Source organism: Shinella sp. JR1-6, assembly GCF_004284735.1.
GTDB lineage: Bacteria > Pseudomonadota > Alphaproteobacteria > Rhizobiales > Rhizobiaceae > Shinella.
In genome coordinates, this window is record NZ_SHMI01000014.1 from 57199 (window position 1) to 168458 (window position 111260).

General features: G+C 64.7%; 99 protein-coding genes, 4 pseudogenes and 1 riboswitch (1 of these 104 running past the window's edge). Of the genes and pseudogenes, 45 read left to right on the forward strand and 58 right to left on the reverse strand.

Features of this window, described 5'->3' with window-relative positions; translation table 11 throughout:
* Together EXZ48_RS22000 and EXZ48_RS22005 are read right to left on the reverse strand one after the other, a co-directional pair.
* A protein-coding gene (locus tag EXZ48_RS22000; protein WP_130518266.1) for a TonB-dependent receptor crosses the window boundary here: on the reverse strand, positions 1-246 show its 5' end (the start). The gene continues 1752 nt to the left of window position 1, outside the view; 246 of the gene's 1998 nt are visible here — the first part of the coding sequence; its start codon is at positions 244-246; its stop codon lies off the left edge, out of view.
* Complete coding sequence (locus EXZ48_RS22005; protein WP_130518268.1) at positions 243-1499, reverse strand: MFS transporter; 1257 nt, start codon at positions 1497-1499, stop codon at positions 243-245. The genes EXZ48_RS22000 and EXZ48_RS22005 overlap by 4 nt, the downstream gene beginning before the upstream one ends.
* Before the next feature lie 107 nt (positions 1500-1606).
* On the opposite strand from EXZ48_RS22005, the gene EXZ48_RS22010 reads away from it, so the two are divergent.
* The 10 genes from EXZ48_RS22010 to EXZ48_RS22055 all read left to right on the forward strand — a co-directional run bounded on the left by EXZ48_RS22010 (position 1607) and on the right by EXZ48_RS22055 (position 12084).
* Complete coding sequence (locus EXZ48_RS22010; RefSeq protein WP_130518270.1) at positions 1607-2605, forward strand: AraC family transcriptional regulator; 999 nt, start codon at positions 1607-1609, stop codon at positions 2603-2605.
* A 174-nt stretch (positions 2606-2779) separates the two neighbouring features.
* Positions 2780-3505, forward strand: coding sequence for a pentapeptide repeat-containing protein (locus tag EXZ48_RS22015; protein ID WP_081870616.1), 726 nt, complete (start codon positions 2780-2782; stop codon positions 3503-3505).
* Positions 3506-3694: 189 nt separating this feature from the next.
* Entirely contained in the window at positions 3695-6106 is a 2412-nt protein-coding gene (locus EXZ48_RS22020; RefSeq protein ID WP_165909383.1) for a TonB-dependent receptor, read from the forward strand.
* Between the two features lie 66 nt (positions 6107-6172).
* Positions 6173-7096 carry an iron-siderophore ABC transporter substrate-binding protein gene (locus EXZ48_RS22025; protein ID WP_245462272.1) on the forward strand — a complete coding sequence of 308 codons (924 nt, stop codon included), beginning with the start codon at positions 6173-6175 and terminating at the stop codon, positions 7094-7096.
* The gene (locus EXZ48_RS22030) at positions 7083-8138 is read left to right on the forward strand and encodes an iron ABC transporter permease (RefSeq protein WP_256370917.1); all 1056 of its coding nucleotides are present in this window, start codon (positions 7083-7085) and stop codon (positions 8136-8138) included. Before EXZ48_RS22025 ends, EXZ48_RS22030 begins: the two co-directional genes overlap by 14 nt.
* A complete protein-coding gene (locus tag EXZ48_RS22035) occupies positions 8138-9121 on the forward strand; it encodes a FecCD family ABC transporter permease (RefSeq protein WP_371687672.1) in 984 nt (327 codons plus the stop codon). The genes EXZ48_RS22030 and EXZ48_RS22035 overlap by 1 nt, the downstream gene beginning before the upstream one ends.
* Positions 9108-9905, forward strand: coding sequence for an ABC transporter ATP-binding protein (locus EXZ48_RS22040; protein WP_023514742.1), 798 nt, complete (start codon positions 9108-9110; stop codon positions 9903-9905). Before EXZ48_RS22035 ends, EXZ48_RS22040 begins: the two co-directional genes overlap by 14 nt.
* Before the next feature lie 284 nt (positions 9906-10189).
* Positions 10190-10735, forward strand: coding sequence for an RNA polymerase sigma factor (locus tag EXZ48_RS22045; protein ID WP_050745095.1), 546 nt, complete (start codon positions 10190-10192; stop codon positions 10733-10735).
* Positions 10736-10797: 62 nt separating this feature from the next.
* A complete protein-coding gene (locus EXZ48_RS22050; RefSeq protein WP_130518278.1) occupies positions 10798-11748 on the forward strand; it encodes a FecR family protein in 951 nt (316 codons plus the stop codon).
* 51 nt (positions 11749-11799) lie between these two features.
* Positions 11800-12084: a DUF2218 domain-containing protein gene (locus tag EXZ48_RS22055; RefSeq protein WP_197284002.1), complete on the forward strand. Its 285-nt coding sequence runs from the start codon at positions 11800-11802 to the stop codon at positions 12082-12084.
* Between the two features lie 16 nt (positions 12085-12100).
* Here the strand turns inward: EXZ48_RS22055 and EXZ48_RS22060 are convergent, their stop codons facing one another.
* Positions 12101-12625 (reverse strand): MarR family winged helix-turn-helix transcriptional regulator, encoded by a 525-nt coding sequence (locus tag EXZ48_RS22060; protein ID WP_245462284.1) that lies wholly within the window; start codon positions 12623-12625, stop codon positions 12101-12103.
* Positions 12626-12751: 126 nt separating this feature from the next.
* Here EXZ48_RS22060 and EXZ48_RS22065 point away from each other — a divergent pair, with 126 nt between their 5' ends.
* The 3 genes from EXZ48_RS22065 to EXZ48_RS22075 all read left to right on the forward strand — a co-directional run bounded on the left by EXZ48_RS22065 (position 12752) and on the right by EXZ48_RS22075 (position 15855).
* A complete protein-coding gene (locus EXZ48_RS22065) occupies positions 12752-14284 on the forward strand; it encodes an MDR family MFS transporter (RefSeq protein ID WP_130518280.1) in 1533 nt (510 codons plus the stop codon).
* Between the two features lie 161 nt (positions 14285-14445).
* Positions 14446-15444: a DUF808 domain-containing protein gene (locus tag EXZ48_RS22070; protein ID WP_130518282.1), complete on the forward strand. Its 999-nt coding sequence runs from the start codon at positions 14446-14448 to the stop codon at positions 15442-15444.
* Between the two features lie 60 nt (positions 15445-15504).
* Positions 15505-15855: a DUF2200 domain-containing protein gene (locus EXZ48_RS22075; protein ID WP_130518284.1), complete on the forward strand. Its 351-nt coding sequence runs from the start codon at positions 15505-15507 to the stop codon at positions 15853-15855.
* A 13-nt stretch (positions 15856-15868) separates the two neighbouring features.
* On the opposite strand, the gene EXZ48_RS22080 is transcribed toward EXZ48_RS22075, so the two are convergent.
* Positions 15869-16567 (reverse strand): TetR/AcrR family transcriptional regulator, encoded by a 699-nt coding sequence (locus EXZ48_RS22080; RefSeq protein ID WP_130518286.1) that lies wholly within the window; start codon positions 16565-16567, stop codon positions 15869-15871.
* Between the two features lie 166 nt (positions 16568-16733).
* On the opposite strand from EXZ48_RS22080, the gene EXZ48_RS22085 reads away from it, so the two are divergent.
* From EXZ48_RS22085 to EXZ48_RS22095, 3 genes are all read left to right on the forward strand, one after another.
* Complete coding sequence (locus EXZ48_RS22085) at positions 16734-17222, forward strand: RidA family protein (RefSeq protein ID WP_130518288.1); 489 nt, start codon at positions 16734-16736, stop codon at positions 17220-17222.
* Positions 17223-17413: 191 nt separating this feature from the next.
* Positions 17414-17650 carry a hypothetical protein gene (locus tag EXZ48_RS22090; RefSeq protein WP_023512431.1) on the forward strand — a complete coding sequence of 79 codons (237 nt, stop codon included), beginning with the start codon at positions 17414-17416 and terminating at the stop codon, positions 17648-17650.
* A 28-nt stretch (positions 17651-17678) separates the two neighbouring features.
* Positions 17679-18245, forward strand: coding sequence for a glutamine amidotransferase (locus EXZ48_RS22095; protein WP_371687673.1), 567 nt, complete (start codon positions 17679-17681; stop codon positions 18243-18245).
* A gap of 207 nt (positions 18246-18452) precedes the next feature.
* Here EXZ48_RS22095 and EXZ48_RS22100 read toward each other — a convergent pair whose 3' ends face one another.
* Positions 18453-19151 (reverse strand): phosphatidylserine decarboxylase, encoded by a 699-nt coding sequence (locus tag EXZ48_RS22100; RefSeq protein WP_130518290.1) that lies wholly within the window; start codon positions 19149-19151, stop codon positions 18453-18455.
* Positions 19152-19396: 245 nt separating this feature from the next.
* Positions 19397-20839, reverse strand: coding sequence for a PLP-dependent aminotransferase family protein (locus EXZ48_RS22105; RefSeq protein WP_130518292.1), 1443 nt, complete (start codon positions 20837-20839; stop codon positions 19397-19399).
* Positions 20840-21135: 296 nt separating this feature from the next.
* On the opposite strand from EXZ48_RS22105, the gene EXZ48_RS22110 reads away from it, so the two are divergent.
* Positions 21136-22575, forward strand: coding sequence for a catalase (locus EXZ48_RS22110; RefSeq protein WP_130518294.1), 1440 nt, complete (start codon positions 21136-21138; stop codon positions 22573-22575).
* A gap of 99 nt (positions 22576-22674) precedes the next feature.
* Here the strand turns inward: EXZ48_RS22110 and EXZ48_RS22115 are convergent, their stop codons facing one another.
* Entirely contained in the window at positions 22675-23571 is an 897-nt protein-coding gene (locus tag EXZ48_RS22115; RefSeq protein ID WP_130518416.1) for a LysR substrate-binding domain-containing protein, read from the reverse strand.
* Between the two features lie 310 nt (positions 23572-23881).
* Here EXZ48_RS22115 and EXZ48_RS22120 point away from each other — a divergent pair, with 310 nt between their 5' ends.
* Complete coding sequence (locus EXZ48_RS22120; protein ID WP_130518296.1) at positions 23882-24619, forward strand: calcium-binding protein; 738 nt, start codon at positions 23882-23884, stop codon at positions 24617-24619.
* 129 nt (positions 24620-24748) lie between these two features.
* Here the strand turns inward: EXZ48_RS22120 and EXZ48_RS22125 are convergent, their stop codons facing one another.
* Positions 24749-25270 (reverse strand): copper chaperone PCu(A)C, encoded by a 522-nt coding sequence (locus EXZ48_RS22125; protein WP_130518298.1) that lies wholly within the window; start codon positions 25268-25270, stop codon positions 24749-24751.
* Between the two features lie 209 nt (positions 25271-25479).
* Here EXZ48_RS22125 and EXZ48_RS22130 point away from each other — a divergent pair, with 209 nt between their 5' ends.
* A complete protein-coding gene (locus EXZ48_RS22130; RefSeq protein WP_130518300.1) occupies positions 25480-26400 on the forward strand; it encodes a cation diffusion facilitator family transporter in 921 nt (306 codons plus the stop codon).
* A gap of 13 nt (positions 26401-26413) precedes the next feature.
* Here the strand turns inward: EXZ48_RS22130 and EXZ48_RS22135 are convergent, their stop codons facing one another.
* The 3 genes from EXZ48_RS22135 to EXZ48_RS22145 form a co-directional block, all read right to left on the reverse strand.
* Positions 26414-27703: a DUF882 domain-containing protein gene (locus EXZ48_RS22135; RefSeq protein WP_130518302.1), complete on the reverse strand. Its 1290-nt coding sequence runs from the start codon at positions 27701-27703 to the stop codon at positions 26414-26416.
* A gap of 255 nt (positions 27704-27958) precedes the next feature.
* The gene (locus EXZ48_RS22140; protein ID WP_130518304.1) at positions 27959-28567 is read right to left on the reverse strand and encodes a L,D-transpeptidase; all 609 of its coding nucleotides are present in this window, start codon (positions 28565-28567) and stop codon (positions 27959-27961) included.
* Between the two features lie 157 nt (positions 28568-28724).
* Complete coding sequence (locus EXZ48_RS22145; protein ID WP_130518306.1) at positions 28725-29027, reverse strand: hypothetical protein; 303 nt, start codon at positions 29025-29027, stop codon at positions 28725-28727.
* A 214-nt stretch (positions 29028-29241) separates the two neighbouring features.
* On the opposite strand from EXZ48_RS22145, the gene EXZ48_RS22150 reads away from it, so the two are divergent.
* From EXZ48_RS22150 to EXZ48_RS22165, 4 genes are all read left to right on the forward strand, one after another.
* Positions 29242-29883 (forward strand): DsbA family protein, encoded by a 642-nt coding sequence (locus EXZ48_RS22150; RefSeq protein ID WP_023514025.1) that lies wholly within the window; start codon positions 29242-29244, stop codon positions 29881-29883.
* A complete protein-coding gene (locus EXZ48_RS22155) occupies positions 29880-30743 on the forward strand; it encodes a peptidyl-prolyl cis-trans isomerase (RefSeq protein ID WP_130518308.1) in 864 nt (287 codons plus the stop codon). The genes EXZ48_RS22150 and EXZ48_RS22155 overlap by 4 nt, the downstream gene beginning before the upstream one ends.
* A gap of 243 nt (positions 30744-30986) precedes the next feature.
* Positions 30987-31637 (forward strand): L,D-transpeptidase, encoded by a 651-nt coding sequence (locus EXZ48_RS22160; RefSeq protein ID WP_245462286.1) that lies wholly within the window; start codon positions 30987-30989, stop codon positions 31635-31637.
* Between the two features lie 92 nt (positions 31638-31729).
* Entirely contained in the window at positions 31730-33055 is a 1326-nt protein-coding gene (locus EXZ48_RS22165; protein WP_130518310.1) for an Nramp family divalent metal transporter, read from the forward strand.
* Between the two features lie 30 nt (positions 33056-33085).
* On the opposite strand, the gene EXZ48_RS22170 is transcribed toward EXZ48_RS22165, so the two are convergent.
* The 4 genes from EXZ48_RS22170 to EXZ48_RS22185 all read right to left on the reverse strand — a co-directional run bounded on the left by EXZ48_RS22170 (position 33086) and on the right by EXZ48_RS22185 (position 37683).
* Entirely contained in the window at positions 33086-34393 is a 1308-nt protein-coding gene (locus EXZ48_RS22170) for a tetratricopeptide repeat protein (RefSeq protein WP_130518312.1), read from the reverse strand.
* Between the two features lie 288 nt (positions 34394-34681).
* Entirely contained in the window at positions 34682-35218 is a 537-nt protein-coding gene (locus EXZ48_RS22175) for a DUF2076 domain-containing protein (protein ID WP_050745074.1), read from the reverse strand.
* A gap of 212 nt (positions 35219-35430) precedes the next feature.
* The gene (gene aztD, locus EXZ48_RS22180) at positions 35431-36660 is read right to left on the reverse strand and encodes a zinc metallochaperone AztD (RefSeq protein WP_130518314.1); all 1230 of its coding nucleotides are present in this window, start codon (positions 36658-36660) and stop codon (positions 35431-35433) included.
* 144 nt (positions 36661-36804) lie between these two features.
* The gene (locus EXZ48_RS22185; protein WP_130518316.1) at positions 36805-37683 is read right to left on the reverse strand and encodes a LysR family transcriptional regulator; all 879 of its coding nucleotides are present in this window, start codon (positions 37681-37683) and stop codon (positions 36805-36807) included.
* A 98-nt stretch (positions 37684-37781) separates the two neighbouring features.
* Between EXZ48_RS22185 and EXZ48_RS22190 the strand changes: the two genes are divergently transcribed.
* Entirely contained in the window at positions 37782-38522 is a 741-nt protein-coding gene (locus tag EXZ48_RS22190) for a sulfite exporter TauE/SafE family protein (protein ID WP_130518318.1), read from the forward strand.
* A gap of 12 nt (positions 38523-38534) precedes the next feature.
* Here the strand turns inward: EXZ48_RS22190 and EXZ48_RS22195 are convergent, their stop codons facing one another.
* The 16 genes and pseudogenes from EXZ48_RS22195 to EXZ48_RS22265 form a co-directional block, all read right to left on the reverse strand.
* Positions 38535-39827: an amidohydrolase family protein gene (locus EXZ48_RS22195; protein ID WP_130518320.1), complete on the reverse strand. Its 1293-nt coding sequence runs from the start codon at positions 39825-39827 to the stop codon at positions 38535-38537.
* Positions 39824-40765, reverse strand: coding sequence for an ABC transporter permease (locus tag EXZ48_RS22200; protein ID WP_024270625.1), 942 nt, complete (start codon positions 40763-40765; stop codon positions 39824-39826). Before EXZ48_RS22200 ends, EXZ48_RS22195 begins: the two co-directional genes overlap by 4 nt.
* Positions 40766-40767: 2 nt before the next feature.
* Complete coding sequence (locus EXZ48_RS22205) at positions 40768-41817, reverse strand: ABC transporter permease (RefSeq protein WP_130518322.1); 1050 nt, start codon at positions 41815-41817, stop codon at positions 40768-40770.
* Complete coding sequence (locus EXZ48_RS22210) at positions 41807-43333, reverse strand: ABC transporter ATP-binding protein (RefSeq protein ID WP_130518324.1); 1527 nt, start codon at positions 43331-43333, stop codon at positions 41807-41809. The genes EXZ48_RS22205 and EXZ48_RS22210 overlap by 11 nt, the downstream gene beginning before the upstream one ends.
* A 119-nt stretch (positions 43334-43452) precedes the next feature.
* Positions 43453-44478 (reverse strand): BMP family protein, encoded by a 1026-nt coding sequence (locus EXZ48_RS22215; RefSeq protein ID WP_130518326.1) that lies wholly within the window; start codon positions 44476-44478, stop codon positions 43453-43455.
* Positions 44479-44737: 259 nt separating this feature from the next.
* Positions 44738-45538 (reverse strand): enoyl-CoA hydratase, encoded by an 801-nt coding sequence (locus EXZ48_RS22220; protein WP_023516857.1) that lies wholly within the window; start codon positions 45536-45538, stop codon positions 44738-44740.
* Positions 45539-45543: 5 nt separating this feature from the next.
* A complete protein-coding gene (mmsB, locus tag EXZ48_RS22225; protein WP_130518328.1) occupies positions 45544-46434 on the reverse strand; it encodes a 3-hydroxyisobutyrate dehydrogenase in 891 nt (296 codons plus the stop codon).
* Positions 46431-47501 carry an enoyl-CoA hydratase/isomerase family protein gene (locus EXZ48_RS22230; protein ID WP_130518330.1) on the reverse strand — a complete coding sequence of 357 codons (1071 nt, stop codon included), beginning with the start codon at positions 47499-47501 and terminating at the stop codon, positions 46431-46433. Before EXZ48_RS22230 ends, mmsB begins: the two co-directional genes overlap by 4 nt.
* Positions 47485-48873 (reverse strand): dihydrolipoyl dehydrogenase, encoded by a 1389-nt coding sequence (lpdA, locus tag EXZ48_RS22235; RefSeq protein WP_130518332.1) that lies wholly within the window; start codon positions 48871-48873, stop codon positions 47485-47487. Before lpdA ends, EXZ48_RS22230 begins: the two co-directional genes overlap by 17 nt.
* Before the next feature lie 4 nt (positions 48874-48877).
* Positions 48878-49747, reverse strand: a pseudogene (locus EXZ48_RS22240) (dihydrolipoamide acetyltransferase family protein); the annotation flags it as partial.
* Positions 49748-49923: 176 nt separating this feature from the next.
* Positions 49924-50215 (reverse strand): annotated as a pseudogene (locus EXZ48_RS35940) (biotin/lipoyl-containing protein); the annotation flags it as partial.
* Between the two features lie 3 nt (positions 50216-50218).
* Complete coding sequence (locus EXZ48_RS22245) at positions 50219-51232, reverse strand: alpha-ketoacid dehydrogenase subunit beta (protein ID WP_130518336.1); 1014 nt, start codon at positions 51230-51232, stop codon at positions 50219-50221.
* A gap of 1 nt (position 51233) precedes the next feature.
* Positions 51234-52466 (reverse strand): 3-methyl-2-oxobutanoate dehydrogenase (2-methylpropanoyl-transferring) subunit alpha, encoded by a 1233-nt coding sequence (locus tag EXZ48_RS22250; protein WP_130518338.1) that lies wholly within the window; start codon positions 52464-52466, stop codon positions 51234-51236.
* Positions 52467-52499: 33 nt separating this feature from the next.
* A complete protein-coding gene (locus EXZ48_RS22255; RefSeq protein WP_130518340.1) occupies positions 52500-53627 on the reverse strand; it encodes an acyl-CoA dehydrogenase family protein in 1128 nt (375 codons plus the stop codon).
* 21 nt (positions 53628-53648) lie between these two features.
* Positions 53649-54836: an acetyl-CoA C-acyltransferase gene (locus EXZ48_RS22260; RefSeq protein WP_130518342.1), complete on the reverse strand. Its 1188-nt coding sequence runs from the start codon at positions 54834-54836 to the stop codon at positions 53649-53651.
* Positions 54837-54859: 23 nt separating this feature from the next.
* Complete coding sequence (locus tag EXZ48_RS22265; protein WP_130518344.1) at positions 54860-55627, reverse strand: 3-hydroxyacyl-CoA dehydrogenase; 768 nt, start codon at positions 55625-55627, stop codon at positions 54860-54862.
* A 191-nt stretch (positions 55628-55818) separates the two neighbouring features.
* Here EXZ48_RS22265 and EXZ48_RS22270 point away from each other — a divergent pair, with 191 nt between their 5' ends.
* Complete coding sequence (locus tag EXZ48_RS22270) at positions 55819-56817, forward strand: AraC family transcriptional regulator (protein ID WP_082342538.1); 999 nt, start codon at positions 55819-55821, stop codon at positions 56815-56817.
* A 73-nt stretch (positions 56818-56890) separates the two neighbouring features.
* Here the strand turns inward: EXZ48_RS22270 and EXZ48_RS22275 are convergent, their stop codons facing one another.
* Complete coding sequence (locus tag EXZ48_RS22275) at positions 56891-57211, reverse strand: multidrug efflux SMR transporter (RefSeq protein WP_336314310.1); 321 nt, start codon at positions 57209-57211, stop codon at positions 56891-56893.
* 20 nt (positions 57212-57231) lie between these two features.
* Positions 57232-57876 carry an FMN-dependent NADH-azoreductase gene (locus EXZ48_RS22280; protein WP_130518346.1) on the reverse strand — a complete coding sequence of 215 codons (645 nt, stop codon included), beginning with the start codon at positions 57874-57876 and terminating at the stop codon, positions 57232-57234.
* 90 nt (positions 57877-57966) lie between these two features.
* On the opposite strand from EXZ48_RS22280, the gene EXZ48_RS22285 reads away from it, so the two are divergent.
* Both EXZ48_RS22285 and EXZ48_RS22290 read left to right on the forward strand, forming a co-directional pair.
* Entirely contained in the window at positions 57967-58809 is an 843-nt protein-coding gene (locus EXZ48_RS22285; protein WP_130518348.1) for a LysR family transcriptional regulator, read from the forward strand.
* Positions 58810-59003: 194 nt separating this feature from the next.
* Positions 59004-59180 (forward strand): annotated as a pseudogene (locus tag EXZ48_RS22290) (SDR family oxidoreductase); the annotation flags it as partial.
* A gap of 285 nt (positions 59181-59465) precedes the next feature.
* Here the strand turns inward: EXZ48_RS22290 and EXZ48_RS22295 are convergent.
* The 3 genes from EXZ48_RS22295 to EXZ48_RS22305 all read right to left on the reverse strand — a co-directional run bounded on the left by EXZ48_RS22295 (position 59466) and on the right by EXZ48_RS22305 (position 62265).
* Positions 59466-60017 carry a class II aldolase/adducin family protein gene (locus EXZ48_RS22295; protein ID WP_130518350.1) on the reverse strand — a complete coding sequence of 184 codons (552 nt, stop codon included), beginning with the start codon at positions 60015-60017 and terminating at the stop codon, positions 59466-59468.
* A 144-nt stretch (positions 60018-60161) separates the two neighbouring features.
* Positions 60162-61250 (reverse strand): isocitrate/isopropylmalate dehydrogenase family protein, encoded by a 1089-nt coding sequence (locus EXZ48_RS22300; protein WP_023516909.1) that lies wholly within the window; start codon positions 61248-61250, stop codon positions 60162-60164.
* 88 nt (positions 61251-61338) lie between these two features.
* Positions 61339-62265: a GntR family transcriptional regulator gene (locus EXZ48_RS22305; protein WP_023516908.1), complete on the reverse strand. Its 927-nt coding sequence runs from the start codon at positions 62263-62265 to the stop codon at positions 61339-61341.
* A gap of 194 nt (positions 62266-62459) precedes the next feature.
* Here EXZ48_RS22305 and acnA point away from each other — a divergent pair, with 194 nt between their 5' ends.
* Positions 62460-65039, forward strand: coding sequence for an aconitate hydratase AcnA (gene acnA, locus EXZ48_RS22310; RefSeq protein ID WP_130518352.1), 2580 nt, complete (start codon positions 62460-62462; stop codon positions 65037-65039).
* A 46-nt stretch (positions 65040-65085) separates the two neighbouring features.
* Here acnA and EXZ48_RS22315 read toward each other — a convergent pair whose 3' ends face one another.
* On the reverse strand, positions 65086-65661 hold the full coding sequence (locus tag EXZ48_RS22315; protein WP_130518354.1) for a TetR/AcrR family transcriptional regulator: 576 nt from the start codon (positions 65659-65661) through the stop codon (positions 65086-65088).
* Between the two features lie 87 nt (positions 65662-65748).
* Here EXZ48_RS22315 and EXZ48_RS22320 point away from each other — a divergent pair, with 87 nt between their 5' ends.
* Positions 65749-67224, forward strand: coding sequence for an MFS transporter (locus EXZ48_RS22320; protein WP_130518356.1), 1476 nt, complete (start codon positions 65749-65751; stop codon positions 67222-67224).
* 31 nt (positions 67225-67255) lie between these two features.
* Here EXZ48_RS22320 and EXZ48_RS22325 read toward each other — a convergent pair whose 3' ends face one another.
* The 10 genes from EXZ48_RS22325 to EXZ48_RS22370 all read right to left on the reverse strand — a co-directional run bounded on the left by EXZ48_RS22325 (position 67256) and on the right by EXZ48_RS22370 (position 77570).
* Positions 67256-68443 carry an amidohydrolase family protein gene (locus EXZ48_RS22325; RefSeq protein WP_130518358.1) on the reverse strand — a complete coding sequence of 396 codons (1188 nt, stop codon included), beginning with the start codon at positions 68441-68443 and terminating at the stop codon, positions 67256-67258.
* A gap of 111 nt (positions 68444-68554) precedes the next feature.
* Positions 68555-68986 (reverse strand): heme-binding protein, encoded by a 432-nt coding sequence (locus tag EXZ48_RS22330; protein WP_130518360.1) that lies wholly within the window; start codon positions 68984-68986, stop codon positions 68555-68557.
* Positions 68987-69073: 87 nt separating this feature from the next.
* Entirely contained in the window at positions 69074-70315 is a 1242-nt protein-coding gene (locus EXZ48_RS22335; protein ID WP_130518362.1) for a D-amino acid dehydrogenase, read from the reverse strand.
* 148 nt (positions 70316-70463) lie between these two features.
* A riboswitch (glycine riboswitch) is annotated at positions 70464-70554 on the reverse strand.
* A 36-nt stretch (positions 70555-70590) separates the two neighbouring features.
* On the reverse strand, positions 70591-72021 hold the full coding sequence (locus tag EXZ48_RS22340) for an MFS transporter (RefSeq protein ID WP_130518364.1): 1431 nt from the start codon (positions 72019-72021) through the stop codon (positions 70591-70593).
* A gap of 154 nt (positions 72022-72175) precedes the next feature.
* Entirely contained in the window at positions 72176-73210 is a 1035-nt protein-coding gene (locus tag EXZ48_RS22345) for an aliphatic sulfonate ABC transporter substrate-binding protein (protein ID WP_130518366.1), read from the reverse strand.
* Positions 73211-73262: 52 nt separating this feature from the next.
* Positions 73263-74126: an ABC transporter permease gene (locus tag EXZ48_RS22350; RefSeq protein WP_023516981.1), complete on the reverse strand. Its 864-nt coding sequence runs from the start codon at positions 74124-74126 to the stop codon at positions 73263-73265.
* 11 nt (positions 74127-74137) lie between these two features.
* Complete coding sequence (locus EXZ48_RS22355) at positions 74138-74974, reverse strand: ABC transporter ATP-binding protein (protein WP_023516982.1); 837 nt, start codon at positions 74972-74974, stop codon at positions 74138-74140.
* Positions 74975-74987: 13 nt separating this feature from the next.
* Positions 74988-75317 (reverse strand): ferredoxin family protein, encoded by a 330-nt coding sequence (locus tag EXZ48_RS22360; protein ID WP_023516983.1) that lies wholly within the window; start codon positions 75315-75317, stop codon positions 74988-74990.
* Positions 75318-75319: 2 nt separating this feature from the next.
* Complete coding sequence (locus EXZ48_RS22365) at positions 75320-76945, reverse strand: FAD-dependent oxidoreductase (protein ID WP_130518368.1); 1626 nt, start codon at positions 76943-76945, stop codon at positions 75320-75322.
* A gap of 37 nt (positions 76946-76982) precedes the next feature.
* Positions 76983-77570, reverse strand: a complete 588-nt coding sequence (locus tag EXZ48_RS22370; protein WP_130518370.1) for a thioredoxin family protein — start codon at positions 77568-77570, stop codon at positions 76983-76985.
* A 61-nt stretch (positions 77571-77631) separates the two neighbouring features.
* Between EXZ48_RS22370 and EXZ48_RS22375 the strand changes: the two genes are divergently transcribed.
* From EXZ48_RS22375 to EXZ48_RS22400, 6 genes are all read left to right on the forward strand, one after another.
* A complete protein-coding gene (locus tag EXZ48_RS22375) occupies positions 77632-77982 on the forward strand; it encodes a hypothetical protein (RefSeq protein ID WP_130518372.1) in 351 nt (116 codons plus the stop codon).
* Positions 77983-78007: 25 nt separating this feature from the next.
* Entirely contained in the window at positions 78008-79048 is a 1041-nt protein-coding gene (locus EXZ48_RS22380; RefSeq protein ID WP_023516650.1) for a glutamine synthetase beta-grasp domain-containing protein, read from the forward strand.
* Positions 79049-79250: 202 nt separating this feature from the next.
* Entirely contained in the window at positions 79251-80294 is a 1044-nt protein-coding gene (locus EXZ48_RS22385) for an ABC transporter substrate-binding protein (RefSeq protein ID WP_130518374.1), read from the forward strand.
* A gap of 11 nt (positions 80295-80305) precedes the next feature.
* The gene (locus EXZ48_RS22390) at positions 80306-81442 is read left to right on the forward strand and encodes an ABC transporter ATP-binding protein (protein ID WP_130518376.1); all 1137 of its coding nucleotides are present in this window, start codon (positions 80306-80308) and stop codon (positions 81440-81442) included.
* Positions 81443-81444: 2 nt separating this feature from the next.
* On the forward strand, positions 81445-82692 hold the full coding sequence (locus EXZ48_RS22395) for an ABC transporter permease (RefSeq protein WP_130518379.1): 1248 nt from the start codon (positions 81445-81447) through the stop codon (positions 82690-82692).
* 4 nt (positions 82693-82696) lie between these two features.
* The gene (locus tag EXZ48_RS22400; protein ID WP_130518381.1) at positions 82697-83506 is read left to right on the forward strand and encodes an ABC transporter permease; all 810 of its coding nucleotides are present in this window, start codon (positions 82697-82699) and stop codon (positions 83504-83506) included.
* Here EXZ48_RS22400 and EXZ48_RS22405 read toward each other — a convergent pair whose 3' ends face one another.
* The 4 genes from EXZ48_RS22405 to EXZ48_RS22420 all read right to left on the reverse strand — a co-directional run bounded on the left by EXZ48_RS22405 (position 83507) and on the right by EXZ48_RS22420 (position 87414).
* Complete coding sequence (locus EXZ48_RS22405) at positions 83507-84382, reverse strand: LysR family transcriptional regulator (RefSeq protein ID WP_130518383.1); 876 nt, start codon at positions 84380-84382, stop codon at positions 83507-83509.
* Positions 84383-84450: 68 nt separating this feature from the next.
* Positions 84451-85665: a M24 family metallopeptidase gene (locus tag EXZ48_RS22410; protein ID WP_130518420.1), complete on the reverse strand. Its 1215-nt coding sequence runs from the start codon at positions 85663-85665 to the stop codon at positions 84451-84453.
* Positions 85666-85862: 197 nt separating this feature from the next.
* Entirely contained in the window at positions 85863-86540 is a 678-nt protein-coding gene (locus EXZ48_RS22415; RefSeq protein ID WP_024270273.1) for a phosphoribosylanthranilate isomerase, read from the reverse strand.
* 19 nt (positions 86541-86559) lie between these two features.
* The gene (locus EXZ48_RS22420) at positions 86560-87414 is read right to left on the reverse strand and encodes a MurR/RpiR family transcriptional regulator (RefSeq protein ID WP_130518385.1); all 855 of its coding nucleotides are present in this window, start codon (positions 87412-87414) and stop codon (positions 86560-86562) included.
* 145 nt (positions 87415-87559) lie between these two features.
* Between EXZ48_RS22420 and EXZ48_RS22425 the strand changes: the two genes are divergently transcribed.
* From EXZ48_RS22425 to EXZ48_RS22450, 6 genes are all read left to right on the forward strand, one after another.
* Positions 87560-88813 (forward strand): ABC transporter substrate-binding protein, encoded by a 1254-nt coding sequence (locus EXZ48_RS22425; protein WP_245462297.1) that lies wholly within the window; start codon positions 87560-87562, stop codon positions 88811-88813.
* Positions 88814-88872: 59 nt separating this feature from the next.
* Positions 88873-89769, forward strand: a complete 897-nt coding sequence (locus EXZ48_RS22430) for a carbohydrate ABC transporter permease (protein WP_229557930.1) — start codon at positions 88873-88875, stop codon at positions 89767-89769.
* Positions 89766-90605 carry a carbohydrate ABC transporter permease gene (locus EXZ48_RS22435; RefSeq protein WP_023516924.1) on the forward strand — a complete coding sequence of 280 codons (840 nt, stop codon included), beginning with the start codon at positions 89766-89768 and terminating at the stop codon, positions 90603-90605. The genes EXZ48_RS22430 and EXZ48_RS22435 overlap by 4 nt, the downstream gene beginning before the upstream one ends.
* A gap of 4 nt (positions 90606-90609) precedes the next feature.
* Positions 90610-91812 carry a PLP-dependent aspartate aminotransferase family protein gene (locus EXZ48_RS22440; protein WP_023516925.1) on the forward strand — a complete coding sequence of 401 codons (1203 nt, stop codon included), beginning with the start codon at positions 90610-90612 and terminating at the stop codon, positions 91810-91812.
* A gap of 9 nt (positions 91813-91821) precedes the next feature.
* The gene (locus EXZ48_RS22445) at positions 91822-92754 is read left to right on the forward strand and encodes a carbohydrate kinase family protein (RefSeq protein ID WP_130518387.1); all 933 of its coding nucleotides are present in this window, start codon (positions 91822-91824) and stop codon (positions 92752-92754) included.
* A gap of 277 nt (positions 92755-93031) precedes the next feature.
* Complete coding sequence (locus EXZ48_RS22450; protein ID WP_130518389.1) at positions 93032-94165, forward strand: aminotransferase; 1134 nt, start codon at positions 93032-93034, stop codon at positions 94163-94165.
* Positions 94166-94231: 66 nt separating this feature from the next.
* On the opposite strand, the gene EXZ48_RS22455 is transcribed toward EXZ48_RS22450, so the two are convergent.
* The 4 genes from EXZ48_RS22455 to otsB form a co-directional block, all read right to left on the reverse strand.
* Positions 94232-96649: an EAL domain-containing protein gene (locus tag EXZ48_RS22455; RefSeq protein WP_130518391.1), complete on the reverse strand. Its 2418-nt coding sequence runs from the start codon at positions 96647-96649 to the stop codon at positions 94232-94234.
* 120 nt (positions 96650-96769) lie between these two features.
* Complete coding sequence (locus EXZ48_RS22460) at positions 96770-98698, reverse strand: methyl-accepting chemotaxis protein (RefSeq protein ID WP_130518393.1); 1929 nt, start codon at positions 98696-98698, stop codon at positions 96770-96772.
* 446 nt (positions 98699-99144) lie between these two features.
* Complete coding sequence (locus EXZ48_RS22465) at positions 99145-99999, reverse strand: LysR family transcriptional regulator (protein ID WP_130518395.1); 855 nt, start codon at positions 99997-99999, stop codon at positions 99145-99147.
* 310 nt (positions 100000-100309) lie between these two features.
* On the reverse strand, positions 100310-101125 hold the full coding sequence (otsB, locus tag EXZ48_RS22470; RefSeq protein WP_130518426.1) for a trehalose-phosphatase: 816 nt from the start codon (positions 101123-101125) through the stop codon (positions 100310-100312).
* Positions 101126-101237: 112 nt separating this feature from the next.
* Between otsB and EXZ48_RS22475 the strand changes: the two genes are divergently transcribed.
* The gene (locus EXZ48_RS22475; protein WP_130518397.1) at positions 101238-102317 is read left to right on the forward strand and encodes an ROK family protein; all 1080 of its coding nucleotides are present in this window, start codon (positions 101238-101240) and stop codon (positions 102315-102317) included.
* Between the two features lie 98 nt (positions 102318-102415).
* On the opposite strand, the gene EXZ48_RS22480 is transcribed toward EXZ48_RS22475, so the two are convergent.
* The 3 genes from EXZ48_RS22480 to EXZ48_RS22490 all read right to left on the reverse strand — a co-directional run bounded on the left by EXZ48_RS22480 (position 102416) and on the right by EXZ48_RS22490 (position 108774).
* The gene (locus EXZ48_RS22480) at positions 102416-104203 is read right to left on the reverse strand and encodes a diguanylate cyclase (protein ID WP_130518399.1); all 1788 of its coding nucleotides are present in this window, start codon (positions 104201-104203) and stop codon (positions 102416-102418) included.
* A gap of 131 nt (positions 104204-104334) precedes the next feature.
* A complete protein-coding gene (locus EXZ48_RS22485; RefSeq protein ID WP_130518401.1) occupies positions 104335-105480 on the reverse strand; it encodes a calcium:proton antiporter in 1146 nt (381 codons plus the stop codon).
* Between the two features lie 159 nt (positions 105481-105639).
* Positions 105640-108774 carry a CHAT domain-containing protein gene (locus tag EXZ48_RS22490; protein WP_130518403.1) on the reverse strand — a complete coding sequence of 1045 codons (3135 nt, stop codon included), beginning with the start codon at positions 108772-108774 and terminating at the stop codon, positions 105640-105642.
* Between the two features lie 320 nt (positions 108775-109094).
* Between EXZ48_RS22490 and EXZ48_RS22495 the strand changes: the two genes are divergently transcribed.
* The 3 genes and pseudogenes from EXZ48_RS22495 to EXZ48_RS22505 form a co-directional block, all read left to right on the forward strand.
* A complete protein-coding gene (locus tag EXZ48_RS22495) occupies positions 109095-110204 on the forward strand; it encodes a PspA/IM30 family protein (protein ID WP_165909384.1) in 1110 nt (369 codons plus the stop codon).
* The gene (locus EXZ48_RS22500) at positions 110204-110860 is read left to right on the forward strand and encodes an OB-fold-containig protein (protein ID WP_130518407.1); all 657 of its coding nucleotides are present in this window, start codon (positions 110204-110206) and stop codon (positions 110858-110860) included. The genes EXZ48_RS22495 and EXZ48_RS22500 overlap by 1 nt, the downstream gene beginning before the upstream one ends.
* A gap of 6 nt (positions 110861-110866) precedes the next feature.
* A pseudogene (locus EXZ48_RS22505) lies at positions 110867-111184 on the forward strand (SPFH domain-containing protein); the annotation flags it as partial.
* Positions 111185-111260: the final 76 nt, after the last annotated feature.

Consider the following 111260-nt stretch of genomic DNA (forward strand, 5'->3'; position numbering starts at 1 on the left):
GTTGACGTCCGGGAAGATGCGATCGAGATCGGCGACGGTGTCGATACCGCGCGAAAGCAGTGCGTCCGCATTCGCGATATCGGCCGTGGACGGCAGCAGGAAGTAGTCCTCGCTGCGCTTGGTGGCGGTAATGATGATCGGCTCGAGCGTCGATGCCGTGGCGGTGTCTTCAGCCAGCACACTGGTCGGCGAGAGACTGACGGCGAGAGCGAGAAGGGAGACGCCGGACAGGCTGTGACGCATCATGGTTCCGATACCTTTTCTGGAAGTGCAGGGCCCCGCGCCGTCCGGATGGAGGCGCCGAGCGTACGGGGAGCGAGGAGAAGGGCGGCGAGGATGAAGACCGCCGAGGCGGCAAACAGCCAGCCGTAGCCGAAGGCGCTGGCGAGCAGGCCGGCAACGGAGGACGCGGCAATGGCGAGGATCGCATCGACGCTCTGCAGTGCGGCGAAGTCGGTCGCCGTCTGCTCCGGATTGCACCAGTTCATCATGGCCGCATAGAGCGCAACGAAGGAGAACGCGACCGCGCCAACCTGCATGAGCAGAATACCGAGAGCAAGCACCGGCGTGGCCAGGCCGGTAAACTCGGCAACACCGAGCGCCAAAAGCAGGAGGACATTGAGCACGGCGGCGATCCCGATCGCGCGGGGAATGCCGGCCGCCTGCACGAGGAGGGCGCCGAGCGAGGAGGCGATGAAACCGGCAACCGCACCGCCCGCGCCGCGCAGGATCCCGATCGTGTCGAGCGCAATGCCCTTGTCGACGAGATACGGCCCGGTGAGGGCCTGCCCCATGCGAAGACCGATCTGGTAGACCGCGAGGAAGACGAGCCCCTGCATCAAGGTGCGGTTCGCGATCGTCTTCCTGAGGCCCACCGTGCGCACCGCCGAAGCCGTCTTGTTTCTGGAGGCGGCAAGGCCGCCAGACAGCAAGACGGGAATGGTCAACAGCAGGACGAAACCAGCCATGGCGGCCATGGAAACCGCCCAACCGGCATGCTGGTAGACGACGAGCCAGAGGCCACCGCCAATGAGGAAGCCGAGATAGGCACCGGCCGTCGAGGCGCCGCTGGCAAACCCGCGCGTTGCCACATCCGAGGCCCGGACGGCAAGGGAATCGGTCGCGACATCCTGCGTCGAGGCGAAGACACCCATGACGAGCAGCACGGCGGCAAGAGCCCCCATATGGGTCTGCGGCGGCAGCACCGTCGCCGCAAGGAAGCACAGGATGATGCCGAGCTGGCAGGAAAGGATCCAGATGCGTTCGCTGAGGAAGCGGTCGACCAGCGGCGCCCACAGGAACTTCAGCGCCCAGGGCAGAAACAGCACTGCCAGATAGCCGATCTGGTCGAGCGGCATGCCGGCATCCCGCAGCACCACGGGCAGCGCAGTCTGCACCATCGATCCGGTTACCGACTGGGCGGCATAGAGACCGGCCAGGAGGCCGAGCACGGCCCAGCTCGCCGAGCGTCCGGCGAAATTCACAACAGCAGTCGACATCACCCCTCGCAATGTATTTCACGCCCTCACTAGGCCGATGCGCAAAACTTGACTATTGTAATCAGGTTCAATGTTATTGCGATCCGGTCCATTATTTGGTGGGGTAGATGAATCTCCGTGTGGAACAGCGCGTTCTGGCGCAGTCCGATCAGGACGACGTGGTCGTGCTTGGCCCGAGCCCGGCCGATCCGACCTTTTCCGACACCTCGACAGAGGGTGCCTACAAGATCCTCGGCGTGCGCCCGGGCCTCACCATTTCCGTCTTCGACATGGTGATCGGGGCCGATTTCGTCGGCCGTTTCGCCACGGAGCCCTGCGTTGCGATCGATTTTCTCTTCGAGGCCTCGGGGCAGGGGTGGCTTTTGGGAAGCGACGCCGAGCAGCGGCTGTCATCCATTCCCTATCGGCCGGGGCGCATCTACATCATGGCCGCGCCGTACGGATCCGTCGGCCTCTACGACGTGCCCGTGGGCACGCGCTTCAAAGGCATGGACATCCGGGTCGATATCAGCCTCTGGCAGCGGCTCGGCGCCGGCGACCTCCTTGCCAATCTCGACGAACACCACGCTTTGCACATGGCATCGGGCAATGGCACCTGGGTCGGCGTGCTGCCGGTGCCGCCGGACCTGCTCGTCGTGGCGCGGGCGCTCTTCGACAGCGCCATGGTGGAAGGGGACGATCTCGCCTTCGAGGCCCGCGCCCTCGACATCATCAATGCCTCGATCGCTGCGATGCGCCGCACGCAACCGGCCCAGACGATCCCCCCGCGCGACCGTCGCCCGCTGCAGCGGGCCCGTGACCTGCTGATTGCCGAACTCGCCCGCCCCTGGACGCTCGAAGAGCTCGCCCGCGAGGTCGGACTGACGCAGAAGCGGCTGAAATCCGGCTTCAAAAGCCTCTATGGCTTCGCCGTCTACGCGTTCCTCAAGGAGCAGCGGCTTCTGGAAGCGCGCCGGCTGATCGAACGGGGAGAGATGAACGTGACACAGGCGGCGATCGCCGTCGGCTACAGCAATCCGAGCCACTTTTCCCAACTCTTCCTGCGCCGTTTCGGCATGCAGCCGTCCCGTGCGCTCGCCGCGCGCCGTGGCGAAGGAGAGGCCTGACGGCGTTCCTTGCGGCAGGGTTCGCCGGAACGACGCGAGCAGCGAGGCGCCAGAGTTCGGCGAACTCGGCAGCCAATACGCTCCGATCTTGCATCCATCCGTGCGGTTAGCTGATGACATCCGGCTCCCGATTGCCATATTTAGGGAACGGCCCGATTGGACACGGCCATTGCAATGGGAGTTACATCAGTGAGTGGACTGCAGAAGGGTATGCTTCTTGGCTTCTTCGCGGCATGTCTGGTGATGGCCGCAAGTCTACCCTTCCGCTATGCCGATGCTGCGGATTGCCGGGCGGATCCCGAGCCGGAAGTGGACTGGAGCGCCTGCAGCAAGAAGAACCTGATGCTGGGTGGCAACGATTTCGCCGGGGCGAACTTCCGGGATGCCGATCTCAGCTACACCGACATGCGCGATACGAACCTGACGGCGGCCGTTCTGGAAAAGGCGACCCTGATCCGGACCTGGTTCACCGGCGCACGGCTGGACAAGGCGAGTTTCGCACGGGTGGAAGCCTATCGCTCCAGCTTTCAGAAGGTCATCGCGAAGGGAACGTCGTTTGCATCCGCGGAACTGCAACGCGCCGCATTCGATGGGGCAGATCTCAGCTATGCGAGTTTCGAAAAGGCCGATCTCAGCCGCGCGTCCTTCGACGAGGCAATCCTTTCGGGCGCAAGTTTTACCTATGCAAACCTGTCTCGCGCCGACTTGAGCAAGGCTCGCATCGAGGGCACGATCGGCCTGGACAAGGCCTTCATGCTGCTGACGCGGATCGAGGGGCTCGATCTTTCCCGTGCGACCGGCCTCGACCAGTCACAGATCGATATCGCCTGCGGCAACGGTGAGACCAGGCTTCCGACGGGTCTCGCGACGCCGGCAAGCTGGCCGTGCCCGAAGGACTGAGACCCGTCTTCTCCGCCTGCCCATTGTGACGCCGCTAGACCAACCGAAAGGCGCGATGGTGTTTTTCAGGAAAATCGGCCACGCGGAGTCCCAAATCGGAAAGCTTGATCGTCAGACCCAATGAGCGGGGTTTCATCCGCTGTCTGGACGGACTGCGGCGCCTTGAACGCCGCACGATTGGGGGTTTTGATGAAGAAGAACGTTTCCATCAGGGTGGGGCTGCGGGCCGCCTTGCTGGCCGGTACGGCCGCTCTGGTGTTCAGCCCGGCAGCGCCGGCGATCGCACAGGCACCCGCGCAAGCGCAGGCGGCCGAGCGGTCGATTTTGGTGCCGGCCGGCCCGTTGACGCCGGCCCTGAACAGCCTCGCCGCCCAGACAGGCCTCCAGATCCTCTATGACGCATCGCTGGCACAGGGCAAATCGACCAAAGGCGTGCACGGTAGCCTGACGCCCGAACAGGCGCTGAACGCCGTATTGGCCGGCACCGGCATCGATGCGCGCTTTGCCGGCAGCAGCCAGGTAACGCTGAGCCTCGATCCCGCGGCCGCAGGCCCGGCGGAAGAGGGGGCCACCCTTCTCGAGACGATCACGCTCTATGGCGCGCGCGAGGCAACCACGCTGAACGACACGACCGCGAGCGTCGGCATCGTGAATGCGGAAGCGATCGAAAAAGGCCAGATCCGCCACACGCAGGATGCCTATCGCCGCCTCGCCAACGTTTTGGACAGCGCAACGGTCAATTCCGGTTTCGTCATCCGCGGCATGAGCTCCGAAGGTTTCGTTCCTGGCGGAGCGCCGGTCGGTTCGCTTTATATCGATGGCATTCTCCAGACCCGCTACAATTCCCGTTTCGGCGCAAGAAACCTTTGGGACGTCGAGCAGGTCGAGGTCTATCGCGGCCCGCAATCGACGCTTTCCGGCCGGGCCGCCATGTCGGGCGCGGTCTACATCAAGTCGAAGGACCCGACCTTCGACAAGGAAGTCGAACTCTCGGGAACCGTCGGCAGCAACGACCTCGCGGGCTCGGCCTTTGTCGTCAACACGCCGCTTGTCGAGGACCAGATCGCATTGCGCATTTCCGGGGCGTTCGAGCGCTCCCATACGGACGTGTCCTATTCGAACTTCAAGAACTATGCGGGTTTTGACGATCTTACGACCGACATCAGCGGGACCATTCGCGCAAAGATGCTCATCACCCCGTCGGAAATGCCGGACACCCGCGCCCTTCTGACCTACGCCTATTCCAAGGACCGCCCGAACGACCGGCTGGTCGGGCTCTACGATGGGCGTGGTGATTTCAACAACAATCCCGACACCTATACCGAATTCCGCTGGACCGAGGTCCACAATGTCGGCCTCGAGATTACACACGACTTTTCCGATACGCTGCGTTTCACCTCGCAGACCGGTTTCCAGTATGGCATCAACACACGAAGCTCCGTCGATGCAGGCACGCCCGGCATCGCAACCGGGATCTGGGGCACGGACGACGATTCGATCTTCACCCAGGAGCTGCGGCTGAACTACGACGGCGATCGCTGGAAGTGGGTTGCCGGCGTTTTCGGCAGCCACCAGATCTTCGAGGGTGCCTCGCGTTTCATCGCGGAGCCCTATCCCGATCTGATGCCGGGCACGGTCTACCAGCTCGACGACAAGCAGAACCGCAGGACCACGAACCTCGCCGTCTTCGGCGAGGCGACCTATGAATTCGCGCCGACCTGGTTCGTGACCGCCGGGGGGCGCCTCGACTATCTCAAGGAAAAGAACACCGAGTTGAATTCCGCCGTCCTGCACGGAATGGATCCGGCCTTCTCCGGCGGTCCGGCGTCCTTCGACGAGGTGAACTTCGTACCCAAGCTGGGGCTCTCCAAGGAATTCGGCGAAAACCAGCGGGTCGGCATCACCTATACGCAGGGCTTCCGTTCGGGGGGCTCCTACGTCAACCGCAGCGACCCGGCCTTCCCCCTCGTGTCGTATGATCCGGAATATTCGCAGAGCTACGAGCTGTCCTACAAGGGCACCCTGCTGGATGACAGGCTCGTACTCAATGCCAATCTCTTCTACACGAAGTATGAGGACCAGCAGGTCGAGATCCGGCCGCCTTCGGACATTCCGGGCTACCGTATCACGGAGAACGCCGCATCCTCGCGCGCATGGGGCTTCGAAATCGAGCCGACCTTCCAGGTCACCGACCAGTTCTCGGCCTTCGCGTCGATCGGCTACCTGAACACCAAGTTCCTGGAGTTCGACCACGGCGGCCTGGGCGACCAGTCCGGAAAATCCTTCCCCGAGGCGCCGGAATGGACCTACGGCTTCGGTGGGCGCTACGAGTTCGAGAATGGCGTCTATGTCGGCGCCGATGCCAAATACACGACGGACTACAATTCCCGGTTCGGCACGAAAGGCATGTACAAGATCGACTCCCGTTTCCTCGTGAATGCCCAGGCCGGCTTCAAGAAAGACAATTGGGAGGTCACGGCCTTCGCGGAAAACCTGACCGACGAGAAGTATTTCACCATCGTCGATCCGGATGCCGCCTTGCCCTTTGGCCAGGTCGGCGCGCGGCGGTCCTTCGGCCTCAACATCCGCACCAAGTTCTGATCTCCGATTGCGGGGCGCAGGCCCCGCAATCTCCGTCTTCCGTATCCATCCGAAATGGTATCCGCCTTGCGCTCCTGCCTCGCCGTCCTCTTCCTCGCCGTCTCGTTCTCGCTGGCCAATGCCGCCTGCCAGGGGAGGGAGATAACGGAGGGCGTCTACAATCCGCCGCTCTGCATACCGGCCGAGCCCAGAAGGATCGTCACGCTCGACCCGCTCCTGACGCTCGGCCTGCTCATCGAGCTCGAGGCCCCCGTCGTCGCCACGCCCTATATGGGCATTCAGGACACCGGGATACTCGCGTTCATCAAGCAGTCGAACGTGGTCGATCTCGGCAATCCGAGGGAGCCGAGCCTCGAGCGGGTCGCCGCCCTGAAGCCCGACCTCGTCATCGGCAGCGCGGAAGCCCACGCTTCTATCTATGAGACGGTATCGAAGATCGCACCCACGGTGTTGCTCCATCATACGGACTGGAAGGCCTATCGCCAGCACGTCGCCGACATCACCGGCCGCGAGAGCGTGGCCGGTGAGGCGCTGGCCGCCTACGAAAAACGCGCCGCCACGATCCGGGCACGCATGAAGGACAAGGACCTGACCGTTTCCACCGTCCGTCTCGCGCCGGACCGCTTCGTCGTCTTCCTCGACGGTCCTTTCGCCTACGCGCCCTTCGCAGTGCTGCGCGAGGCTGGCGTCAAGCGTACGGCCTATGAGACGGTGACGGACGGCACGATCGTCAAGCGGCCGGACTGGGAGGAACTTGCCAATCTCGACGGCGACATCCTCCTCTATGTCTCCGCCAGCGGCTTCGAAAGCGGCCCCGACGACGCGCTGGAGAAAGCGGTAACGGAAAACCCGCTCTGGCAGCTCCTGCCCGCCGTGCAGAACGGCCGTGCCCATCGGGTAGACCGGGTGGCCTGGCAGAGCTTCCACGGGATTGCCTCTGCCAATCGCATCCTTGACGATATCGAGCGCTACGTTCTTGCAGACCGATGAGCCCGGGCAAGCCCACCGCGATTGCGCAGCCGGCCGGCCGGCCAAGCGCGATGGAAGCAGGCTCCTTGTCCTCATCCTTCTCAGCGGCCTACTCCTCACGACATCGATGTGGGCGGTGACGTTTGGCACCACGCATATCTCACCGTCGTCCGTGTGGAACGCCATCGCCGCTTTTGACGGATCGCGTGAACATCTGCTGGTGGCGACGATCCGTCTGCCGCGGGTTCTGGCTGGTCTGCTGGCCGGCAGCGCACTGGCGGTTTCGGGCGCAATCATGCAGGCGGTGACGAACAATCCGCTCGCCTCGTCCGGACTGCTCGGTATCAATGCCGGCGCCGCCTTCGCCGTCGTCCTCGTCATGACCCTTTTCGGGGCAGGCACCGGCGGCGCCTACATGTGGTTCGCCTTTGTCGGCGCCGGCAGCGCGGCGCTGCTGGCCTTTGCGATCGGCACCTTCGGTCCGACCGGGCATTCGCCCGTCGGCCTCGTTCTCGCCGGTGCCGTTGTCGCCACCTTCTTGACGGCCCTGACCAGCGCCGTTCTCATCTTCGACCAGAGCACGCTGGACGCCGTTCGTCTCTGGACCGCCGGTTCCCTGTCCGGCCGGACCATGGCGCAGACCACCGCGGTGGCTCCCTATATCCTCTTCGGCCTTGCCGCGGCGCTTCTCCTCGGACGGCACCTGGTGACCATGGGCCTCGGCGTCGATGCGGCCCGAGCACTGGGCCAGAACCCCATTGTCTGGAGAGCGATAGCCGTTGCCGTGGTCATCCTGCTTGCCGGCAGTGCCGTCTCGCTCGCCGGCCCCATCGGCTTCGTGGGGCTCGTGGTTCCGCATATCGCGCGGCTGACGATCGGTATCGACTATCGCTGGATCCTGCCCTTCAGCGCGCTCGGCGGCGCATTGCTCGTGGTCGCCGCGGATACGGCCGGGCGCGTGATCTTCGCCAGCCAAAGCTTTCCCGTCGGGGTGACGGTGGCGCTGATCGGCGCGCCATTTTTCCTGTGGCTGGCGCGAAGCCGGGCGGGAGAGGCGAGGTGATGCGCCTCGCCACACTTCTTGCGGTTCTCCTTGCCGGGCTGGTCGCCGCCAGCCTGGCCTTCGGGGACATATCCCTGTCATGGCGCGAGCTCATGGAAACGATAGCAGGGTCGGCGGATGCGACCCCGCAGAACGGGATGATCGTCTTCGATCTGCGCCTGCCGCGCATCCTGCTTGCACTTCTCGTCGGCGCGGCGCTGGCGACGGCCGGCACGATCGCGCTCGCGATCATGCGCAATCCGCTCGCAGAACCCGGCGTGCTTGGCATCAACAGCGGCGCCGCCGCTGCGGTCATGGGTGTCATCGTCCTCATGCAGGAGCCGCCGGTAGCCCTGCTGCCGCTGGCCGGCTTCCTTGGCGCGGCCATCATGGCCGCCGCCGTCTATCTCCTGTCGTGGCAGCGGGGCACCTCGTCGCTGCGCATCATCCTGATCGGCATCGGCCTTGGTTCGCTTGCAAGCGCCGCCACCACCTTCCTGTCGGCCTTCGGCGAGATTGGCGATGTGCAGCGCGCGATGATCTGGCTCGCAGGAAGCGTCTACGAGGCCGACATGGTGAAGGTGCGCCTCCTGTTCTTCTGGCTGCTCGTGCCGCTGGCGCTGGCCTGGATGTCAGCCGGCGAGCTCGATCTCATCCGCTTCGGCGACAATTCAGCCCGCAGCCTCGGCCAGCGGGTGGATCTGGTTCGAGGCCTCATGATCGTGCTGTGCACGCTCCTGTCCGGCGCGGCTGTTGCCGCCGCGGGGCTGATCGGCTTCGTCGGCCTCGTCGCGCCGCATATCGCAAGCCGGCTGGCGGGGCCGTCCCATGCGCGGATCCTTCCGATTGCCGCCCTGAGCGGGGCGATCCTCGTTGTCGCGTCGGACCTTCTCGGCCGGCTGGTCATCGCCCCCGCCCAGCTTCCCGCCGGGATTGTGACCGGCCTCATCGGGGCTCCATTCTTCGCCTATCTCCTATGGGGGCGCCGTCATGTCCGGGGATGAACAAGCCGTCCCGGCCAAGCTTGCCGGACATCACGTCTCCATTGCCTATGGCATGCAGTCGATCGTCGAGGACCTTGGCCTGCTCGTGCCCGAACGCCGCTTCACGGCGCTTGTCGGGCCGAACGGCAGTGGGAAATCCACCATCCTGCGCACCTTTGCCGGCCTCATGGCGCCATCCCGCGGAACAATCCTGCTGGATGGCAGAAACATCGACAAATTGCCGACAAAGGAGATGGCAAAACGCATCGGCGTGCTCCTGCAGGGGCCGGTGGCGCCGGAGGGGCTGACGGTGCGTGATCTGGTCCGCCAGGGGCGCTATCCGCACCGTGCATTCTTTGGGCGCTGGTCGGACGAGGATGAGGCGGCCTGCGAGGAGGCCTTGATGCTGACTGGCACGACGATCCTCGCCGGCACGCCGCTCGACAGGCTTTCCGGCGGCCAGCGGCAGCGTGCCTGGATTGCCATGACATTGGCGCAGCGGGGTGAGGTGCTCCTGCTCGACGAACCGACGACCTATCTCGACCTCGCCCACCAGATCGAGCTGATGAACCTGATCACGGTCCTCGTGCGCGATCACGGCAAGACCGTCGTTGCGGTGCTGCACGATCTCAATCAGGCCGCCCGTTATGCCGAGCATATCGTCCTGTTGAAGGGCGGCAGGATCAGCGCCGCCGGCCGGCCCGACGACGTGCTGTCGGAGGAAGCGATTGCCGATGTGTTCGGCGTGCGGTCCGTGATCATCCGCGACCCCGTTGCGGGAACCCCTCTCTGCGTACCACTCTGACGGGGGATGGCAATGTTGCGGGATTGCCACGCTTCCCGGCTTTTCAAAGCAGTGGCCAGCTTGCGGGTTCGCCGCCGCCACGAGGATTCTCGCAACGAAATCAGACATAAAGATGAGTTTTTTTGTCTTGATTTAATCGCCGTGTATTTTCCAGCTTTGAAACATTCTAAGCTATTGCACTTGCAGGGGTTTTGCAGAGCAGATAGCCATTTCTCCATCGCTGCGGGCATGTTCAGATGCTCCGGGCGCTGCTTCGTCCTCTTTGGATCAGGAACAGAGTGCTGATGCCGAGCTCCTCCTCCCCAGCCTGGGATATCCTTGACAGCAACGACCTGCTGAACCGCGCGATGGAGGCCCACTACGCCGACATAACCACAGCCGTGCGGCGCAAGGGGCACCCGCTCTCCACCGCAAGGGACGTGGTGCACGACCTTTACGTCAAGCTCGCGGCCCAGCCCGATGTCCTGCGCAACAAACGCTCGCTCAAGGCTTTCCTCTGCCGTTCCGCCATCAATCTGGGCATCGACCGGCTGCGGCGGGAAAACATGGAGGCGCGGCTGTTCTCCGGAACCGAGCGGGAGGCCCTTTCGGTCGCCAGCCTTGGCCCGGCGCCGGACATGGCGCTCGAGATCGAGGCGCGCGTCGCCATTCTCCGGGCAGCCATCGCCGAACTGCCGGAACGGCGCCGCGTCGTGTTCATCCTCCATCGGCTGCACCATCTCTCGCCGGACCAGATCGCGGTCAGGCTCAGGATTTCCCGCAACATGGTCGACCGCCACCTGCGCCGGGCCTTCGCCCATTGCCTCGACCGTCTTCTTTCGATCGACTAAGAGTCCCGAAAAGGCGACGCCAATCGTCTACTTGGCAGGACGAAACGCTCCGGGAGAAGCCGATGCCGGGCAACCGTGCCACGCAAGCGCAGCGAAAGCGCAACAGAGAGGCGGCAGACTGGCTTCTGCGCAATGGCGATCCGGCGCAATCCCCGGAAGAAAGGGCGCGCTTCCAGCAATGGCTCGATGATCCCGAGAACTGTCGTACCTACCGAGCTGCCGAAAGGTTGCTGGGCGACGCACGGACGGCCATCCAGTCGGACCCGGCGCTGCGGAACATCGAGGCCAGGCCGCGCAGCCTTGCCAAACCTGCCGCCACATCGCTCGCGCTCCTTGTCTGCGCCGCCGCTGCGTTTCTTGCGCTGGACGGGCCCATGCGGCTACAGGCCGATGCCATTGCGGGGACCGCAGAAATGCCGGTCGTTACCCTTGAGGACGGATCCACGGTGCAACTGAACGCCACGTCGGCGATTGCCGTCGATTTCACCGCGAACCGCAGAACCGTCCGCCTCCTGCGCGGCCAGGCCTTCTTCCAGGTCGCACACGCGCCGGAGCGGCCGTTCACCGTCGAGGCCGGGACGACACATGTCACGGCGCTCGGTACGGCCTTCGATGTGCGCTACGGCACCGCCGATACGGAGGTTACGGTTACCGAAAATGCCGTTCTCATCGAGCCGGGTGACGCAGCGGCCTCGTCCTTGCGCGTCTCGCAAGGCGAGCAGGCCACCTATGACCGCGACACCGGCCGGATGAATGTCCAGCCGGTTGATGGTGTCGTGGCTCTTGCCTGGCAGCGCGGGCAGATCGCAGTGGAAGATGCGCCTCTCTCCCATGTCATCGAGGAGATGAGCCGTCATTTCTCCGGCCGGATCGTCCTTGCGGGCAGCGCGTTGGCGCAGCGCCGGGTGAGCGGCACCATCACCGTCTCCGACACGGATGCCGCCCTGTCGTTCATCCGCCAGGCTATGGGAGTAAGGGTAACCCGGCTTGGCCCCCTGATCGTGATCCGCTAGCGGCCGGCGCTCCGGGCGGGCGGCTCACCACATTGGAAATGGAAGAAAAGCATGATCGAATCCACCGCGCATGTAAAAACCGCTGCCGGCGCCAAATATCTGGTCCAGATGTGCAAGCACTTTGCCCACAAGGTGGACGTCGTCTATTCCGATACGCATGGCGAGTGCCGGTTCGATGGCGGGGTTGCTCTCTTCGACGCAGATGCGGACGGGCTGCGCCTGTTCGTGAAGGCAAAAAACGAAGAGAGCCTCGCCTGGGCGCAATCCGCCATCACCTCGCATCTCCTGCGCTTCGCCTTCCGGGAGACCCTTGAAGCCCCCGAATGGCGTCGTTGAGACTGGCGGCCAGCGGTTATTTGCCCGCACTCTCCGCGTCAAAATCCTTCGCCTGTGCCTCGAGCCGTTCGATGAAGCGGGTGTAGAGATTGGCGAACGTCGCCATCTCCTCCTCCGTCCAGTCGTACAGCACCTTTGACAGCACCTCTTCCTTGACGCCGTTCACCTGATCGAGCCAGTGCATGCCGGCCTTCGTCAATGTGACGATGGTACGCCGGCCATCGTCCTGCGAGGCGGCACGGCGCACGACGCCGCGCTTGACGAGATCCGCCACAATGCGGCTCGCGCGCGAATGGTCGATCCGCAACTGCTCGGCAAGCGCGCCGACCGTCACTTCCTGCTCGAGACCGAGACGCCGGACCAGGGACAGGGCGTCGAGATGCGAAAGCTCCAGCCCCGCACCGACACGCGAAATGGCAAGGCGCCCAATGTAGCGCCGGCCGGTCATGATCCGCATCCGCCCCATCGCCGCACCGATACGGGCAAAGGCGCTGGTGCCGGCAGGACCGGCCTTCTGTTCGTCATCGTTGCTCATGCCCATGGGTTAGCAGATTTCCATCGATGTCAAAACATATTTGTGCCTTTGTCACATATGTGCAGTTGACATATATGTGCGATAGGCACACAAATTCCCCGCTGAAAAAGATAGAGAGATCACGTTACCGCCATGGATGCCCGTCTGCGCTCCGACAAGGATACCGATACATCCTACGCGTCGCTCGTGCCCGATCCGCGCCGCCGGATGCTTGTCGTCTGCCTCTTGATGACGGGCATCTTCATGGCGGCACTGGACAACCAGATCGTCTCGACCGCGCTGCCGACCATCGTCGGCGAGTTCGGCGAGCTGGAGCGCTTCGGCTGGGTGGGCTCGGCCTATCTGCTGGCGACCAGTGCCGTGATGCCGGTCTATGGCAAGCTGGGCGACCTCTTCGGCCGCAAATATGTGATGATGACCGCGATCTTCATCTTCGCACTGGGGTCGCTTGCCTGCGGCCTTGCGGTCTCGATGAACACGCTCATCGCCGCCCGCGTGCTGCAGGGTCTCGGCGGCGGCGGCATCATGGTCTCCATCTTCTCGATCAATGCCGATCTCTTCGAGCCGCGCGTGCGGGCCCGCTACCAGAGCTATTCGAGCCTGATGCTGATGGCAGCCGGCGCCGTCGGCCCGACACTGGGGGGCGTGCTCTCCGACCTCTTCGGCTGGCGCTCGATCTTTCTCGTCAATCTGCCGATCGGCATCATCGTGCTCACCGGCCTCGCGCTGATCCTGCCCTATCGCAAGCCGATCCGCCGGCCAAAGATCGATTTTGCGGGCGCGGTCCTGCTTGCCGCGGTGGTATCGAGCGTTGTGCTCTGGGCCGACAGCCGGGAGATCTTCGGCTCGCTGGTGTCCGCCGAAAGCCTTGCAGTGATCGCCTTCGGCGCGGTCTGCCTGATCGCGTGGATCCATGTCGAGCGCCGCGTGCCCGAGCCGATCGTTCCGCTCGGCCTGTTCCGCAATCCGACCGTCAATCTCCTCCTGATCGTCTCGCTGGTGAGCGGCGCGATCGGCATCGGTTCGGTCAACTACATCGCGCTCTTCCTGCAGACCACCACCGGCCTCTCCCCCTCGCAGGCCGGCCTCCTGTTCATGGCGCTGACGGCCGGCATCGCTGCCGGCTCGCTGACGGCGGGGCGGTTGATCTCGCTGACAGGCCGTTACAAGATCTTCTCCGTCGTCAGCACGGCGGGCGGGCTGGTGACCTTCCTCCTCTTCACGACAATCCATCCCGGCACGCCAGTCTATCTCATCGGCCTTTTGATGCTGCTGCAGGGCCTCAGCGTCGGTTTCGGCCAGCAGGTCCCCGTGATCGGCGTGCAGAATGCCGCGAATGCCGCAGATCTCGGCGCAGCCACCGGCGCCGTCACGCTGACCCGCATGGCAGGCGCATCGATCGCCATCAGCATCTACGGCGCCACACTCGCCGCCTTCGTCACCGGACAGGGGCATAGCATTCCCGGCGTCGCCAGCATCGAGGGACTGACGCCGGCCGAACTCGCCATGCTACCCGAACAGGTCCGCGCGCTGGTCGCAACGGTCTATACGGATGCCTTCCAGCCCGTGTTCCTCAGCATGGCCGGCATGATCGCGCTCGGGCTGCTGGCCGCACTCTCCCTCAAGAATGTCCGGCTACAGGCAAACACCGCAAAAGCCGGGTGACACCGAGGGCGGAACGGCACCCTGTTTGCGCGGTGTCCATACCATGGACGCCGCGGACGGCGGCAGCGCTTCTCCGACAATGAGCGTATTTTTGCTTTTTCCAGGCCTGCGAAGAGGCTATTGCTCGATCCGACCAGTCCCGTCGAAGATGGAGGTTTTTCGTGAGCGTCGGCCTGATTGCCCTTCTCGATGATGTGGCCGCCATTGCCAAGGCTGCCGCAGCCTCGCTGGATGACGTCGCCGCACAGGCCGGCAAGGCCGGTGCCAAGGCGGCCGGCGTCGTCATCGACGATGCCGCCGTGACACCACGCTACGTCACCGGTTTTTCGCCGGCACGGGAGCTGCCGATCATCGGCAAGATCGCGCTCGGCTCGCTGAAGAACAAGCTTCTCTTCCTGCTGCCCGCAGCCATCGCGCTCAGCCTCGTCGCACCTCAGGCGATCACGCCGCTCCTGATGGCAGGCGGCCTCTTCCTCTGCTACGAGGGTGCGGAAAAGGTCTACGAGCTCGTCTCGCCCCATGGCGCCCATCATCATGAGGAACAGCTCGACCCGGCAGGGGCCGATGCGAAAGCCTTCGAGGACGGCAAGGTCGCCGGCGCCATCCGCACCGACTTCATCCTCTCTGCCGAGATCATGGCGATCACGCTCGCCTCCGTGCCCGATGCCGGCCCCGTCATGCAGGCACTGATCCTCGCGCTCGTCGGCATCGTCATCACCGCCGGCGTCTATGGCGTCGTCGCGCTGATCGTGAAGGCGGACGATGTGGGTCTCTGGCTCGCCGGCCGCCCGTTGCGCACGCCGATCGACAGGACCTTTCGCCTCCTCGGCCACAGCCTCGTCAAAGGCATGCCCTACCTCCTGAAACTGCTCGGCGCGGTCGGCACGGCGGCGATGATCTGGGTCGGCGGCGGCATCCTGGTGCATGGTGCGGAGATATTCGGCTTTTCGGCGCCCGCCCATGCGCTACACGATGCCGGCGAAGCCGCGGCGCGCGCCCTTCCGGCCATCGACGGCCTCGTTTCCTGGCTGGTCCAAGCCGCCGGTTCCGGTATCATCGGGCTCGTCGCCGGTGCCATTTTGATCCCCATCGTCAGCAGGGCCATTGCCCCTTTCTGGCGCTGGTTGAGTGGCCGGCTGCGCAAGCTGCGTACGGCCTAACGGCCTGCGTATTCCCGTCCTGCCCCATAAAGACCGGGGCGGGTTCGACCAGGAGGATGCATGACAGGACACCGCATATATTCCGTCAGCGTCGCGAGCGTTTATCCCCACTATGTCGCGAAGGCAGAACGAAAAGGCCGCACGAAGGCAGAAGTCGACGAGATCATCTGCTGGCTGACCGGATACAGCCCTGCGGCCTTGAACGAACAGCTGACAAACAAAACCAGCTTCGAGGACTTCTTTGCCCAGGCGCCGGGAATGAACCCGGCCCGCACCTCGATAAAGGGTACGGTCTGCGGCGTCCGCGTCGAGACGATCGAAGAGCCGACCATGCGGGAAATCCGCTATCTCGACAAACTCATCGACGAACGTGCGAAGGGCAAGGCGATGGAGAAGATCCTGCGCGGCTGAGCGCCTACCGCTTTCATCTTTTCAGGGCAAGGCCATCCAGCAGGAAGTCGAGGCCCTTCCGGAAAGTGCCGTCCCAATCGCTGTCGAGCAGAAGGCGGGAGCGCTCGATCGTCGGATAGTGTTCGCTGAGACGGGAAAGCCGCTGCTGGCCGGCAGCCATGTCAGCGGCCGAAAGGTCGAAGCTCGCCCGGGTGATGGTTGCACCGAGTACATAGTTCCAGAGAGACCATATCGCTGCGTTCAGCTGGGCCTCCGGGACGCCGGCTTTCGACAAGGCCTTGCCGAGGCGTTCCAGCCGGCCGAGGATGTTCGGACCAAGCGCCCGGCGCGGCAGAAGCGCGGCCGACCAGGGATGGCGCAGCATGACCGCGCGCCAGTCCTCCAGCATGTGGACCACCTCCGGGCGCCAGCCCCGCGCCTCATCGACCTCCGGCATGCCGCGGCAATCGAAGACGGCGTCGAGCACGAGGTCGAACACGGCCTCCTTGTTCTCGACATGCCAGTAGAGGCTCATCGCCCCCGCGCCGAGGCGATCGGCCAGGCGGCGGATCTTCAGCCCGTCGACCCCTTCGGCGTCCAGCAGGTCTATCGCCGTTGCCACGATCCGTTCCAGCGAAAGCGGCGGCTCCGCCTGCGGTTCCCCATCCGGCCGGGACGGTGTTGCCTTCCGCACGGATTCCTTGCTCCGCGTGCCGCTACCCTTGGCCACCATCCGTTTCCCTTGCCGATCAGACCGACGATTTAAGCCGGCCCCAACAGAATGTCGATCCCGCCGGGGTTGACTCGTACGATGTACGAGATCATTTAATCGTACGTCGTACGAGTCAATAGCGCGAGTACGGTGCTGAAGTTCAATCCTGCGGGCCGCGGAGAAAATGATGTCGCGCGCAATCCAGCAACTGGTTCTTGGAGGACTAATCATCATGACCATGGGCACCCCTACGGCAACGGCCGCGCGCGAAGCGGCGCGCGCCCTGACCATCGTCAATCCGAAAGGGCTCTACGACCCGGCACCGAACGGCTACAGCACGGCGGTGATCGTGCCTGCAGGCGCTCGGCTGGCCTACATTTCCGGCCAGGGCGGACAGGACGGCACCGGGGCTCTGTCGCCCGACTTTGCCGTCCAGGTCAGGCAGGCCTACGCGAACCTGGGAGCGGCCCTGGACGCACTCGACGCCCGGCCCGACCAGGTCGCCAAGCTCACGATCTTCGTCGTCGATCACGACATGTCCAGGCTCGGCGTGCTCACCGAGAACGTCAAGGCAATGTTCGGCGACACCTTGCCCGCACAGACCCTGGTCCCCGTTCCGAAACTCGCCATCGACCCGATGCTCTTCGAGGTCGAAGCCATCGTTGTTCTGGATTAGCTGCAGGGCTTTGGACCGAACCCAGAAGCAATCGCTCGAATTGTCGGTCAACGGCTGCGTGCGGCGCCGGCGCGACGGTCTCCAGCCGGCCCAGTCCGCGTGAGAAATCCGGCCCTGTAACAACGGCCCCGTTTTCCTTCCTTTGACAGCGTCAACACAGCACACGCTGTGTCATTGAAAGGAGAACGATCATGGCAGAGAAGGCAGTATTCTATCACGCGGGCTGCACGGTTTGTGTCGATGCGGAGCAGCGCTTCGTCGGTGCGCTCGACCCCGCCCGGTACTCCGTCGAAACCGTTCATCTGGGCCTGGCGAGCGAGCGCGTTGCGGAAGCCCGGAATGCAGGCGTCAAGTCGGTCCCCGCCCTCGTGATAGGGGACGCCGTCTATCACATCAACCACGGCGCAGACCTGTCCGTACTGGGCTGATGTTCTGGACATCGAGGGAGCGCCATCCATGCTGAAGACGGCAGTCGTCATCCGCCACGTCCATTTCGAGGATCTGGGTACATTCGAGGCCGTACTGACGGCGGCGGGATACCGCATCTACTACTACGACCTCGGCATGAACGAGCTGTGGACCGTGGATCCCGCAGTCCCGGACCTGCTGGTCATTCTGGGAGGGCCGGTCGGCGTTTATGAAGCCAGGGCCTATCCTTTCCTCGAGGAAGAGCGGCAACTTCTCGAAACGCGCCTTGCCGCCCGGCGTCCGACGCTGGGTATCTGCCTGGGCGCCCAGCAGATCGCTGCGGCGCTCGGGGCGAGAGTGGCCCCGATGGGGCACAAGGAGATCGGCTTTTCCCCCCTTGCGGTCACCGAGGACGGGCGGCTCGGCTCGCTTCGGCACCTTGAAGGCGTTCCCGTGCTGCATTGGCACGGAGACGCCTTCGAGATCCCGCAGGGTGCGACAAGCCTTGCCACGACCGCACTTTGCGCACCCAGGGCTTCGCCGTCGGGCCGAACATCCTTGGACTGCAGTTTCACCCCGAGGTCGATGCCTGCGCCGGTATTGAGCGCTGGTTGATCGGCCATGCCGCTGAACTTGCGGCGGCAGGCATAGATCCCCGTGTCTTGCGGGAGGATGCCCGGCGCTGTGGCCCGGCGCTGCGCGAAGCCGCACGAAAGATGTGCACCCAATGGCTTCAAGGTACGACAGGCTGAAAGCGCGCTCCAAACACCGGGAAGGGGACTGGGCAAACATGCCGGTCCCCTTTTCGAACGACTTGGCCGGTCAGCCGGTTCTGTACCCTCTTTCAGGAGGCACGCCCCGCAACTTGCCGAGCATGGTTTCCCCCACGACGGCCGTCTGGCCGACGGTGACGAGGAGGATCGCATCCGCGGGGAGATAGACGTCGAGGCGGGAGCCGAAGCGGATGAGGCCGAAACGCTGGCCGACCTCCACCTTGTCTCCGGGTGCGGCCCAGTGAACGATGCGCCGGGCGATCAGGCCCGCGATCTGCACCACCGCGACGGCGCCGTAGGGCGTCTCGATCGCAATGACATTGCGTTCGTTGTATTGGCTGGCCTTGTCGAGATCGGCATTGAAGAATTTTCCGGGCGTATAGGCGATCCAACGGATCCGCCCCTCGACGGGCATGCGGTTCACATGGCAGTCAAAGATGCTCATGAAGACGGAGACCCGCAGCATCGGCACCCTCGGGAGATCAAGCTCCGGCGGCGGGAGGACTTCGGCGATCATGCTGATCCGCCCGTCCGCCGGTGACACAACGATCCCGTCCTCTACAGGTGTCGTTCTCTCCGGATCGCGGAAGAAGTAGCAGACCCAGAGCGTAACCAGGCCGGCGCTCCATGCCAGGGGCGTCCAGATAAAGCTTGCGGCAACAGTGGCAAGGACCCCTGCCACAATAAACGGGCGCCCGGCGCGATGAATGGGCACGAGGCCGTTGCGGATCGACAGGGCGATATTCATGCGCATGTTCCTGCGGCCATGCCCGAGGCTTCGCGATCATCAAAGCGATCGGGCACTGCACCCGGCACCGGCTCCGCCCGCCTGCCACCACGACCCGCAACAGGGCACGCCATCTTGAGAAAAGCTAACATTCGAAGACTCCATCACATGCGGATGGCTCTACCCATCGGCCAGCCGGGCAAGCAGGGACGGATTGGAGAAGTCCGCTAGGCCGGTCGAATGACGGGCAGGGACCGCTATGCCGTTCATCCAACGGGTTTCGCACGCGAAAGAATGTCCATGGCACGGAGCATTTCCCGATTGTCGAGACTGGCAAAACCAAGCCGGAACGCTTCCGCGGGATTGGCCGTATCCAGAACGAACTGAAGGCCGGGCATGACGGAAAGACCCAGCCTTGCGGCGTTGGCAGCCCAGGTCTCGGCGCTGAGGCCGCGCCGGAGCCGCCACCAGATCGCAAGCCCGCCGGCAGGCAGCGTGAACTCTCCGTCATCGGAAAACCGCTCTTCGAGCATTCGGGCCATCTGGTCCCGCCGGGCGTGATAGATCCGCCGGGCCTTGCGGGCATGCCGCTTGATCGTTCCGTCTGCCAGAAGGTCGGCAAGCGCATGCTCCAGCGGCCAGTCGCCCTGCCGATCGAGAGCCTCCCGCCTGTCCGCCATGCGCAGCAGGATCTGCGGCGGGGCGACCGCATAGCCGAGGCGAATGCCGGGGGCCAGCAGCTTCGACAACGAGCCAAGATAGATGATGGGCAGGTCTTCATCGGTTCTTGCGGCCAGCGGCAGGATCGGCCGCCCGTCGAAACGGTATTCGTTGTCGTAGTCGTCCTCGATGATGAGCAGGCCATACCGCCGGGCAACGTCCATCAGCCGCATCCGCCGCGCCGCACCCAGCGTTGCCGTCGTCGGATATTGATGATGCGGCGTGACGTAGACGGCGCGGAGGCTGGCATTCGTCTGTGCCAGCGTCTCCAAGAGATTGACGTCTATGCCATGCGCATCGACCGGAACGCCGACGACATCCGCACCGGCGGCCCGGAAAGCGGCCCAGGCGAGAGGATAGCCGGGGCTCTCCACCGCAATAGCAATGCCGGGCTCCGCGACAGCGGAAGCAGCAAGAAACAAGCCCATCTGGCTGCCCCGCGTCACCATGATATCGGCTGCTGCCGCCGTCAGCCCGCGCTCGTCACGCAGGTAGTGCGAAAGGGCATCCCGCAAGGCCGCATTGCCCCGTGGATCGCCATAGGCGCTACCGGAAACAAAGGCGGCGCTGTTGAGCGCGCGGCGGATCGCCTGCCCAAAGGCCGTCGTGGGGACGAGGCGGACGTCGGGATAGCCGTCGGACAGGCGGAGGATGCCGGGAGCGGCCGGCCGGGCCAGCCCGGTAACAACACCCTGCGGCGGGGAGGCGCGCGGCGGCATCGCCATGTCGGGCAGATCCATCGCCACGAATGTCCCGCGGGAAGGCTGCGTTACCAGCCAGCCCTGCATGGCCAGTTCATGATAGGCAGCATCGACGGTGTTGCGATTGAGCTTCAGGTTCTTTGAAAGCGCGCGCGTTCCCGGCAGGGGCGCCCCGGGCTTCAGCCGGCCACGCTCGATCTCGTTGATGATCGTCCGCACCAAAGCCAGGAACACCGGCTCGCGGCCCTCCGGTTTGACCTCGATGGCAAGCACCGTTCCTTTTCCCATTCGGCCTATCTACTCTTGCTGCGCTCAGGACGGAACTTAGGCGTTGCCCATGGTCTCCAGCAAGCCGGCACGGACAACAAGGCAGAAATTGGTGAAGCTTTCCATCGCTTTCCCACAGTGCGGCCGCACAATCGACAGTGTGCCTGGTAAATACACCAGAACAGGGCCCAGCAAACACATTCATAACTTCAGCCTATATATCTGGTAAGCAGAATGTCTTTTTAGTTTCCCCTCGACGGTTCTAGTAATCCTACCCGGTCGGCCGACAAAAACTCAATTTTTGGAAGGTGAAACACATGTCAAAGCTGACAACGTCGTTCGGCGCTCCGGTTGCCGACGACAACAACATCCTTACGGCAGGCCCTCGCGGGCCGCAGCTTCTACAGGATGTCTGGTTCCTGGAGAAGCTCGCACATTTCGACCGGGAGGTGATTCCCGAGCGTCGCATGCATGCCAAGGGGGCCGGCGCTTTCGGCACCTTCACGGTCACGAAGGACATCTCGAAATACACCCGCGCAAAGCTGTTCTCGCAGATCGGCAAGACGACACCGATGTTCGCACGCTTCTCGACGGTTGCCGGCGAGCGCGGCGCCGCGGATGCCGAGCGGGATATCCGCGGCTTTGCCCTGAAATTCTACACGGAGGAAGGAAACTGGGATCTGGTGGGCAACAACACGCCCGTGTTCTTCATGCACGATCCGCTCAAGTTCCCAGACCTGAACCATGCGGTCAAACGCGACCCGCGCACGGGCATGCGCAGTGCGGAAAACAACTGGGATTACTGGACGCTCCTGCCGGAGGCGCTGCATCAGGTCACGATCATCATGAGCGACCGGGGGATTCCGAAGAGCTGGCGGCACATGCACGGGTTTGGAACCCATACGTTCAGCTTCATCAACGCCCATCAGGAGCGCCACTGGGTCAAGTTCCATTTCCGCACGCAGCAGGGCATCCAGAACCTGACCGATGCAGAGGCAGCCAACCTGATCGGCCGCGACCGCGAAAGCAGCCAGCGCGATCTCTTCGACAGCATCGAAAACGGCGACTTTCCGCGCTGGTCGCTCTACATCCAGATCATGACGGAGGATGAAGCCAATGCGTGCGCCATCAATCCATTCGATCCGACAAAGGTCTGGCCGAAGGCGGACTATCCGCTCATCGAAGTCGGCGTCATGGAGCTCAACCGCAACCCGGAGAATTTCTTCGCCGAAGTCGAACAGGCGGCCTTCAGCCCAAGCACGATCGTACCCGGCATAGGCTTCTCGCCGGATCGGCTTCTTCAGGGCCGTCTGTTTTCCTATGGAGACACGCAGCGTTACCGGCTCGGCGTCAACTATTCCCAGATTCCCGTCAACGCGCCGCAGTGCCCCTTCAGCAGCTACCACCGTGACGGTGCGATGCGCGTCGATGGAAATGGCGGACGGCGCCTTTCCTACGAGCCGAACAGCCATGGCGCGTGGCAGCAGCAGCCCGATTTCTCCGAACCGCCGCTCAAGCTGCATGACGCCGCCTGGCGTTGGAACCATCGGGAAGACACCGACTATTATTCGCAGCCCGGCAACCTCTTCCGGAAGATGTCGGCGGCGCAGCAGACCGTTCTCTTCGAGAATACGGCGCGTGCCATCAACGGCGCATCCACGGCCGTGATCCAGCGCCACATCGACAACTGTAGCAAGGCGGATCCGGCCTATGGCGCCGGCGTGGCGGCCGCAATCACGGCACAGTCCCGCGCCTGATGCATTCGACAGGGCCGGGCACGCCCATGAAGGTGCGCCCGGCCTGCCATGTGAGCCGGCGCCCTTCCCAAGCGGAAGGCTTGCGGGATGCCTCGCCATTCAGGCTGCGTCTTCTGCCTCCTTTGCGATCGCAGCGATGGTTTGTCCGAGGCTCAAAAACTCCGTTTTCCGCGGATCAGTCTGCCGCCATACGAGTGCGACCCGACGGGAATAGGCGGTGCCAGGCATCGCCCGCCAGGTGACGGGGGCCGTCCTGTTCAGGGAGAGCGCCGGCAACAGCGTGCATCCTTCGCCGGCGGCGACCATGTATTTCAACGTTTCGATGCTCGTTGCCTGTCGTCTTCCGGGATCAATGAAGGAACAGGTGTCGAGCGCCTGATCCCGCAGACAGTGCCCTTCGCTGAGGACGAGCCGTTCTCCCGCACCCAGATCCTCCCAACCCGGCCCGGCCGCATGTCCGGCGGGGTGTCCGTTCGGGCAGGCCAGATAGAACGGCTCGGTGAAGATATCGGTATGCTCGAGCGCGCCGGCGACCGGGAGGGAGAGGAGCACGGCGTCGAGCTCCCCGGCCAGCAGCATTTCCGTGAGGTCCTTGGTCAATCCCTCGCTGAGAAGAAGGGTGGTATCGGGATATGCCTGCCGGAGCGCCCCGATGATGCGCGGAAACAGATAGGGGCCGAGTGTCGAAATGGCTGCCAGCTTGAGTTCGTGCCCGAATGGTTGCTCCGAACGAACCGCCATGTTCGTCAGGATCGATGCTTCCTCCAGCACCCGGCGCGCCTGCCGGATGAAATCCTGCCCCGAAGACGTGATGAGGATGCGTCTGGTCGTGCGCTCGAAAATGTTGATCCCGACGAAATTCTCGACTTTCCGGACCTGCGAGGACAACGCCGGCTGTGAGACCCCGCACTGCACGGCGGCCTTCCCGAAACTGCCGCGATCGGCGATCGACACGATATATTCGAGGTCGCGAAGGGAGATTCCCGAGAAATTCATATGCCTACCTGTAGCGCCATACTTCACCCGCAGCGACCAATGACAGGTTCCACTGCTTCGCAGCGACAATCGGCATTAAATCGGAAAGCAGCGAGTGCCGGATCGAAGCGGGCCGATAGGCCGGTTTGCCTTCATTCCGGCGCGGCCGGAGCAGTCTACCGGCGCCTGCCGGCCGGTGGCCAAAGTCTACACCCGTCCTGATATGCCAACGCGACAATCAAAAAAATGAATCTCCATGGAATAAGCCGCCACGTCCCTCGTTACTCCACCGCAACAGGGCAATCGTGCCTGCGTATAAAGGAGCTTCGAGATGGTCACGAAACGTGGAAATGACGATGACAACCGGATGTTTGGCACGAGCCAGCAGGATTATCTCTACGGCCGTTCGGGCGACGACGCACTCTACGGTTATGGCGGCGACGATTTTCTCTATGGCGAGGAAGGCAACGACCGCATCGACGCAGGCGGCGGCCACAACCAGGTCCGCGGTGGGGCGGGCAACGACCGGATTGTTTCGGGAAACGGCAATGACAAGCTGTGGGGCGGTGAGGGCGACGATGTCCTGCATGCCGGCAACGGCAACAACTGGCTGAGCCTGGCCGAAGGCAACGACCACGCCGTTGCCGGCAAGGGCAACGACGATATCAGTGGCGGCGAGGGCAATGACGTGATCCGCGCCGGGGCCGGAAACGACAAGCTCTACGGCGGCGAGGGGGACGACAAGCTCCTAGGCCAGGCCGGCAATGACCGCATCATCGCCCATGAGGGCAATGACGTCCTCAGCGGCGGCAGCGGGAACGACACGATGACCGGGGGCGAGGGCGCCGACGTCTTCGTCTTCAACGGCGGCCGCGACATCGTCACCGACTTCGAGAACGGCGATGACCGCATCGACGTCTCCTACTACAACAGCTTCGACAGCTATGCCGATATCCGCAACGCGGCCAAGCAATCCGGCAACAACGTCGTCATCCAGGCAGGCGACGACCATCTCGTCATCGAGGACACGCGGCTCGGCGAGCTCTCCCGGGACGACTTCATCTGGTAAAAGTGCATTCGCACCGGCACGTAACATCCACGCGCCGGGCCTGCCTGCAGCCCGGATCGGCAGAAATCCGGCATTCAAGCCCGGATTGAAATGCGAGGATGTCAGGGCCCAGGGCACTGACCCCTCGCGCTAATCCGGGCCCGATGCCATGCCATTTCCAGGGCCGGGATCTGCCTGTCCGTGATGATGCCGTGTGAGTTCGGCCTGCGCCCTGACGACCACCGCCGTGACAGCGAGGCGCGTGCCGTCCTCGAAGGTCAGCGTGAGACGGTATGACGGAGGCGCCTCTCCAGTCACCCGGTCGGCGAGGAGAAGGCGAAGGCCAGTCGGCTTCATGCGCAGTTCCGCATGGGCAGGGATCGGGACAAACTCTTCAGCCGCCACCATGCCTTCCGGCGAAGGAAGAACCGCGACGGACCGGAACGCCTCGCTTGCGACGCCGATGAGGCGCTTTTCTACGCTCGTTCCGTTCCAGATCGTCAGGAACCCCTCCGCCCTACCAGACGCGGCGTCGGCAACAAGGAGTTCCGCGTGTTCGACCACCAGGCTTGCGGGCGGGTTTTCATGGGGAAACCGCCCGGTCGCCGCATCGGCCGGGAGGGTCGGCGACAGGGAAACGAGAACCCCTATTGCCACCATTTTCAAGCGCATGTCTTGCGTCTCCAGCTCCAACCATCGAGCCGTATAGGCGGCTTCGCGTCACAATAGCGGCGGCCACCAGCGCCGATATGCGGCATTTGGACACCGCCTTGGTGCACGACGCCCTCTGGCCAGCCCGCTCATGGCACGGTTGACGACAGCCGGAACCCGCGCCAGTTTCCGTCAATGCCGCCACGAACGGGAACGGGGATGTCGAGACCATGAGCAGTGAAACCGGGCATGCCCATTCGGACGGCGACCACGATCATGCAACCGAGGTGACGCAATCGAACGAGCGGCGGATCCGCCTCGTCTTCATCCTCACTGCCAGCTACGCCCTCGTGCAGGCCGTCGGAGGCTGGCTTGCGGGGTCACTCGCCCTGATCGCGGACGCCGGACACATGGTCTCGGATTCGGCAGCCCTCCTGCTGGCCTTGATCGCCTATCGTGTCGCGCGCTGGCAGGTCGATGCGCAGCGGACCTACGGGTTCCACCGCGTGCGGGTTCTTGCCGCCCTCGCCAACGGCGCGACACTGCTCTTGCTGGTGGTCTGGATCGCGTGGGAGGCCGTCCAGCGGATCAACGAGCCTGCGGAAATCCTCGCCGGCCCCATGCTTGTCGTCGCGGCCATCGGCCTCCTGGTGAACCTGATCGGCGCCTATGCCTTATGGTCGGGCAACAGCAGCGACAGCAATTTGCGCGGGGCGCTTCTGCACGTCATCGGCGACCTGTTGGGATCGGTCGGCGCGATCGCGGCCGCGGTCGGCATCATGTTGACCGGCTGGAGTGTGCTCGATCCGATCCTGTCGGTGCTCGTCGCCGGCCTCGTCATCCGGTCGGCCTGGGGGCTCGTTTCCGATTCCATCCGCGTCCTCCTGCAGGCAACGCCGAAAGGCATCCGTGCGGACGAGATAGAAGCAGGCTTGCGGAGCCTTCCGGACGTATCCGAAGCCGGCCACTTTCATGCCTGGACGCTGACCGACGAGAGCATCGTCGCAACCGTCCATGTCAGTCCCGCCGAGGGCGTCGATCCCTTATCCCTGCCGCCGGTGGTCTCTGCCTGGCTCAAGGCGAAGGCCGACATCGATCATGTCACGGTGCAGGTCGATCCGCCGGGTGCGCTTGTCGCCCGGCACGAATGACCGGATCACGCCATCAGCCGTCCCATCCAAATCGGTTCTCGTCGAACGTCGTCTGCTGGTCGGCGGGCTGGGCCTGTCGCCCCAGCGGCTGCCGGATGTCCTCAGCGCTTGCCACGATCCGCCGCAGGCTGGACGGAAGGCGCAGCTGCTCCAGTTCCTTGGCTGGCGCCAGCGCCCAGTCGAAGAGCGTCGCTTCGGAAACAGCCCATTCCGCCTGCGTGCCGGAAGGGCCTGAACCCGTGAGGCTGGACTCGGCGGCAGTGGGCTGCCGCAGAAGGCCCGTGCCCTGCGCGACCCTGAAGGATGCAGACGGAACGAACGCAGCGGTGTTCACAGGCAGCGCGCGCTCGACGGCTGCAGCCCGGAACGTCGGGAGAGGAGCGGTAATCGTCGCAAGGTCGAAGAACGGCGGTTCCTCGGCAACCATCTGGCGCGTGGTCTGCAGCTCGAGTGCCTCTTCGGCCCGGCCTTTGCGGGTCGGTAGCATGGCGGTGAGCAGCGTGTTTTCGGACGCCGCGGCCTCGCCCTTGAATTTCGATTTTCCGGCGGTGCTGGCGGCGATGACGGATGTCGCCTTGACCCGCCGCTTGTAGTCCGCCATCGCCAGATCATAACCCGGCAGAGCTCGGCCGTCGGCAGGCAGATGCAGCGTCTTGCCGTTCGGGAAAATGCGCGCCAGCTCCTGGCGCGACATCCGCGGCCAGGCCCGGACACGGCCGACATCGAGATGCACGAAGGGCGAGCCGGAGGTCGGGTAGTAGCCGACGCCACCGATCTGCAGCTGCATGGCGACCTCCCGCAGCCTCGCAAGCTTGACGCCGGGAATGTAGAAATCCATCGCCTTGCCGAGCGTGTGCTGGCTGTTCTTTGCGACGCCCGTATTGCGCGAGCGGCCGCGCAGCATGTTGTTGGTGGCCGGCGAACGATAGGCCGAGACGATGTTGACGTAATCCTTAGCGCCGGTGCGCTGATAGACTTCCCAGACCAGATCCAGCAGGCGCGGATCCATGCGGGCCGGTTCGTTCCGGCGCCAGTCGCGCAGAAGGCGGTTGACCTGTGCGAGCCCCTTCGGGTCGTACTTGCCATTGCGCTTGTAGGTGATCGTCGCACGCTCGCCGGTATGGGTGAAGAACAGCTTGAGCGAGCGGACTTCTGCAAAGGCGGCGGAGGGAGCAGCGGTCAAAGCCGTGGCGGCGGCGATCGCACCTGCCTGTACAGCCCGGCGCGTGGCCTTGCCAAAACCATTCCTTGCGACGGCATGCAAGGCGTTCGCCCAGGACGCGGGCAACAAATACTCGAACACGACACGTTCCAATCAAACGAGATACAGTCATCGAAAGCGGATGACGGCGCTCAGGCACCGACAGCGATTATGGTCAATGAAGGGTTAAAAACCCGTTGATGGCAGTAGCCCATGCCCCAACCCTGCCCGGGCGCCTGCCACGCAGGGCCCAGGCAGTGCCCGGGCGGAGGCCGCCGGCGCGCGCAATGGCGCCGGCAACGCGGGGGCACTGCCCCTGGCCGAAGAGGTTCCGAGGCCAGGCAGCACCTGTCGCCCCTAAGCAATCACCACGACCCGGGCTCCCACGGGAACCCGCTCGTAAAGGTCTTCGACGTGGTCGTTGACCATCCGGATGCAGCCATTCGAAACGGCCTTGCCGATGGTCCAGGGCTCGGTGGTGCCATGGATCCGGTAGAGCGTATCGCGCCCGTCGCGAAACAGGTAGAGGGCCCTGGAGCCGAGCGGGTTCTTCGGTCCGCCCGGAACGCCCCCGGCATAGCGGGCATATTTCTTCGGGTTGCGCCGGATCATGTTGTCGGTCGGGCGCCAGCTTGGCCACTTTGCCTTGCGGCCTACAGTCGCCGAACCGGAAAAGGCCAGCCCGGCGCGGCCGACGCCGACCCCATAGCGACGTGCAAAGCCATCGTCTTCGATGAGGTAAAGGTAGCGGTCCTGCGGCACCACCACGATGGTGCCGGCGTCTTCCGGATAGGGAGAGCTCACCAGCTGCGGCAGGAACCGCGCGTCGATCTCGATCGCACGCTTCTTTCCCTCGGCAAGGGCAAGCGTTGGCGAGGCAAGCAGCGCGAGGGCGGCAAGGCTGAAGCTTCGCCGGTCAAGGCGCACCGCTAAGGGATCGATGTCGGAGGGGAAGAGACGTCTCATGGAAATCATCCTTGCTGCGGGCAGGGCGCCTCTGGCGGCCATCTGTCGCCCGCGATCAAAAGGGGAAATACGGTGAAGCGGGACAGGCCCACCGGTCACCATGCGGCCGGCTCCGGAAAGCACGTCGTCCGCAATCGGCCGGCAAGGCGCTGTTGTATCAAGCCACGCGGGGAGGAGGCAGGATCAGCAGGACGGGACCCGGCACCCGCGGGTCGGAAGCCCGATCGGGCCGGAGGCGATAGATGGGAGCGGTTCCTGGCCAGTGCCATTCGACGAGCCAGCTGCAGGCTTCATGACAGCTGTCCGCCGGGGTCGGGTGATCGGGCAGGCCGTTCTCGAGATCTACCGTCGTCAGGCTCACCGCAAGTTGCAGCGGCCCGAACGACGGATGGCTGCGGACGGCGGCCGACGCGGTTGTGCTGATGCCGACGACCAGCGACATCAGCAGGATGACAATCAATCTCATAACTGCGCGGTGCGGCATGCCCGTAACGCCCGAATAGCTCCGACCTCGAAGGATAATGTCGCGGCATTGTGCTTAACAAGCCGTTAGCAGGGGCAATTTCCATGCAGTTTCCAGCCTTTGCAGGATTCTCGAAAATGCGCGCTTTCGCGCACTTGCAGCTCAAGTAGCTAGAGGTTTTATGATCCGGCTCCCTTGATTTGGAGGCAACATGGACAGACGGCAATTTCTGGGATCGACCGTAGCAGGACTGGGCTTGCTGGCGGCAAGCCGCGTGATGGCACAGGGCACCGGCACGGCGGCGGTACCCGACCTCATGCAACCCGGCCCCTTGCCGGAGCGGATCCTCGGGCGCGACGATGCACCCGTCACCGTCATTGAATATGCCTCGATGACCTGCGGTCACTGCGCCAACTTCCATCTCACAGTCTGGCCCGCCTTCAAGGCGGAGTTCGTCGATACCGGCAAGGTCCGGTTCATCCTGCGCGAGTTCCCCTTCGACCCGCGATCGACCGCCGCCTTCATGCTCGCCCGCTGCGTGGGCGACGACAAATGGTATCCGACGGTCGATCTGCTCTTCCGCAACCAACCGCGCTGGGCGCGGGCGGAGGACGGGAAAGCGGGCTTCCTCTCGGTGCTTTCGATGACGGGCCTGAAGGAAACCGACCTTGAGGCCTGTCTTGGCGATCAGGCGCTGCTCGACAAGGTGAACGCCGTTGCCGCGCGGGGCCAGGAACTCGGCGTGGATTCGACACCGACCTTCTTCATAAATGGCCAGAAATTCACCGGCGTCATGCCGATCGAGCAGATGCGCTCCATCATCGAGCCCCTCGTTGCGGGAGCAGGCAAATGACCATCAGACATATCAGGAATGCCCTTCTCGCAGGGCTCATGCTGGCTGCTGCCCCAGCCTTCGCCGAGGAACGGGCGGACCAGGTTGCGGCCCGCGTCGGAGATACGGAAATTCTGGAATCCGATGTCGCGTTCGCAACCTCGTTCCTCGGCGATCCCAACCCTGAGGCGACACCGGAGGCCAGGAAATCGGCTGTCGTCGATGCGCTGATCGACCTCAAGGTGGTTTCGGATGCCGCGCTGCGCGAGGGCATGGAGAACGACGAGACGTTCAAGCGCCAGATGGCGTTTCTCCGCCAGCAGGCCTTGAGGCAGGCCTATCTGACCAAGGCCGCCGCGGCCGCCGTGACGGAAGACGCGGTGCGCAAGGCCTATGACGAGCGTGTCGCCGCGATGCCGGTGGTCGAGGAGGTGCGCGTGCGGCACATCCTGACCAAGGATCAGGCCAGCGCGGACACGGCAATCCGGGAGATTGCCGGGGGAACGCCGTTCGAAGAGGTGGCAGGACGCGCCTCGATGGACGACGCATCCAAAAGCAAGGGCGGGGACCTCGGTTTTCTGACGGCCGAGCAGCTTCCGCCGGAACTGGGGACCGCCATTGCGGCGATGAAGGCCGGCGAGACGTCCGCCAAACCCGTCGCAACGCCCTTCGGCCTTCACGTCCTGAAGCTGGAAGAGCGGCGCAAGCGCGAACCGCCTGCTTTCGAAACCGTGTCGGCGGAGCTGCGGCGCGGCATGGAGGCCCAGGCCGTGGGCAAGATCATCGCCGACCTGAAGGCCAGCGCGCGCATCGAGAAGCTCGTTCCCGACGTCGCCATGCCCCAAGCATCCGACGATGGGCACGACCATGGTGCCAACTGAGGCGGCGAACCGGACGACCGATGCTGCGCGCCAGCATAGGGTTCGGCGCCGGAACCGGATCATGCTGCTCATCGTGTCCAGTTTTGTCCTGGTCGTGACGGCCTACAGCGCGCTCCATATCCGCGGTGAAATCGAGATGTCGGCGCCGACAGGCGCTGCGAAACCATGATGCAAACGTCAACGGAACGGAAAGACATGAAAGATCGGGCTTCCACGCTATCCAGACGGGTTCTCCTCCTGGGTATGCTGTCATCGACCCTCACGGCCTGTTCCACCCTCTCTCCCGCCGGCATCACGAGCATCACGCCCAGCACCGCCCGGCGCCCCATGGGGCTGCCGAGCGAAGAGGAACTGGCGACACGCTATGCCGGCCTGGAGGATGGCGGTTACACGTTGCCCGCCGTTCCCTATCAACAGATCGACCCGAAATTCTATCGCCAGCGGGTAATGAACATGACGGGCGAGCCGGCAGGCACCGTCGTGGTCGATACCGGCTCGAAGTTTCTCTATGTCGTGGAGCCCGGCGGCACGGCCATGCGATACGGGGTGGGGCTCGGCCGGGCCGGCTTTGCCTGGGAAGGCGAAGGGGTCGTCCAGTGGCGCCAGAAATGGCCACACTGGAAGCCGCCGGCCGAAATGATCGCGCGCCAGCCCGAGCTGGCAAAATTCTCCGTCGAAAACGGCGGACAGCCGCCCGGACCGAACAACGCGCTCGGCGCCCGCGCCCTCTACATCTTCCAGAATGGCGAAGACACGCTCTACCGCCTGCACGGCACCCGCGAGTGGAGCTCCATCGGTAAGTCCGTCTCCTCCGGCTGCGTACGGCTGATCAATCAGGATGTCATCGACCTCTATACCCGGGTGCCCTCGAAGGCGCGCATCGTCGTGCGCTGAAGCCCGGCGATAGGGCAGAGCGCATACCCTTGCGAGCCCATCTCATTTATGCGAATGATTTGCAATAGCATTCGCAACTATTGGATCGGATCATGGATACGCGTCGGGAAGGTTGGCTGCATGCGGGCGGGGAGGTCTCCCTGTCCGACGTTCATCGCTCTATCCCGGTCAGAAAGGATGCATCGACGCTCCGGCGTGCGTTTGCGTTTTTCGGACCAGGGTATCTCGTCGCCGTCGGCTACATGGACCCGGGCAACTGGGCGACCTCGCTCGCCGGCGGATCGCGCTTCGGCTACACGCTGCTTGTCGTGGCCCTTGTGTCCAACATCATGGCGATCGTACTGCAATCGCTGTGCGCGCGACTGGCGATCGCCTCGGGACGCGACCTGGCGCAGGGATGCCGCGACGCCTTTTCCCGCCCCGTGGCGATCGGCCTCTGGCTTCTGGCGGAAATCGCCATCATCGCCACCGATATTGCCGAGGTCATCGGCACGGCGATCGGCCTCAACCTGATCTTCGGCATCCCGCTGGAACTCGGCGTCGTCATCACCGCGCTGGACGTGTTCCTGATCCTCTACCTGCAGCGCCTCGGCTTCCGCTGGCTCGAAGCCTTCGTCATCGTCCTGCTCGGCGTCATCGCCGTGTGCTTCGCCATCCAGATCGGCCTTGCGGATCCCGACTGGGGCGAGGTCATCCGCGGCTTCGCGCCGACGACCGAGATCGTCACCAATCCCGACATGCTCTACCTCGCGCTGGGCATTCTGGGAGCGACCGTCATGCCGCACAATCTTTATCTGCATTCCGGGATCGTCCAGACGCGCGCCTATGGCGAGACGCTTGCCGAGCGGCGCGAGGCGCTGAAGTTCGCGACGATCGATTCCACCGTGGCGCTGATGTTCGCGCTCCTGGTGAATGCCTCCATCCTGATCCTTGCCGCCGCGGCCTTTCACGTGACAGGCCGGACGGACATCGCCGAACTCGGCGAGGCGCACAATCTTCTGGCACCGCTTCTCGGCATCGCCCTCGCCCCCACGCTCTTCGGCGTGGCACTCCTGTGCTGCGGCATCAACTCGACGGTGACCGCGACACTGGCGGGGCAGGTGGTCATGGAAGGGTTCCTGCGCATGCGCCTGGCCCCCTGGTTACGACGGTTGATCACGCGGGGGATCGCCATCATTCCGGCCGCCGGCGTGACCATCGCCTATGGCGACAGCGGGACGGCGCAGCTTCTCATCCTCACGCAGGTCGTCCTCAGCCTACAGCTTTCCTTCGCCGTATTTCCGCTCGTGATGTTCACCGCCGATCGCCGGAAAATGGGAGCACTCGTCGCACCACGCTGGTTGACGGCGCTCGCGCTCCTGATCGCGGTTGTCATCGCCGGGTTGAACGTCAAAATGCTGGTCGATTTCGTCCTTTAGGGTGACGGCGACCATGCCTTGCGATGGGACTCACTTGACCTGCCCCTTGATTTCGGTGCGCAGGTCGATGGCCTTGTAGAATGCCGGATTGATGCGAAGCGCCTGCTCCAGATCCGATAGCGCCTGGGCGAGATCGTTCTTCTTCAAGAAGATTGCGGCGCGGCCATAATAGGTCTCCTCGTCCGCCTGTTTCATCGTGATAGCCGTGTCGAAGTCGGTGATCGCCTCGTCATATCGGCCAAGATCGAAAAGCACGATGCCGCGATTGTGCCGGGCGTTTCTATGCTTCGGGTCCAGTTTCAGCGCCAACTCGAGGTCGGCAAAGGCTTCCTTCAGCTTGCCGTCACGGCGATAAGCCTCCGCGCGGTTGTTGTAGGCGTCGGCATTGTCGGGATTGAGGGAAAGGGCCGCATCGAGATCCGCATAGGCCCGTTCGAATTCGCCGAGGCGATGGAGGACGAAGCCGCGTGCCGACAGCGCCTTGTCGTCCCTCGGATTGATCGCCAGTACTTTGTCGAAACTCGCCACGGCCAGCTTGGCCTCGCCGGTCTCCGCCTGGGCGACACCGAGATTGCGCAGGGAATCGATACGAGTTGGATCGAGTTCGAGGGCGCGCTTGAAATCGGCGAGCGCCGATGCGTAATCCCGCTTCCGCAGATAGGCGACCCCGCGCATATCGTAGTAGGCCGGCTGCTTGTCATCGAAACGAATGGCCTCGCCGAGATCCGCAATGCCGGCATCGACCTCCCCCATCTCGATACGGGTAGAGCCACGGCTCTGGAAACTCTCGGCCCGCTTCGGCTCGATCAGCAGTGCCCGGTCGTAATCGGCGATGGCGCACGCAAAATCGCCCTTCATCGCATGGGCGGAACCACGCGAATTGTAGGAGTTGGCCGTCGGCTTGCGCAGGATCGCCTCGTTGAAATCGGCAATGGCCTTGTCGAGCGCGCCGGTCCGCACATGGGCAACGCCGCGGTTCTGGTAAGTGTCCGCCCGGTTGGGGTCGATCCGCAACGCTTCATCGAAATCGGCGATCGCCTTCGGAAAGTCACCGAGAAACAGATAGGCCATGCCGCGATTGTGACGCGCAGTCTCGCTGGCGGGGAGCAGCGACACGACCGCGTCAAAATCGGCGACCGCCCGATCGGGCTGGCCCATCCTGAGATGCAGCTGGCCGCGCTCATTGAAGGCAACGGCGTTCTTTGGGTCGAGACGAATGGAGCGGTCGAGGTCCTCCAGCGACTGGCCGGAGGCCGTCGCACCGGCGTTCTGTTGCGCCTGCACGACCGTTGGCGAAAGAGCGATACAGATGGCGATCGCACCGACGAGAGCTTTCATGCCGACACCTCCGTTTACGGCAAGTCACGCGGATCACCAGCCGCCCCACCTGACGATCCGAACGGAAGGTAGGACAGGGTATGCCGTTTCGCCATAGCAGGCGGGCAACGGTGCAGCAGTAAAATCCGGTAGGGCATTTGCGGTACAGGGATACATGGACGCAGAAAGAGCGCCGCCTGTTTGCAGGCGGCGCTAGGGTTCCGGACTGTACCAAGGGCGCCCTTCGACCCTCCGCAGTATCGGCCCCGGCCATCATGGGTTCCCCCTGTCCGGCTGGGGCGTTCGACCTCACATTTCGAAGTCGCCGCCATCCTCATCCTCGGCGGGCTCCTCCGCGGCAGCGGGTTGGGCTGCCTGTGCCTCATCGCCACCGAACATGCCCATGATGGCATTGCCGAGCAGGACGCCGCCGGCGACGCCCATGGCCGTCTGCGCGGCGCCGGCTAGAAAGCCGCCGCCGGCACGGCCCTGCATCGGCATTGCACCGGCATTCTGACCCCAGGGGGATTGCTGCGGCGCGGCGGGGCGCATGGCGGCCGGCTGCGGCCGCGCATTTCCGCCGAAAAGGCCGGACAGGAGCCCACCACGCTGCGCCGGGCTGTTGACAGCCTGATATTCAAGCTCCTCGATCCGCCGCTGTGCGGCTTCCAGCGCCTGCTCCTGCACGACGATCGTCTGGGCCATGAAGTAGGGCGCGCCGGGCTGCTGGCCCACCCTGTCCTGAATGAAGCGATCGGCGTCGGCGTCGCGGGGGCCGGCCTGGCGTTCGACAGCGGCGAGTTTGCTGAACAGGCCTTCGATAGCCTGCTGGTCGTTGCGGTCCATTATGTGATCCTTTCGATGCGCATCTGTGCTTGGCGGACAGAATGACGCCTGCCCGTCATGTCGCCATCGGCCGGAAGGCTTCAAACCTGCCCGGCACAAGGCTCCATGTGCGCGGTATACGAACGGACCCTGCCGGCGCTTCCGGACTTCACGAAAAGTTCAAGGGGTCAGGACGTGCCGGCGTCAAACCGGCACGCCTTTGGCAACGGGCCTTAGTGGCTCGCGCCGGATCCCCCGGCAGCGACGATCGCGAAGGGTTGTCCTTCGACGGCAATGGTGCGGGTCTCCTTCAGCGTCTCGGAATCGACAAGCCGCACAAGGCTCTTGCGTGGATCAGTGATGGCAATGTGGTCCCCGGCGACCGCAAGACGCGGGCGCGGATCACGCCAATGCCCATCCTTGCTGTAGGGCTCGGTGACGGTTTCGGACCTGGTGATCACACCATCCACGACGTCGAGAAGGTGAAGCCTGCCGTCCTCGGTCAGGATGTAGCCGTTCCGCGGCTTGGCCGGATCAAGGGTGAAATCGACCCGCCGAAGCGGCAGCTCGACTAGACGGTAGGGCTGCTTGGCATCGGCGTCGATGAGGACAACCTTGTCGTCGCCGTAGTTGCCCAGGAAGAACTGCATGGACGTGCCGCCGAGCAGGGTCGAGACCTTGCCTTCCGGCAGCGTGTCGCCATAGGCGAGCATATCGAGTTTCGGGCCATCCATGCCACCCGGGCGGGCAACGAGCACGCCTTCCGCGCAGCCGAAAGCCACCAGGCGTGCCGAGGTCGCCTCACCGTGCAATCCCGTGCAGGTCGCGACGTCGCCCACCTGCTTGCCATCCCCGTCCAGCACGCGAAGGCCAAGGCGGGGCGGCAACTCCCCCTCCTTCACCGACGCTTCCATGTTCGGCACGGAAACGAGCAGATGATTGCCCATCGGCACCGCAACACCATGGTGTGCTGCTGTCGTGTCGTAGGGCTTCAGGTCCGCCTTGCCCTCCAGCAGCGCACTTTCCCTGACGAAATCGAACTTGCCCCCGCGGTCGTAGAAGATCGCGAGATCGTCGCCATGCGCCACCACATGGCCGGGCTTCTCGCCGCTGATCGTCGTCGAAAGGAGTTTGGGCTCCTTGATCTCGATGTCCCGGTGTTCGCCATGGTCAGAAAGCGCAATGCCGGTGTCTATAACCTGAACCATGTTCTGATCGCCCTGTACGGCAAAGACGGTGCGCCCTGTCGCACTTAGCGAAAGCGCCGCATAACCCTTGAGGTCAAAGCGGCCGATTTCCTTGTCGGAGCCCAGATCGATGGCGCGAACCACGGGCTGGGTATGGTCGGCGACAAACAGCCGCCAGGTCTCGCGCTGCTCCTCATCCGCATGGGCGGCGTAGGGAAGGGCGAGGGTCGCAAGGATGGTGGTGGCGAGAAAGGCGCCGGAACTGGAGCGGGACATAAGGCCTCCTATTAATGTAATAACGTAACGTAGTTTTGTTATAGCGTAACATCGCCTGTGTCCAGCGTTCCGTGGCTCTTCCTGTTGGAGAACGGCAGGGAAGCCCTTGCCTGTCCGATGACTGCCTGAAAGCGCTGGCAGGCGCTACGTGGTCGCCAGATGCTCCAGCAGCTTTCGGGCGACGGGATCGAGCGCTCGGGACTGATGAACGCACAACAGCAGGCGACGCGTTGCCCAGGGTGCGCTCAGCCGGACGCAGCGGATCGGCAGGGTGCGCCGGCAGCGCCGGGCCGCAACGTCCGGAAGAATGCCGACGCCGGCGCCGGCAGCCACAAGGCGGCAGATCCCCTCGAAGGTTCGCAGACGGATGCGCATGCGGAGCTTCTGCCCGATCCGAAGGGCCTGCTGATCGATATGGTCCTGCAGTGCACCGGCAAAGCCGATATGGGTCTCGCCGAGCATGTCCGGAAAGGCGATCTGTTTGTGCGTTGCCAGTGGGTGGTCCTGCGGCAGCACCGCGACGAGGCGGTCCACGGCGAAAGGAAATGTCGAAAGCGGACCGGCATCGACGGCATCGGAGACGATGCCGATCTCGGCCAGCCCCCGTGCCACCGCAACCACGGTGTCCCGACTTGGCCGTTCGGAAAGGTCGATATCCACCCGGGGATGGGCCGCAAGCCACGGGGCGAGGCGTTCTGGCAGGAACTCCGTGATCGCGGCCGTGTTGGCGAGAACCCGGATCATCGCCCTCAGCCCGCGCGCATGCTCGGACATGTCCGCATGCATGGTGCCGACCTGGTGCAGCACGAGACGGGCGTGGTGCGCCAGCGTTTCCCCGGCACGGGTCGGCGTCACACCGCGGCGGCCGCGTTCAAGAAGCAGCACCCCGCCCGAGGCTTCCATATCCCGCAGCCGCTCGCTTGCCGCTGCGACCGAAAGGTTTGCGGCAAGGGCGCCGTGCGTGATGCTGCCGGCCTCGACGATGGCCAGGAAGAGGCGAAGATCGGCTAGGTCAAAGCGCATGTCCGAAGCGTAACACGGATTGTGTCTTCGGAAAAACCGGAGGCTGGCGCTGGACCTTCCGGCTTGCGCACCAGGCATGCCCGGCACTAGCTCTCCACATGGACAAGACCGAAATCATCATCGTCACCGGGACCTTCTTCCTTGCCGGCATCGTCAAGGGCGTCACCGGCATGGGCCTGCCAACCGTCGCGATGGGCGTGCTGGGCGCCTTCATCTCGCCGTTGAGCGCCGCAGCCCTGCTGCTCGTCCCGTCCTTCGTCACCAATCTCTGGCAACTGCTCGCCGGCCCCGGTTTCACGGCCGTCCTTCGCTCCTTGTGGCCGATGATGGCGATGCTTGTCATCGGAACGTTCCTTGGCGCCGGCCTGCTTGCCGGCGGCGACACCAACCGGTCCACCGCAGTGCTCGGCCTCACCCTCGTGGCCTATGTCCTCTATTCCCTTTGCGCCGGGCCAAAACACGTGCCGCGGTCGTGGCAGGCCGTCGCCTCGCCGCTCGTCGGCCTTGCGACCGGCATCCTGACGGGCGCGACCGGCGTGTTCGTCATACCGGCGGTGCCTTACCTCCAGTCCCTGGGCCTCGGCAGAGACGCGCTGGTCCAGGCGCTCGGCCTTTCCTTCACCGTCTCGACGATTGCCCTTGCCCTCGCGCTCGGTCTGCACGGTGCGCTGCCGGCCGGTAGCCTGCTGCCTTCGCTCCTCGCCGTCGCGCCCGCCCTGGCCGGCATGGGGATAGGACAGAGAATCCGGCGGCACATCCACCCGGCAACCTTCCGCCGGGGTTTCCTTGTCTGCCTGCTTTTGCTGGGTTGCGAGATGGCACTCCGGCCATTCCGGTGACGAGGCCTCTTTCTACCGCGCTTGTGGCGGCACGATGTGGCGACGGTTGATGCTTGCCGGGCGCCCCTTGATGGACAGGGTGGTGTCGCGCTTTTCGCGCTCGGCAACAACCTTGCCCTTCGAGACGACGCAGAGTCGCTCGGCACGCAGGCGCACTGCCTCGATGGGATTGCCCGCATCGAGCACGACAAGGCTTGCCGATTTGCCGACGGCGAGGCCGAGGTGATCGAGGCCCATGATCTCGGCATTGACCCGCGTCACCATGTCGAAGCAGGCGCGCATGTCCACGGGCGACGACATCTGGGCGACGTGCAGTCCCATGAAGGCGACATCCAGCATGTCGGCAGTGCCGAGCGAATACCAGGGGTCGAGCACGCAGTCCTGGCCCCAGCCGACTCGGATGCCGGCCTTCAACATCTCCGGCACGCGCGTCATGCCGCGACGCTTCGGGTAGGTGTCATGCCGGCCCTGCAACATGATGTTGATGAGCGGGTTGGGAATCGCCGACACACCCGCCTCGGCGATCAGCGGCAGCAGCTTCGAAACGTAGTAATTGTCCATCGAGTGCATCGAGGTGAGATGCGAGCCGGCCACCCGGCCCTGCAGGCCGAGGCGCTGGGTCTCGTAGGCGAGCTGCTCGATGTGGCGGGAGAGCGGATCGTCGGTCTCGTCACAATGCAGGTCGACCATCAGGCCGCGCTCGGCCGCGATCGCGCAGAGGTCGGTGACCGACCGCGTACCGTCCGCCATGGTGCGCTCGAAATGCGGGATTCCGCCGACGACATCGACGCCCATGTCGAGGGCGCGAATGGTGTTTTCACGCGCGTTGGGCGCACGGTAGAGACCGTCCTGCGGGAAGGCGACGAGCTGGAGGTCGATATAGGGCGCAATCTCACGCTTGACCTCGAGCAGGGCTTCCACGGCCAGCAGACGGTCGTCGCAGGTATCGACATGGGTGCGGATGGCGAGCAGGCCCATGGACACCGCCCAGTCGCTATAGGCAAGCGCACGCTCCTTGACGGCCTCGTGGGTCAGCAGCGGCTTGAGCTCCCCCCAGAGCGCAATGCCTTCGAGCAGCGTGCCCGAGGCGTTGATGCGCGGCAGCCCGTAGGAGAGCGTCGCATCCATATGGAAATGCGGATCGACAAAGGGTTGGCTGACGAGATTGCCCGACGCATCAACGACACGGCCGGCTTCGGCGTCGATACGTGGCTCGATTGCGGCGATCACCTCGCCCTTGATGCCGATATCGGCGACGGTTCCATCGGGTAGCGTGCCACCCTTGACGATCAGGTCGAAGCTCATCTTTCGCCTTTCTGGTATGGGATCATCAAAGCCTTGGGATAGGTGGCGCGGCGCGCCACCAGGATCAGCGCCAGGATCGACAGTGCATAGGGCATCATCAGGAAGACCTGGTAGGGCACGATGCCGCCCGATATCTGCTGCAGGCGGATCTGATAGGCGTCGAAGGCGGCAAACAGGATGGCGCCGACCAGCGCCTTGCCCGGCCGCCAGGAGCCGAAGACGACAAGCGCGATGCAGATCCAGCCACGGCCGTTGATCATCTCGAAGAAGAACGAGTTGAACGCCGACATGGTCAGGAAGGCGCCGCCGACCGCCATCAGCGCGCTGCCGGCGACGACGGCACCCATGCGGATGCCGGTGACCGAAATACCCTGCGCCTCCACGGCCGACGGGTTTTCTCCAGCCGCGCGCACGGCAAGGCCGACAGGCGTGCGATAGAGAACCCAGGTGACGAGCACGACCGCGAGGAAGGCGAGATAGGTCAGCGGTGTCTGCGTGAATAGCGCCTCGCCGAGCACGGGGATGTTCGACAGGCCGGGGATCGCCAGCGGCTGGAACGGCTCGATCTTCGGCGGCGAGGTCACCTCCGGCAATACGAGGCGATAGGTGAAATAGGTCAAGCTGGTCGCCAGCAGCGTGACGCCGATGCCGACGACATGCTGCGACAGGCCGAGCGGCACGGTGAGCGTGGCATGCAGCAGACCGAACAGCGCGCCGGCAAGGGCCGCCACAAGCACGCCGGCCCACAGGTCGCCGCCGCTATAGACCGTGAACCAGCCGGCGAAAGCGCCGACAGTCATGATGCCTTCGATACCGAGATTGAGCACACCGGCGCGTTCGCAGATCAGTTCGCCCATGGTCGCGAAGATCAGCGGCGATGCGATGCGCACGACGGCGACCCAGAAGGAGGCGGTGAAGAGGATTTCAAGCGCGTCCATCATCACCTCCACCTGATCCTGTACCGTGTCAGAAGGATCGCCACCACCATCGTCAACAGCGAGGTGGCCACCATGACATCGGCGATGTAGCTCGGCACCTTGGCGGCGCGGCTCATCGCATCGGCACCGACGAAGATGCCGGCAACGAAGATCGCCGAGGCGACGACGCCGAGCGGATTGAGCATCGCCAGCATGGCGACGACGATGCCGGTATAGCCATAGCCCGCCGACAGATCGAGCGTCAGGTTGCCCTTGAGCCCGGACACCTCGGAAAAGCCCGCAAGTGCAGCCAGCCCGCCGGAGAGCAAGGCCGTCTTCATCAGCACAAGGTTGACCGGAATGCCGACGAAACACGCGCCTTCGGGATTGTGGCCGACGGCGCGCATCTCGTAGCCGAGCTTGGTCTTCGTCGTGATGACCCACACCACGACGGCCGCGATGATTGCGATGACGAAGCCGAGATGCAGACGCTTGCCCTGGATGAGGCGCGGCAGCTGCGCCTCCGCGATGACCTTCTGGGACTGTGGCCAGCCCAGCCCCATTGGGTCTTTCAGCACGCCTTCCAGCAGCATCGACACGAAGAGCAGGACGATGAAGTTCAAAAGCAACGTGGTGACCACCTCGTCGACGCCGAAGCGCGTCTTCAGTACGGCCGGGCCGAGCAGCAGCAGCGCACCGGCCGCCATCGCCGCCGCCATGAGCACCGGAATCAGGATGACCGACGGCAGGGGCAGGGCGCCGGTTCCCAGCACCACGGTGACCACGCCGCCAATATAGAGCTGCGCTTCAGCGCCGATGTTCCAGAGCTTGGCGCGGAAGGCGACGGCGACGGCAAGGCCTGTGAAGATCAGCGGCGTCGCGCGCGTCAGGGTTTCCAGCAGCGCGAATTGCGAGCCGGCTGCGCCCCGCGCGACCAGGTAGAAAACCGAGAGCGGCGACGCGCCAGCCGCCAGAACCAGAAGAGAGACCAGCAGCAGCGTGGCGAGGATGGCCGCCAGCGGGAACAGCAGGGTGACCGCCAGCGTCGGCGCGGGTTTCGGCTCAAGCCGCATCGCTGCGCTCCCCGCTGTGGCCGGCCATCAGCTCCCCGAGCTCACGAATGCTGCGCTCGCCGCGGGCGGAGGGTGTCGACAGGCGCCCCTTGGACATGACGATGATGCGATCGGACAAGGCCAGGATTTCCTCGAGATCTTCCGAAATCAGCAGGACGGCCGCGCCGCGTTCCCGCGCCGCGAGCAGCATGCTGTGGACATAGGCGACGGCGCCGACATCAAGGCCGCGCGTCGGCTGGCTGGCCAGGATGACAGCGGGTTCCGGATCGAGCGCTCGGCCCAGGATGAGCTTCTGCATGTTGCCACCCGACAACAGGCGTATGCGCGCCTCAGGCGAGGGACACTTCACATCGTAGTCGGCGATGATCTTCTCGGCGAAGCGACGGGCGGCCTTCCAGTCGAGAAACCCCATGCGGCTGAAGCGCGCACTGCCGTAGCGCTCGGCGATCACATTCTCGGTGACGCTCATGTCGCCGATGGTGCCGACCGCATGGCGGTCTTCCGGGATACGCGCCACGCCATGGTCGAGCGCGACGCGCGGCGACCAGCCGGCCACGTCCTGCCCGGCGACGGAAATGCGGCCGCCGGTCGCGCGCTGGGTGCCGGCGATGAGCGCTGCAAGGGCCGCCTGGCCATTGCCGGAAACGCCGGCAAGGCCGGTGATCTCGCCGGCCCTCAGGGCAAGCGATATGTCGTCGAGCGCAGCCCCGTTGTAGAGCGTGGTGGAGACGCGTTCGAGCACCAGCAGCGGCGCCCCGACATTGGCCGGGCTGACCTCCGCCGGCTTCACCTCCTGGCCGACCATGAGGGCCGCCAGCGCCTTGCGATCGGTCGATGCCGTTTCGCGTTCGCCGACAAGCTGGCCCGCGCGCAGCACCAGCACACGATCGCTGACGGCCATCACTTCATGCAGCTTGTGGGAGATGAAGATGATCGACAAGCCCCTGGCGACGAGCAGCTTCAAGGTTCGAAACAGCGCATCGGTTTCGGCCGGGGTCAAGACGGCGGTCGGCTCGTCGAGGATCAGGATACGGGCGTCGCGATAGAGCGCCTTGAGGATTTCGACACGCTGGCGCTCGCCAACCGAAAGCGTGGAGACGGTGGCTGCAGGATCGACGGCAAGGCCGAAATCGGCGGAGAGCTGCGCAATGCGTGTCCGCGCCAGCGCCCTGTCGAGCCGCGCCCGCCAGAGGCTTTGTGTGCCCAGTGCGATGTTCTCCTGCACCGTCATATTGTCGGCAAGGGTGAAATGCTGGTGCACCATTCCGATGCCGGCATCCAGCGCAGCGCGCGGATCACCCGGCGGCAGCGGTTCGCCAAAGGCCTCGACGGTTCCAGCGTCGGCGACATAGTGGCCGAAGAGAATGTTCATCAGCGTCGTCTTGCCGGCACCGTTCTCGCCGAGCAGCGCGATGACCTCGCCACGCTTCAGATCGAAGGAAATGCCGTCATTGGCCCGGAGGGAACCGAAACGCTTGCTGATGCCGGAAAGACGGAGGACGGGTGTATCGGACACGTTGGTAACCGGGCGCGGGTTTTAAGGGCTGTTCTGCTCACAGGGAGGCGTGATGGCGGCAAGGGAAAACATCCTCTGCCGCCAGCCATGTCGCCCCGCGATCGTCAGAACGCGGAACGCTAGCTCGGTTTCGGCTCTGCGTCGTTGATCTCGACGGTGAACGAACCGTCCTTGATCGCCTTTTCCTTCTCGGCGATCTTCGCCTTCACGTCGTCGGGAACCTTGGCATCGAAGGTGCCGAGCGGCGCGAGCGAACAGCCGCCGTTCTTCATGAAGGAGTAGACGCCGTAGTCGTCCGCCTTGAAGGCGCCGGCCTTCACTTCCGCGATCGCCTTGTCCAGCGTCGGTTCGAAATGCCACAGCGCGGAGGCGACCACGGTCTCCGGATAGTCCGCCTGGGTATCGATGACATTGCCGATGGCGAGGACCTTTTTTTCCTTGGCCGCGTCGGACACGCCGAAACGCTCCGCATAGAGCAGGTCCGCTCCGCCATCGATCTGGGCGAAGGCGGTCTCCTTGGCCTTGGGTGGATCGAACCACGAGCCGATGAACGCGATCTGGAACTTGGTATCCGGGGCCACCTCTTTCACGCCCGCCATGAAGGCGTTCATCAGGCGGTTGACCTCGGGGATCGGATAGCCGCCGACCATGCCGATGTTCTTCGACTTGGTCATCGCGCCGGCAACAAGACCGGAGAGGTAGGAAGCGTCCTGGATGTAGTTGTCGAAAACCGAGAAGTTCGGCACGGCGGCATCGGGCTTGAAGCTGGAGCCCATCAGGAAGGCGACGTCCGGATAATCCTTGGCGACGGCACGGGCGGCATCCTCCACGCCGAAGACCTCTCCCAGGATCAGCTTGTGGCCGGCTTCGCAATATTCGCGCATGACGCGCTCATAATCGTTGTTGGCGGTATTCTCCGAATAGACATATTCGATGTCCCCGCGCTCCTTGGCGGCATTGGCCGCCTTGTGGATGCGGCTGACCCACTGCTGCTCGACCGGAACGGTATAGATGGCCGCGACCTTGAGCGGATCGGCGGCGAACACGCGGCCCGGCAGGCCTGCGGCCGCAACCGCCGCGGACGCACCGGCGACCTTGATCAGGGTTCGTCTGGAAATGCCGAAATTGAATGGATTGCGATGCATTCGATTCCCCTTTGGCTTATCGCGCAATTCATTGAAAAGCGTCTTTTTTTACCACTTGGTCAACATAGGTGAAATCTCTCGCTGCGGCAATTGGGCGCGGCTGAAAGTTCACGGCATGCGGCCTGGCGCACCCGTCAGTGCCCCGGCACGACACCGGGTTTCGCTTCAGCAAGATTGCCGCCTTGTCCGAACGGCACCACCAGCCCGGAGCGTTGCTCGCCGGACTGCCGAATATGCGGTAATGCTGATGATGGTGTGCTTACTTACCGACGAAGGTCGGCCTGCGCTTCTCGACGAAGGCGGCCATGCCTTCCTTCTGGTCCGCCGTTGCGAACAGCGCATGGAAAAGCCGCCGCTCGAAGGCGATCCCGTCACGCAGGCCTGTTTCGAGCGCACGGTCCACCGCCTCGCGGGCGGCCATCGCCGCCGCCTTTCCATAGGTGGCGATCGTCTCGGCCGCGGCGAGCGTCTCCTCCATCAGCCTGTCAGACGCGATCACCCGGGAAACGAGGCCCGCCCGTTCCGCCTCCACCGCGTCCATCATCCGGCCGGTGAGGATGAGATCCATCGCCTTCGCCTTGCCGACGAGCCTCGTCAGCCGCTGTGTTCCGCCCATGCCGGGGATCACGCCAAGCTTGATCTCCGGCTGGCCGAACACGGCCGTATCGGCGGCAAAAATCATATCGCACATCATGGCCAGCTCGCAGCCGCCGCCGAGCGCATAACCGGAGACCGCAGCAATTTTCGGCGTGCGCAGCGCAGCGAACCGTTCCCAGGCGGCAAAAAAGTCCTCGCTGTACATCTCGGCGAAGGACTTGTCGGCCATCTCCTTGATATCGGCACCCGCGGCAAAGGCCTTTTCCGAGCCGCGGATAACGAAACAGCCGACGCCGGGGTCGCGATCGAGCGCGGCAAGATCATCGGCGAGTGCAAGCATGATTTCGGAATTCAGCGCGTTGCGAGCCGCCGGCCGGTTCAGCGTTACGATGACGACGCGGCCCTGCCGTTCGACGATAACAGGTTGCTCCACCCCAGCCACTCCCTCGATGATCGATGCCATGTCCGCTACCTTGTCCCCGTCTCGTCCCGCAACATGTTGATGATGGCGGAAAAATCCTTGCCGCCGAACCCTTCGTCGGCAAATCTCTGATAGAGCGCCGCCGCCGTGGCGCCGAGTGGTGTCATCGCGCCGGCATCTGTTGCTGCTGCCTGCGAGAGCTTCAGATCCTTCAGCATCAGCGCCGCGGCAAAGCCAGGTTCGTAGTCACGATTGGCCGGCGAGCCGGGGACGGGCCCGGGCACCGGGCAATAGGTCGTCAGCGACCAGCATTGGCCCGAGGAGACAGAGGCGACGTCGAACAGCGCCTGGTGCGTGAGACCGAGCTGCTCGCCGAGCACGAAGGCCTCGCCCACGGCGATCATGCTGATGCCGAGGATCATGTTGTTGCAGATTTTCGCCGCCTGGCCGGCGGAGGCGCCACCGCAGTGGATGATCTTCTTGCCCATCGCCTCGAACACCGTTTTCGCGCCGGCAAAGACCGCCGCATCCCCGCCCACCATGAAGGTGAGCGTGCCGGCTGCAGCCCCGCCGGTGCCGCCGGAAACGGGTGCATCGAGCGCCGGGCAACCATGTGTCTCGGCGAGCGCGTGGGCCTTGCGGGCGCTGTCCATGTCGATGGTAGAGCAGTCGATGAGCAACGTGCCCGAGGGCACGATGGCAACCAGCTCCTGCCAGACGGAAAGCACATGCGCACCCGCCGGCAGCATGGTGATCACGATGCCTGCGCCGGAAACGGCCTCCGCAACCGAGGCGACGGTCGATATCCCATTTTCCCGGGCGAGCTCCAGCGAGGCGGCCGTCAGGTCGAAACCGCGCACATTGTGGCCGGCTTTCACGAGGTTTGCGGCCATCGGGCCGCCCATATGGCCAAGACCGATGAAGGCGATAGGGCTCATAGGCGTTCTCCTTTCCCTGCATCCACAACGAAGAGCGGCTTTGCCGACGGTTCGAAGAAGGCGGCGACATGCTCGGCAGTGACGTCATCCAATCGCGCCGGGCGCCACTGCGGATTGCGGTCCTTGTCAATGACGGCGGCCCGGACACCCTCATAGAAATCATGACTGCGCAGAACGGCCGCCGTGGCGGCGAACTCCCGTTCGAGGCAGGCTTCAAGCGACGGCGCCTGCCTCCCGAGACGGAGCAGGCGAAGTGTCACCTTCAGGCTGAGCGGTGATTTCGTCCGCAAAACGCCGAGCGTCTTTTCCGCAAAAGCCGATCCATCCTGCGCCAGCGCCTTCAGGATGTCCTCGATCGTATCGAAGGCAAAAAGCCGATCGATCAGGGGCTGCTGCGCCACCACGTCCGCCGGCGGCGGCGTTTGCGCGAAGGCGGCAATCGTTACCGGCACATCGGGCTGGCGGGAGAGCGCTTCGGCCAGCTCCGGCAGGCGGTCCGAGGGAACGTAGCTGTCGGCGAGGCCGAAGGCGATGGCGTCGGCGGCGGCCAGCGGCTCGCCGGTCAATCCGGCATAGGTGCCGAGCTCGTTCTTCCCACGTGTGAGAAACCACGACGCGCCGACATCCGGGAAGAAGCCGATGCCCGTCTCGGGCATGGCGAAGCGGGTGCGCTCGGTGACGATGCGGTGGCTGGCATAGACGGAAACACCGACCCCGCCGCCCATGACGATGCCGTCCATGAAGGCGACGAAGGGTTTTTGCAGCCGGTTCAGGCGGGCGTTCAGGCGATATTCCTCGCGCCAGAAATCGACGGGCTCCGGGGAACCGGCCTTGCCGCCCTCATAGATCATGCGGATGTCGCCGCCGGCGCACAGCCCGCGCTCGCCCTCGCCGGTGAGAAGCACGGCGGTGACCTCGGGATCGGCTTCGAAGGTGTCCAGCGCCCTGTCGATGTCGCGGATCATCGGGAGGGTCAGGCTGTTGAGCGCCTTCGGCCGATTGAGCCGGATGCGGCCGAGCGCGCCGGTGCGGTCGATCAGGGTTTGCGGCTCAGATGTGGAGGGCATGGCCGAGGGCTTTCAATGCGGCTTCCTGCAAGCCTTCGCTGCGCGTCGGGTGGGCGTGGATGGTGCCGGCGATGTCCTCCAGCCGCGCGCCCATTTCGAGCGCCAGCGAGAAGGCGCTGGAAAGCTCGGAAACGCCCGCGCCGACCGCCTGAAGGCCGAGCAGCAGGTTGGTGTCCGCCCGCGCCACGGCGCGCACGAAACCGTCCTCCGACTGGGTGGTCATGGCGCGGCCGTTGGCGTTGAACGGGAAGAGGCCGACGCGGATGTCGTAGCCCTGCGCGCGGGCCTCGTCGGGCGAAAGGCCGGCGGTGACGATTTCCGGATCGGTGAAGCAGACGGCGGGGATGGCGCGTTTGTCCCAGGCGCGCTTGCGGCCGGCGACGATCTCCGCGACCATCTCGCCCTGCGCCATGGCGCGATGCGCCAGCATCGGCTCGCCGGTGACGTCGCCGATCGCATAAACGCCGCGCATGGAGGTGCGGCAGCGCTCGTCGATGCGGATGAAGCGGCCGGCGCGGTCGAGATCGAGGTCTTCGAGGCCCCAGCCCTCCGTGCGCGGCTTGCGGCCGACGGTGACCAGAACCTTGTCCGCTGCAATCTGTTTTTCCGCGCCGGATGCGGTTTCGATCACCAGCGCCTCGCCGGAAAAACCTTTCGCCTTGACGCCGGTCAGCACGCTGACGCCGAGATCGGCGAGACGCTTTGCGACCGGCTTGACGAGTTCGGCGTCATATTGCGGCAGGATCTGCGGCATGGCCTCGACCACCGTCACCTCCGCGCCCAGCTTGGCGAAGGCCGTGCCGAGTTCGAGGCCGATATAGCCGCCGCCGACCACGGCGAGTTTTTGCGGCACGCTTTGCAGCGACAATACCTCGGTGGAGGTGAGGATCGCGCCGCCGAAGGGCAGCGCCGGCAACTCGACCGGCTCGGAGCCGGTGGCGATCACCACCGTCTCGGCGCGGATAAGCTGGGTGCCGGTCTCGGTCTCCACCTCGACGGTCTTGCCGTCGCGGAACCGCGCCTCGCCATGCACGATCTTCACCTTGGCCTTGCGCAAGAGGCCGAGCACGCCGCTGTTCAGCCGGCCGACGATGCCGTCCTTCCAGCGGACGGTCTGGGCGAGGTCCAGCTTCGGCGCTTCGACCGTGATACCGAGCGCGTTGGGGGCCGTCATATGGCGCACCTTGTCGAATTCCTCCGCCGCATGGATCAGCGCCTTGGAGGGGATGCAGCCGACATTGAGGCAGGTGCCGCCGGCCTTGGCCTTTTCGACGATGACCGTATCGAGGCCGAGCTGGCCGGCGCGGATGGCGCAGATATAGCCGCCGGGGCCTGCGCCGATGACAAGAAGCTTGCAGACGATCTCTTTCATGTCATCAGCCTTCGATGAAGATCAGGGCGGGGGTTTCGAGCAGGGCCTTGATGCGCTGGACGAACACCGCCGCATCCCAGCCGTCGACGATGCGGTGGTCGAAACTCGACGACAGGTTCATCATCTTGCGCGGAATGAACTGCACGCCGTCCCAGACCGGCCGGGTCAGGATCTTGTTGACGCCGACGATCGCCACTTCCGGGTGGTTGATGATCGGCGTCGTGACGATGCCGCCGAGCGCGCCGAGCGAGGTGATGGTGATGGTCGAGCCGGACAGTTCCTCCCGCGCGGCCGTGCCGTTGCGGGCGGCGTCGGCGAGGCGCGTCAATTCGGCGGCGCTGTCCCAGATCGTCCGCGCCTCGGCATGGCGCACGACGGGAACCGTCAGGCCGGCGGGCGTCTGCGTGGCGATGCCGATATGGACGGCGCTGTGGCGGGTGACGATGCCGGCGTCGTCGTCGAAGGTGGCGTTGACGCCCGGCTGTTCGCCCAGCGTCTTGACCAGCGCCCGCATCAGGAAGGGCAGGATGGTCAGTTTTTGCTGGTCGGGCTTGCGGCCGGCGTTCATCGTCGCGCGCAGGTCTTCGAGGTCGGTGACATCCACCTCCTCGACATAGGTGATGTGGGGGATGCGGGCGCTGGCAAGCCGCATCTTTTCCGCGATGCGGCGGCGCAGGCCGGTGACTTTTATTTCTTCCGTCGCAGTCTTGCGGGCAAGGCCGGCCGGCGCGGCGACGGGCTGTGCGCCGCGCGCAATAAACTGGTCGAGGTCGTCATGGGTGATGCGGCCGGCCGGGCCGGTGGCCGATACCTGCCGCAGATCGACGCCGGCCTCCTGTGCGCGCAGCCGCACGGCGGGCGAGGCGAGCGGTCTTGTCTCCGCCGTCGAGGTCTTCCCCTTCTCCCCGGCGGGGAGAAGGTGGCCCCCCCGGGTCTTGCCGGAGGCGAGCCCGAGGACAGGCTCCGGGCCGGATGAGGGGGGCGACTGGCTCGGTGCGGGGGAAGATACCCCCTCATCCGCCCTTCGGGCACCTTCTCCCCGCTGGGGAGAAGGGAGAGGCTGCCGCGCCTCTTCCGTTACGGTCTCAGCTTCGCCCTCGCCCGCAACTTCGATGCGCAGCAGCGGCGCTTTCACAGCCACCGTGTCGCCGATCTCTGCGCCGAGCCACAGCACGGTGCCATTGACCGGCGAGGGAATCTCCACCGTCGCCTTGTCGGTCATCACGGCGGCGAGCACCATGTCCTCGCGCACCGGATCGCCCGGCTTGACGTGCCATTCGACCAGTTCGGCCTCGGCCACGCCCTCGCCCACATCGGGCATCTTGATGACGAATTCGCCCATCCCTCAGCCCTCCATCACTTCTTTGAGCGCCCGGCCGACACGGGCCGGTCCCGGAAAATAGTCCCATTCCTGCGCATGCGGATAGGGCGTGTCCCAGCCCGTCACGCGCACCACCGGCGCTTCGAGGCTGTAAAAGCAGTGTTCCTGAATCAAGGAGACGACCTCCGCGCCAAAACCGGAGGTCAGCGTCGCCTCGTGCACGACGACGCAACGGCCGGTCTTCTTCACCGATTGCACGATGGTGTCGAGATCGAGCGGCAGCAGGCTGCGCAGGTCGATCACCTCGGCGTCGATCCCCGTCTCCTCGGCCGCGGCAAGCGCCACATGCACCATCGTGCCATAGGCGACGACGGTGACCGCGCCGCCCGTCCGGCGGATCTCCGCCTTGCCGATAGGGATGGTGTAGTGCCCCTCCGGCACCTCGCCGAGATCGTGCTTCGACCAAGGGGTGACCGGCTTTTCATGATGGCCGTCGAAGGGGCCGTTGTAGAGGCGCTTGGGTTCGAGAAACATCACCGGGTCCGGGTCCTCGATGGCGGCGATCAAGAGGCCCTTGGCGTCGTAGGGATTGGAGGGCACGACCACCTTCAGCCCGCAGACATGGGTGAAAAGCGCTTCCGGGCTCTGGCTGTGCGTCTGCCCGCCAAAGATGCCGCCGCCGGTCGGCATGCGCACCACGATGGGGCAGGTGAAATCGCCGTTGGAGCGATAGCGGATGCGCGCCGCCTCCTGGGTGATCTGGTCATAGGCCGGGTACATGTAGTCGGCGAACTGGATCTCGACGCAGGGCTTTAACCCATAGGCGGCCATGCCGATGGCCGTGCCGAGGATGCCGGATTCGTTGATCGGCGCGTCGAAGCAGCGCGTCTTGCCGTATTTCGCCTGCAAGCCCTGCGTCGCGCGAAAAACGCCGCCGAAATAGCCGACATCCTCGCCGAAGACGACCACGTCGTCGTCGCGTCCCATCGAGACGTCCATGGCGCTGCGCACGGCCTCGATCATCGTCATTCTTGCCATGTCAGTATCCTGCCTTCTGCCGCTGGCGGCGGATATGGACGGGCATGTCCGCATAGACGCCCTCGAAAATGTCGCGCACCGAGGGTTTTCCCCCGGCATGCAGCGTGCCGTGGCTTTCGGCCTGTTTCTGCGCCTGGATCACCTCGTCGAGGATTTCCGCCTCGGCCTGCGTGTGGCGCTCCTCCGACCAGGCGCCGCGCACGATGAGGTGCTTCTTCAGCCGGAGGACGGGATCGCCGAGCGGCCACGCCTCCGATTCGGTCTTCGGGCGGTAGGCGCTCGGATCATCCGAGGTGGAATGCGCGCCGACGCGGTAGGTGACGTATTCGATCAGCGTGGGCCCAAGATTGCGCCGCGCCCGCTCGGCCGCCCACTTCGCGACGGCGTAGACGGCGAGGTAATCGTTGCCGTCGACGCGCAGCGCCGGGATGCCAAAGCCGAGACCGCGGGCCGCAAACGTGCCGGAGCCGCCGCGGGCGATGCCCTGGAAGGTCGAGATGGCCCACTGGTTGTTGACGATGTTGAGGATGACCGGGGCCTTGTAGGTGGAGGCGAAGACGAGGGCGGAGTGGAAATCGGATTCGGCCGTCGAGCCGTCGCCGATCCACGCCGCCGCGATCTTGGTGTCCTTCTTGATCGCCGAGGCCATGGCCCAGCCGACGGCCTGCACATATTGCGTGGCGAGGTTGCCGGAGATGGTGAAGAAGCCGTGCGCCTTCGAGGAATACATGATCGGCAATTGCCGGCCGCGCAACGGGTCCGCCTCGTTCGAGTAGATCTGGTTCATCATCTCGACCATCGGATAGTCGTCGGCGATGAGCAGCCCTGCCTGCCGGTAGGTCGGGAAATTCATGTCGCCCTTCTGGAGCGCCTTGCGGAAGGCGGAAGCGACCGCCTCCTCGCCGAGATGCTGCATGTAGAAGGAGGTTTTCCCCTGCCGCTGCGCCATCACCATGCGGGCGTCGAAGGCGCGCAGCTTCATCATGTTGCGCAGGCCCGTCAGCAGCTCCTCGTCGGAGAGCAGCCCGGCCCAGGGGCCGACCGCCTCGCCCTCGCGATTGAGCACGCGGATGATGGAATAGGCGAGATCGCGGATATCTTCAGGCGCGACATCGACCGCCGGCCGGGGCACCGAGCCCGCCTTGGCGATCTTGACGCTGGAGAAATCCGGCTGGCCGCCCGGCCGGACCGCCGGCTCGGGGACGTGCAGGCTCAGATGCGGAACCTCGGTCATGCCCTGTCGTACCTCCCTTGTCGGCTGTCGCCGCTATAGATTGCGCGCGATGACGATGCGCTGGACGTCGCTCGTTCCCTCGTAGATCTGGCAGATGCGCACGTCGCGATAGATGCGCTCGACCGGGTAATCCGCCATGTAGCCGTAGCCGCCATGGATCTGGATCGCATCGGAGCAGACCTTTTCCGCCATTTCCGACGCGAACAGCTTTGCCATCGAGGCTTCGGTGAGGCAGGGCAGCCCCTCCTCCTTCAGCGCTGCGGCATGCAGCACCATCTGGCGCGCCACCTCGATCCGCGTCGCCATGTCGGCGAGCCGGAAGGCGACGGCCTGATGCTCGATGATCGGCGCACCGAAGGCCGTGCGCTCGCGGGCGTAATCGCGCGCCGCCTCGAAGGCGGCCCGCGCCATGCCGACGGACTGCGACGCGATGCCGATGCGCCCGCCTTCGAGGTTCGACAGCGCGATGCGATACCCCTCCCCCTCCCCGCCGAGCCGGTTTTCGGCGGGAATGCGCATGCCGCTGAAGGCGATCTGGCAGGTGTCGGAAGAATGCAGGCCGAGTTTCTCCTCCACGCGCACGACCTCGTAGCCGGGCGTATCGGTCGGCACCAGGAAGGCGGAAATACCCTTCTTGCCCGCTTCGGGATCGGTGACGGCGAAGACGATGATGAGGTTGCCGTTCTTGCCCGAGGTGATGAACTGTTTCGCACCGTCGATGACGTAGTGATCGCCGTCGCGGCGGGCGCGCGTCTTGAGGTTCGAGGCGTCGGAGCCGGCCTGCGGCTCGGTCAACGCAAAGCCGCCGATCCATTCGCCAGAGGCGAGCTTCGGCAGGAAGCGCTCTTTCTGCGCCTCCGTGCCGTATTTCAGGATCGGCACGCAGCCGACGGAACTGTGCACGCTCATGATGGTCGAGCAGGGGCCGTCGCCGGCAGCGATTTCCTCCAGCGCCACGGCATAGGCGACCACGCCCGTCTCCGAACCGCCATAGGCTTCCGGCACCAGCATGCCGAGGAAGCCGAGTTCGCCCATTTCCGCCAACGCCTCGCGCGGAAAACGGCTCTGCCTGTCGCGCTCCGCCGCGCCGGGGGCCAGCCGCTCGCGGGCAAAATCCCGCGCCATGTCGCGGATCTGGGCCTGCTGTTCCGTCAGGATCATGTCCGGTCTCCCCCAAACCGTTCAGCGCCGTTCGATGGCGACCGCCGTCGCCTCGCCGCCGCCGATGCAGAGCGTCGCCATGCCGCGCTTCAGGTCGTAGCGTTGCAGCGCGGCCAGCAGCGTGACGAGCACGCGCGCGCCGGAAGCGCCGATCGGATGGCCGAGCGCACACGCGCCGCCATGCACGTTCACCTTGTCGTGCGGCAAGTCGAGATCGCGCATCGCCGCCATGGCGACGACGGCGAAAGCCTCGTTGATCTCGAACAGGTCGACATCGGCAAAATTCCAGCCGGTGCGCTCGCCGAGCTTTTTGAGCGCGCCAATCGGCGCGGTCGCGAAAAGATTGGGCGCTTGCGCATGGGTGGCATGGCCGACGATGGTGGCGAGCGGCTGAAAACCCTCGCGCTCGGCCTGCGAACGCCGCATCAGCACCAGCGCCGCCGCGCCGTCGGAGATCGAGGAGGCGTTGGCCGCCGTCACCGTGCCGCCTTCGCGGAAGGCCGGTTTCAGCGTCGGGATTTTCTCCAGTTTCGCCTTGCCGGGCTGTTCGTCGCGGCTGACGACCGTTTCCGACCGCCCGGCCTTGACGGTGACCGGAACGATCTCGCCATCGAAAGCGCCGCTCTCGATGGCGTCGCGGGCGCGGCTGAGCGAGGTGACGGCATAGTCGTCCTGTGCGGGGCGGGTGAACTGGTAGGCTTCGGCGCAGTCCTCCGCAAAGGTGCCCATCAGGCGGCCCTTGTCGTAGGCGTCCTCCAGCCCGTCGAGGAACATATGGTCGATGACCCGGCCATGGCCGAGCCGGTAGCCGCCGCGCGCCCGGTCGAGCAGATAGGGCGCATTCGTCATGCTCTCCATGCCGCCGGCGACGGCGACCGAGGCACTGCCCGCCGCGATCAGATCGTGCGCCAGCATGACGGCCTTCATGCCCGAGCCGCACATCTTGTTGACGGTGGTCGCCCCAGCAGCAAAGGGCAGGCCCGCGCCGATGGCCGCCTGCCGGGCCGGCGCTTGCCCCTGACCGGCCGGCAGCACACAGCCGAACACCGTCTCCTCGACAGTCTCTGGGTTGACGCCGCTGCGCTCCAGCGCCGCGCGGATCGCGGACGCGCCGAGTTCCGGCGCGGTGGCGTCCCTGAGATCGCCCTGAAAACCGCCCATCGGCGTGCGGGCCGAACCGACGATGACGATGGGATCCTGCAACATCATATCGAAACCTCCCGAAACCAGGCTCAACGCGGGGCCATGCGCAACGCGCCGTCGAGGCGGATGACCTCGCCATTCAGCATGACGTTCTCACAGATGTGGCGCACCAGTGCCGCAAATTCCACCGGCTTGCCGAGGCGCGTCGGGAAGGGCACGCTGCGCCCCAGCGAATCCTGCACCTCCTGCGGCATGCCCGCCATCATCGGCGTCTCGAAAATGCCCGGCGCGATGGACACCACCCGAATGCCGGAGCGGGCAAGCTCCCGCGCAATCGGCAAGGTCATCGCCGCGACGCCACCCTTGGAGGCCGCGTAGGCCGCCTGGCCGACCTGCCCGTCGAAGGCGGCGACCGAGGCCGTGTTGACGATGACGCCGCGCTCGCCGTCCGCCCCCGGCTCCTGCCGGGCGATGGCGGCGGCGGCGAGCCGGATCATGTTGAAGGTGCCGATGAGATTGATGCCGACGGTGCGGGCAAAGCTGTCGAGCCGGTGCGGCCCGTCGCGGCCGATCACCTTTTCGCCGGGCGCGACGCCCGCGCAATTGATCAGCCCATGCAGATGGCCGAACCGTTCGAGCGCGAGGTCGACGGCGGCCTGGCCGTCCCTCTCCTGCGTCACGTCCGTCTGGATGAAGGCAGCACTGCCTCCAAGTTCGCCGACGATGGCCGAACCGGCCTCCGCATTGACATCGGCGATCACGACATTGGCGCCCTCGCCCGCCAGCATGCGGGCCACGGCAGCACCGAGGCCCGAACCGCCTCCGGTGACGACAAAGGTCTTTGCGCGGATCAACATGGCTGCTCTCCCTCAGCACAGTTCTTGTCCGTTGGGCCAGCGTGAAGTGTCGTGAACCGCGAATGGGTCGCACGCCCTCGACGGGCCTGCCCATCCGTCTTGCATCACTCTACGATGGCGCGGTATTGCATGCGATGACCAAAGCGTCTCGATTTTTCGGCCAGTTTTACCATATCCTGCAGGGCATGACGATGACGGAAACCGGACGGCGGATGATATCACCCTTCTTTGTGGAAGAGGCGATCGATTGTCTGAAACGACAGGGAAAAGCACCTGAAAAGGTGCTTGCCTCCGTCGGCCTACCCGCCCGGATCACAGCGCCGATCTCCGCGGAAAGCTACGGCGCCCTCTGGCTGGCAATCGCGGCCGAGATGGACGACGAGTTCTTCGGCATGGGCGGCCGGCCGATGCCCAGCGGCAGCTTCACCCTGCTCTGCCACTGCATCCTGCACGCCAAGACCCTTGACCAGGCGCTGCGGCGCGCGCTGCGTTTTCTGAACGCAATGCTGGAGGATCCGCAAGGCCATCTCGACATTTCCGACGGGCTTGCCCAGATCGTGCTCAAGGACGCCATCGGCCCGCGCACCGCCTTCGCCTACCGGACCTACTGGATCCTGCTGCATGGCATCACCTGCTGGCTCGTCGGTCGGCGCATTCCGCTGCGCATGGTCGACTTCCGCTGCGCCGAGCCGGAGCACGGCGCCGACTACCGGCTGTTCTTCGGCGCTCCCGCGCGTTTTTCGCAGCCGGTCAGCCGTCTCGCCTTCGATGCCTCCGTGCTGAAACTGCCGATTGCCCGTAGCGAGCAGGCATTGAAACAGTTCCTGCGCAACGCGCCCGCCAACATCCTTGTCCGTTATCGCTACGATGCCGGCCTTGCGGCGAGCGTACGCAAGCGCCTGCGGCAGGTGCCACCCACCGCCTGGAGCGCCTTCGACGATCTCGCCGCGCAATTGCGCATGTCCCCCTCGACCCTCCGGCATCGCCTTCATGCGGAAGGCCAGAACTACGCGACGATCCGCGATGAAATCCGCCGGGACCTCGCCATCGAGATGCTGCAGACGACGGCGCTCGGCGTCGGGGAGATCGCCACCCGGCTCGGCTTCTCCGAACCCAGCGCCTTCCACCGCGCCTTCCGCAAGTGGACGGCGACGAGCCCGGCCGGTTTTCGCCGGGAGACGCTGGCATAGGCGCTGTCCGGCCGGGTATGCGTGCGAGAGGCACAGGGCGATTCCATCACGAAGCGCAGCCCGGCCTCGTCCTTTAGCTTGCGCCTTCCTGCCCTGTGCCGAGATGCAGACCAACAATGGCGATCACAATAATCGCCACATAGGCAATGCGCTGGGCGCCCAGCGGTTCGCCGAACACGACGGCACCGACGAGAACCGAGCCGACCGCTCCGATGCCCGTCCAGACCGCATAGGCCATACCGAGGGGCAGGACGGACAGAGCTCTGGCGAGCGAAAACACGAAAGCCGCCAGAAGGAGGATGGAAAGAAAGCCCCAGCCCCAATGGGTCATGCCGTTCGATTTCTTGGTCGCCAGCGCCCAGAGCACGTCCAGCACGCCGGACAGAACCAGCAAGGTCCACCCCGCCGCGGCACTCATGCATCCGCCCCCGCGAAGCGCTCTGCAAGGGCCGCCAGCTGCGCCTGCGCCTTTCCTGCCGCGGCGAGCACGCCCTCCGGCTTGCCAGCCGTCGGGCCGACGGGAACGATGTCCGCGTCACGCAGACCGATGAACGCCAGCGCCTGCCGCAGATAGGGCGTCGCAAGATCGGGCCGGCCCCAGGACGGGCCCTCGAAGAAATCGCCGGAGCTTGCGAGAATCGCGACAACGGGGCGCGGCCGCAGAAGCGGCGTGTAGCCGGTTTGCGGATCAAAGCGGAAGCTGAGGCCCGGCTGGGTCACGAGGTCGATATAGTGCTTGAGCCGGTAGGGGATTGAGAGGTTCCACATCGGCGTGGAAATGAGGACCGCATCCGCTGCATCGAGCCTTTGCACCAGATCCTCGATCGCCGCCCAGCTCTCGGCCTCCTGCGGCGTGAACGGGCGGCCCGCTAGACGCGCATACTTCGCGGCAAGCAGAGGCCCGTCGAAGGCCGGCAGGTCGGCCTGCCAGACGTCGATCTCTCGGACCTGAAGGCCCGGGCGATGCGTTTCAAGCACCTTTATGAAACCCGCCGCCGCCTTGCCGGAATGGGAGAGGTCCGCACGGGGTGACGCCTTGATATGCAGCAGTTCGGTCATGTCGATCTCCTTTGCTGGATCGACATATAAATTTGCGTCTGCGCGAATTCTTCTGCATGAATTGCGAAACCAGTTCGCATTGGTGCGAAAATGCTCTCGACCGACGACCTTCTTCTGATCGCGGCCCTCGCACGCAGCGGAAAGCCCGCCGCGGCGTCCACCAGTCTCAATGTGCATCTTGCAACGGTCTATCGCCGGCTGAAGGAACTGGAGCAGGAGGCCGGCGCACCGCTGTTCCAGCGCCTCGGCGGGCAATATATCCCGACCCCGCTCGGCAGCGAGCTGGTCCGCGCCGCGACGGCCGTCGCGGCAAGCCTTGCCGAGGCCCGACGGCAGCTTGCGGGCGGCGAACAGCGTCCTGAGGGCCGCATCACCCTCACGACGCCCGATTCCCTGGTGCCTCTGGTCACCGCGCTGCTCCCGCTGGTCCGCCGGAAACATGCCGGCATCCGCTTCGACCTTGTGGTCTCCAACGCCTTTGCCGACATGGCGCGCTACGAGGCGGAAGTCGCAATCCGCCCCACACGGTCCCCGCCGGAGACATTGGTCGGCCAGCGGGCGGGCGCGTTCCGCTACGCAATCTACGCGAAAACCGGCAGCGCGACGGATCTGCCGTGGATCGCACTCGACGACAGTCTTTCGGCCATTCCCGCCGCCCGCTGGCTGGCCGTCCATGTAGCGGAAGAGGAGACCGTACTGCGGGTGAACAGCATGTGGGCCGCCGCCCAGGCCGCGGCAGCCGGCCTCGGGCAGGCACTGCTGCCGGACTATCTGCACCGGTCGTTCGATCTTGAACGACGGGGCAGCTTCATCGACACATTGGAATCGGAAGTCTGGCTCCTCGTCCATCCGGACCTGCGCCGCACACCACGAATCCAGGCCTTCATGGATCTGGCCGCCGGAAAACTCCGGGCGCAGTTGAAGGCAGGGTAAGAGCGTCAGCCGCGGCTCGATGGCGACATGCGCTACGTCCGGCCGCTCATCGTGCGGATCGAGGATGGAGTGGCCGGAGCGCACGCCGATGCGCCTCGGCCTTCGGGATCGCCTCGGGCAAGGGCCAGTCGATGAAGATCATACTCAGCTAGGAAAGAGCCATGAGCACGCAACTCTTCGACCTCACGGGCAAACGCGCCCTCGTCGCCGATCCCGCCTTTTCCGCCTGGATGGAAAAGCGCACGCCGGCGGGCCGCTGGGGCAAGGTGGAGGAGCTTGTCGGCGCTTGCATCTTCCTTGCCTCCGATGCTTCCTCCTTCGTGAACGGACACACGCTCTATGTCGACGGCGGCATCACGGCCTCACTGTGAGGAAAACAGGCGCACCGTCCTGATGAGCGTTGCCGGCTGCGGCACGCCCGCCGTCCGCGCGGCACATCGCCCCGTTACCTTCGTGCACTTTTCCGGCAGCTAGGAGCTGACTACCGCCGTCATGATCGGGCGGGCGGGGCATTTCATGCCGCTGCCGCCAGCGACTACGTGATCCCCAGCCTCAACTCCCCAGCCATTGTACGCTGCGCCATCTTCCGCGATGCCGACACGGGCCCTTCTCGTTGCTCGGTTCCCCGGTCTTCCCTTCGTTGAGTACGATCCCCCTCAGGCCCTGCCAAAGACGGCTTTCAACTCCGCGACATTCTCCGGCGACAGCATGCGCCGGGGGGCACCGCGCAGGAGAACCAGGAGCTTGGCGGTTTCCTCCAGCTCCTCTGCGGCATAGACGGCGGAGGCGATGTCCGTTCCGGTGACAACCGGCCCATGATTGGCGAGCAGCACGGCAGCATAGCGCCCGCCGAGATCGCAGATCATCTCACCCATCTGCGCGTCACCCGGCTTCACATAGGGCAGCAGCTTCACCGCGCCGACGCGCATGACGACATGGGGGGTGAGCGACGGGATACAGTCGTCGGGGTCCGTATCGGCAAGACAGGACAGCGCGGTGGCGAAGGTCGAATGGAGATGCACCACCGCGCCCGTCCCTTCCCGCGTCTCGTAGAACGCCCTGTGCAGGAACACTTCCTTCGACGGCTTGTCACCGGAAACGTGGTTGCCGCATAGTCGGCCGGATATCCGGCAGGAAGCTCCTCGGCGAATGCACCGAAGGTGGTCATGAGCGCAGTGCCGAACACAAGGGCAGCCGCGCGGGCGGATAGGATCCTGTTCATCATCTCATCTCCCATAGATTGAACCCGCGTCGCGAAAACAGCCGCGGACAATGCGCGAGGGCCACTCCCTGCCCTCGCATCTCCCCATTTGAGTTTTGGCTTTTAGAAAATCAAAACACAAACAGTACCATCAGGCGCGCTTACGCTCGCCGCCACCGTTCCGAACCGCACCCGCCACGCGAGAGCCGAAAACGTCTGTGTTGGTGGCGCCACCGAGATCGCGCGTGCGCGAACCCGGATCAGCCAGGATCTCGTCGACGGCGCGCTCGATTTCCGCACCCGCCGCCTCGAACTGCGGCAGGTCGCGTTGCTCGCCGAGCCAGCTCAGCATCATCGCTGCCGACAGGATGAGCGAGGTGGGGTTGGCGATATTCCTGCCCTGGATGTCCGGCGCCGAACCGTGCTGGGCCTGAGCGCAGACGAGGCCGGTCTCGGCATTGGCATTGATCGAGCCGGCAAGGCCAAGGCTGCCGGAAAGCTCGCTTGCAAGGTCCGAGAGGATGTCCGAATAGAAGTTGGTCGCCACGATCACGTCGAAGCGCGAGGGATCGCGCACCAGATGGGCCGCCATCGCATCGATGATGACGTCGTTGAGCGTGACCTCCGGAAACTCGGCGGCAACCTTGTGGACCTGCTGCAGAAAGAGGCCATCGGTCAGGATGAAGTTGTTCGCCTTGTGGACCGCAGTCACCTTCCTGCCCCGCTTCATGGCGAGCAGGAACGCCTGGCGCGCAATGCGTTCGCAGGCCGAAGCCGTGATCTTGCGGACCGACAGCGCCACGTCCGGTGTTGGCATGAACTCGCCCGTGCCGGCGAACATGTTGCGGTCGGGGTAAAACCCTTCCGTCGCCTCGCGCATGATGACGAGATCCATCGTCTTGGCGTTGTTGAGGAAGGGACGCGAGCGGGCCGGGCGCACATTCGCATAGAGGTCGAGCTTGACGCGGAAACCGGCAGAGACGTTCGCACCCCCCTTGTCGCGGGGCGGGTAGTCCATGTGCGACTGCGGGCCGAGGACGATGCCGTCGAAGGTACGCGCCCGTTCGATCGTCTCGTCCCGCAGCGTCGTGCCGAACTTTTCCAGGCTGGTGAAGCCGGTGTCTTCGAAGTGGTATTCGAGGCCGAGACCGAAGGCCGCATCCGCAGCCTTCAGGACCTCCATGGTTGCCGCGGTGATCTCGGGGCCAATCCCGTCACACGGCGTCACGAACAGTTTCATCAGATCCATCTCCCATAAGGCGACGAGCGATAGCGCCGCGCAATGTCACGGGAGAAGTATTGGCTTTTTTAATTCATAAATGCAATCTCTATTTTTCGGGACCTTCTTTTTCATGCGCCTGGTGCGACCAGGACCAGGCAACGGGCGACTTCTTGGAGAGCGCACCGCCGAGATGCCGGCGCATCGTGTAGGACGCCTCGACGATCTCGCCGCGCTCGAGAAGATCGAGAATTTCGAGGTGTTCCTGGCATTGCCGCACAGTGCGGCTGCGGTCGACGCGCGAGCGGTATTCGAGCAGACGGCGCATGCGGTTCACGCGCACGAGCGAGAGATGGAAGAACGGGTTGTTCGACATCTTGATCAGCTCCTCATGGAAGGACGCACCATTGTGCAGCAGCCGCTCGGCCGGTAGGCGCTCGATGTCGGTGTCCAGCATCCGCTGCTGGATCCGCCGCTGCTCCTCGATGATCTTCCGGTCGAGGCGGAACTCCGGTTCCAGCATGGCGGCCGGCTCGATCAGCATGCGGAACCGATAGATCTGCTCGAACGCCTCCGGCGTCTTCGCCACCGGCAGGAAGCGCCAACCGTATCCCTGCTTGCGCTCCGCCCAGCCCTCGCGGGTAGCACGCATCAGGACATCGTTGAGCTGCGATTTGGTCAGTTCATAGCGCTCGCGCAACATCTGCTCGGTCACCTCGGCGGGGATGCGGTCCGTCAGCCAGTCCTCTGCCAGCCGCTGGTAGTCATTCGCGATCTCGAATGGCTCGGCATCGTCGCGCACCCGCTCGACGATGCCTCCGGCCGTCTCCCGCACGAAGAAGCCACGGTTTTCCTTCTGCTCCAGCAATCCCTGACTTGCCAGCATGTCCATCGCCTCACGCACAGGCGAACGGGAGACGCCGAAGCGGTCCGCCAGCTGCTGGGTCTTCACATGGTCGCCCACCGTCAACTCCCCGGAGGTGACGAGAAGGGTGATTTCGTTGGCGATGGTCTGGGCCAGCTGGCTGGAGCGCATGTCTTCGGTGTCCCTGGTCTTCCGGAGGGGCGTGTCGGGCAGAGGTTATTCCACGGGTGGGGCAAAAGAAACAATAGCCCAGATTTTTTGCATATCCTGCGGGATAAAAGCCAATGAGAGGCCAGATTCCGATTGACACATCCATATAATTGGCTTTTTAAGTTCTAAAAATCACTTTCTTGGAGCTTTCGGCGATGCGGCAGATCGAAACGGCGCAGGGAACCGCCCGGCTCGTCCCGTTGAACGAGGTCTTCGAAGGTCGGCTCGAACGCCTGCCCGTCGTCCTGCGCATCCTGCTCGAGAACGTGGCGCGGCGCGACCCTGGCCGGCTGGCGGCCTTCGTTGCTGCGCTCGACCGCTGGATCGATGACGGCACGAGCGGGGGGGAGGTCGATTTCCATCCGTCCCGCGTGCTGATGCACGATACGACCTGCGTGCCTGCACTGGTGGATATCGCCGCCATGCGCGACGCCATCGCCGAGGCTGGCGGCGACCCTTCGTCCCTGACCCCCGCGCTGCCCGTCGACGTTTCGGTCGACCACAGCGTGGCCGTCGACTGGTATGGTCGCCCGGGCGCGCGCGAACACAACATGCGCCGCGAGATGGACCGCAACAGCGAGCGCTACCGTCTGATGAAGTGGGCGACCACCGCGCTGCCCGGCGTCCGGGTCCATCCGCCCGGCACCGGAATCATGCACACGCTGAATCTCGAACAGCTCGCCACGGTCATCCGGATCGAGGGGCGCGACGGTGAGCGTTGGGTTGCGCCCGACACGCTCATCGGCACGGACAGCCACACGCCGATGATCAACGGCATCGGTGTTCTGGCCTGGGGTGTCGGCGGGCTCGAGGCTGAGAGCGTGCTTTTCGGCATGCCGGTGACGCTGCGCATTCCCGACGTGGTCGGTGTCCACCTCACCGGACGACTGAGGCCCGGCGTGCTGTCGACGGACCTCGCGCTCGAGGTCACCCACCTGCTGCGCCGGCACGGCATCGTCGGCGAGTTCGTCGAATTCTTCGGCGCGGGCGTCTCCACGCTGACCGGCGGCGACCGGGCGGTCGTCGCCAACATGGCACCGGAATACGGCGCCTCGACCGGCTTCTTTCCGATCGATACACAAACGATCGCCTATCTTCGTGAAACGGGGCGCTCGGCCGATCATTGCGCGCTGGTGGAGACGGCGGCAAGGGCGCTCGGCCTCTGGTTCGATCCCGCCGCGGAACCGCGCTACACCCGCGTGATCGAGCTCGATCTTGCAAACGTTGCGCCGCTTCTCGCCGGCCCGTGCCGGCCGCAGGACAAGCTGCCACTTGACGAGGCGGCACGGGCACTGGAGGCGGCGAGCGGCCAACCGTTCCGGCAGGGAACACAGGGTATACCGGATGGCGCGATCGCCATCGCCGCCATTACGAGCTGTACGAACACCTCCGACCGTCGGCTGCTTGCCGCCGCAGGCCTTGTCGCACGCAAGGCCCGCTGCCTCGGCCTTCGCCCGCCCACCTGGGTCAAGACCTCCCTTGCGCCCGGCTCACCCTCCGCCGAGCAGTTTCTCTCGGCCAGCGGACTGCTTGCCGATCTGGAGGCGCTGGGCTTCGGCATCGTCGGCCATGGCTGTACGACCTGCATCGGCAATTCCGGGCCGCTGCAGCCGGACATGGCAGAGGCGATTGCCGGTGGAACGGTGGCAACGGCGCTGCTTTCAGGCAACCGCAACTTTCCGGGGCGCGTGCATCCGGCCCTGCAGTTCGGCTTTCTTGCGTCTCCGCCACTCGTCGTCGCCCTGTCGCTTGTCGGCAGGATCGTGCCCGATCCCATGAATGTCGAGATCGCCCGCGGGGCCGGCGGCACCCCGATCCGCCTTGGCGAACTGCTCGCGTCAGACGCGGAAATCGATGCTGTGGTACGACAGTTTTCCGAGCCGCAGGCCTTCAGGGAAGCCTTTGCGCAGGCCGGGCAATACGAACCCTGGCAAAAGCTCGATGCGCCGCGATCCGTGCGCTTTCCGTGGTCCGAGACCTCCACCTATCTCCGCCGGCCGCCCTTTGCCGCCGCGGGACAGGAAAACCGGCTGGGCGCCTATACGGCCCATCCCCTGCTCGTCCTCGGCGACGACATGACGACCGACCACATCTCACCGGCCGGCCAGATCGCGGCCGGCAGTCTTGCCGGGCAACACCTCATCGAACGCGGAGATCCCCCGGCCGACCTCAACGTCTACGCCGCCCGGCGCGGCAACTGGCAGGCCATGGTGCGCGGCCTTTTCGACAACCGGACTGCCGCGAACGTCCTGATCGGCGGCCGGCCGGCCTCGCGGACCATCCATGCGCCGACGCTGGAGGAAGGCCCGCTCTGGAACGTCGCCGAACGATACCGGGCGGAGGGCCGTTCTGTCGTCCTCGTCGCCGGCGAGCGCTACGGCACCGGCTCGTCACGCGACTGGGCCGCCAAGGGCGTGGCGCTGCTCGGCGTGCGCGCGGTGCTCGCCCGCAGCTTCGAGCGCATCCACCGCACCAATCTCGTCGGCATGGGCGTGCTTCCCATCGTGATCGACCGCGCGACGCTCTTTTCCCCGGGGCCAACGGACCGTATCGAGATCGACGCCACGCAGGTGGTACCGCGTGGCCCGATCAGCGTGACCCTGCTGCGGCCCGACGGCACCCGCCAGCAATTGCAGGCCCGCGCCGCAGTGGAAACGGACCGGGAGGCCGCCATCCTGGTTTCCGGCGGCATGATCCCGGCGATCCTCTCCGCGAGGCTTCGCCGACAGGCCTGAAGCATTCGTCGCGGGAATGCGGCAACACCCCCAGGACGATAGTGGCCTATTTCGACGGGTCCTCGTTTCCTCTCCCGCCGCGCCCGCCTGCAAGGGCAAGCATGTCGGAGAACAGGGCCGTCCATTGGGTCTCTGTGATATCGATGAGGCCGAAGGCCTTCAGCAGGAAGGCGCCCTCACCGGCGAGGAAGGCGAGCGCCGCCTGCCTGTCCTCCGCCTTGTCCATATCCAGCCCCGCCAGGCGATGCGTGTACCAGACCCGGCTCGACGCCACCTGCTCCGGGCTTTGCAAGAGGGCCGTCATCATTACAGCGGAACGAGAGTACTCCGCCTCGTCGCTGTCGCGGGTCGCGAGCAGATGTCCGCGGATGACGGACTGCGGCGAGCGGTCATCGCCCGCATGCGCCATCACCTCCCCCTCGAACGTGCTGCCCCAGCGCTCGATCATCGAGCGGATCAAATTCTCCTTCGTGCCGAAGCAATATTGCACGCCGCCCTTCGTGATGCCCGCGGCGCGCGCGACGGCATCGAAGGTCAGGCCCGCCGCACCGTCCAAGGCCACGATCGCCTCCGCGGCGTCCAGAACACGGTCGCGATCTATACTGCGCGGTCGTCCTGCCATTTCACCTCTTCCATTTCAATACGAACGTATTTATATAGCGCCCCACGCGCATGCAACCTCTAAACACCATGCCCAAGGATCATACCCATGTCTCGTGGTAAACGCTGGCTCGTTCTCGCCGTCGTCTCCAGTGCCCTCTTCCTGATCGTCATCGACATGACGGTGCTCTACACGGCCCTGCCCAAACTGACGCACGCACTGTCAGCGACAGCCGCGGAAAAGCTCTGGATCGTCAACGCCTATCCACTTGTTGTCGCCGGCCTGCTGCCCGGTCTCGGTACGCTGGGCGATCGGCTGGGCCACAAGCAGATGTTCATGGCCGGCCTCGTCGTGTTCGGTCTCGCCTCGCTCGGCGCGGCCTTCGCCCCCTCCTCCGCCCTCCTGATTGCCGCACGCGTCGTCCTGGCCGCCGGGGCCGCGATGATGATGCCCGCCACGCTGTCGCTCATCCGCCTCACCTTCACCGACGAGAAGGAGCGCGCCTTCGCCATCGGCATCTGGGCTGCGGTCGCCTCGGGCGGGGCAGCGCTCGGCCCCGTCGTCGGCGGGCTGCTACTCGAATATTTCTGGTGGGGTTCCGTCTTCCTGATCAACGTTCCGGTCGTGCTCGTCGCGCTCGCGGCAAGCGCCGTCCTGCTCGCCCGCCGCGCGGGAGACCGCACCCGGCCCTGGGATCTCCTCGGCTCCGTGCAGGTGATGTTCGGCCTCGTCGGCCTCACCTATGCCGTCAAGGAAGCGGGCAAACGCGATCCTTCCTGGGAAAGCGCAGCCATCGCGCTCGCCATCGGCCTTGCGGCGATGACGGTATTCATCCGCCGCCAGCGCCGCAGCGCGGCACCGCTGATCGATTTCGCGCTCTTCGCCAATCCGCGTTTTACCGCGGGCGTCGTCACCGCACTCATCGCCTCCGCCGCCCTCATCGGCGTGGAGCTGGTCTTCAGCCAGCGGCTTCAGCTCGTGCTCGGCTATTCCCCGCTTGAGGCCGGCCTGCTCATACTGCCGATCCCCGCAGCCGCCTTCTTCGCCGGGCCGCTTACCGGGCTCGCCCTGCCGCGCCTCGGTGGTGAACGGATACTCTGGGCCGCACTGCTGCTGTCCGGGCTTGCGCTTGCCGCCTTCCTCGCCACGCACCAGGGACCGACGGGTTACTGGATCGCGGCCCTCGCCGCGATGGGCTTCGGTGTCGGCGCCTCCATGACGGCGGCATCGGCCGTGATCATGCTCTCGGCACCGGAGGAGCAGGCCGGCATGGCCGCCTCCGTGGAGGAAGTTTCGTTCGAACTGGGCGGCGCGCTCGGCATTGCACTGCTCGGAAGCCTGATGTCCGCCCTCTACTCGAAGGCGATGGTGGTGCCGCAGGGCATAGCGCTTGCCGACGAGGCCCGCGACAGCCTCGACGAGGCGCTGGTTCTTGCCGACGGCCTCAAACCGGACCAGGCACAACAGGTCATCACCCTTGCCCAGTCCGCCTTCGACTATGCCTTTGTCGGCGTTGTCGGCGTCGCCGTGGCGATGCTGATTGCAGTCGCTTTCACGCTCTACTCGAAACTGAGCCCGCGCTGATCATCGCACGAGTGCCGCGCTACGCGCGGCCTCACTCCACCCAGGCACCGTTGCGCGCGACGATACGGCCGCGCTTGACCACCAGGCTGCGCTTCGGCCGGTCGACGAGGATCTGCGCCCGGTTTTCGCCCTCGATCAGCACAAGGCTGCCCTCGCGACCGACATCGAGGCCGTAGCCTTCAAGATCGAGCAGGGCGGCGCCGCGCGCCGTGCCCATGTCGAGCGCAGCGACCAGCTCGTCATCGGTGCGGCAATAGGAGCGGTAGGACAGCAGCCAGCAGCGCTCCAGCATGTCGCCGTTGCCGTGCGGGTTCCAGGTGTCACGCAGGGAATCCGAGGCGACGGCGCATCTGACGCCGCGTCGAGCCAGCTCGAACATCGGCGGAAAATCGATCTCGCCCGGAACGGCAGAGATGATGCCGATATCGTTTTCCGCAAGGACGTCGATCATCCTGTCCACCGCATCGGCCGCCCCGTCGCCAAGACAGAAGGCATGGCTGACAACGACGCGGCCCTGCATGCCGTTCGCCCTGGTACGCTCGGCGATCATCTTCAAGGTGGCCAGGCCGAGTTCGCTCGCCTCGTGCAGGTGGATGTCGATCTTCGCCCCCTTGCGGCTGGCGATGTCGAAGACCGTGTCGAGATGCCCTTTGGGATCACCGTCGATATCGGTCGGATCGATGCCGCCGATGATGGATGCCCCCTCGTCGAGCGCCGCTTCCATCAGATCCGCCGTGCCGGGATCGATCATCATGCCGAGCTGCGGAAACGCGACGAGTTCGAGACCCACGGCGTGGCGCGTCCTTTCATGGGCGCGCAGCACCGCATGCAGGTTGTCGAGCTTGTAGCCGCTGGAAATGTCGACATGGCTGCGGATATGGGTCGAGCCCATGGCAACGCACTGCCGCATGAGGTTGCCGGCGCGCTCCTCCGTGCTCCAGGGCAGGTTCTGGCGGATCTCGACCTCGTTGTCGATCATCGCACGCAGCGAGGGCGGCACATTGATGCTGTGCCACGGCAGGCCCCAGAGGATCTTGTCGAGATGCACGTGCGGCTCGACGAAGGGAGCGATGGCGACGGCATTGCCGCCATCATGCGCGGGAACGCCCGGCTCGCGCGGCAGGTTCGCGCCGATGGCGACGATCCTGCCGCCCTTGATCAGGATGTCGGCAGTCTCACCGCCATCGGGCCGGACATTGGTTACAAGCAGGTCGGTCATTTCGGAGAACCCTGAAATCAGCACGGATGCGGGTGGAGAACGTCATTCTTTTCCCGCTTTGCCAATCTCCGCTCTCCACCGTCCACTTGGCAACCGTTGAGGATGCAAGCCTCAATCGACCTGGGCGACGAGGCCCGCGGACTTGATACCGGCAACCGCGCAGATCTCGTCATTGTCGGAGGTATCTCCGGTGATACCGACCGCACCAAGCAGCGCCCCGACGGCATCGCGGATCAGCACGCCGCCGGGAACGGCGACGATCTTGCCACCCGAGACGGCGGTCAGGCCTTCAATGAAGTGCGGGCGCTCCTTCGCGTTCTTGTCCAGCCAGCGTGAGCCCATGCCCACGGCGAGCGAACCATAGGCTTTGCCGAAAGCGATCTCATAGCGCAGCATGGAGGCACCGTCCTGCTTCTGGAAGGCCTTCAGGTGCCCTCCGGCATCGAGCACCGCCACGGTGAGCGGCTTGAGGCCGGCCTGAGCGCCCGCCTCCAGGGCGGCGGCGATGATGCTGTTGGCGACGGCAAGGGTAAGTTCAGCCATGTCTGTCCTCGTAGGGTCCTGTTTTCCGAAAGGTCCCGGCGAAGGATCGCCGGAACCCGAACTGTCGAAAGCTTCGCCGCCCTTCTATCAGGCGGCGATGGCGCGGTCTGCTGCCATTTCGCCGGCAATCGTATCCGTCACCATCTGCGCAGTCGCTGCCGAAAGTGTCCAGCCGAGATGGCCATGGCCGGTGTTGTAGAACACACCCGGCTGACGCCCCTTACCGACCCGCGGCATCATGTTGGGCATCATCGGGCGGAGGCCCGCCCAGGGCACGACACGATTGGTATCGGCCTCGGGAAACAGCATGCGCGTCCAGTCGACGAGCGGCTTGACGCGATCGTGGCGGATGTCGCGGTTCATGCCGTTGAATTCGGCCGTGCCGGCAACGCGGAAACGGTCGGGGCCAAGACGGCTGGTCACGATCTTCGCCCGGTCGTCGAGCAGGCTCACCCAGGGGGCTGCCGCCTGGCTGCGCTCGTCATCGAGATGCACGGTGATCGAGTAGCCCTTGACGGGATAGATATTGACCCGGTCGCCGAGCATGGCGGCAATCTGGCGGCTGGCCGTGCCGGCGCAGACCACGACGCCATCCGTCTCGACCTGGCGCTCCGCGCCCTCACCCGTCGCATAGCTGATGCGGAATGCACCGTTTCTGCCGATCGCCGTAACGCGGGCATCGAAAAGGAACCGGGCGCCCCGGCGCTGGCAGGCCTTCGCAAGGCCCGAGGTGAACTTGTGGATGTCGCCGGTCGAATCCGACGGCGTGTAGAAGCCGCCGTGGAAGGCCCCGTGCAGGGTCGGCTCGATCGACTTGACCTCTTCGGCCGTCACCGCCCGGCGGTCGAGTCCGCCCTCGGTCAGCATGGCGTTGACCTTCGCGGCGTGGTCGAAGCTCGCCTTGTCCCAGTAGATGTGCAGGATACCGCGGCGCACATGGTCGAAATCGATGTTTTCGCGCTCGGCGATGGAGAAGAGGTGCTGCCGGGCGGCGATCGCCAGACGGGTCGTTTCCACCGTGTTGTCGCGATAGCGCATGATGTTCGAGACGAACTCGGCAAGCCAGGAATATTTGTGCCAGGTCGGCCGCGGGTTCATCAGCAGCGGCGCGTCGTTCCGCATCATCCATTTGACACCCTTGAACAGGGTGGACCAATGGTTCCAGACCTCGGCATTGCTGGCGGAAAGTTGACCGCCATTGGCAAAGGAGGTTTCCATGGCAGCGTAGCGCTGGCTTTCGAGCACGGTAACGTCGAAGCCACGTTCCAGAAGAGCATAGGCAGTGGTGACGCCGGTAATACCGGCGCCGATAACGGCGATATGGGGCATATAGGTCTCTCGCTCCGTATGACATCAGGGTACGGGCCGGAGCCCGCGTTTTCCCCAATCTGTCACGGTACCTGAGAGTTTACCCGCACGGCACGACCGCGGCGGCTTTCCCCTTCGGTGGACGCTCACAGCGTCTCTCTCCAGATCGTTCAACTGCACGGTCACTTGTGCCTGAGAGTTTCCTGGGGGGTTGCTCCGTCGGCGCCGGCCTTGCAGCCGGTCTCTCCCATGCAGTCTTGTCGAACGCGCGCAGGCTACCGCAATCTTGAGGAGAATCAAGAGGGGCGATGACGATGTCCCGAAACTTCCGCCCCGGCACCGGCAGGCAGCGCGAGGAAACGCAGGGCCGAGACGAGCCCGATGGCGGCGATGCACAGGAAGGCGGCACGGATATCCACCAGCATGCCACCGCCAGCGGCCTCGGGGAAAAGGGCGGCCGAAAGGCGGATGACGGCGGCGGCAACGGCGACGCCGAGAAGCTGCGCGAGCTGCTGCAGCATGGCGGAGATGGTGGTCGCCGCGCTGCGCTGGGCGGGTGTGACATCGGCAAAGGCGATCGTCGTCAGCGCGGTGAACTGCATTGAGCGGGACAGTCCGCAGGTGATCAGCAGCCCGAAGAGCAGCAGCCTCGGCGTGTTACCGTCGACGAAGGCGAAGGCGCCGATCGTCAGCGCAGCGACAAGGCCGTTGACGATGAGCAGCGTGCGGAAGCCGAAAAGGCGCAGCGCCGGCGTCGTCACGCTCTTCATCAGGAGGTTGCCAAGGAAATAGACGAGCACGAGCGAGCCGGTCTCGACGGCGTCCATACCGAGGCCGACCTGGAACAGGAGCGGCAGCAGGAAGGGCGTGGCATTGACCGCAAGCCGTCCGGCAGTACCGGCCGAGAGCGTCGCGAAGGCAAAAGTCGGAACCTTGAGCACGGCAATGTCGAGCAGCGCATGCGGCGCGCACCGGAGATGGCGGATGGCAGCCCAGCCGGCGGCAAGGCCGAGGGCGAGAACGGCAAGCGTGCCGGCACCGCCCGTCGGCGCGCTGGAGAGCTCCAGGCCGGCAAGCGTGAGGGCGAGCGCGCTTCCCGTCAGCAGGAAGCCTTTGAGATCGAAGGGGCGCGCGCCCTCGGCCGGCGCTTGCGGCACGAAGAACAGCACCAGCACCACGCCGAGCAGGCCGAGCGGCAGGTTGATGAAGAAATTCCACTCCCAACCGGCATGGGTTGTAACCCAGGCGCCGATCAGCGGCCCGACCACCGGCGCGATCAGCGCCGGCCAGGTGATGGTGGCGATCGCTCGCACCAACTCCGCCTTCGGCGCGCCGCGCAGCACGAGCTGGCGCCCGACGGGCGTCATCAGTGCGGCGGATGCGCCCTGGAGGAGCCGCGCCGCGGTGAACTCGCCAAGCGAACCGGAAAAGCCGCAGGCGACGGAAGAAAGCGTGAAAAGTGCGATCGCCGTCACGAAAACTTCGCGGGCGCCGAACCGGTCGGCAAGCCAGCCGGCCGGCGGAATGAACACGGCCATGGCAAGCAGATAGGCCGTGAAGCCGATGTTGAGCGCCACGACATCTGTCGAGAAGGCCTTCGCCATCGCCGGCAGCGACGTCGCGATGATCGTGCTGTCGAGCATCTGCATGAAGAACGCCACGGCGACGACGGCCGGGACGATGCGGGTGCGGTGGAGCGGTATGGGCTGTGAGGGAATGGAAGACATCGCAATCACAAAAAAGGCGACGGCGTTCAAAACGCCGCCGTCCGATCCTATAGAGCAATTCCAGCGAGAGCGCGAAGCGGATTTGCCGGACGTGCAAGGAGACAAACGAAGAGAGCGTTTCCGCAATCCGGAGACAAGCGGAAGCGCCCGGAGATCAGTTGCTGGCATCCAGCTTTTTGACGGCAGCATCGTAGAAGGAGCGGTCGATCCAGGTGTCATAGTTGACCTTGCCCTTCAAAAGCTCGGCATCGGCCATGAACACCTCCTCACCCTGAAGCGCACGCACGGCCTCCTCGGTCACCTGCGGATCCTGGAAGAACTTACCGTCCGGATAGGTCGCGCGCACGGCCTTGTCGCTGTTGCCGGTCTCCTTGACGAAGATCGCGATCGTCTCTTCCGGATTGGCGTCGGCCCAGCGCGCCACCGCGATATCGACGGCCAAAAGGCGCGTCACGATGTCGGGGTACTTGCGGGCGAAATCGCCGTTGACGCTGAGGAGATGCGGCACGGCCCATTCCGGGCTGCCGGAAACGCCGGCATCGAAGATCACCCGGGCTTCGCCTTCCTCGACCAGCTTCTGCACGGGACCGGTGCTCTCCACGAGGGCATCGACGTCACCACGCGACAGGGCCGGACCGGAGCTCTCGATGCCGAGATTGAGGCTCTCGACGTCGCCCAGCGAAAGGCCCACCGTCTTCAGCGCCTTGGCGAAAGTCGAATGGCGCACCGTGCCGGCGAGATAGGCGACCTTCTTGCCCTTGAGGTCCTCGATTTTCTGGATCGGCGAATCCGGCTTCACGACAATTTGCGTCTCGTTGGAGCGGTTCCAGCTCGACAGGCCGATCAGCTTCACGTCGGCGCCGGTGGCCGCAAGGCGCAGCGAGGGGTTGTTGCCGATATAGGTGAAGTCGATTGCGCCGGAGCCGAGGGCGACGGTCGCCGCCGAGCCACCGTCGAAGGTGGTCAGCTCAACCTTGATGCCGTCCTTGGCGAACTCGTCCTCCAAGAGCTTCTTGTTGCGGTAGAGGATGAACTTCAGGTGGCCAGGCGCCGTGGAGCCGATGCGGATGACGTCGGGCTTCGCCTCGTCGGCGGAGGCCGTCGCAAGACCAGCACCGGGCAGGATCGACAGCGCGAGCGCGATTTTCAGGAGTGTCCGGCGCAGCGGAAGGAGCGGAAACGATGTCATGGGCGGGTCCTTTCGAGATAGGTCATTGATTGAGAAAGCGATGCGATCGGGATCAGTTCGGGCCGCTTTCGCCGCTGCCGCGCCAGTGCGTCGCGCGCCGTTCACCAGCAACGAGCAGGTAGTTGAGCAGGAGGCCGATGATCGTCAGCGTCAGGATGCCCGCATACATGCGATCGGTTTCCAGCATCAGCGACGAATTCTGGATGAGGTAACCAATGCCGGACTGGGCGGCGAGCATCTCGGCCGCGATCACCGAGAAGAGCGAGGTCTTCACGCCGAGCCGGGCACCGGCGACGATCGAGGGAATGGCGGAAGGGAAGATCACCTTCTTGAAGAGGTCCCAGTCCGAGGTGCCCATGGAGCGCGCCGCCTTGACGAGCAGCGGATCGACGGACTTCACGCCGACGATCGTGTTGATCAGAAGAAAGAACACCGCAGCATAGAAGGTGATGGCGATCTTCGAGGCTTCGCCGATGCCGAGAACGAGGATGAAGACCGGCAGCAGCGCGAATTGCGAGGTGTTGCGCAGCGTCTGGACGAGAAAGTCGGAGGCTTTCTCGAACAGCGAATAGCGCCCCATCAGGAAGCCGAGCGGCACGGCGGTGACGACGGCCAGCGCAAAACCGATCGCCGCCCGTTGCAGGCTGATGCCGATGTGGTCGGCAAGCTGGCCGGAGACGATCATCTCCCAGAGCACCGCAAGCACCTGGCTCAGCGGCGGGAAGAACAGGGCATTGATCCAGCCGATACGCGGAGCGACCTCCCAGAGCAGCGCGAAGGCGACGAGTGCCGGCAGGCCGAGCGTGATGGTGGAGACGGTCTCGCCGAAAGCACTCGGCGCCTTGGAAGGGATACGCTTGCGGCGCAAGGAAAAGGCGGTGCGCAGTGGCAGGTTGCGGTCGACGATGAGGCTCATCGGATCCTCCCTCAATTGGCGTAGGTGGAAGCAAGGGTCCAGTCGCGCTGGGCCTTGCCGACTTCGTCGCGCAGGCTTTCCCAGACGCGGCCGCGATAGGCGTTGAAGGCTTCGCTGTTGCGGATATCGAGATCACGCGGGCGCGGCAGGTCGATTTCGACGATCTCCTTCACGCTCGCCGGCCGGGCGGTCATCACCACGACGCGGTCGGCAAGATAGATCGCTTCGTCGATGGAATGGGTGACGAAAACCACCGTCGTCTTGATCTGCTCCCAGATGCGAAGGAGCTCGCTCTGCAGGATATCGCGGGTCTGCGCATCGAGCGCGGCGAAGGGCTCGTCCATCAAGAGGACCTGCGGATCCGTCGAAAGCGCCCGGGCGATCGCCACGCGCTGCTGCATGCCGCCGGAAAGCTGCGAGGGGAAACGGTCCTCGAAGCCCTTGAGACCGAAGAGATGCAGGAAGTCCTTCGCCCGCTCGCGCCGCTCGGCTGCGGGAACGCCACGCACTTCCAGCGCATATTCGACATTCTGCAAGGCCGTGCGCCAGGGAAAGAGCGCATATTGCTGGAAGACATAGGCCGTGCGGGCATGGGGTTTGGTGACCTCGATGCCATCGATGCGGGCGACGCCCGAGGTCGCCTCGGTCAGCCCGGCGATCACGTCGAGCAGCACCGACTTGCCGCTGCCGGAGGGCCCGACGAGCGTGATGAACTCGCCGCTGTTGATGGTGAGGTCCACGCCATCCAGCACCGCGATACGACTGGACGTGACACCGTCGACGGTCACGGTCTGGCCGGGCTTCAGGTTGAACGACTTGCGCACAGCGCTGACGGCGATGCGTTCCATGGGTATCTCCTTTTCAGACCTGTGCCACGCGGATGTGGCGGGTCGGATCATTCCTTGTTCCCCCGGCGCGGCCGCGGTTCCAGCCGAGCGCGCGGGCATAGGCGCCGAAGAGGTCGCGCTCGAGGACGTCGGGCTCGGTGATGCCGGTCGGGCCATCCGCCTGCTCGGCGACGTAGAGCGCATCGGTCGGGCAGTAGATTTCGCAGAGGAAACAGGTCTGGCAGTCGTCCTGTCGGGCGATGACGGGAAGCCCCGTCTCGTCCCGATCGAAGACAAAGGCCGGACAGATGCGCTCGCAGATATCGCAGCGGATGCAGCGGTCGGCGGAGACGACTTCGATCATCCTCAGCCCTCCTGCGCCGTTTCGAGGGAAAGGGTCTCCCGCACCGCCGTCACGCGATCGAGGCCTGAGACGATGATGCGGCTTGCCTGCGCCTCGCTCTCGCCCGGAAAATCGCGCCGGCGGTGCACGCCGCGGCTTTCCGTGCGCAGCGCGGCCGCGGCAACCGTCCAGCGGGCGCTGGCGGTGACGGCCGCGACCTCGCGGGTCTGCAGGCGGTCAAGGCCCGCGGCAGGCGAGGCCCCGTTCAGCCGGGACCAGAGGTCCTCCAGCGTCCTGCCACTCGCTTCAAGCGTGGCAGCCGTGCGCCAGTAACTCTTGTCGAGCGGGGCGATCTCGTCGTGCACCGTGCGAGCGGCGGCGGCAAGATCGATGGCCTCCCCGGCCGGGCCGCGAAGGCCTGTCCTGCCGAGCGGGCGCAGGCGGTTTCCATCACGTCCCTGCCAACGGCGGGCGTGCCGGGCCGCGCCATGGCCGGCCCACCAGCCACTGGCGATCGCCCAGGAGGCATTGATTGCGCCGCCGCCCGAAATGCCGCCCGTCACGTTCTCGCGGCTCGCTGCGTCGCCGGCGGCATAGAGGCCGGAAATACCGGTGCCGCAATCGGAGGAGACGATACGGATGCCACCTGTGCCGCGCACCGTGCCCTCGTATTTGAGATCGACACGGAAGAGATCCTCGAACGGATTGACGCCCATGCGCTCATAGGGCTGGAAGCAGTTCGGCTGGCCGCGCCGCAGCCAATCCTGCATGGCGGGTTCGGCAAGGTCGAGCCGGGCGTAGACCGGACCGAATAGAAGCGCTTCTGCCACCAGCCGCTCGCCACCGCCGATGCCGTTCGTCACCGGCTCGCCGCGGGCGTCGCGCAGCACCTGACCGTCCGCGCCGTAGAAGGTGGCCCAGCGGAAAGGCAGGCCCTTGTTCAGCGACGTGCCATGCGGGGCGAGCGTGTATTTGCCGGTGAACTCCATGCCGGACAGCGATGCACCGGCCTCCGCGGCGAAGAGATAGCCGTCGCCGGTCAGCCCCGTACCGCCAAGGATGCGTTCGAAAAAGGCGCAACCGCCCGTGGCCAGTACCACGGCCCCCGCCCGGACCTGGAAACTTGCCCCGGTGCGGCGCGCAAGCCCTGCGGCGCCAGCGACATGATTGTCGTCACCAAGCAATTCGAGGACCGGGTGATGATCGAGGATCGTCACGCCGGCCTTTTGCACGCGCTGGCGCAGGAAGCGCATGTAATCCGGCCCGCGCAGATTGGCGATGTAGAGGCTGCCGTCCTCCTCGCTCGGGAACGGATAACCCCATTCCACCAGCTTCTGGAGGTTCTCGTAGGCCTGGTCGGCGGCGCGCAGCATCCAGCGGCGGTCGGCAAGGCCGACCGTGCGCTTGAAACGCTGCTCGACGGAGGCCGCCCGTCCTTCGCCCGGCGGCACGCACCAGGTCCCCGTGTTCGACGGCGCGGTGGCGCCACTTGTGCCATGGTAGCCCTTGTCGGCCAGGACGACGCGGGCGCCGGCCTCGGCCGCCGACAGCGCCGCCCAGCCGGCGGCCGGCCCGCCGCCGACGACGAGCACGTCCGTTTCGATGAGGCGCCCCTCCAGGGTGGGCTGTTCCTTGCGACGCGATGCCATGATGTTCCGGCCTGGTACGAGGAGAATGACGGCCGGTTCAGGCGGCGGTGGGAAACCAGGAGGGCTCGTTGCCGGCCGTCCACTTGATGTTGCAGCCGATGGAGGGAACCTGTGCCGCTGCTGCTGCACCCCCGATCAGCACAGCTTCCACGGCCGCGCGTAGATCCGCGCCGGTGACATCCTTGCCGTTGCCCGGGCGGGCGTCGTCGAACTGGCCGTGATAGGCCAGCCTGCGCTCGCGGTCGTAGAGGAAGAAGTCCGGCGTGCAGGCTGCGCCATAGGCTTTGGCGACGCCTTGCGTTTCATCCTTCAGGTAGGGGAAATCATAGCCATAGGTCTTCGCCTCGATGCCGAGCCGTTCGAGCGCTTCCTCCGGATGCGCCTCCGCGTCGTTGCTGTTGATCGCGACGATGGCAAGCCCCTGCCCGGCATGAGCGCGGGCGAACTGCGCCAGCGCCTCGCGGATCAGCACCACGAAGGGGCAGCGGTTCGAGATGAAAGCGACCAGCAGTGCCGGGCTATCCGCGAAATCCTTGAGGCTGAACGCGGCGCCATCGGCATCGGACAGAACAAAGTCCGGAGCGCGGGTCCCCAGCGTGATGGGATTGGATTCGGTCTTGGGCATGATATCCTCCTGGCAAGCCAACGAGACTATTAGAATATATAATCCATAGATTTTATAGGTAATGAATCACCGCGATTGCCAGTCACCGGAGATATTCTTCGCGCACCGTCGCGGCATCGTGAAATTTTTCACCTCACCGGAGGTCCGGCGATCCATCTGCCCGGAGTTCCAGTGGGTCGAAGGTTACGCCACTGGCTTCAAGAACGAGAATGCCTTAAAGCCCGCCTCGTTCCGCCCATTTTTTGTGCAACACGCTCCTTCTTTCAGCGACAGCATCGCCGTGTTTGCGGGCAGACCTCCGCAGGACGATGAATTTTCCGCAGATATCCGCGCTCGCTTCGATCTGGCACGTTTGATGCATTTCATCTGCTATCCGGCTGTCGAGCGCCCCAGGCGTCCGGCAACCTCGTAAAACCAGCGTCACGTGAGAGAACGAAATGACAAAGTACAAGCTCGAATACATCTGGCTCGACGGTTACAAGCCCAGCCCGAACCTGCGCGGCAAGACCCTCATCAAGGAATTCGACGCTTTCCCGACGCTGGAACAGCTTCCGCTCTGGGGTTTTGACGGTTCTTCCACGATGCAGGCCGAAGGCTCGAGCTCGGACTGCGTGCTGAAGCCGGTCGCCGTCTATCCTGATCCCGAGCGCAAGAACGGCGTTCTCGCCCTCTGCGAAGTCATGATGCCCGACGCCAAGACGCCGCATCCGTCGAACACGCGCGCCTCCATCCTCGACGACGACGGCGCCTGGTTCGGCTTCGAACAGGAATACTTCTTCTACCAGAACGGCCGGCCGCTCGGCTTCCCGGATGCCGGCTTCCCGGCTCCGCAGGGCCCGTACTATTGCGGTGTCGGCTACAGCAATGTCGGCGCCACCGCCCGCAAGATCGTCGAAGAGCATCTCGACATCTGCCTTGCCGCCGGCATCAACCATGAAGGCATCAACGCGGAAGTCGCCAAGGGCCAATGGGAATTCCAGGTCTTCGGCAAGGGCTCGCGCAAGGCTGCCGACGAGATCTGGCTTGCCCGCTACCTGCTGCAGCGCCTGACCGAAAAGTACGGCATCGACGTCGAATATCACTGCAAGCCGCTCGGCGACACCGACTGGAACGGCTCGGGCATGCACGCCAACTTCTCGACCGCCTACATGCGCGAAGTCGGCGGCAGGGACTATTTCGAAGCCCTCATGGGCGCTTTCGCAGAAGCCCGTGCCGACCACATCGCCGTCTACGGACCGGACAACCACATGCGCCTGACCGGCAAGCATGAAACGGCCTCGATCCACCAGTTCAGCCATGGCGTGGCAGACCGCGGCGCATCGATCCGCGTGCCGCACTCCTTCGTCAACAACGGCTACCGCGGCTATCTGGAAGACCGCCGCCCGAACTCCCAAGGCGACCCCTACCAGATCGCTTCGCAGATCCTGAAGACGATCTCCACCGTCCCGACCGACGTCGAGAACCGCGAAGCAGCCTGACCGGCGTTTCGAAACGAAAGATACAACGCCCCGTTTTACGGGGCGTTTTTTTGTCCGGCGCATGCCGATAAGCGGCGCTCATGTCTCCATCATACCTACTTATTTGCGCCGCAGCATGGCGCAACATAGGCTTTCCTCACAGCCCGCAATCAAGACGGGCGGCGCGACGGGCATTTGAATCTGTCTCCAGAGAGGAATTTCCATGTTCAGAAAACCCATGTTTCTGGCAGCGACGGCGCTTGCCTCCTGTTTGCTTCTCGGCGCGGCGAACGCCGCTGAACCGCTTTCCGTCATGAGCTTCGGCGGCGCCTACCAGGACGCCCAGCGCAAGGCCGTCTTCAGCGCCTATGCCGAGGAAACCGGCCGGGCCGTCTCCGAGCAGGAATACGGCGGCGAGATCGCCAAGATCAAGGCGATGATCGACAGCGGCAACACGACGATCGACGTGGTCGACGTCGATGCGCCGACGCTGCTGCAGGGCTGCGACGAGGGCATTTTCGAAACGATCGACTGGGAGAAGATCGGACCGAAATCGGAATGGCTGGCCGGCACGACATCGGATTGCGGCGTCGGCACGATCGTCTATGCCACGGTGCTCTCCTATGACGAGGCGAAGCTCGACAAGGCGCCGACGAAGCTTGCCGACCTCTTCGACCTTGCCGCCTTCCCCGGCAAACGGGGCCTGTGGAAGAACCCCGCGACCAATCTCGAATTTGCGCTGCTTGCCGATGGCGTGCCGCCGCAGGATGTCTATACGGTGCTCGCGACGCCGGAGGGCCTCGACCGCGCCTTCGCCAAGCTCGACACGATCAAGGACCAGATCGTCTGGTGGGAGGCTGGCGCGCAGGCCCCGCAACTGCTCGCCTCGGGCGAGGTGACCATGACGACGGCCTGGAACGGCCGCATCTTCAACGCCAACAAGGAAGGCCGCACGTTCGGCATCGTCTGGGACAACCAGATCCTCGATTCCAACTATTGGGTCATACCCAAGGGCGCGAAGGACATCGAAGGTTCGCTTGCCTTCATCCGCTTCGCCGTCGAGCCGAAGGTGCTGGCCGGCATCGCCAAATACATCCCCTACGGCCCCGTTCGCTCGACGGCGGCTGCCGAGGTGGCCGCGGAAGACGCAAAGAACCTGCCGACGAGCCCGGCCAACCTGACGACCTCGCTCACGCTCGACAACGCCTTCTGGGCCGACCACGGCGACGAGATCCGGAAGCGTTTCACCACCTGGCTTTCCAACTGAAGGACGGGCGGATGAACACGATGACGCTGGAAAGGAGGCGGCTCGGCGACGAGCCGTCGCCATCCCCTGCCGCCAATCCGATGGTCGCCTTCGAGCGAGTGCAGAAAACCTATGACGGGCGCACGCTGGTGGTGGAGGACCTGAACCTTGCGGTGCGGCGCGGCGAGTTCCTCACCATGCTCGGCCCGTCCGGCTCGGGCAAGACGACGACGCTGATGATGCTCGGCGGCTTCGAGCAACCGACGAACGGGCGCATCCTGCTGGAAGGACAGGCGGTGGAACGCCTTCCGCCCGAGCGGCGCGACATCGGCTTCGTCTTCCAGAACTATGCGCTCTTCCCGCATATGACGGTGGCCGACAATGTCGGTTTTCCGCTGCGCTACCGCGGCATCCGCGGGGCGGATGCGGCACGGCGGGTTGCGGAGGCGCTTGCCATGGTCAAGCTCAACGGGCTTGGCGAACGCCGCCCGGCGCAGCTTTCCGGCGGCCAGCAGCAGCGCGTGGCGCTCGCCCGCGCCATGGTGTTCAAGCCGAAGCTCATCCTGATGGACGAACCGCTCGGCGCGCTCGACAAGCAGTTGCGCGAGCACATGCAGATCGAGATCCGCAGGATCCAGCAGCAGCTCGGCATCACCATGGTCTATGTGACGCACGACCAGTCGGAAGCGCTGACCATGTCCGACCGGATCGCCGTCTTCAACGACGGCCGCATCCAGCAGCTTTCCGATCCGGTGACGCTCTACGACCGGCCGGAGAACCGCTTCGTCGCCGGCTTCATCGGCGACAACAACACGCTCCCCTGCGAATTCCTCGGCAGCGAGAACGGCCTCGCCTTCGTGCGGATGAAGGACGGAACGCGCCTTGCGGCGAGCGGGCCGGCGCATCCCGCGCAAAACGACCTCACCGTCTCGCTGCGCCCCGAACGGCTCACGCTTGATGGCGCGGGAAGCGCGAACGCGGAAAACCGCATCAAGGCCCGGGTGCTCGACAAGACCTTCCTCGGCGACCGGGTGCGCCTCACGCTTGAAGCTTTCGGCACCGAACGCCTCGTCGCCAGCCTGCCGGCGGCCGAAGGCGCGGCGGCGCTACCCGGAAGCGATGTCGGCATGGCCTTTTCCGCCGCCGATTGCAGATTGCTGGCGAGGTGAGCATGACACAGACCCTTTCCCTCACCTCCCCCGCTTCCGCCCCGAACCTGCGCGCCGCGCTCCGGCGGGCCGAACGACCGGGCCGGCTCGGAGCACTTGCGCTGGCCCTGCCGGCCCTCCTCTTCCTCATCGTCACCTTCGCCGCGCCGATCGGCCTCTTCCTCACCACCGCAGTGCGGAACACGGAAGTGCGCGATACCCTGCCGCAAACCGCCGTCGCCCTTGCCAACTGGGAGGGCAAAGCCGCGCCCGGCGAGGACGCCTTCAGGGCATTGCTGGCCGATCTCTCCCGCGCAAAGGAAGACAACACCGCTGCCGCGCTTGGAAAACGGCTGAACTACGAAAGCGCCGGCATGCGCAGCCGCATCATGTCCGTGGTGCGCCATCTCGGCAGTTTTCAGGACGGTGCCCTCGCCCCGCAATTTGCCGCGCTCGATCCCGTCTGGGCAAGCCCGAACCTCTGGGCAATCATCAAGCGCAATGCCGCGCCCGTGACGCCCTACTACCTGCTGACGGCGGTTGATCTCCAGAAGGATGCATCCGGCGCCGTCACCCGCGTCAAGGACGACCAGGCCGTCTTTCTTGGCATCCTCGGGCGCACCCTCTGGATCGCCGGCCTCGTGACGGCGGCGACGCTTCTTCTCGGTTTCCCGACGGCCTATGTCATTTCTCTGGCGCCCGCGCGCATTGCCGGCTTCATGCTGCTGATGGTGCTGCTGCCGCTCTGGACCTCGCTTCTGGTGCGCACCACCGCCTGGGTCGTGCTTTTGCAGACGGACGGCGTCATCAACCAGGCGCTCCTGGCGCTCGGCCTCACCACCGAAAAGCTGCAACTGATGCTGACGCGCTTCGGCACGGTGACGGCAATGACCCATATCCAGCTTCCCTTCACCATCCTGCCGATCCTCAGCGTCATGAAATCCATTCCCGCGGGACAGATGCGGGCGGCCCGTTCGCTCGGTGCCCCGCCGTTCTTCGCCTTCTGGCGGGTCTATGCGCCGCAGACACTTCCCGGCGTTGCCGCCGGCTGCCTGATGACCTTCATCCTGTCGCTCGGCTACTACATCACGCCCGCGCTGGTCGGCGGTCCGCGCGACCAGATGCTCTCGAACTTCATCGCCACCTATATCAACCGCGACCTGAACTGGGGCATGGCGGCGGCGCTGGCCGGCCTGCTTCTCGTCATGACGATCTCCATCTACCTCCTGTTCCTGCGCCTCGTCGGCGCGGAGCGCATCAAGCTTGGATAGAACCATGTGGCTTCCCGCTTACGCGACCCGCAGCGAACGGCTCTGCCGCCTCGCCGTCGTCCTCTTCGCCTTCGCCGTGCTCGCCTTCCTGATCGGGCCGCTCTTCGTCGTCTTCCCGCTCTCGGTCTCGAAGGATCCGTTCTTCACCTTCCCGATCCGGGAATATTCGTGGCGCTGGTATGCGGATTTCTTCCAGAACGCGCGCTGGATGCACAGCCTAGTCAACAGCCTCGCCGCCGCCACCCTCAGCACGCTGATCGCAACCGTCCTCGGCACGCTCGCCGCCCTCGGCATCAGCCGCCCCGGCTTCCCCGCGCGCAAGGCCGTGATGGCGCTGATGATCTCGCCGATGATCATGCCGGTCGTCATCGTCGCCGTCGGGGCCTACATGTTCTTCGGTTCGCTGGGGCTGACCAACACGCGCACCGGCCTCGTGCTGGCCCATGCGGCCCTCGCCATCCCCTTCGTGGTCGTCACCGTGCTCTCGGCGCTGTCGACCTACGACACCAATCTCAGCCGGGCGGGCGCGAGCCTCGGGGCCGGGCCGGTCAGCGTGTTCTTCGCCGTCACGTTGCCGCTCATCCTGCCCGGCATCGTTTCGGGCGCGCTGCTCGCCTTCGCGGTGTCCTTCGACGAGGTGATCGTCGCCCTGTTCCTCACCGGGGCCGACCAGCGCACCCTGCCGGTGCAGATGTTTTCCGGCATCCGCGACCAGATCAACCCGACGATCATGGCGGCGGCCAGCCTGCTGACCACCGTCTCCATCGCGCTCTTCGTGGTGTTGAGCCTGATCGGTCGGGCACGCCGCGCCTGATCAGCCGTCCCGGTTGCTTGCGAGGAATGCATCGGCGAAATGCGCCGCAAAGCTTTCGGCGACCGGCGAGCGCTTGCGATCCGAACTCAGATAGATGCCGACGACGACATCGGCGAGGCGCGGCAGGCCGAGCGCCTCGTCGAGCGTCGTCAGCTTGTTCGGCACGATACGGCGGGCAAGCACAGTGTTGCCGAAGCCGGAGCCGACGGCGGCCTCCAGCCCGGCAAGGCTGGGGCTGGTATAGACGAGATCGTAGCCGCGCCCGTCGCGCTGCAGCGCCGTCAGCATGGCGCGGCGATAGAGGCAGCCTTCCGGATAGCAGACGATGCGCAGGTTCGCGTTTCCATCCGTCACGACTGATGTCGGCGTATCGCCGACCCAGGCAAGCGGTTCCTTCCAGGTCATGAACGCGCCTTCCGCCGGCCCGTCCGGCGTCATCGCCACGACGAGATCGTAGAGCCCGTTGCGCAATCCCTGCAGCAGGACATGCGAAAGATCGCAGACCACCTCGAAGCGGAAATCGTGGCCGCTGCGGGCAAGACGCGGCATCAGCTTCGGCAGGAAATGGTCCGCATAGTCGTTGGGAATGCCGAGGCGGATCTTACCGTGCTGGTCCCGCCTGGAGAGCCGCAGCACCATCTCGTCGTTGAGCGTCAGCATCTGCCGGGCATAACTCGCCACGAGTTCGCCCGCCTCGGTCGGCTGGGCGCTAGCATCCTTGGCGAAGAGGGAAACGTCGAGAAGCTCCTGGAGCTTCTTCATCTGCAGGCTGATGGCCGGCTGGGTGCGGCCGAGTTGCTCGGCGGCGCGCGTATGGCTGCGCAGGTCGATGACCGCGAGGAAGGTGCGAAGAAGATCGGTCGGAATGTTTCTCACGGGATCGGCACCGCTCCAAAAGGAAACGGGCCGATCGGGCGGCCCGTTCCAAGTTGCCCGCGGACGGGTCAGGCGGGGAGGATATTATGCTCCGGACCGAAGGGAAAGCCCGTGATGTTCTCGCTGCGGGTCTCGGTCATCACGAGGATATCGTGCTCGCGGTAGCCGCCGGCGCCCGGCATGCCCTCCGGAATGGTCAGCATCGGCTCCATGGAGACGACCATACCCGGCTGCAGCACCGTGTTGATGTCCTCGCGCAGTTCCACGCCCGCCTCGCGGCCGTAATAGTGCGAGAGCACGCCGAAGGAATGACCGTAGCCGAACGAGCGGTAGCCGAGCAGGCCGTGCTCTCGGTAGATCTCGTTGAGTTCCGTCGCGACGTCGCCGCAACGCGCGCCGGGCTTCAGGAGTTCGAGGCCGCGACGATGGACGGCGCAATTGATCTCCCAGATGCGCAGGTGCTCGTCGCTGGCATGGTCGAGGAACAGCGTGCGCTCCAGCGCGGTATAGTAGCCCGCGATCATCGGGAAGCAGTTGAGCGAGAGGATGTCGCCTTTCTCCACCCGGCGCGTGGTCACCGGATTGTGCGCCCCGTCCGTGTTGACGCCCGACTGGAACCAGACCCAGGTGTCCATCAGCTCGGCATGGGGAAAACGGTTCGCGATATGGCGGACCATGGCCTGTGTTCCCGCCAGCGCCACCTCGTATTCCGGCACGCTTTCGCGAACGGCGTTTGCCACCGCCGCCCCGCCGATATCGGCCGTCGCGGCACCCTCCTTGATGAGCACGATCTCCTCGGCCGACTTGATCGTCCGCAGCCACATGGTCGGCGCGCCGATATCGACGAATTCGACATGCGGAAACGCCTCCTCCAGCAGCCGGCGCAGGTCGAGATTGACCTGGTCGAACTCGATGCCGATGCGCGAGACCTTCGGCAGCAGCGTCTGCAGGGCATGGAAGAAATTGTCACGCTGCCAGTCGGTATAGGTGATGTTGTCGCCGAAGGTGCGCCGCCAGGGCTGGCCCGCATCGATGCCCGCGGAAACCGACGTCGCCTTTTCCGGCGTGATGACGAAAGCATAACGACGGCCGAAGGAGCAGTAGAGGAAATCGGAGAAATAGCAGATGTTGTGGTAGGAGGTGAGGATCGCCGCATCGAGCTTCAGCTCCTCCAGGATGCGCCGCATGGCATTCTGCCGCCGCTCCATCTCGCCCGCCGAAAATGTCGGCCGCACCTTCTCGCCATTGTGCATCTCCTGCAGCCGCAGCAGCTGGTTCGGCATCCCTCGCGCAAACATGTTCATTCGAAAAACTCCCTTGACCGCGGCCAATCGCGCCGGTTGACGGGATTCAAGGTAGAAATCTTCGCTGTCGCTGGAAAATTAGAAGTTCCAATGGAGCCATAAGGGGCAACGCAGCGATCTAAAAAGAAAGGGCGACACCAATGGTACCGCCCCTTTTCTTCCTTAAAGGATACCGCTCAGGCCGCCCTTGCAGCCGTCACAAAGGCCTTGATCTTGTCGAGGTCCTTGCGGAAGCCACCTTCGGGCAGCGGCTTGTTGGTGTGGGTCAGCGAATCCACGGCCCAGGGTTTGACGGCGGCGATGGCGGCCGCGACATTGTCCGGTCCGAGCCCCCCGGCAAGAATGACCGGCAGCTTGCTGCGCTCGACGATCGCGCGGCTCAGCGACCAGTCATGGGTGACGCCCGCCGCACCGATGCCGCCGATATGGGCGGCGACGGAATCCAGGATGAAGCTGTCGCAATAGGGCTCGAAGGCAGCAGCATGATCAAGCGCTTCCGGCCCGGTCATCGGGATGGCCTGCAGGATGCCGAGGTCCGGATAGAGCGGCAGCAGGGTTTCGCGGAGCTGGCGCACATGATCCGGCGTCACAAGCGTGATGTCGCCGCACAGATGCAGCACGTCCGGCCGGACGGCGGCGACCATGTCGGCGATGGCGCCAAGATCGCTCTCCACCGACAGCGCGACGCGCGACGCCCGGCCCTTCAGCGCATCGGCGATCTCGCGCGCCGTCGCGAAGCTGATTTCGCCCGGCAGGCCGCGATTGGAGGGGGTCAGGCCGAGATAGTCGACGCCCGCCTCTGCCGCGGCGATCGCCTCGGAAACGGTCTGCATGGTGTAGATCTGAATTTTCACGGCATTCCCTGTCTTGGAACTAGATGGACTTGGGAAGGATGGCGTTGACCATCCGCTCCTCGGTGAGCTGGGCCCGCTCGGCATTGCGCGCGACGAGGGCGGAATAGAGCGCGTCGATCAGCGCCATCTGGGCGATCTGTGCGGCCATCGGCTCGCTGCCCTGCTCGTGCGAGACGCTGACGAGGACGACATCGGCAAGCCGTGCCAGCGGCGAGGCGCTGTTGCCGGTGATACAGAGCGTTTTTGCCCCGCGCGACTTCGCTTCCTGAAGCACGAGCACCGGATCGCTGGTGATGCCGGAATAGGAGATGACGACGACGAGGTCTTCCGGCCCGGTCAGCGCCGAATGCATGATCTGCAACTGGGAATCGACGGGTGCATCGCACCGGAGACCGAGCCGGATGCAGCGCTGATAGAAAGCCTGCGCGACGATGCCCGATCCGCCGACGCCGCCGACAAGGATATGGCGCGCGCCGGCGATGAGATCGAGCGCGCCGGCAAAGGTCGCCTCGGAAAGCACGCCCTGCGTATCGTTGATCGCCTGCGCCACGGCGCGGAACAAGCGGCCGGCAGCCTGAAGGTCGCTCGCATGGGGCTCGCTGGCGTTCGTGTCCTGGTTCTGGCGCGGCTCCTGGGCCAAGGCCAGCTTGAGATCGGTGAAGCCCTCGAAGCCGGCGGTACGACACATGCGCAGCACGGTCGTGTCGCTGACGTCCACCGCCTGGGCGATGGCCGACATGGAATTGCGGATGGTCGCCTCGACATTGTCGAGCACCCAGAGCGCAACGCGACGCTCGGAGTCCGACAGTTTCGGCAGCACGCTGCGCAGCCGGCTGCTCGCGGGATTGGACGGACCACGCAGGTCAACGGTCATGGCGGCTCTTTCGCGGTCTGACACGGTCGATAGCGGTGACGCTAGCATGGGCATGTTGTGGTGTCACTATGGACAGCTAGTTTTTGTTGTGGCATCACTTCATATGGCGGCGGAGGGCGCTGCCCCATCGTTTCGGGAGGATATCGTGAAGCTGAAACGTCTTCTCATTGCCGGCGCCGCGCTTGCGCTCACCGCACTTCCGGCCGCGGCCGGCGAGCTTTCCTTCTGGCATGCCTATGCCGGGCAGCAGGACAAGATCGATTTCATCACCTTCGCGCTCGACGAATTCGCCAAGAAACATCCCGACATCACGCTGGATGTCGTCGCGGCCGAGCAATCGGCCTACAAGACGAAGCTCAACACCGCCATGGCGTCCGGCAACCCGCCGGACGTCTTCTACACCCTGCCCGGCGGCTTCCTGAACGCCTTCGTCAAGGGCGGCCAGATGTATGCGCTCGATGCCGATCTTGCCAAGGACGGCTGGCGCGACAGCTTCCTGGAAAGCGCCATCGCCCAGACCAGCAAGGACGGCAAGACCTATGCCGTGCCCGTCGACGTCGATTCCGTCGTCTTCTGGTACGACAAGGCGCTGTTCGCCGAAAAGGGCTGGACCGTTCCGAAGACCTATGACGAGCTGATGGCGCTCGCCGAGAAGGTCAAGGAAGAGGGCCTCGTGCCCTTCTCGCTCGGCAACAAGGATTCCTGGCCGGCCACCTTCTGGTTCCAGTACATGGAAATGCGCCTGAAGGGCTCCGGTGTCGTCGCGTCCTTCGTCAATGGCGACGCCGTTGCGACGCTCGGCGCGGAGGGCGAGAAGGCCTTCCAGACGGTCGCCGAGATCGCCAAGAAGGAGTATTTCCCGATCGGCTTCAACGGCATGAGCGACCAGGAAGCAAACATGCTCTTCCTCAACGGCCAGGCCGCCATGCTGCTCAACGGCACCTGGCAGATCGGCGCATCGGCCGATGCCCCCGAGGGTTTCGAGCTTGGCTACTTCGCCTTCCCGAGCGTTTCCGGCGGCGCGGGAGACCAGACGGACGTGCTGGCTGGCGTTGCCGCCTCCTTCGGCATTTCGGAGAAGACGGACAACAAGGCCGACGCGGTCACGCTGTTGAAGTTCCTCTCCTCGCCCGAGGTGATGACCAAGTATGTCGAGCTGCGCAAGACGATGGTGACCGTCAAGGGCGCCACCACCGAGGCCGCTGCCGGCCCCGTGCTCTACGGCATCAGCAACGACCTGATGAACGCCGCCGGCCATCTCGATTCCTTCTACGATACGGCCATGCCGCCGGCTGCGACGAACATCTACTACACGACGCTGCAGGGCGTGCTCGACGGTTCCGTTGCGCCCGCCGACGGTGCCAAGCGCCTCGAAGACGCGCTGAAGGCGAACAAGTAGGAAAACAGCCCGCCGGCGCTTCAACGTCGGCGGGCCGATACCTCCAGGAAACCGGCGGGATGATGCGCGCTGACATCGGCTTTGCGAAGAGACACAATCGGGCGGCGCTGGTCTTCCTGGCGCCGGCTCTCGTCTTCGTCTTCGCCTTCGTCGCCTATCCCGTCGTCTATGCCGGCTGGTTGTCGATGTTCCAGTGGGACGGCGCCTCCCCGCCGCTCTTCGTCGGCGCCGGCAATGTCCTCAGGCTTGCCGCCGACCCGATCTTCTGGGCCTCGCTCGGCCGTAACCTGCTCGTCGCGCTCTCGGCTATCGTCTTCCAGGTCTTTCTGGCGCTGGTCATCGCCTATTGCCTGGTGCGCATCGTGCCGGCCTTCAGCCGCATCTTCCTGTTCTTCTATCTCGTGCCCGTCATGGTCAGCGAGATCTGCATCGGCCTGCTCTGGCGCTTCATGTACAATCCCTATTTCGGGCTGGTGAACGCGGCGTTGAAAGTGGTGGGCCTCGACAGCCTGAAGCGCGGCTGGCTCGGCGAATCCGACACCGCCTTCCTCGCCGTCGTCGTGGTCATGAGCTTCACCTATCTCGGGCTCTATGTGCTGCTCTTCACCGCGGCCGTGCGTTCCGTGCCGGAAAGCGTCTACGAGGCGGCGGAGATCGACGGCGCGGGCCATCGGCGCAAGTTCGTCTCGATCACCATCCCGATGGTCTGGGATGCCGTGCGCGCCAACTCGCTGCTCGCCATCATCGGCTCGCTCAAAACCTTCTCTCTGGTGTTCGTGCTCACCAATGGCGGGCCGAGCCACGCCAGCGAGGTCGTTTCCACCTATCTCTACAAGATGGGCTTCGGCAGCTTCGAGATGGGCTATGCCGCAACCATAGGCTTCGCCCAGATGGTGCTGACGGCCCTCGCCGCCTGGATCATCTTCCGCTACATGAAGCGCAAGGGGGACGCATGACGACGGTCGTCCACCGCTGGAACCGCACGAACAGCGTCGTGCTCGCGCTCCTCACCCTGCATGTGCTGATGGTGATCTTCCCCTTCATCTGGATGATCTACAGCACCTTCAAGACGAACAAGGAATTCATGCGCTCCGTCTGGTCCTTCCCGACCAGCCTCAATTTCGACGCCTATATCGGGGCGTGGAGCGGCGGGGCGCTCGGCGGCTACGCCGTCAATTCGCTGATCGTCATGGCCGGCGCGACACTGATCACCGTCCTCGTCTCAACGCTCGCGGGCTACGCGCTCGCCATCTACCGGCCCCGCTGGATGCCGGCGGTGGAACTGTCCCTCACCGCCGCCATGGCGATCCCCGCCTATGTGGCGCTGGTGCCGCTCGTCGTGATGCTGCGCGGAGCCGGCCTGCTGGACACCCATCTCGGCGTCATCCTGCCGACGGCGGCCTTCAACGTGCCCGTATCGATCTTCATCATGCAGGCCTTCTTCAACACGCTGCCGCGCGAACTCTTCGACGCCGGCCGCGTCGACGGCGCTTCCGAATGGCAGATCTTTCGCAAGGTCGCCCTGCCCATCGCAAGGCCGGCCATGTTCACCGTCGCCATCGTCAACATGATCTGGGTGTGGAACGACTTCCTCTTCCCCGTCGTCTTCATCAACAATCCGGCGCGCAAGACCCTGCCCGTCGGTCTTACCGATTTCGTCGGCGAGCACATCACCAACTATCCGGTGATGCTGGCGGCGATCCTGATCGCGGCCATCGCCCCGCTCATCCTCTTTGTCTATTTCGAACGCCAGATCACGGCCGCCCTCATCGGCGGCGCCGTGAAGGAGTAACACAATGTCTGCCAAGGATTACCAGTTCGCCAGCCGCGCCGTCTTCTACGAGCCGGAGGAACACTCCCAGTCGATCAGCTACCCGATCTACATGTCGGCGAACTTCCAGTATGCCGGCGACATCTACGACCAGATCGTGGCCGGCGCGCGCAAGGAAGTGAACATCTATTCGCGCTGCGGCAATCCGACAGAGTACAAGTTCGAAGAGCATATCGCGCAGCTCACAGGCGGCACCGGCTGCCTTGCCACGGCATCCGGCATGGCAGCGATCTCGCATGCGCTCTTCGGCATCCTGAAGGCCGGCGATCATATCGTCGCCGACCTCACCACCTATTCCTCGACACATGAATTCTTCGACCACCGCGCCCAGGATTTCGGCCTGAAGGTCAGCCTCGTCGATTGCACGGATGTTCGTGCCGTCGAGAACGCCTTCACCGCCGAAACCAAGGTCCTCTATGTCGAGGCCATCGCCAACCCGACGATGAAGGTGCCGCCGCTCAGAAAGCTGGTCGAGATCGCCCATGCCCGCGGCATCGTCGTCATCTGCGACAACACCTTCGCCTCCCCCGCCGTCTGCCGCCCGCATGAATTCGGCGTCGACGTCGTCGTCGAAAGCGCCACCAAGTTCATCGGCGGCCACAACGATGCCGTCGGCGGCGTCATCACGCTGAAATCGGACATCCTGCCCGCCGACTGGCTGGAGGATGTGCGCTGGAACACGCTGAACAAGCTCGGCGCGCCGCTCTCTCCCTTCAACGCCTGGCTGCTTCTGCGCGGCGCCCAGACCCTGTCGCTGCGCCTCGAAAAGCAATGCGCCAACGCGCTGGCGCTGGCAAAGCACCTGGAGGCTCATCCGCGCGTCAAGCGTGTCTTCTATCCCGGCCTGCCCTCGCATCCGAACTACGCTGCAGCCAGTGAGCAGTTGCAGGGCGGCGGTGCGATGCTCTCCTTCCAGGTGGCCGACGAAGCCTCCGGCGCACGCCTCCTCAAGCGGCTGAAACTGTGCTCCTTCGCAGCCAGCCTCGGCGGCCTTCGCACCACCACGCAGGTTCCCGCCACCATGGCCTTCCTCGACATTCCAAGCCAGGAACGCGAGGCGATGGGCGTGGTCGACGGCCTGGTGCGCTTCTCGGTCGGCATCGAACATATCGACGACATCATCGCCGATGTGGATCAGGCGATCGCATTGATGCACGTCGATCTCTGAGGCCGCCCGATGGCCGCGGTCGTCCTGCTCGGCGATATCAATATCGACCTCGTGCTCGATATTCCCTTTTACCCGCCCGAGGGCGGGGAAGGCATCGCCACGCACCAGACCGTGGCACTCGGCGGTTCGGCCACCAACACGGCGATTGCCCTTGCCCGCTCCGGCCACGAGGCCCGCCTGATCGGGCGTATCGGTGCGGATGCCTGGGGCCGGCAGGCGCTTTCGGATCTTGTCGGAGCCGGCGTTGCGACCCGCTGGATCGGCGAGGATCCGGCCGAGCCGACGCAGATCAACGTGGTGACGGTGGGTGCGAGCGGCGAACGCACCATGTTCGCCTATCGTGGCGCCAATGCCCATCTCGTGCCGGACGACATTGCCGAAAGCGCCTTCGAAGGCGCCGCGCTGTTCCATCTCTCCGGCTATGCGCTGCTTCAAGCCCCCCAATCGCAGGCCGCCTGCCGCGCCATCGATATTGCAGCAGCGCGGAGCATCCCCGTCAGCCTCGACGTGCCCAGCGGCGTCGCCTCGACAATCGCCGGCAAGGTGCTGAGCCTTCTGCCGAAGCTGGACATGATCCTGCTCGACGGCGCCGACCTTCCCCGCCTCCTGCATCGGCCGCAGGGGAGCGACCTTGAACCGATGCTCGCCGCGCTGCTGGCGGGTGGCGTGCGACGCATCGCGCTCAAGGGGGATGGAGCCGCATCACGCCTCTGCCGACGCGAGGGCACCGACAGCGCCCCGTGGTTTTCCACCGCGGCAGTGGACACGACCGGCGCCGGCGATGCCTTCGCTGCCGGCCATATCCACGGCAGCCTCACCGGCCTCAGCGGCCCCGACTGCTGCCGCCTCGCCAACGCCTTCGGCGCCGTCGCCGTGACGCGCAAGGGCGCAGGCATCGCCATGCCGGGCCTTCAGGACGCCTTGCAGCTGATGGCGCGCTGATCCAGGTTTTGCGACAGACGTGACCTTTTCCAAGAAAAGGCCGCAGGCGGGTACGACCTGCCAAGGATGCTCGCGCGCGGCGGTGCCGCTCCGTCCCGATAGAGGATGGCTCGCGACCAAAGACGGGCGTCTGAAACGGGGCGAAGACATCGGGCATCCTTGACTGAGCAATATACTGCTCATAATATCCTGTGCAATCATCCCTGTCCTGAAGACAGCAAACCGCACGCTCTCCATCGCCTGCTGCCGATGTCCGAGACACCAAAGGAGTTGCCCCATGAAGATTCGTGATTTCGGCGTTGAAATCTGGATGAACCGCTATGAAAACAATTGCGAACTGAACATCGCCGAGACCTGTGTCGAATCTCTGACCATCGCCGAGCTCCTGGAGATGGCGGGCAAGACCGACACGATCCTCTCCGAGCTTCTGCCGATGAAGCTGACCTACGGGGCGATCGAGGGCAGCGAGCGCCTGCGCAAGCTGGTCGCCGCCCTCTACGAGAAGCAGGCGGTGGAAAACGTCGTCATCACGCATGGTGCGATCGGCGCGAACGCGTTGGTGCACGGCACGCTCGTCGAGCGCGGCGACCGCGTCATCTCCGTGCTGCCGACCTACCAGCAGCATTATTCCATCCCGGAGAGCATCGGCGCCGACGTGCAGATCCTCCGGCTGACGGAGGCGACCGGTTTCCTACCCGATCTTGAGGAACTGAAGCGGCTGGCGACGCCGGGCACGAAGCTCATCGCCATCAACAACCCCAACAATCCCACCGGCGCACTGATGGATCGCGCCTATCTGGAGAAGGTCGTCGAGATCGCCCGGGCCGCCGGCGCCTGGATCCTCTGTGACGAGGTCTATCGCGGCACGGACCAGGAGGGCGACGGCATGACCGCCTCGATCGCCGATCTCTACGAAAAGGGCATCAGCACTGCCAGCATGTCGAAGACCTTCGCGCTTGCAGGTCTGCGTCTCGGCTGGATCGCCGGACCGGTAGACCTGCTGCACGCCGTCTCGATCCACCGCGACTACAACACGATCAGCGTCGGGATGCTGGACGACCACTTCGCCGCCATCGCGCTGGAGAACCGTGACAAGATCCTTGCCCGCAGCCGCGCCATCACCCGCAGCAACCTCGCAACACTTGCGGCCTGGGTCGACGGCGAGCCGCTGGTCTCCTGGATCAAGCCGAAATCCGGCACAACCGCGCTCCTGAAGTACCACCTGCCTCTCTCCTCCGTGGAGTTCTGTGAAGGGCTGCTGGCGCGCACCGGCGTGATGCTGACGCCCGGAAGCGCCATGGACATGGAAGGTTATGTACGGATCGGCTTCACCAACAACGGCACGGTGCTGGCGGAAGGGCTGAAACGCATCTCGACCTTCCTGCGGGAACAGCAGGCAGCGGCCGCCTGAGCAGGGCCGGGTGCCGACGTCGCCCCGCTCTGTCCAAGTGGACAGTTGTCTCAATAGACGGCCTCGTCAGGTGTTTGCACCTTTTTCGGCATAGGCAGGCCCGCGCACGGCCGGCATCGAGCCGGTATGCTTGGAGAATTCGCCGATCGGTCGCGGCCGGCCGACGAGATAGCCCTGCACCTCCTGGCAATCTTCGGCGCTGAGGAAGGCGAGTTCTTCCGCCGTCTCCACGCCTTCCGCAAGGACCGGCAATTCGAGGCCGCGGCCAAGGCCGAGCACGGCCTTCACGATCGCCGCCGCCTGCCCGTTTCCGTCGACCGAGCGGATGAACGATGCATCGATCTTGATCTTGTCGAAGGGAAACGCCCGCAGGTTGGAAAGCGAGGAATAGCCGGTTCCGAAATCGTCCATGGCGATCCGGACCCCGAGGGCCTTCAACTGGCGTAGCGTCGCAAGGGCCCGGTTGAAGTCACGGATGAGAGCGGTTTCGGTGATTTCCAGTTCGAGGCGATGGGGCGCAAGGCCTGTCTGGAGCAGCGTTTCGTGCACCAGCTGGGCGAAATGGGCACTGTGGAGCTGGATCGGCGAGACATTGACGGCAATGCCGAGCGGATGCGCCCAGCCCGCCGCCTCCCGGCAGGCCTCACGCAGCACCCATTCGCCGATCGGCAGGATGAGCCCGCATTCCTCCGCGATGGGAATGAACACGTCCGGTCCGATACGACCCCGCTCGCGGCTGTTCCAGCGCAGCAGCGCCTCGAAGCCGACGACCTCCCGGTCCGCGGTACGGGCCTGCGGCTGGTAGACGAGAGAGAGCTCGCCCCGCACGATGGCGTGCCGCAGGTCGTGTTCGATGCGGCGACGTTCGCGCACCTGCTCGCCCATGGCGCTCTCGAAGAAACGGTAGATGCCGCGCCCGTCCGCCTTTGCGCGATAGAGCGCAGTGTCGGCATGGCTCATGAGCGACGTCCGGTCGGCCGCGTCCGCCGGAAAGAGCGCGATACCGATGCTCGTCGAGATCAGGCCGTCCGTGGCGGAAGCATTCTCATTTTCCGTCCGCAATGCATCAAGCACGCTCTCGGCGATCCGCCCCGCCTGCATGGGATTGCTCAGACCAGGCGCGATGATGGCGAATTCGTCACCGCCAAGCCTTGCCATCAGCTGGCCCTTGCGCAGGACCCTTGAAGCCGACAGCGCCACCTTCTGCAGCAGCTTGTCGCCAGCGGCATGGCCGAAGAGGTCGTTGACCTCCTTAAAGCGATCGAGATCAAGGCAGAGCACCGCCAGATGCGACCCGCCCAGACGCCCGTTCGGCTGATGGGCGGCGATCTGCTCGTCGAGCTCGCTGTTGAAGCTGTTTCGGTTGGCAAGGCCCGTCAGGGTATCGTGGTGGGCAAGGAAGTGGATGTTGTTTTCCGCCTTCTTGCGGGCACGCAGGTCCCTGACGGCGATGGCGCTGTGCGGCGCGTTGGCAAAGCCGATCGGCCGGGAAACCACCTCGACATCGATCATTGCCCCGTCAATCGCGCGCAGCCGCGTTTCGAAAGCCGTGTTCGGCCTGTCCGCGAGCTGGCGACGGGCCGCCGCATCGGGCAGGAATGTCGCAAGCGCGGCGCCGATCACCTGCTCCTGCGGGCAGGCGACGAGTGTCTCGAAGCTGGCATTGGCCGAAACGACCACCCCCTGCCGGCAGACCAGAAGGCCTTCGAAGGCGGCATTGGCCAGGGCCCGCATGCGCTCCGATTCCCGCTCGGCAAGCCGGCGGTCGCGAATGTCGAGCGCGAGCGCGGCGAAGGTCAGAAGCAGGATGGTGAATGCCGCGATCGAGACCAGCACGGCCAGCCAGCCCGTCGGGATAGCCAGCGGGGAGACTTGATAGCGTGGATCGGGAACGATCGCCGCCGCGCCCATGGCCGTGAAATGATGGCTGACGATGGCAAGGGTCAACAACAACGCTCCCCCGGCGAGTGCCGCCTTGCTGCGCTCGCGCAGACCGACCGGCAGGGCACAGGCGCCGATCACCGTACCGAGTATGATTGAGGCGGCGACCAGCACCGGGTCCCACTCGATGCGGCCGGGAATTTCGAAGGCGGCCATGCCCGTGTAGTGCATCACCGCGATACCGCCGCCGACAACTGCCCCACCCAGCCAGCGCGCAAACCGGATACGGGCCAACGCGACCGAAAGCCCGAGGCGCGTCAGCAGGATCGCATCCAGCAGCGAGACCGCCGTGAGCGCGATGTTGTAGCCGGTCGGCATGGCCGGGGAGAAGGCGAGCATTGCGATGAAGTGCGTGGCCCAGATGCCGAAACCCGTCGCCGTCGCGGCAACCCACAGCCAGATCGTCCGAAGCGGCCCCTGCGTACGCAGCACATGGTGCAGGAGGCTGATCGCAGCGAAGGAGGCCAGGGTGCAAACCAGCCCGGCGAGGAGCACGAGCCGCAGATCGTGCTCGTTCACGAGGCAGCCATATACCGTCAACATTCGCTAAAACTCCATCCTGTGCATGCTCGGGGTGACACCAACCGGCAATCCGCTGCCTGATGCGGCCTGCAACGAAGCCCGGGACCGGCATCCCTTTCGGGCTTGCCGGTCCCGGACATCTCAGAACTCCTGCCACTGATCGCCCTGTGGAGCATGGGCGAGGGCGGCAGAGCCGGAGAACGCACTTGCGACCTTGCGGGTCAGCGCCCGGACGGGAGAACTCCCGGAAGAGGGAACGACGGCAACCGGAGCATGCTCCCGCTCGTGCAGCTTGAACTGGGCCAACAGCTGAGAAAGAGCAGTGACATCGCTGGAGAGGCTGTGCGTTGCCGCCGTCGTCTGTTCAACCATGGCCGCATTCTGCTGCGTGCCCTGGTCCATGGAATTGACGGCCGTGTTGATTTCCGAAAGTCCGATCGACTGCTCACGCGCCGCCTCGACGATGGCGACGACATTGCGGTTGATTTCCTGTACCTCCGTCGCGATCGTGCCAAGCGCGGCACCCGTTTCGCGGACCTTCTGCACGCCAGCCTGCACCTGCTGGCTGGAAGCGCCAATGAGGTTCTTGATATCCTTGGCGGCCGCCGCCGAACGCTGGGCGAGTTCACGCACTTCCTGCGCGACCACTGCAAAGCCCTTGCCGGCTTCCCCGGCTCGGGCAGCCTCGACGCCGGCATTGAGCGCCAGGAGGTTCGTCTGGAAGGCGATCTCGTCGATCACGCTGATGATGTTGGTGATCTCGCCGGAGGATTTCTCGATCAGCTGCATCGCCTCGATCGCGTCGCGCACCACGATGGCGGAGCGCTCCGCCCCTTCCCGGGTGCGGGCCACGAGTGTGCCGGCCTCTTCCGCTCGACGGGCCGAATCCTTCACCGCGGTCGTGATTTCCTCCAGCGCAGCCGCCGTCTCCTCGACGGATGCGGCCTGCTGTTCAGTCCGGCGGGCGAGATCGTCCGCGCCCGAGCGCATCTCGTTTGCACCGGCATTGATGCTGCGGGTGCTTTCCTCGACCCGCTTCAAGGTGTTCTGCAGCTTGACCATCGAGTCGTTGAAGTTGGTGCGCAAGCCATCGAGATTGAGACCGAAGGGCTCGTGGGCGCGGTGGGTCAGATTGCCGTTGGACAGCTGTTCGAGGCCCGTGGCGAGCGCGTCCACGGCGGCCTGGATGGCGGCGGCCTCGCGTGCCTTCTGGGCCTCGCGCTCCAGCCGCTCGTTTTCCGAGAGGCTGCGGTTCGATGCCGCTTCCTGCTCAAGCCGGATGCGCTCGACGGCGTTGTCGCGGAACACCGCAACGGCGGCGGCCATCTGGCCGACTTCGTCCTTGCGGCCAAGCCCCGAAACCGGCGCTTCCGTTTCTCCCTCGGCAAGGCCCAGCATGCGCTGACGAAGGGCATCCACCGGCCGGGTAATGCCGTAGATGGTTATTGCGAGCGATGCGGCCAGTGCGGCCACCAGGACGAAACCGAGCGCTATGAGCGACGACTTGATCGTGAAATCCGTTCCATTCGCCAGGACTTCGGTCTGCGCATCGATGGATGCGGTGTTCTCATCGATGAATGTGCCGAGCATCTTGCGAAGCTCGATAATCGCGACGTCCTGCTGGGCGAGGATGGGGCGGGCCGCGTCATTCTCATTGCGCGAACCGAACTCAACGGCCTTGCTCAACTCTGCAAAAATCGCCTGAGCCTTGCCAATCATGCCATCAATAGCGGTCGCCGCTTCCGGCAGGCGCTGCTTGGCTGCCTCGAAGCGCTCGATCGCCTGCTTCGAACTGTCTGCAAAACTGCCGAGGAGTTGCTGCATTTCCGGTGCCTTCGCATCGTAAGCGAGGACCTTGTAGGCGACATAGGCCGCGGTGTGCACACTCGTATTGGCCCGCGACAGGAGCAGGGTCGCACGGTTGTCGCTCGAGACAAACGCGCTGTAACTCTCATCGGCGCGATGGTAACTCCAGGACAGGTAAGCAATGCTGGCAATGACAATCGCGCTTAGCGCGACGACCGGAACCAGCACTTTCGTTATGATCTTGGCATTCTGCAGAAAGGACATGAGTGCCTCGCGAGGATGGAAAAACGGTGGTGCAACCGCCTCATCCGCGCATCAACGATGCCGCCCGGCCCATTGCGGGCAGGCAACCAATGCCACATTGTTTTCGGGAAATGTGGAACTCCGACTGAGCAGATGGGGTAATCGACTAGGAAAAATATTACATCTATTTGTTAATTCGGGATTAAACTGGAAATATTACTCGGAAAATACCATAGATTGCAAAAATTGAACTGTACATCTCACTGAACATTGAGTTTATCTCATTCACCTGAACAAAATTCACCGGTATAGAACAGGAATTTACTTCCTAAGAATGCATATATTATAAAAATACACGCATTCTGTCCGTTTCCACTACCAATGCGATCAAAATCGACCTCATATTCCCGAAAAGAGGGAATGAAGGGTATCAACCGCGCCTCTACAGGGAATACAGAGTGGGGACGCTACCGGCGTGCAGTCTTGAGAACCCAGGAGCAAAACCCGTCGATCAGCGGCTCATGACGCCGGGCGTGTTTGATGTTCATGTAATAGGCCCGTCCCGAGGGCATGCGGTGGCGGGAGGCGAGCACGACCCGTCCCTTTTCCAGTGCCCGTTCCGCGAGAAAATCCGGAACCAGCGCGGTACCAACCCCGGCCATCGCCATTTCCAGCCCGAAGACATAGTGGCTGGAGCCGATGAACATGGATCGATCCACGGGTGTCGGCCAGAGATTGCCGGCCGTGCGGGAAAAGGCCAGCCAGTCGTCTCCGAAGACCGCCTCCTCGACATCATGCGTGATGAGCTGACTTCCTCTCCCGTGCTCGGGGGAAATCGCGATCAGCGTCTCGTCAAACAGCTTGCAGGACCAGTAACCCGATTTCAGCGGAGTGGTCGAAAAGAACACGTCCGCAATGCGGTCGCTGAGGTCCATGTCTTCCGCATACATCTTGACCCGCAAATGGTTGCGCCAGCCGGCCTGTGCCGAGCCCCCCAGCCGCGGAATGAACCAGCCGAGCCCGAAGCAGCTGCACATGGTGACCCGCAGGAAGCGACTGGAGGCCGCAATACCGTTTCGGACGGAAGAATCGATCTCAGAGAAAGCATATTTCAGGCTTTCGGCGATCTGCCGCCCCCGATCGGTGAAGGCGATGCTGCGGCCCTGCTTGACGAAAAGCTCCTCGCCGATCTGCTCCCTGAGACTGCGCAGCTGATGGCTGATCGCGCTCGAGGTTATGCCCAGCTCCCGTGCCGCGCCCGCCAGCGAGGCATGCCGGTAGACACATTCGAACACCTGCAACGACCGAATATTGTAGTGCATCCGCGAACCCGCTCTCCCCTCGCCCACCTAACGAAGGAGAAAACTATCCGGGATGCGCCCTCCGACAATAGAGGAACAGAGCTTCACAGATGTTTTGCAGGATTTATTCCTTATTTATGAATATCTCACTCAACAGTTGAGTCGATATAACCACCCAGGCCGTGCCGGGATACCGATTTGCGCCCATAGCGTGCCAGATGAGCGGCATGCCTTGCTTCAAACGCAGCGGCCTGCCGACATCCTTCGCCGGAAGTTCGTCATCATCGTCCCCCGCCACATTCAGCCCCAAGCGCCCTTGCCTTCTGCGCGGTCAGGAGGTGGCCGCCGCCTTGCGGTCCCTGCCTGCACCGGCAATGGTGGTCAGCGCCGAGCGGATGGCCGATGGCGACGATGCCTTTGCCAGCGCACAGGTGGCCGTGGCGAGCGAGCCGACGCGGATCGACTGGCCCCCACGGGCATTGGCAAGCGCGAACATGCTCTCATCCGTGAGATCGTCGCCGATCGCTATCGGCAGGCGCCCCGCAAAGGCAGGCTGTTCCAGGTAGCTGGCAACAGCTTCTCCCTTGTCAGCGCGCGAAGGGCGGATCTCGAAGACCATCTTGCCGGGCTGCAGCACCCAGGCGCAACCCGCCTCCTCGGCAAAGTCGCGCATGATCCTCTCGAGCGCCGTGTCATAGGCCGGCGCAAGCCGGTAATGGGCCGCGACGGCAGCGCCCTTGTCCTCGATGAGCACGCCCTCCATCCACGCCGTCTGCTCGACGAGCCGTTGCTTCAGCGCAGCGAAGGCCGGTGTCGCGGAGACGACCGACGTCGCTCCGTCCGCGCCTCTGAACTCCGCACCATGCAGGCCGGCGATGGGAAAGCGGAAGGGTGCAAACAATCCATCGGCGAAGGGAAGACTTCGCCCGGTGACCAGCGCCAGCGCGCCGCCAAGGCGGGCGGACACGGCATCAAGGTCCGCCGGCAGCGACAGGGGGACCTGAATGGCATCGGGTGTCGCGGCAAGGTCGAGCAGCGTCCCGTCAATATCGAGGAAAAGCGCCCAGCGCTCGGGCTCGTCGATGAGGCGGCGGACAAGATGACGGGTTGCGGCATCCGAAGGCCGCAATTTCTCCAGTTCGTTCATCGGCAAGCAAGTAGATCGCAACCGCCGCGAGGCAAGGGCTGACGCCGAAACGGCGGCCGGAACAAGTCTTTCCCCGGCGCATTGTGCCCTCGCACCGGGCAGAGGAGCCGACATGAGCAATCAGAAGAAGAAGCCGCAACCGATCGAAGAAAACAGCGCCCCCGTCGCTCATGGAGCCGATGACCTGCCGGTCGTCAGGGTGACGAGTTACAATCTCGAACTGCGCGACAAGGACGGCTTCATCGGCGACAAGGCCAACAAGGCCGCCTTCCGCAACACGATCGAGGCGTGGCGCAAACGGGTCCGCACCGGCGGCCCGGATCCGCTGGGCGACGTGCCGACGGACGGTCTTTCCAAGAAGGAGATCGACGCGCTGCTTGAAGAGGGGGAAACGGAGGCCGCTTCCCTGGTGCTGGCGGCAATCGATGACTTTGCGACGGAACTTGCCGGCATTCTTGCGCGCTATCTCAGGGAGGAGGCCTGGAAAGGCACGGAGCGGATCGTGGTCGGCGGCGGCTTCAAGGACAGCAAGGCGGGCCTCATGGCGATTGCCCGTGCCCAGATCCGGCTCAAGGCCGAGGGGCTGAAAGTCAATCTCGTGCCGATCGCGCATCATCCTGATGAAGCCGGGCTTATCGGCGCCGTGCACCTCATCCCTTCCTGGATGCTGAAGGGCCATGATGCGATCCTCGCCGTGGATATCGGCGGCACCAACATCCGGGCCGGCATCATCAAGCTCAATCTCGACGACCAGCCGGATTTCTCCAAGGCCAGGGTCTGGAAATCGGAACTGTGGCGGCACGCCGACGACGAACCCCGCCGCACCGCGACCATCGAATATCTCGCGCGGATGATCGAAGCGCTCATCGCCAAGGCGGCGAAGGCCAAGCTTGCCCTCGCGCCGGTCATCGGCATTGGCTGCCCCGGCATTATCGCCGCCGACGGGTCGATCGCGCGGGGTGGCCAGAACCTGCCGGGCGGCAATTGGGAGAGCACGCATTTCAATCTTCCAGAAGCCCTGCGCAAGGCAATCCCAGATATCGCCGGCCAGCCGACCTTCGTCATCATGCACAACGATGCCGTCGTGCAGGGCCTGTCGGCAGTACCACGAATGACGGATGTGGCGCGCTGGGCGACCGTGACGATCGGTACCGGGCTCGGCAATGCCAGTTTTGCTCGCAAGGAAACCTGACGCCGTCCATGCGTGAATGCCGTGGCATCGCTGCAGACGCCATTATGGCTCGTCGGTCACATCATCCAACACGGGAGCACCGCTTCGGGCGAGATCCCCTAGGCTGACCGCGCGACACCGCTTGCGGCGATGGTCCTGTCGCGGCCAGCGGCCTTCGCCGCCAGCAGCGCGGCATCGGCCCGCGTCACGAGTGTCTCGACCGAGCCGCCCTCGGGCGACGCCGCCACACCGATCGAGACGGAAACCTTTCCGAGGATATGACCCGCATGGGACAGCGCAACACTGCTGATCTTCTGCCGCAGCATCTCCGCAAGCTCGATACCCTGCTGTTCGCCGAGCGACGGCAGGAGGGTGGTGAACTCCTCTCCGCCGAAGCGAAAGGCATCGCCGACAGGCGCACAGGTATCGCGTAGCGTCTGCCCGACGAACTGCATGACGAGATCTCCCGCATCATGGCCGTACTGGTCGTTGAAGCGTTTGAAGTGGTCGATGTCGATCATCAGGCAGGCAAGTCGTTCGCCACCGTGCTTGCGGGCATGCCGATGCAGCGTTTCGTCCAGGAAGCGACGGTTGAAGAGCCCGGTGAGCGGATCGCGGATCGCAAGCCTTGTCAGTTTCTCCCGCAACTGAAGGTTCGCGATCGCCAGGCCGACATTCTCGGCGATAAGTTCGAGATAGAGCCGTGGCCCCATCGCACCGAGAACCTCCCCGCCCGGCTCCTCCAGATAGAGCAGGCCGATCATTTCACCCAGTGCGGTCAGCGGAACGCAAAGGGCCGTCACCCCGGGAGGGGCGACATGCTGGCAAGGAACGTCCGAGCCGCTGTCATTGCTGTGATGCGCCCGTCCGCGGCGCAGCCCCCAGCATTCGGCGGCAGGAAACACCGCCGCCGAATGCTCAGGGTCGAGCCAGGCCCCCACGCGCATCAGGGAGGCGTCTTCATCGCTGAGAATGTAGAGCCCGCCTGCAAGCCCGGGAAAGATCTGCGGCGCGAAGCGGACGATCACGTCCGTCAACTCCTCCTGGTTCTGACAGGCCTGCACCCGGTGCATCATCTGCAGGATCAGGTCCTTGGTATGCTGGTCCGCCCGCCGTTCGGCATCGAGCCTTTCCCGCTCGATCAGGTTCGTGCGGAAGACCTCGATGGCTTCGTTCATCTCGCCAATTTCATCCGCACGGCGGTCGATCGGAACCTCGACGCTGTAGTCCTGCCTGGCGAGCCGGCTCACGATCCCCGTCATCCGCCGCAGGGGCATTGCCACCCGTCGCCGCAGGACGAAATAGAGCACCGCGACGAACAGCGCGCCTGTCAAGGCCAGCATGATCTTGGCGACAAGGCTCCACCAATTGCTGCGCAGACGGGCGGCTTCAAGCTCGGATGCCGTCCGCGTCGCCGTGAGATCGCGAAAATGGGCGACCATCTGGAGCAGCTCTCCCTGGACCCGCTCGTGCTCCGGGCCGAACAGGGCCGTCTGGGCCGCCGCCTTGTCACCGCGCTGGAACGCCTCGACCGCCGCCGACTCGATCTTGTCCAGTGCCTCGGCATTCGCGTCGACCGCCAGCAGGGCCTGCGCCTCGGCCGCCGTCAATGTCCGGGCGGCAAGCTTCGAAGCCGCCGTCTCCCGCCGTCGCTCGGCCTGCTCTTCCGCATGAAACGCCTGCAGGTGGCGCTCCTCGCCGCGCATCACATAAAGCCGCGCCTCGTCGCTCCTGACCTCCGCACCGAGCGCCAGTTCTTCGGCCAGCGTATCGAGCAAGAGATGCTCCTCGGCCGCCGCGCGCTCCTGAAGCGCGCTGCGCGACGACATGATGAACGACGCACCGGACAGCGCCGTCAGGATGACGGTGATGCCGTAAGCCCAATTGGTGATTGTGGTTATCCGCATCCTCTTACAGTGTCAGGTGCTGCTTGAGCGAGGATTAAGGAAAGATAGCATTTATAGTAATCGGACAGGCCAGTGGGGGCCATTCCGCCGCACGGAAGGCCGAACGATCGTCCGGCCTCCACGCTTCGGCGTCAGTTCGTGAACAGCAGCAGCGAGAACACGCCGAACAGGGTGAGGTGCATGAAGCCCTGCATGGCCGAGGTACGCTGGCCGAGATAGGTCAGCAGCGTCAGAACCAGCGTCAGGGCGAGGAGTACCGTTTCCGTCGGAGTGATGCCGAGCACGACGGTCTTGCCGGCTACGAGCCCCACGGTCAGCACCGCAGGCACGGTCAGGCCGACCGTCGAGACGAACGCCCCGAGGCACAGGTTAATCGCCCGTTGGGTCTCGTTGTTGAACGCGGCCTTGACCGCCGTGATCGATTCCGGCGTGAACACGATGATGGCGATGAGCACTCCGCCGACCGCGACCGGCGCACCCGCGCTTGCCACGCCGTAGTCGATGACCACGGCAAGGTCATGGGCGAGAAGCACGATGGGCACCATGAGGGCGATGAGCAGCACCGCATGCACCATGTTCTGACGGCGGTCGGCGGCATCGCCGGGAGCAGGCTCGGCGGGAAGGCCCCGCGCCGGCGACAGACGGATGGAAAGCGCGCCCGCCTCCGGCTGCATGAAATAGCTGCGGTAGCGCCCCATCTGCAGCAGCAGGAATGCACCATAGAGCAGGACCGTGAACACCGATAGAGCAATGGCCTGCGAGGGCCAGAAGGTTCCGTCGCCGGTGCTCAGCGTGTTGGGCAGAAGCAGGGCTGTTCCGACGAGCACGACGGTCATCGAGATGAAGGCCAGAGCCCCCTGCGCATTGTATTCCTGCTCACCATAGCGCAGCCCCCCGACGACGAGGCATATGCCGGTCACGAGGTTGAGGATGATCATCATGACGGCGAAGATAGAATCGCGGCCGATCGTCGGCGCCTCGTTCGGCCCCATCATCACGGCGGCGATCAGGATGACCTCGATGGAGACGATGGAGAGCGTCAGAATGAGCGTGCCGTAGGGCTCGCCGAGGCTGTGCGCCAATTCATCGGCCTCGCCGACGACACCGAAGGCAGCCATGAGGATTGTGGCAAACAGCACCAGAAAGCAGATGCCGGCCACGACCGGCGTCATGTCGGGCGAAAGCCAGGCCTTGCCACCGAGCTGGAAGGCGGCGACAACCAGCCAGGCCACGACGATCTTGAAAATGGTGTTCTTGGGAATGGAGAGGGAGGGCATTATCAGCGACCTTCTAAGGGGCCGTCCCCGATCGTGTCGTCACGGCCGGGTCGTCCCAGCCGAAGCCCTGCAGGCGCTGGCGACTGTGTACCGTTTCGCGCCGTCAGCGTCCATAGAAACTTGCGCACGGCACCCTCCCGGTATCGGCCGGTCCCACGCTCAGTTTTCGAACAGCACGAAGGCGGCCCAGACAAGCGGGTCCTGCGCCGTGGGTATGCGGCCTTCGATGGCGTCGCGCCGGGTGCTGCGCAACGCTTCGGCATAGGCTTGCCCGTCCTTCAGGTGCTCGTAGAAGCGCACCATGAAATCGGCGGTGCCATCGTCGGCGACGGGCCAGAGCGTCAGCAGGGAGCGCCTGGCACCGGCGAGATTTGCCGCGGTCGGCAGGCCGCGCAGCCCCCCGACGAACGCCTCGTCGCCGCGCCCGGTTTCGCAGGCCGAGAGTACCAGCAGATCGAGGCCGGAGAGATCCCAGCCCATCAGTTCGAAGGCGTAGAGCCGCCCGTCCTTCTCGTCGCGACGCATGGCGCGCGTATCGCCCGACCGGGCGAGGATGACCTCGCTCTGCCACAGCGTATCGACATTGCTGGCACCGCCATTCTTCGCGCTGCCATAGGCGCCGTGCGTCGCCAGATGGGCGACGGTCGCCCCCGTCATGCGCTCGCGCAGTGCCGCCTCGCCAACAGCAGCTCCCGAAAGGGTCTCGATCCTCAAGCCCGGGCCGGACAGGACTTTGCCGATCGCCTCCACCTCGCGCAGCGTGCCCGGCAGCGGCATGGCACCCGCCTCCTCGCCCTTTGCGTAATCGATGCCGCCGGCCAGCACGACCCGGCCTTCGGAGGGCAACGCACGGTCCTCGACAGCCCGGTATAGCGCTTCCGGCTCGGTCAGCAGCCTGAGCGTGAAGCGCTCTTCGAGCAACCTGCCCGCAGGATCCTCGAGCAGGGAGAAGGGCAAGGCAAACAATTGTCCATCCGGCACGATGAAGACGGTCTTGGCACCGGCAATGTCGGCGTCGATCGGCGCGATCAGCCCGTCATGCAGCCGGGAAAAGGCGCGCTTGCTCGCCTGCACCAGCAGCCCCCTGCCCTCCCCCGTGCTGCGATCACGCGTCTGGAGCGCGGCCACCATATCCTCGCCGCCCACCAGCAATCTGCGCGGATCGCCGAGCCCCCGCAGGACCGGTGCCGCACCCTTGCGCCAGACGATGGCGTAAAGCCGCGCATCTGCGATCGGATCGGCGCTTTCACGGTCCACGCGCCACTTACGGGTCGTGAAATACTGGACGAGCACCTGATCCCTGCCCAGAAGATCACCCGGGGTCGGCAACGGCTGGTTCAGAACCTTTTCTCGATCCAGCTGGTAGCGCGAAACGATACGCTCATGCAGCTGCTGCTCCAGCGCCTTGGTGTCGGAGAGATAGGCATAGGCGAGATCCTGCTCGACATCGGCGGCGAAGATTTCACGTGCAATGCGCGACAGGCGCGTGATGCGGTCGAGCAGGCGCACTGTCTCGGTATCCGAGCGATCGACCATGCGGGCAACTTTCAGCGCATTGTCCGCATCGGCAGTGGCGAGCGAGGGCCAGCGCCGGGCGGCATCGGCAAAGGCGGGTACGGCGGAGGTGTGCTGTTCGGCAAAGCGCGCATAATCGTAGAGCATGCCGTCCGCCATGGCGCGCACCGCCTCGCCGACCTCCCGACCGCCCGCCACGGAGACCTGCAAGTGCACCCAGCGCAGCATGTCCTGGTCGATAGCAGCGAATTCCTCCGCAGCCGTGGCGGGATCCGTCGCGGCCTTTGCATTGGCAAGGGCGATGCGCCCGGCAACGGCGAGCGGGTGACCGGTGCTCATCTCGCCCCCGGCAATGCTGTAGGCCTGCTGCAGGTGCTTGATCTGCCGTTCCACGTTGCCTGCCTTGGCAAAATGATCCGCCAGCAGATTGGCCGCCTTCATGCTGAGGATCGCCGGATAGTTGGAATCGGTGACGAGCGCCTCGATACGCCCGAGCGCCGCCGCATCCATCGGCCGGGCGCCCGAGAGCAGATCGGTATAGGCAAGCCAGGCCTCCATGCCGGCAATCGTCACGGGATCGCCAAGCGCCTGCGATATCTCCAGGCACAGCGCGAAGTAGCGACGCGCCTCGGCATAATCGCCGAGATCGAGATAGTTCTGCGCGGTGTTGTTGGCACTCACCAGCGTGTTGAAATGGTTCTGGCCGTAGTGGCGGGTGCGGTTTTCCAGCACCTTCAGGTCGTATTCCAGCGCCCGGGAAGGCGAGCCCATGCCGCGCAGCATGTCGGCGAGATTGTTGGCGATGCGCCACGTGATGGTGTCGTCGTCGCCAAGCGACTTCTGCGCGATTTCGTAGTTGCGCCGTTCGAGATCGATTGCTGTGCCATACTGCCCGACTTCCGACAGTGCGCTTGCCAGCTTGTCGGTTGCATGGATCAGCTCCGAGGATTCATGGCCGTAGAAACGCGCATAGAGATTGGTCGCCATGGAGTAGAGCGGCACGAAATGCTGTCCACTGTCGGGCACTGCGGTGCGGAACTCCGCATAGGCAAGGTAGAAGTCCGCAAGCTCCTTCACCTCGGCGCGGATGGCGGATGTTTGCTCCGCCTCCCGGAAGAGTTCCGCTGCGTCGTCGTTGAGGCCGCTCGCCTGGAAGCTGCGTGCGGCCTGCGTATAGTGCCGCAACGTCACGGCATGCAGCTCCGTCTTCGCCGAAGCGGCCAGCGCAGCGCGCAGCCTTTTGCGGCCCTCCTCCAGGCGCTGGCTCTCCAGCAGGCTGTAGGCGGTGCGCACCCGGGCGTCGACGTCCTCCGCGCTGTCCCTGCCATGGACCTTGCGAATCCGCTCTTCGTAGAGTTCCGCCAGCGCATCCTGCCGGTCCTTGTCGCCGAGCTGGCCTTTCGCGTCCATCAAAAGTTCAAGCAGGAGATTGGCCCGGGTTTCCTCCACCGGCTCGAGCGTTGCGAGCAGTTCCCCCATGTGCGGATAGTAGTCGGCGTCGACGCGCGCCGCATCGCCCATGCGCATCGCATAATCGGCCGCCGAGACCGCATAGCTTGCGGCAAGCCAGGTCTCTCCCTCCGTTTTGAACCGGGCGCTCGCCGCCTCCGCCTTGCGGCGCGCGCCCTCCAGGTCGCCGCCCTCCGCAAGCGCCTTCATCTCCGCCGCGATGACGTCCGACCGCGCGATGGCCGCCTGCGTCGGGGCCTTTGCAGAAGCCGGCATGGCGAGGAAGATGAAAAGGACGAGGGAGAGAACGATACGGAGGGAAAGCTGCATGAGGACACTTCTTGACGATATCGAACGGCTTTGCCGGTCGCGGGCGCGACCCAGATAAGACGATCAACATAACCGGCTTATTTCAAATTCAAGACCGGAATGGATCTCGCTCTTCGTTTTCGGCGACGGTCAGGCGAGCCGCCGGTCTTCATGCTCGCGGTTCCGGCAGGCAGTCAGGCAAGATGGCATCGTGTCGCTCGCGGGCGGGACGAAAAACAACGCCTGCCCCACCGAAGAGACTGCCGACCTCATCCGTTGAATAGGCAGTCGAAGCGAAATCGGCCTTGAAAGCACCAATGAAGTGCTTTATATATTTAGCTATGGCAACGAAGTTCACATCCAGCCTCAGGCTCGACCTTCAGCCCACCCCGGACATGCGTCGAGCACTGTCCGAGACGCTGGCGGCCTACCAGCAGGCCATGGCAATCCTGGACCGGACCAAGGGCGCCAATGTCGTGGCACTGCACCAGGCGGCCTATGAAGACATCCGCACCGCGACAGGGCTTCCCGCCCGCCTCGTGACACTCGCATTGCGCGACCACGGCCGCCGCAAGCCAGGAGAGATCGTCGCGGACATTCCGCTCGACTCCAAGCTCTTCGCGGTCAAGGGCCCGGACAGCGTGAGCATCGCAACGCTCGGCGGGCGTATCGTCCTGTCCTATGCGGCAAGCGGTTATCGCGACGGCTGGACGGATTTTGCCGAAGCGCGGCTCGTCTTTGCCGGGTCGTCCATCTGTCTCTATGCCGGCATCCAGGCCGGCATCCATTCGAAGAAGGAGGCTTCCATGTCCAACGAAGGTATCCTCGCCCGCCTCGGGCGCGTCATCGCCGGCGTCGTCAACACCGCAGTCGATGCCGCCGAGGCATCGAACCCGGTCGCCGTGGCACAGCAGGCCGTCCGCGAGATCGGCACGATCGCCGAGGAGGCCCGCGCCGCGCTCGGCGTCGCCATGGCCGCCGGCCACCGGCTGAAAGCCAAGGCCGACGACCTCGATGCGGAGATCCGCGACCTCGACGAGAAGATCAAGGTCGGGCTGGAAAGCGGCCGGGAAGACCTCGCCCGTGCCGCCACCGGCGTCCAGATCGATCTCGAAGCCCAGCGAGACGCCCTCTCTAAGGCCATCCTGGAAAATGCCGGCGAGATTGCCGATGCCGAAGCGACGCTGCGCAGCATCGCCTCGGCCCGCGCCGATGCGATGAAACGGCTGGAGGACGCACGCCGCGCCGAGCGCGCCGTCCCACCGGCCGCCACGCCCTCCCAGCGCAACGACCGGCGCCTTGCCGATGCGCTGGAGGCCGTCGAGCGCGTCACCGGCGTTCCGTCCAAGCCGGCCATGGAAGGCACGGCGGAGGTGGAGGAACTGGGACGCCTGCAACGCCAGAAAGCGATCGAGGCACGCCTGGCCGCCTTCAAGCACGGTGAGCGCTGATGGATTCCATCGTCCACCCGGGCACCGCTCCCTTCTGGATCGCGCTTCTGACGGTGGCGGGTCTCGGCATCGTCGAACTTATCTCGGTGCTGCTCGGCGCCTCCGCCTCCGGACTGATCGAGGACGGCCTCGACTTCAACGGGCCGGGTGATGCGGAATCAGGTCTTCTCGGCGGGTGGATGTCCTGGCTCAATGCCGGCGGCGTACCGATCCTCGTGCTCGCCGTCATCCTGCTCTCCGCCTTTTCCGCTGCCGGCTTCGCCCTGCAGGCGGTCATTTCGCAGTTCCGCGAGCCGCTGCCGCTCTACGCTGCCGTCACCGGCGCGCTTGCCGTCGCCATTCCCGTCACCCGCTGGTCGTCGCGCGGGTTGGCACGGATCATCCCGCGCGACGAGACCAGCGTGCAGGAACAGGCCGATTTCATCGGTCTCGTCGGCACGGTGACGCTCGGGCCGCTCGACCAGGGCCATCCCGGCACGGTCCGGATCAAGGATCGCTACGACAACATCCACACGCTGCGTGCCCGGGCCGTGCCCGGGCATGTGATCGAGACGGGCGCGTCCGTGCTCATCGTCGACGGGAAGGACGGCCTCTTCGAAGCCATCCCCGCCCCCGCGGTGCTCGAAGACAGCCACTATCCCAACAACGGAGGGTAAACGATCATGGACTTCCTCTCGGTAGGAATCATCGCCGGGGTCATCGTGACGGCGGTCGTCGTCATCGGCATCATCATGACCTCGCTCTATACCCGCGCCACGCGCGACAAGGCCTATGTGCGCACGGGCCTTGGCGGCAAGAAGGTCGTGCTCGACGGCGGGTCGGTCATCCTGCCGATCTTCCATTCCTATTCCTGGGTGTCGCTCAGCACGCTGCGGCTGGAGGTCAAGCGCGCCGAGAACGAATCGCTGATCACCAAGGACCGCATGCGCGCCGACATCACCGCGGAATTCTATGTCCGCGTGAAGCCGGATTCGGAAAATGAGAGCGGCGGTGCAAAAGTCGGCCACGGTAGCGGCGGCATAATGCTGCTGCGGGCGGAGTAAAATCCGGCCACCT

Excerpts from the sequence above, each read along its gene's own strand:
- EXZ48_RS22005 (WP_130518268.1), bottom strand. The coding sequence starts at position 1,499 with ATGTCGACTGCTGTTGTGAATTTCGCCGGACGCTCGGCGAGCTGGGCC.
- EXZ48_RS22010 (WP_130518270.1), top strand. The coding sequence starts at position 1,607 with ATGAATCTCCGTGTGGAACAGCGCGTTCTGGCGCAGTCCGATCAGGAC.
- EXZ48_RS22015 (WP_081870616.1), top strand. The coding sequence starts at position 2,780 with ATGGGAGTTACATCAGTGAGTGGACTGCAGAAGGGTATGCTTCTTGGC.
- EXZ48_RS22020 (WP_165909383.1), top strand. The coding sequence starts at position 3,695 with ATGAAGAAGAACGTTTCCATCAGGGTGGGGCTGCGGGCCGCCTTGCTG.
- EXZ48_RS22035 (WP_371687672.1), top strand. The coding sequence starts at position 8,138 with ATGCGCCTCGCCACACTTCTTGCGGTTCTCCTTGCCGGGCTGGTCGCC.
- EXZ48_RS22040 (WP_023514742.1), top strand. The coding sequence starts at position 9,108 with ATGTCCGGGGATGAACAAGCCGTCCCGGCCAAGCTTGCCGGACATCAC.
- EXZ48_RS22045 (WP_050745095.1), top strand. The coding sequence starts at position 10,190 with ATGCCGAGCTCCTCCTCCCCAGCCTGGGATATCCTTGACAGCAACGAC.
- EXZ48_RS22050 (WP_130518278.1), top strand. The coding sequence starts at position 10,798 with ATGCCGGGCAACCGTGCCACGCAAGCGCAGCGAAAGCGCAACAGAGAG.
- EXZ48_RS22055 (WP_197284002.1), top strand. The coding sequence starts at position 11,800 with ATGATCGAATCCACCGCGCATGTAAAAACCGCTGCCGGCGCCAAATAT.
- EXZ48_RS22060 (WP_245462284.1), bottom strand. The coding sequence starts at position 12,625 with ATGGGCATGAGCAACGATGACGAACAGAAGGCCGGTCCTGCCGGCACC.
- EXZ48_RS22065 (WP_130518280.1), top strand. The coding sequence starts at position 12,752 with ATGGATGCCCGTCTGCGCTCCGACAAGGATACCGATACATCCTACGCG.
- EXZ48_RS22075 (WP_130518284.1), top strand. The coding sequence starts at position 15,505 with ATGACAGGACACCGCATATATTCCGTCAGCGTCGCGAGCGTTTATCCC.
- EXZ48_RS22080 (WP_130518286.1), bottom strand. The coding sequence starts at position 16,567 with ATGGTGGCCAAGGGTAGCGGCACGCGGAGCAAGGAATCCGTGCGGAAG.
- EXZ48_RS22085 (WP_130518288.1), top strand. The coding sequence starts at position 16,734 with ATGTCGCGCGCAATCCAGCAACTGGTTCTTGGAGGACTAATCATCATG.
- EXZ48_RS22090 (WP_023512431.1), top strand. The coding sequence starts at position 17,414 with ATGGCAGAGAAGGCAGTATTCTATCACGCGGGCTGCACGGTTTGTGTC.
- EXZ48_RS22095 (WP_371687673.1), top strand. The coding sequence starts at position 17,679 with ATGCTGAAGACGGCAGTCGTCATCCGCCACGTCCATTTCGAGGATCTG.
- EXZ48_RS22100 (WP_130518290.1), bottom strand. The coding sequence starts at position 19,151 with ATGAATATCGCCCTGTCGATCCGCAACGGCCTCGTGCCCATTCATCGC.
- EXZ48_RS22105 (WP_130518292.1), bottom strand. The coding sequence starts at position 20,839 with ATGGGAAAAGGAACGGTGCTTGCCATCGAGGTCAAACCGGAGGGCCGC.
- EXZ48_RS22110 (WP_130518294.1), top strand. The coding sequence starts at position 21,136 with ATGTCAAAGCTGACAACGTCGTTCGGCGCTCCGGTTGCCGACGACAAC.
- EXZ48_RS22115 (WP_130518416.1), bottom strand. The coding sequence starts at position 23,571 with ATGAATTTCTCGGGAATCTCCCTTCGCGACCTCGAATATATCGTGTCG.
- EXZ48_RS22120 (WP_130518296.1), top strand. The coding sequence starts at position 23,882 with ATGGTCACGAAACGTGGAAATGACGATGACAACCGGATGTTTGGCACG.
- EXZ48_RS22125 (WP_130518298.1), bottom strand. The coding sequence starts at position 25,270 with ATGCGCTTGAAAATGGTGGCAATAGGGGTTCTCGTTTCCCTGTCGCCG.
- EXZ48_RS22130 (WP_130518300.1), top strand. The coding sequence starts at position 25,480 with ATGAGCAGTGAAACCGGGCATGCCCATTCGGACGGCGACCACGATCAT.
- EXZ48_RS22140 (WP_130518304.1), bottom strand. The coding sequence starts at position 28,567 with ATGAGACGTCTCTTCCCCTCCGACATCGATCCCTTAGCGGTGCGCCTT.
- EXZ48_RS22150 (WP_023514025.1), top strand. The coding sequence starts at position 29,242 with ATGGACAGACGGCAATTTCTGGGATCGACCGTAGCAGGACTGGGCTTG.
- EXZ48_RS22155 (WP_130518308.1), top strand. The coding sequence starts at position 29,880 with ATGACCATCAGACATATCAGGAATGCCCTTCTCGCAGGGCTCATGCTG.
- EXZ48_RS22160 (WP_245462286.1), top strand. The coding sequence starts at position 30,987 with ATGCTGTCATCGACCCTCACGGCCTGTTCCACCCTCTCTCCCGCCGGC.
- EXZ48_RS22165 (WP_130518310.1), top strand. The coding sequence starts at position 31,730 with ATGGATACGCGTCGGGAAGGTTGGCTGCATGCGGGCGGGGAGGTCTCC.
- EXZ48_RS22170 (WP_130518312.1), bottom strand. The coding sequence starts at position 34,393 with ATGAAAGCTCTCGTCGGTGCGATCGCCATCTGTATCGCTCTTTCGCCA.
- EXZ48_RS22175 (WP_050745074.1), bottom strand. The coding sequence starts at position 35,218 with ATGGACCGCAACGACCAGCAGGCTATCGAAGGCCTGTTCAGCAAACTC.
- aztD (WP_130518314.1), bottom strand. The coding sequence starts at position 36,660 with ATGTCCCGCTCCAGTTCCGGCGCCTTTCTCGCCACCACCATCCTTGCG.
- EXZ48_RS22185 (WP_130518316.1), bottom strand. The coding sequence starts at position 37,683 with ATGCGCTTTGACCTAGCCGATCTTCGCCTCTTCCTGGCCATCGTCGAG.
- EXZ48_RS22190 (WP_130518318.1), top strand. The coding sequence starts at position 37,782 with ATGGACAAGACCGAAATCATCATCGTCACCGGGACCTTCTTCCTTGCC.
- EXZ48_RS22195 (WP_130518320.1), bottom strand. The coding sequence starts at position 39,827 with ATGAGCTTCGACCTGATCGTCAAGGGTGGCACGCTACCCGATGGAACC.
- EXZ48_RS22200 (WP_024270625.1), bottom strand. The coding sequence starts at position 40,765 with ATGGACGCGCTTGAAATCCTCTTCACCGCCTCCTTCTGGGTCGCCGTC.
- EXZ48_RS22205 (WP_130518322.1), bottom strand. The coding sequence starts at position 41,817 with ATGCGGCTTGAGCCGAAACCCGCGCCGACGCTGGCGGTCACCCTGCTG.
- EXZ48_RS22215 (WP_130518326.1), bottom strand. The coding sequence starts at position 44,478 with ATGCATCGCAATCCATTCAATTTCGGCATTTCCAGACGAACCCTGATC.
- EXZ48_RS22220 (WP_023516857.1), bottom strand. The coding sequence starts at position 45,538 with ATGGCATCGATCATCGAGGGAGTGGCTGGGGTGGAGCAACCTGTTATC.
- mmsB (WP_130518328.1), bottom strand. The coding sequence starts at position 46,434 with ATGAGCCCTATCGCCTTCATCGGTCTTGGCCATATGGGCGGCCCGATG.
- EXZ48_RS22230 (WP_130518330.1), bottom strand. The coding sequence starts at position 47,501 with ATGCCCTCCACATCTGAGCCGCAAACCCTGATCGACCGCACCGGCGCG.
- lpdA (WP_130518332.1), bottom strand. The coding sequence starts at position 48,873 with ATGAAAGAGATCGTCTGCAAGCTTCTTGTCATCGGCGCAGGCCCCGGC.
- EXZ48_RS22245 (WP_130518336.1), bottom strand. The coding sequence starts at position 51,232 with ATGGCAAGAATGACGATGATCGAGGCCGTGCGCAGCGCCATGGACGTC.
- EXZ48_RS22250 (WP_130518338.1), bottom strand. The coding sequence starts at position 52,466 with ATGACCGAGGTTCCGCATCTGAGCCTGCACGTCCCCGAGCCGGCGGTC.
- EXZ48_RS22255 (WP_130518340.1), bottom strand. The coding sequence starts at position 53,627 with ATGATCCTGACGGAACAGCAGGCCCAGATCCGCGACATGGCGCGGGAT.
- EXZ48_RS22260 (WP_130518342.1), bottom strand. The coding sequence starts at position 54,836 with ATGATGTTGCAGGATCCCATCGTCATCGTCGGTTCGGCCCGCACGCCG.
- EXZ48_RS22265 (WP_130518344.1), bottom strand. The coding sequence starts at position 55,627 with ATGTTGATCCGCGCAAAGACCTTTGTCGTCACCGGAGGCGGTTCGGGC.
- EXZ48_RS22270 (WP_082342538.1), top strand. The coding sequence starts at position 55,819 with ATGACGGAAACCGGACGGCGGATGATATCACCCTTCTTTGTGGAAGAG.
- EXZ48_RS22280 (WP_130518346.1), bottom strand. The coding sequence starts at position 57,876 with ATGACCGAACTGCTGCATATCAAGGCGTCACCCCGTGCGGACCTCTCC.
- EXZ48_RS22285 (WP_130518348.1), top strand. The coding sequence starts at position 57,967 with ATGCTCTCGACCGACGACCTTCTTCTGATCGCGGCCCTCGCACGCAGC.
- EXZ48_RS22300 (WP_023516909.1), bottom strand. The coding sequence starts at position 61,250 with ATGAAACTGTTCGTGACGCCGTGTGACGGGATTGGCCCCGAGATCACC.
- EXZ48_RS22305 (WP_023516908.1), bottom strand. The coding sequence starts at position 62,265 with ATGCGCTCCAGCCAGCTGGCCCAGACCATCGCCAACGAAATCACCCTT.
- acnA (WP_130518352.1), top strand. The coding sequence starts at position 62,460 with ATGCGGCAGATCGAAACGGCGCAGGGAACCGCCCGGCTCGTCCCGTTG.
- EXZ48_RS22315 (WP_130518354.1), bottom strand. The coding sequence starts at position 65,661 with ATGGCAGGACGACCGCGCAGTATAGATCGCGACCGTGTTCTGGACGCC.
- EXZ48_RS22320 (WP_130518356.1), top strand. The coding sequence starts at position 65,749 with ATGTCTCGTGGTAAACGCTGGCTCGTTCTCGCCGTCGTCTCCAGTGCC.
- EXZ48_RS22325 (WP_130518358.1), bottom strand. The coding sequence starts at position 68,443 with ATGACCGACCTGCTTGTAACCAATGTCCGGCCCGATGGCGGTGAGACT.
- EXZ48_RS22330 (WP_130518360.1), bottom strand. The coding sequence starts at position 68,986 with ATGGCTGAACTTACCCTTGCCGTCGCCAACAGCATCATCGCCGCCGCC.
- EXZ48_RS22335 (WP_130518362.1), bottom strand. The coding sequence starts at position 70,315 with ATGCCCCATATCGCCGTTATCGGCGCCGGTATTACCGGCGTCACCACT.
- EXZ48_RS22340 (WP_130518364.1), bottom strand. The coding sequence starts at position 72,021 with ATGTCTTCCATTCCCTCACAGCCCATACCGCTCCACCGCACCCGCATC.
- EXZ48_RS22345 (WP_130518366.1), bottom strand. The coding sequence starts at position 73,210 with ATGACATCGTTTCCGCTCCTTCCGCTGCGCCGGACACTCCTGAAAATC.
- EXZ48_RS22350 (WP_023516981.1), bottom strand. The coding sequence starts at position 74,126 with ATGAGCCTCATCGTCGACCGCAACCTGCCACTGCGCACCGCCTTTTCC.
- EXZ48_RS22355 (WP_023516982.1), bottom strand. The coding sequence starts at position 74,974 with ATGGAACGCATCGCCGTCAGCGCTGTGCGCAAGTCGTTCAACCTGAAG.
- EXZ48_RS22360 (WP_023516983.1), bottom strand. The coding sequence starts at position 75,317 with ATGATCGAAGTCGTCTCCGCCGACCGCTGCATCCGCTGCGATATCTGC.
- EXZ48_RS22365 (WP_130518368.1), bottom strand. The coding sequence starts at position 76,945 with ATGGCATCGCGTCGCAAGGAACAGCCCACCCTGGAGGGGCGCCTCATC.
- EXZ48_RS22370 (WP_130518370.1), bottom strand. The coding sequence starts at position 77,570 with ATGCCCAAGACCGAATCCAATCCCATCACGCTGGGGACCCGCGCTCCG.
- EXZ48_RS22375 (WP_130518372.1), top strand. The coding sequence starts at position 77,632 with ATGAATCACCGCGATTGCCAGTCACCGGAGATATTCTTCGCGCACCGT.
- EXZ48_RS22380 (WP_023516650.1), top strand. The coding sequence starts at position 78,008 with ATGACAAAGTACAAGCTCGAATACATCTGGCTCGACGGTTACAAGCCC.
- EXZ48_RS22385 (WP_130518374.1), top strand. The coding sequence starts at position 79,251 with ATGTTCAGAAAACCCATGTTTCTGGCAGCGACGGCGCTTGCCTCCTGT.
- EXZ48_RS22390 (WP_130518376.1), top strand. The coding sequence starts at position 80,306 with ATGAACACGATGACGCTGGAAAGGAGGCGGCTCGGCGACGAGCCGTCG.
- EXZ48_RS22395 (WP_130518379.1), top strand. The coding sequence starts at position 81,445 with ATGACACAGACCCTTTCCCTCACCTCCCCCGCTTCCGCCCCGAACCTG.
- EXZ48_RS22400 (WP_130518381.1), top strand. The coding sequence starts at position 82,697 with ATGTGGCTTCCCGCTTACGCGACCCGCAGCGAACGGCTCTGCCGCCTC.
- EXZ48_RS22410 (WP_130518420.1), bottom strand. The coding sequence starts at position 85,665 with ATGCCGAACCAGCTGCTGCGGCTGCAGGAGATGCACAATGGCGAGAAG.
- EXZ48_RS22420 (WP_130518385.1), bottom strand. The coding sequence starts at position 87,414 with ATGACCGTTGACCTGCGTGGTCCGTCCAATCCCGCGAGCAGCCGGCTG.
- EXZ48_RS22430 (WP_229557930.1), top strand. The coding sequence starts at position 88,873 with ATGATGCGCGCTGACATCGGCTTTGCGAAGAGACACAATCGGGCGGCG.
- EXZ48_RS22435 (WP_023516924.1), top strand. The coding sequence starts at position 89,766 with ATGACGACGGTCGTCCACCGCTGGAACCGCACGAACAGCGTCGTGCTC.
- EXZ48_RS22440 (WP_023516925.1), top strand. The coding sequence starts at position 90,610 with ATGTCTGCCAAGGATTACCAGTTCGCCAGCCGCGCCGTCTTCTACGAG.
- EXZ48_RS22445 (WP_130518387.1), top strand. The coding sequence starts at position 91,822 with ATGGCCGCGGTCGTCCTGCTCGGCGATATCAATATCGACCTCGTGCTC.
- EXZ48_RS22450 (WP_130518389.1), top strand. The coding sequence starts at position 93,032 with ATGAAGATTCGTGATTTCGGCGTTGAAATCTGGATGAACCGCTATGAA.
- EXZ48_RS22455 (WP_130518391.1), bottom strand. The coding sequence starts at position 96,649 with ATGTTGACGGTATATGGCTGCCTCGTGAACGAGCACGATCTGCGGCTC.
- EXZ48_RS22460 (WP_130518393.1), bottom strand. The coding sequence starts at position 98,698 with ATGTCCTTTCTGCAGAATGCCAAGATCATAACGAAAGTGCTGGTTCCG.
- EXZ48_RS22465 (WP_130518395.1), bottom strand. The coding sequence starts at position 99,999 with ATGCACTACAATATTCGGTCGTTGCAGGTGTTCGAATGTGTCTACCGG.
- otsB (WP_130518426.1), bottom strand. The coding sequence starts at position 101,125 with ATGAACGAACTGGAGAAATTGCGGCCTTCGGATGCCGCAACCCGTCAT.
- EXZ48_RS22475 (WP_130518397.1), top strand. The coding sequence starts at position 101,238 with ATGAGCAATCAGAAGAAGAAGCCGCAACCGATCGAAGAAAACAGCGCC.
- EXZ48_RS22480 (WP_130518399.1), bottom strand. The coding sequence starts at position 104,203 with ATGCGGATAACCACAATCACCAATTGGGCTTACGGCATCACCGTCATC.
- EXZ48_RS22485 (WP_130518401.1), bottom strand. The coding sequence starts at position 105,480 with ATGCCCTCCCTCTCCATTCCCAAGAACACCATTTTCAAGATCGTCGTG.
- EXZ48_RS22490 (WP_130518403.1), bottom strand. The coding sequence starts at position 108,774 with ATGCAGCTTTCCCTCCGTATCGTTCTCTCCCTCGTCCTTTTCATCTTC.
- EXZ48_RS22495 (WP_165909384.1), top strand. The coding sequence starts at position 109,095 with ATGGCAACGAAGTTCACATCCAGCCTCAGGCTCGACCTTCAGCCCACC.
- EXZ48_RS22500 (WP_130518407.1), top strand. The coding sequence starts at position 110,204 with ATGGATTCCATCGTCCACCCGGGCACCGCTCCCTTCTGGATCGCGCTT.